Below are 114,696 nucleotides of genomic sequence, written 5' to 3' on the forward strand. Positions count from 1 at the left end.
AATTTCACCTTGACCCGCACCTCGCCGGCCGCCGGTTGCGGCAGCGCGCGCGTCTGCAGCGCCAGGCGCCCGGGCTGTTCGATCACGACGCTGCGCATGGTGTTTACCAGTTCCATAAGGTGCCATCCTCCAGACGCGCGACCGGCAGGTAGGCCGCTTCATAGGGGTAACGGGCCGCCAGCTTCTCATCGAACTCGATGCCGATGCCCGGCTTGTCGCCCGGATGCATATAGCCGTCGTCGAACGTCCAGCTGTGCGGGAACACCTCGAGCATCTGCTCGGAATAGCCCATGTATTCCTGCACGCCGAAGTTCGGCACCCACAGATCGAAATGCAGCGCCGCCGCCATGCAGATCGGCGACAGATCGGAAGGGCCGTGAGAACCGGTGCGCACCTGATACAGCGAGGCGAAGTCGGCGATGCGCCGCATGCCGGTAATGCCGCCCGCGTGCGTCAGGGTGGTGCGGATGTAGTCGATCAGTTGCTCTTCAATCAGCTGTTTGCAGTCCCAGATGCTGTTGAACACCTCGCCGACGGCGATCGGCGTGACGGTATGCTGACGGATCAGGCGGAAACAGGCCTGATTTTCCGCCGGCGTCGGATCTTCCATCCAGAACAGGCGATACGGCTCGGCGCTTTTACCGAAGCGCGCCGCTTCGATCGGCGTCAGGCGGTGGTGCATGTCGTGCAGCAGATGTTCGTTGAAGCCGAACTTGTTGCGCACCGCGTCGAACAGTTTGGGGGTGAAATCGAGGTATTTCTCCGTCGACCACAGCTGCTCTTCCGGCCATTCGCCCTTGGTGGCCGGCTCATAGGCCTGGCCTTTGCCCTTGGCCATACCATAGGTGGTTTTCATGCCCGGCACGCCGCATTGCACACGGATCGCCTTAAAACCTTGCTCTTTATGTTTGGCATAGTCGTCGAGCACCTCGTCGATCGAGTGGCCGGTGGTATGGCAATACACCATCACTCCCGAGCGCGAGGCGCCGCCCAACAGCTGATACAGCGGCATATTGGCGGCCTTGGCCTTGATGTCCCACAGCGCCATGTCGACGGCGGAAATGGCGGACATGGTCACCGGGCCGCGCCGCCAGTAAGCGCCTTTGTAGAAGAATTGCCAGAGGTCTTCGATCCGCTGCGCGTCGCGGCCGATCAACTGCGGGCAAAGGTGATCTTTCAGGTAAGAGGCCACCGGCAATTCGCGCCCGTTCAGCGTGGCGTCACCGAGGCCGATGATGCCGTCATCGGTGGTGATTTTCAGCGTGACAAAGTTGCGCCCCGGGCAGGTGACGAACACCTCGGCGTTGACGATTTTCATAACCTTCACATCCTGTAGCTGCGGAGAGATAGCGCGAAAATACGCCATGAACTAACTACCATACAAGTATGAATTGATGAATTTGCCGGAGAGGATCACATTTGATCGCGAGTGGAAGCGGATGAACGGAGGGGAAGAAGCGGGGCGCAGCGGCTGCGCCCGACAAGGTCAGCCCAGCAGGGCGCAGTTCGGCGGCAGGCGGCATTCGATGGCCTGCGGCACCACTTCGATGCGGAAATGGCGGCCTTTGAGCGGCTCGCCGTCGAGGTTGAAGGTCATCTCATGCGGCGCGTCGATCTCCAGCCACGGCAGCGCGGCGCTGAGGATGCTGTTGCTCTCTTCGTCGTTGAACAGGGCGGCCACCAGCGCCGGCAGCAGTTCATCGGCGATCAGCAGGCGCAGCTGCAACTGCCCGTCGTTAATCAGCGCGTTGGGGCACAGTTCCTGGCCGCCGCCGGCCTGTTTGCCGTTGCCGATGCCGATCACCAGCGCTTCGCCGGCCCAGCGGAAGTCCGGCCCGCGGATTTCACAGCGGTCGGCCTGCAGCGTATCCATGCGCAGCAGGCCGTGCACGAAGTAGGACACGCCGCCCAACGCCGCCTTCAGCTTCTCCGGCGTTTCAGTGGTGATACGGGTGCCGAAGCCGCCGGTGGCCATGTTGATGAAGTAGCGCTCGCCGTTGACCTTGGCCAGATCGATAGGCACCGAGCGGCCCTTGATCGCCAGCTGCAGCGCCTGCTCGGGCGAGAGGGGAATGTTGCAGGCCATGGCGAAGTCGTTGGCGGTGCCGAGCGGCAAAATGCCCAGCGCCGGCCGACCTTGCGCCGGCAGTTGCGCCAGCGCGGCGGCCACTTCGTTGATGGTGCCGTCACCGCCGCCGGCGACGACGGTGCCGACGCCGAGCCGAGCGGCTTCCGCGACGTAGCGCGCGGCGTCGCCGTGTTCCCAGGTGACGCGCACGTGCAGCGTTATCTGCTCTTCGCGCAGCCGGTTGACGGCCTGGCGCAGCTCTTCGTTGCCGGCGCCCTTGCCGTTGATGATAAGCAGTGCTGGTGCATGTGAGTGTTGAGGCATTGCCGAGCTCCTCCGGCGGAAAACCAATAATGCCTCAAGATAAACCAGCCCAGGCCGCCAAGCCATCAGAATATTCAGCTAATTCCGGTTATTTCCCATTGCTCCGTGAATATGAAGACGATGCGAATTTATCTGAATTTAACCTGACAATAAGCGCAATTTTAATGGCGGCAGGATTAATCGCTATAGCGTTATTTATATATCGATGTGGCGTTATTATTTTTATTAAAATGGATAACGGGAAAACGTAATGAGAAATAGGCGCGCCGGCGGCAATGGCGGGCCCATAAAGAAAAAGCCAGCCCAAGGGAGATTGGGCCGGCTAAGGAGGTGGTTCCTAGTATTGCTATGCAAATATTTTCGTTGTTCGTTTTAAGCAGCGTGATAGTAACCAAGCTGCGGGCACATTGATGTGATCCAATTCTAATATTTGCTAAAAATCGCCGCCGAATGACGGCGATTCATTGTTAGGCTCCGGCGCTATTTTCTTCCGCCAAATTGCGGATCAGCAAAGCATAATTGAGATCGATATCCTGCGGGATCGGCAAATAAACGATATGGCCGTTGCCCGGCGCGACCTCAATCGGCTCGCCTTTCTTATTTTGCATGCTTTCGAGGGTGAACAGCACGTTGCCGCCCGGCGTCATCATCTCGACGCTGTCGCCGAGTGAGAATTTATTCTTCACGTCGACTTCCGCCCAGCCTTCGCGGCGCACGCCGGTGAACTCGCCGACGAACTGCTGGCGCTCGGAGAGCGAAGAGCCGTAGTCGTAGTTCTGCTGCGCTTCGTGCACGTGGCGGCGCAGGAAGCCTTCGGTATAGCCGCGGTGCGCCAGGCCTTCCAGCGTGGTGAGCAGGGTCGGATCGAACGGTTTGCCGGCAACGGCGTCGTCGATGGCGCGGCGGTAGACCTGGGCGGTGCGCGCGCAGTAGTAAAAGGACTTGGTGCGCCCTTCGATCTTCAACGAATGCACGCCGAGCTGCGTCAGACGCTCTACGTGCTGGATGGCGCGCAGATCCTTGGAGTTCATGATGTAGGTGCCGTGTTCGTCCTCGAAGGCGCTCATATATTCGCCTGGTTTTTGCGCCTCAGACAGCATGAATACCTTGTCGGTCGGCGCGCCGATGCCCAGCGTCGGCTCGACGGTCTGCACCGGGATCGGCTCGTGCAGGTGCACGATATTGCCGGTGTCGTCCTCTTTGCCTTCTTCCGCCTTGTACTGCCAACGGCAGGCGTTGGTGCAGGTGCCCTGGTTGGGATCGCGCTTGTTGATGTAGCCGGACAGCAGGCAGCGGCCGGAGTAGGCCATGCACAGCGCGCCGTGGACGAAGATCTCCAGCTCCATGTCCGGCACTTCGGCGCGGATCTCGGCGATCTCTTCCAGCGACAGCTCGCGCGACAGGATCACGCGGGTCAGACCCATTTGTTTCCAGAACTTCACCGTCGCCCAGTTAACGGCGTTGGCCTGCACCGACAGGTGGATGTCCATCTGCGGGAAGGCTTCGCGCACCATCATGATCAGGCCAGGATCGGACATGATCAGCGCATCCGGGCCCATATCGACTACCGGTTTCAGATCGCGCAGGAAGGTTTTCAGCTTGGCGTTGTGCGGGGCGATGTTGACCACCACGTAGAATTTTTTACCCAGCGCGTGCGCTTCGTTGATGCCCTGCGCCAGATTCTCGTGGTTGAACTCGTTGTTGCGCACCCGCAGGCTGTAGCGCGGCTGGCCGGCGTAAACCGCATCGGCGCCGTAGGCGAAGGCGTAACGCATGTTTTTCAGCGTTCCGGCCGGGGAGAGAAGTTCCGGTGTAAACATAGTGTGTCTCGGTCTGATTTCAGGTCAGCACCACGCCACCTGATGGCGCAGTAAAAGCGGGGGATTGTAGCCGCGGCGCGGCAAAAAATCAGCAGTTAACCGGATTTATTCAAGGGAGATTGATCCCGGTCAAACGGAAAACGCGCGATGGCGGCCACCGCGCGGGCGAAACGGGAGATCAGGCGCTCAAATCGCGAATATCGGTGGTCGGGCCATTTTTAATCACCGACTGGATACCGTTTTTGGCTGCGCTTTCGGAGCTGTACATTTCGCTGACGCCGATCACCTGATGGTTCTTTGCCTTCAGCACAAAGTAGGGCTGGTTGCTGGTGCTGTGCTTCAGTTCAAACTGCGCTTCATGCGGCGAATTGGTCTGCACCGAGGCGATGCCGTTCTCCGCCGACGCTTTGCTGGCGTACATCTCGCTGGCCAGAATGATCTCGCCGTTACTGGCTTTCAGGTTGAAGTGGTACTGTCCGTTCTTTGCTTTTTTCAGCTCGTAATGACCGATTGCCATGGTTCTTCTCCTGTAGGTTCCGATTCGTGATGTAAGTGTAGCCAATCGCTTGAAAATCGGTGGCTAAACCTCACAGCAGCTTAGTCGAAAAAATGCGCAATTTTTTTGCGCCGGCGCGGAGTTTTCGCCCGAGAAGCCCGGCGCCGCACGGGAAGCTAAGGGAGGGGCGGTGATTGCGCAGTGCACCGCATAATGAGGGGAGCAGGGTTTCAACCCGTGAGACTGTGCGTTACTGTTTGGCCGTTTCGTCAATGTGGATGAAAAATGAGCGATATATCTTGGCATCGACACGCTACAGGCATATGCTTTGGCCTATGCCAGCTGTGGGGTGTCGAGATGGAAAGAATCGCAAAGCTGTTTAAAAACGGCAGAAATCAGGCGGTGAGGTTACCGGTGGAATTTGAATTTGATACGGATCGTGTCTATATCCGTCGCGATAGGGAGGGCAACGTGATTTTATCCAAATATCCAGCAAAGCCGGACAGCTGGGCACCGCTGCTGAGCATTATCGCCCAAACGCCGGTGCCGCAAGAGTTTCTTGGCGCGGAAGATCGTCAGCAAGGGGTTGCAGACCGCGATCCATTCTCAGAGGACGAATAGGCGATGTACATGTTTGATACCAACACCGTCAGCCACTTGTTTCGGCAGCATCCGCAGGTGCTTAACGTCATGGAAAAGCTCCCGCCTTCTGCCGTATGTATTTCCAGCGTCACGGAGGCGGAACTGCTTTACGGTGTGGCTAAACGGCGGAACAAGGCGTTGCAAAGCATGGTCGAGGCCTTTCTTGCCGCGGTGACGGTCTATGCATGGGATAGCGAGGCTGCCCGCTGTTACGGTGAAATGCGGGCAAACATGGAGAGAAAGGGCAAAATCATGGGCGCGATGGATCAACTGATCGCCGCTCATGCGCAGAGCCGTGGCGCGACGCTGGTGACCAACGATCGCGCATTCGCCATGGTGCCCGGATTGGCGGTTGAGGACTGGACGCGCTGATTTCCCCCTAGATCCCATTCACCAGCCGGCAGGGTTCGGCTTCCCAGCGGTAACCGACGCCGTATACCGAGCGGATAAAGGATTTTTGCCCGTCGATCAGCTCCAGCTTGCGGCGCAGGTTTTTGATGTGGCTGTCGATGGTGCGGTCGGTGACCACCCGATAGTCGTCATACAGGTTGTTCAGCAACTGCTCGCGCGAAAACACGTTGCCCGGCTGGCTGGCCAACGTTTTCAGCAGGCGGAACTCCGCCGGCGTCAGATCCAGCAACTGCCCCTGATAGCTGGCCTGGAAACGCGGCTCATCGATGTGCAGCAGGTCATCTTCCCGCGCGCTCTCCTGCGGCCGATAGCTGCGGCGCAGGATGGTTTTCACTCGCGCCACCACTTCGCGCGGGCTGTAGGGTTTGCAGATGTAATCGTCGGCGCCGATCTCCAGCCCCAGCAGGCGATCGATCTCTTCGATTTTCGCCGTCACCATCACGATCGGCACGTCGCTGAAGCGGCGCAGCTCGCGGCACACCGTCAGACCGTCGGCACCCGGCAACATCAGGTCGAGCAAGATCAGCGCCGGCGGATGCTGGTGCACGGTCGGCACCACCTCGTTGCCGTTGGTCAGCCAGCGGGTGGCGTAACCCGCCGCCTGCAGATAATCCACCAGCAGCTGGCCCAGTTTGGGCTCATCTTCAACAATCATGATCTGCACGGGTTGATTCTGAATGTCCATCAGGGCGCCTTATTTTTTATCGGGGTAGCAAATTCTACTGTAATGCGCACGCCGCCTAAAGGCGAATGCTCGGCGCGGATTTTCCCGTCGTGCGCCTCCACGATGTTGTGGCAGATCGCCAGCCCCAATCCGGAACCGCCGCTGGCGCGGTTGCGCGAGCCTTCCGCCCGGTAGAAACGTTCGAAAATGCGCGTCAGTTGCTGATCGCTGATGCCCGGCGCGCTGTCCTGCCAGCAGAGGGACAGCCGCCCCGGCTGCAGCTCGGCGCTGATTTCCAGCCGGCCGCCGGCATCGGTGTAGCGCAGGCTGTTTTCCAACAGGTTATTGAACAGCTGATTCAGGCGATCGGGATCGCCGAACAGCGGCGCCTGGGGCGGCAGATGGGTGACGATCTCCAGCCCTTTGGCGCGAAAGCGCTCGCGGAAGGCGGCGACGGCGATCTGCAGCAGATGCACGCAGTCCACCGACGATTTGCGATAGGCCAGCGCGCCGAGATCGGAGAGCGAAAGCTGGTGCAGGTCGTCGACCAGTTTGGTCAGGGTGGACACCTCGGCCTGCAGCGAGCTGAGCGACGCGGGCGTCGGCTGGCGTACGCCGTCCTGCAGCGCCTCCAGCTCGCCGCGCAGCACCGCCAGCGGCGTGCGCAGTTCGTGCGACACGTCGGCCATAAAGGCGCGGCGCATCTGTTCATTTTTCTCCAGCGAGGTGGCCAACTGGTTGAAGTCGTGCGCCAGCCTGCCCAGCTCATCCTGGCTGCTGACCGCCACGCGGGCGGTGAAGTCGCCCGCCGCCAATCGATGGGTGCCCGCCACCAGGCGTTTAACCGGGGCCAGCATGCCGCGCGACAGCAGCCAGGTCACCGCCGCCGCCAGCAGGGTGGAGAGCGCGACGATGATCCAGCTGGTGCGGCGCTGCTGGCGATCGAAGTTGATGTCGGTATTGCGCGTCAGGCGTTCGACCGGGGTAGTGAGCACCCAACCGACGATCTCGTTGTTGTAGCGGATCGGGTGGCGCGGCCCCTCTTTCGGCAACGGGCCGGAATGCCCGACCAGCCGATTGAACTGGCTGTCCACCACCCAAAACTGGGTGCGCCAGCCTTTGGGCGGCAGGTTGTGGCTGCTGTCGCTGTTCTGCTCGAACGAACGCATGATTTGGTAGACCACCTGATCGTTGTTGCGCAGGAATATCCAGTTGCCATGATGGCTGTACTGCTCCTCCAGCGCTTCGCTCAGCATGTTGATGCGCTGCTCGTTACTGCTCTTGATGTAGTCGATAAAACCGCGCTCAAAGCTGACGCGCACCCCCCAGTGCATGGTGATCAACACCAGCATGCAGGTGGCGAAAATGGCCAGGAACAGCTTCCCGGTAATGCCTATCTTCATTGCAACCTCGTTGAGCCGGTGCCCGGCTCTTTGGCCAGCGTGCGGTTAGGCGCGCTATCCGCCGGCACGCGCGCGAAGGCCAGCGCGGGCAGGGCGATAATCAACGCCATACAGCAGTAGCTGTAAATAAATGCGCTGTGGATGGCCGGGCTGTCGGCCACCGCCTGGTGATGGGCGAAGCTGCCGATCAAGATGCCGGCGACGCTGACGCCGAGGCTCATCGACAGCTGCATGACCATCGACAACAGGCTGTTGCCGCTGCTGGCCAGCCGGTCCGGCAGGTCTTTCAGCGTCAGGGTATTCATCGCCGAGAAGCGCAATGCGTTGACCATCCCCTGGAAGAACAGTATCACCGGCAGCAGCCACAGCCAGCCGAGCATCGCCGCCAGCAGGAAACTCAGGCTGACCAGCGCGAGCAGCAGCGTGGCGGCCACCAGCACGTTGCGGTAGCCGAAGCGGTTGACCACCTGCACCACGATGCGCTTCATGCCCATGCTGCCGATGATCATCGGGATCATCATCAGCCCGGCGTGGAACGGCGTGAAGCCCATGCCCACCTGCAGAAACAGCGGTGTCATGAACGGCAGCATGCCGCTGCCGATGCGCCCCAGCAGACTGGCCAGCAGCCCGATCTTGTAGGTCGGGGTGCGCAGCAGCCGCAGCGAGAACAGGGCGCGGCTATTGCCGTAGGCATGCCAAACATACCCCAACAACGCCGCCGCGCCCAGCGCCACCAGGCCGGCGATGGCGCCGCCGGTCAGGCCCATGCCTTTGTGGCCGTCGAGCGCCAGCGTCAGCGACGCCATGCCGATCGCCAGCAGGAAAAAGCCGCTGAGATCGAAACGGCGGGTCTGCATTTGGTAGTTGGGCATCAGCAGCAGCGTGGCGATGGCGCCCACGATGCCCACCGGAATATTGATCAGGAAAATCCAGTGCCAGCTGGCGTATTGCACCAGAAGTCCGCCCAGCGCCGGCCCCATCAGCGGGCCGATCTGGCCCGGCAGCGTCACGAAGGTCATCGCTGCCATGTACTGTTCGCGCGGCACGATCTTCATCACCGTCAGGCGGCCGACCGGCACCATCATCGCGCCGCCGATGCCCTGAAGCACGCGCGAGGCGATCAGCTCGTTCAGGGTTGCCGAGCGGGCGCAGAGGAGGGAGCCGAGGGTAAACAGCACGATGGCGCTGAAAAACACCCGCTGTACGCCGACCTTGTCCGCCAGCCAGCCGCTGGCCGGCAGCGTCACCGCCACCGTCAGCACATAGGCGACGATCACCGACTGCATGCGCAGCGGGTTCTCCCCCAGGCTGGCGGCCATCGAGGGCAGGGCGGTATTGACGATAGTGGTATCCAGCGTCTGCATAAAGAAGCCGAACGCCACTATCCAGAGTTGCCAACGTACCGTGGCGGTGTGTTTCATCAGCATCGGTCGGCCATTAGTGCGGCAGCGGGGCCAGCTGCTTGTTGCGGCGGAACTTCGCCTGCAGCCGGTCGAAGTAAAGATAGACCACCGGCGTGGTGTACAGCGTCAGCAACTGGCTCATCACCAGACCGCCGGCGATGGTGATGCCGAGCGGCTGGCGCAGCTCCGCGCCGTCGCCGCTGGTCAACACCAGCGGCAGCGCGCCGAACAGCGCCGCCAGCGTGGTCATCAGGATCGGCCGGAAGCGCAGCAGGCTGGCCTGGAAAATCGCCTCGCGGGCGCTGATGCCGCCGTTGCGCTGCGCCTCGAGCGCGAAGTCGACCATCATGATGGCGTTTTTCTTCACGATGCCGATCAACAGCATGATGCCGATCAGCGCGATCAGGCTGAACGGCGCGCCGAACAGCTCGAGCGCCAACAGCGCCCCCACGCCCGCGGAAGGCAGGGTGGAGAGGATGGTCAGCGGATGGATATAGCTCTCGTACAGCACGCCGAGCACGATATACACCGTGGCGATCGCCGCCAGGATCAGGATCAGCTGCGACTTCAGGGTGTCCTGGAACACCTGGGCGGTGCCGGCGAAGGCGCCGCGCACCGTGGACGGCACGCCGAGCTGAGTCATGGTGCGCTCGACAGCGGCGGTGGCGTCCGACAGGCTGCCGCCGTCCGGCAGGTTAAAGGAGATGGTCGAGGCGGCGGACAGCCCCTGATGGTTGACCGACAGCGGCGCGTTGGCCGGTCGCCAACTGGCGAAGTAGGAGAGCGGTATCGCCTTGCCTTCGTTGTTGATGATGAACATCTTGTCCAGCGAGCTGACGTCCTGAGTGTAAGGCGGCGCCACTTCCATCACCACTTTGTATTGGTTGAGCGGTTGATAGATGGTCGAAATCTGTCGCTGGCCGAAGGCGTTGTTCAACAGGTTGTTGGCGTCGGACACCGAAATGCCGAGGCGCGCCATGGTCTCGCGATCGTAGACCAGATCCATCTCCGAGCCTTTATCCTGCTGATCCGAGTTGACGTCCGCCAGCTCGGGCAATGCCGCCAGCGCGGCGCGGATCTTCGGTTCCCAGTCGCGCAGCGCGGCGAGGTCATCCGCCAGCAGCGTATATTGGTAGCTGGCGTTGGCCTGGCGGCCGCCGACGCGGATATCCTGCACCGCCATCAAGAACAGGCTGGCGCCCGGTTCTTTGGCCAGGCGAGCGCGCAGGCGGGCGATCACTTTCTGCGCGTCGTCGCTGCGTACCGACAGCGGTTTCAGTGAGATGAACATCGAGCCGCTGTTGGTGCGCGAGCCGCCGGTAAAGCCGGTGACGTTTTCCACGTCCGGATCTTCGCGCACGATTTTCATGAAATCTTCCAGTTTGCCGCGCATCGCCTGGAACGAGATGCTCTGATCGGCCTGGATAAAGCCCATCAGGCGGCCGGTATCCTGTTCGGGGAAGAAGGTTTTCGGGATGCTGATATACAGCCAGACGTTGAGCGCAATGGTGGCGAGGAACACCGCCAGCACCCAGCGCGAGTGGCCAAGCACCCAGTTCAGCGAGCGTCCGTATCCCTGCTGCAGCGCCAGCAGCATTTTGCCGAAGCCGCGCGCGCGCCGCTGCGAACGCGCCGGCTGGTGGCGCAGCAGATAGGCGCACATCATCGGCGTGAGCGTCAGCGAGACGATCAGCGACAGCCCGATCGACACCGACAGGGTGACGGCGAATTCGCGGAACAGCCGGCCGGGCAGGCCCGCCATCAGCAGCAGCGGGATAAACACCGCCACCAGCGAAACGCTCATCGACAGCACGGTGAAACCGACCTCCCGCGCGCCCAGCAGCGCAGCGTTGATCGGTTTCATGCCGGCCTCGACGTGGCGGGAAATGTTTTCCAGCACCACGATGGCGTCGTCCACCACAAAGCCGGTGGCGATGGTCAGCGCCATCAGCGACAGGTTGTTGAGGCTGAAGCCGCACAGATACATGGCGGCGAACGAGCCGATCAGCGACACCGGCACGGCGACCGCCGGGATCAGCGTGGCGCGGCCGGAGCGCAGGAAGATGAACACCACCAGGATCACCAGCCCGATGGCGATCGCCAGCGACTGTTCGACCTCGGCCAGCGACGCGCGAATGGTCGGCGAGCGATCCTGCGCGACGTTGAGCGAGATTGCGGCCGGAATGTTTTCCTGCAGCGCGGGCAGCTCGGCGCGAATGCGATCGACGGTTTCGATGATGTTGGCGTCCGGCGCGCGGCTGATGGCCAGAACGATCGCCGGCTTGGCGTCGGTCATCCCGGCGTTGCGCACGTCCTGCACCGAATCTTTGACCTCGGCCACGTCGCCGAGCCGCACCGCCGAACCGTTGTTGTAATGAACGATCAGCGGGCGGTAGGCGTCGGCGGTTTTCAGCGCGTCGTTGGCCTGGATTTGCCAACGTTGCTGCGGGTTTTCGACGGCGCCCTGCGGGCGGCGCACGTTGGCGTTGCTGATGGCCTGCCGCACGGCATCCAGCGAAACGCCCTGATTGAACAGCGCCGAAGGGTTCAACTCCACGCGCACCGCCGGCAGCGAGCTGCCGCCCACGGAAACGTCGCCGACGCCTTCGGTCTGGCTGATCTTCTGCGCCAGCTGGGTGGACGCGAAGTCGTAAAGCTGCCCCTGGCTGTAGGTGTCCGACGTCAGCGTCAGGATCATGATCGGCGCGTCGGAAGGGTTGACCTTGCGATAGCTGGGGCGGCTCGGCATGCCGGTCGGCAACAGGCTTTGCGCGGCGTTAATCGCCGCCTGCACGTCGCGCGCGGCGCCGTTGATGTCGCGGCTGAGATCGAACTGCAAAATCACCCGGGTGCTGCCGAGCGAGCTCATCGAGGTCATTTCATTGACCCCGGCGATGCGGCCCAGCGCGCGCTCCAGCGGCGTCGCCACCGAGGAGGCCATGGTTTCCGGCGAGGCGCCCGGCAGCGACGCGCTGATCGAAATCACCGGAAAATCCACCTGCGGCAGCGGCGACACCGGCAGCAGGCGAAAACCGATCGCGCCGCTGATGGCGATGGCCAGCGTCAGCAGGGTGGTGGCCACCGGCCGGTGAATGAACAGGGCGAAGAATTTCACGGCAGCTCCTGCGTATCCGGCTGGCGATGCGTGTTGCGCGCCAGTTTGTCAAACAGCAGGTAGATCACCGGCGTGGTGAACAGCGTCAGGATCTGGCTCATGATCAGGCCGCCGACCATACAGACGCCCAGCGGATGCCGCAGCTCCGCGCCGACGCCGGTGCTCAGCATCAGCGGCAGCGCGCCGAGCAAGGCCGCCAGCGTGGTCATCAGGATCGGCCGGAAACGCAGCAGGCAGGCCTGATAGATGGCGTCGCGCGGCGATAAACCCTGTTCGCGTTCCGCCGCCAGCGCGAAGTCGATCATCATGATGGCGTTCTTCTTCACGATGCCGATCAGCAGGATGATGCCGATGATGGCGATCACGTCCAGTTCGCTGCCGGCCAGCATCAACGCCAGCAGCGCGCCGACCCCGGCGGTCGGCAGGGTGGAGAGGATGGTCACCGGATGAATGAAGCTTTCATACAGCACGCCCAGCACGATATACATCGCCACCACCGCCGCCAAAATCAGCCACAGCGTGCTGCCGAGCGCCGCCTGGAAGGCCAGCGTCGCGCCCTGGAATTGGGTGGTGATGTCTTTCGGCATGGCGAGATTTTTTTCCGCCTGGGTGACCGCGTCTACCGCTTCGCCGAGCGAGTAGCCGGCGGCGACGTTGAACGAGACGGTGGCCGACGGGAATTGGTCGAGGTGGTTGACCGACAGCGGGCCGAACCGTTCTTCGATTTTGGCGATGGCGCTCAACGGCACCACGGCGCCGTCCTTGCCGCTCAGACGGATCTCATTGAGCGCCGCCAGCCCCGGCGTCGCGCTGACGTCGTGCTCCAACACCACCCGGTATTGATTGGCCTGGGTGTAGATGGTGGAGATCAGGCGTTGGCCGAAGGCGTTGTACAACGCATTGTCCACGTCGCTCATGGTGACGCCGAGGCGCGAGGCCGAATCGCGATCGACGTTGACGTAGGCGACCAGCCCCTGATCCTGCCAATCGCTGGTGACGTCCGCCAGCTGCGGGGTTTGTTTCAGCTCATCCATCAGCTGCGGCACCCACAGGCTGAGATCGTCCAGCGACATCGCCTGCAGGGTGAACTGGTACTGGGTGCGGCTGACCTGGGTATCGATGGTCAGATCCTGCACCGGCTGCAGGTACAGCTTCACGCCGGGGAACTGCGCCGTTTGCTGCTGCAACCGGCTGATGATCGCCGGAATGCGGTCGCTGCGTTCGCTCAGCGGCTTCAGGTTGATCTGCAGCCGGCCGCTGTTGAGCGTGGCGTTGCTGCCGTCGACGCCGACGAACGAGGTCAGGCTTTCCACCGCCGGATCTTTGAGGATCTGCGCCGCGACCTGCTGCTGGCGCTCGGCCATGTTGCTGAACGAAACGCTCTGCGGCGCCTCCAGCGTGCCCTGAATGATGCCGTTGTCCTGCACCGGGAAGAAGCCTTTCGGGATCAGCAGGTACAGCAACACCGTCAGCGCCAGGGTGCCCACGGCCACGCCGAGCGTCAGCCAGGGGTGGTTAAGCACCGTTTTCAGCCACTGGCCGTATCGCGCGATCACGCGCTCGAAAAAGCGCTCGGAGGCGGCGGAGAAGCGGTTCTGCTTGCGCAGCGATTCGTGGCTGAGCATGCGGGCGCACATCATCGGCGTCAGCGTCAGCGATACCACGGCGGAGATCAAAATCGCCACCGCCAGCGTCACGGCGAACTCGCGGAACAGGCGGCCGACGATGTCGCCCATGAACAGCAGCGGGATCAGCACCGCCACCAGCGAGAAGGTCAGGGAGATGATGGTGAAGCCGATCTCGCCGGCCCCTTTCAGCGCGGCGTCGAGCGGCTTTTCCCCTTTCTCGATGTAGCGCGAGATGTTCTCGATCACCACGATGGCGTCATCCACCACGAAACCGGTGGCGATGGTTAATGCCATCAGCGTCAGGTTATTGATAGAGAAGCCGAGGAAATACATGGCGGCGAAGGTGCCGACCAGCGACAGCGGCACCGCCACGCTGGGGATAATGGTCGCCGGCACGTTGCGCAGGAACACGTAGATCACCATTACCACCAGCGCGATCGCCAGCAGCAGCTCGAACTGCACGTCGCTGACCGAGGCGCGGATGGTGGTGGTGCGATCGGTCAACACCTTGACGTCGACCGACTTGGGCAGGCTTTTAATCAGCGTCGGCAGCATTTCGCGGATGCTGTCGGCGGTGGTGATGACGTTGACGCCGGGCTGGCGCTGAATGTTCAGCACGATCGCCTGTTGCTGGTTGGCCCAGGCCGCCAGTCGGGTATTTTCCGCCCCTTGTTCGATGGTGGCGATATCCTGCAGGCGGATCGCCGCGCCGTTCTGATAGGCGACGATCAGCTGGCGATAGTCGTCGGCGGATTTCATTTGGTCGTTGGCGGACAGGGTGACCGAGCGGGTCGGGCCGTCCAGGCTGCCTTTTGCCGAGTTGACGTTGGCGTTGCTGATGGCGGTGCGGATGGTTTCGCTGTTCAGGCCATAGGCGGCGACCGCCGCGGCGTTCAGTTTTACACGCACCGCCGGGCGTTGGCCGCCGGCCAGGGTCACCAGGCCGACGCCGGTCACCTGAGAGATTTTCTGCGCTACGCGCGTCTCCACCATGTCTTCCACCTGCGTCATCGGCATGGCGGTGGAGGTGACGGCCAGCGTCAGGATCGGCGGATCGGCCGGGTTAACCTTGCTGTAAATCGGCGGGTAGGGCAGATCGTTCGGCAATAGGTTGGTGGCGGCGTTGATCGCCGCCTGCACTTCCTGCTCCGCGACGTCGAGCGGCAGCGCCAGCTGGAATTGCAGCGTCACCACCGAGGCGCCGCCGGAGCTTTGCGACGCCATTTGCTTCAGGCCGGACATCTGGCCGAACTGGCGTTCCAGCGGCGCGGTAATGGCGGAGGTGACCACGTCCGGGCTGGCGCCGGGATACAGCGTCACCACCTGGATGGTCGGGTAGTCCACTTCCGGCAACGCGGAAACCGGCAGCGCACGATAGCCGATGATCCCCGCCAGCAGTATCGCCACCATCAGCAGGGTGGTGGCGACCGGGCGCAGGATAAACAGGCGGGAAGGGCCGCCGCCGCGGGTCGGTGGCATCACCTGCATCAGGACTTCCTCTGAACGTCAGGTTCGCGCTTGGCTTTTGACGCCGCAGGCGCGTCGTTCGGCGCCAGCACTTCCACCTGCATGCCTTCGGTCAGGCGATCGATGCCGTCGGTCACCACCCGATCGCCGGCGTTGAGGCCGGCGCTGATCACCACCTGCCGGCTGTCCTGCACGCCGGCGGTGACCCGGTGTTTGCTGACCTTGTTGTCTTCGCTGAGCGTCCAGACGAAGTTGCCTTCGTTGCCCATCTGCAGCGCGGCGGTCGGGATCACCACCGCATCGTGCAGGGTATCCACCTGCAGCCGCGCGTTGACGAACTGGTTGGGGAACAGCGCGTCGTCTTCGTTGGCGAAGCGCGCTTTCAGCTTGATGGTGCCGGTGGCGGTATCAATTTGGTTGTCCAGGCTCAGCAGCGAACCGGTCGTCAGCTTGTTCTGGTTGGTGCGATCCCAGGCTTCGACGCTCACCGGCCCGGCTTTTTGCGCCTTGAGCAGATCGGCGATGTTGCCTTCGGGCAGCGTGAACACCACGTCGATCGGGTGCGTCTGCGTGATCACCACCAAACCGGTGGTGCTGCCGCTGGTGACGTAGTTGCCGACGTCGACCAGTTTCAACCCGACGCGGCCGTCGATTGGCGCAGTGATGCGGCTGTAGGTGATCTGCAGTTTGGCGCTGTCGACCGCGCCCTGATCGGCTTTGATGGCGCCTTCGGTTTGCTGCACCAGCGAGGCCTGCGTATCCAGCTCTTGACGGGAAACCAGATTGGTTTTCACCAATTGCTGATAGCGCGCCAGATCGCGCCGGGCATTGGCCAGCGTGGCCTGATCTTTTGCCAACTGCCCCTGCGCCTGGGTCAGCTGCACCTGGAACGGCCGGGGATCGATCTCCGCCAGCAGATCGCCGGCTTTGACCTGCTGGCCTTCGGTAAAGTGGATCGCCATCAGTTGGCCGTCGACCCGGCTGGTGACGGTGACGGTATTGGCGGCGGTGGCGGTGCCCAAGCCGGAAAGATAGCGCGGCACCGTCTGTTGCGTGGCCGTCGCGGCCTGCACCGGCGACATCGGCGCGCCGCGCCGCCCGCCCGCCGCGCGACCGGCCCCCGCTTTGCCGCCGGCCTGCTGCGCGCCCGGGGCCGTGCCGGCCGGCGGTTGAGCGGCGTTAAAATAACGCCAGGCGAAGACGGCGGCGATGACCAGGATGGCCGCAACCAGCAGGCGCGGCATCAGGGAACGGCGTTGGGGTTTTGCATTCATGGCGGCGAAAATTCTCTCCAAAAGGCAGGGGTGCGGGCACTCATTGCCACAAAAATGACACTCCTTACAGGATACTAGTTTAGCCAGCGGGGACGGCATAAAAATGAAGGAAATATGGAGGAACCGTCAGCATTGTCCTAATAAGTGGGTGATTTGAGCGTGCTATGTTTATAAGTGATTTGTTTCAGCTTATAGCCAATCCGTTTTAGCGTTCTATCCTGGTTGGCGCTAATAATTAACCCGCGAATCTTTTCCCACAGGAGCAGGTGATGAGCAACAGAGAATTGGGCCGCTCAGGCATTCAGGTGCCGGCGTTGACCTTTGGCGGCAATGTGTTCGGTTGGACGGCGGATCAAGCGACCTCGTTCAGCCTGCTGGATGCGCTGGTGGACAATCAGCTCAACTTTATCGATACCGCCGACGTTTATTCCAGCTGGGCGCCGGGCAACCGGGGCGGCGAATCGGAAACCGTCATCGGCGAATGGCTGAAGAAGAGCGGCAAGCGCGACCAGGTGATCATCGCCACCAAGGTGGGTAAACCGATGGGCGAAGGCAAACAGGGTCTGTCGCCGCGCTATATTCAGCAGGCGGTGGAAGATTCGCTGCGGCGCCTGCAAACCGATTATATCGATCTTTATCAGTCGCATGACGATGACCGCGATACGCCGCTGGAAGAGACGCTGGCGGCGTTCGATGCGTTGATTAAGGCCGGCAAGGTGCGGGCGATCGGCGCCTCCAACTATCAGGCGGATCGCCTGGAAGAAGCGCTGCGGGTGAGCGAGAGCAACGGATTGGCGCGCTACGAAACCCTGCAGCCGGAATACAATCTGTATGCGCGCGAAGGGTATGAAGCCGAGCTGGAGGGGGTGGCGCAGCGCCATGGCCTCGGGGTGATCAACTTCTTCGCGCTGGCCAGCGGCTTTCTGACCGGCAAATACCGCAGCAAAGCGGATGAGGGCAAAAGTCAGCGCGGCGATCGCATCGTCGAACGCTACCTGAACCCGCGCGGTTTCCGCATCCTGGCGGCGCTGGATCAGGTGGCGGGCAAACACGGCGTCTCTGCGGCGCAGGTCTCGCTGGCCTGGCTGATCGCGCGTCCGAGCATCACCGCGCCGATCGTCAGCGCCACCTCGTTGTCGCAGCTGGATGAGTTGGTCAGCGCCACGCGTCTGACGCTGGATGCGGACGACATTCAGACGCTGAACCACGCCAGCGCCGAGTAAGAGCCGCCGGCGATTTTGCTCTATGCTGAAGGGGTCAATATGACTCATTCAGGAAACTGCAATGTCTGGCGATATCATCAACGACCTCGCGGCGCTGGAACAGCTGTACGGCAAGCCCGCCGCGCCCTCGGTTTTTAAAGAAGTCAGCTACATCCACCCGGCTTACCGTCCGTTTATCGAGGCGGCGCCGTTCGCCGCCCTCTCGACGGTGGGGCCGGACGGCATGGACGTCTCGCCGCGCGGCGATCCGGCCGGTTTCATTCATATCGAAGACGAGAAAACCCTGCTGTTGCCGGATCGGCGCGGCAATAACCGCATCGACAGCCTGCGCAATATCCTGCACGACAACCGGGTGGCGCTGCTGCTGCTGATCCCCGGCATCGGCGAAACGCTGCGGATTAACGGGCGGGCGGAGATCGTGGTGGCGCCGGCGGTGTTGCAGCGCTTCGCCCACCGCAACCAGCTGCCGCGTTCGGTGCTGCGCATTCGGGTGGAGGCGGTGTTCTTCCAGTGCAGCCGGGCGATCTTGCGTTCGGGGTTATGGGAAGAGGCCAGCCGCCTCGAGCGTTCGGTGCTGCCCAGCCCCGGCCATATTTTGGCCGCGGTGAGCCAAACGCGCTTCGACGGTGAGGAGTACGACAGCGCGCTGCCGCAGCGGCTGAAGGATACGCTGTATTAATCGCCGTGGCGTTCGCGCCACGTTTGTCGATTCAGCCGGTATAAGACGTGCTTTTGCAGCGGATGGCCCGCCGGCAGACGCGGGTGCAGGAAGGTTTCGCCGTCGAAGCGCATACCGATGCGCGTCATCACCCGGCGCGACGGCTGGTTATCTTCGGCGGTGAAGGCCACTACTTCCGGCAAATGCAGCGTGTCGAAGGCGCACGCCAGTGCGGCGCGCGCCGCCTCAGCGGCGTAGCCGTTGCCCCAGTGGGCCGCCGCCAGCCGCCAGCCGATCTCCACGCAGGGGGAGCAAGGCAGATCGTCGCCCGGCCGCGCCAGCCCGACAAAACCGATAAAAGGCGCGCCGCTTTTCACTTCCACCGCCCACAGCCCCCAGCCGTGCTGTTGCAGGAAGGCGCGGATGCGTTCGGCCTGCGCGCGGCTTTCCTCGGCCGTCATCGTCGCCGGGAAATAGCGCATGACCTGCGGATCGGCGTTGAGCGCGGCGAAGGCCGGCAGGTCGTCGTCGCGCCAGGGGCGCAGCCGTAGCCTGGCGCTGTCGAGGGTAAGGATGGTCGACATGATGCATAGCCTCCAATGAACAAGGGCGCGGCGAGCCGCGCCCTTGGGCTGTCAACGGAACAGCGTTTGCGCCCAGCGCGCCAGCCCGGCGGTGACCGAGCCGAAGTCGTTGCCGCCGACGATCGGAATGCCCGGCAGCTGCTGTTGCAGCGCGGCGCGCAGCAGCGGTGAACGCGCGCTGCCGCCGGTCAGGTAGATCACCTGCGGCGCGGTCTGGCTGCTGGCCAGCGCGGCGCTGACCTGCTCCTGAATGCGCATCAACGGCTGCGAGATGGCGTCGGCGAGCTGATCCTGGCTGATGTTCTCCGCCAGATCGGCCTGCACGAAATTGAGCGGCGCGCTGATGGCCGTTTGGCCGGACAGGGCGATCTTACTCTCTTCGGCCGCCCGCACCAATCGGTAGCTCAGGCGCTGCTGGTACACTTTCAGCAGGCGCTTGACCTTTTCCGGCTCCGCCGCGTCGAGGATCAGATCGCGCAGCACGCGGCCGTTGGCGGCGCTGTAGAAATCGTTTTGCGCCGGCACATCGTTGGTCGCCACCGCGTTCCAGTAAGGCAGCGCCGGCAGGGCGATGCCTTTCGCGGTTTCGCCGCCCAGGCCGAACAGCGGCATCAGCTGCTTGAAGGCCAGCATGATGTCCAGATCGTTACCGCCGACCCGGCAGCCGCTGTGGCCCAGCAGGCTCTGCTGGCGATCGGCGCGGTTGCGCCACTGCGGCCCCATCAGCAGCACCGAGCAGTCGGTGGTGCCGCCGCCGATGTCCACCACCAGCACGGTTTGCTCTTCGCTCAGCGTCGCTTCGAAGTCCAGCCCCGCCGCCACCGGCTCGAACTGGAATTCAATGTCCTTGAAACCGGCGCGTTCGGCGGCGCGTTGCAGAATGCCCTGCGCCTGCCGGTTGGCTTCGTCGCCGCCGATGCCCTGGAAGTTGATCGGCCGGCCGATCACTGCCTGATCGATGCCGGTTTGCAGCACATTTTCTGCCTGGCGTTTGATGTGGAACATCATGGCGCACACCAGGTCTTCGAACAGCGCGATCTGCTGTGGTTTCAGGCCGTTGGCGCCGAGGAAGGACTTCGGCGAGCGCACGAAATACACCTCTTCCGGATCTTCCATATAGTGCGCCAGCGCCTGCAGGCCGAACAGCACGCTGTCGCCGTTGACCGGAATGTCTTCTTCGCGGTTGTAACTGATGGCGCGGCGCAGCAGCTGCTGGTTTTCTTCGCTGCCGGTCGGGATCTGCCAATGGCGGTGCAGGCATTCGCTCACCGCTTCGCGGGTCGGCGCGCACAGCATCGAAGGCAGATAGGGCGCGTTGTTTTCCAGCGTCAACAGCTCGGGGCCGTGGTCGCGCATCACTGCAACGGAACAGTTGGCTGTCCCGTAATCGAATCCAATAAACATCTCTTTTTTGTCCCCATGCCAATGAAGGGGGGCGACTTTACCCGAGACGGGGCCGGCGGGCAATGCGCCAATGCGCGAGTGTCGAAAAATTTAGCGGGCGCGGCGGCTTGCGCGAACTTTCTCAGTGCGGATAACGCTCAAGCCGCAGCAATGGCACAGTCGGCTATGAAAATGGCGTGCTTCGCCCATCAAGACGCACGCCATTTCTTTATACTCAACAGGTATTCCGAGCGGGGAATGCCTTTCCCTATGACTCTGTGATGAGGATTTCATGACGCGCAACTCGACCTTTCTCATGAATATCGGCTGGAGAACCCTGCTGAAAGATCTGGGGCTCCAGCCGACGGATGTTTTACGCCGGGCTGCATTGCCTGAAGATCTGTTGTCACGCACCGCTGAAGGGATCACTACGGAAGAATATTTCCGCTTCTGGCGCGCGATGGAGGAAGGAACGGGCGACCCGTTGTTTCCGTTGAAAATCGTTGCGCTGATGTCAACGGAATCGTTTGACCCTCCGATATTCGCCGCCCTGTGCAGCGCCAATCTGGCGCAAGCTGTCCAGCGGTTAGCGAAATACAAGCAACTTACGGCGCCGATGAGCCTGGAGCTCGCCATCGGCCCTGAAGGCGAAATGACGATTTCACCCCGCTGGTTGTTGGCGGAGGAGGCGGTACCGGCGTCTTTACTGGTGGCTGAGCTGGCATTTTATGTTCGGCTGGCGCAGCTTGCCACGCGCGAACCGGTAAAAGCGCGCCGTATCACCTTGCCTGAACTGCCGCCTGCAGCCCTTTCACGCCCCTTGGCAGCCTTCTTCGGCTGCGCGGTAACGCCTGGGGCAGGGCCGGGCATTACTTTCTCCTCCGCAGATGCCTTGCGTCCCTTTTTGACAGTGAATGAGGGCATGTGGCGCGTTTTCGAACCCGAGCTGCGTCGTCGCCTCAGTGAACTGGACGCCACGGCAACCACCGGAGAGCGCGTTTGTGCGGTGCTGCTGGAGTTGATTCCCAGCAATACCGCCGGCATCGACGCGGTGGCGGCAAGATTGGGCATGAGCCGCCGGACGCTGCAGCGGCGTCTGGAAGATGAGGGCGAGAGTTTTCGTTCGCTGAGCAACGGCACCCGGGAAAAATTGGCGCGCCACTATCTTAAGCATTCGACCCTTACCAGCGGAGAGATTGCCTTTTTGCTCGGTTTTGAAGAGCCGAACTCTTTCTTCCGCGCCTTTCACGAATGGACAGGGCAAACGCCGGAAGCGGCTCGCCAGGCGATGCGGCTGAATTAGCCGAGAGGCGCTGTTCACGTTGGCGCATTCTGCGAGTTGATTGGCGCGGTTCGACATGGTTGCGGCAGGGCCCGTCGCTTAAAGTGGACAACATACAGACTGCGCAGGCAGTCGCCAACGCAATCATCCTAATAAGGAGCAGTCAGTATGAAGTCCAAAGTGATCCTGGTGACCGGCGCCTCGTCCGGTATTGGCGAAGCCACCGCCGTCACGTTAAAGCAGCGCGGGCATACCGTTTATGCGGCCGCCCGCCGGGTTGAACGCATGCAGGCTCTGGCTGCCGCCGGCATTCACGTTTTGCCGTTGGACGTCACCGACGATGCTTCCATGGCGCAGGCGGTAAAGACCATCATCGCCGAAACGGGGCGTATCGATGCGTTGGTCAATAACGCCGGTTACGGCTCCTATGGCGCTATTGAAGACGTTTCTGCGGATGAGGCTCGCGCTCAATTTGATGTGAATGTGTTCGGTGCGGTTCGGCTGACGCAGCTGATTTTGCCGCACATGCGAGCGCAGCGCTCCGGCACCGTCATCAATATTACGTCGATGGGCGGGAAAATACATACGCCGCTGGGCGGATGGTATCACGGCACCAAATTCGCCTTGGAGGCCATCAGCGACTGTTTGCGCATGGAGGTGCAACCTTTCGGCATCGACGTCGTGGTGATCGAACCCGGCGGCATCCAGAGTGAATGGGCGGATATCGCCGCGGAAAAACTGATCGGCGTTTCCGGCCAGAGCGAGTACGCCGCTCAGGCTCACGCTGTCGCCCACGCCATGGTCAGCGACGCCAGCAAGAAACGGCAATCGCCGCCGAGCGTGATTGCCGATACGATCGCCAAAGCCGTCGCCGCCCATCGTCCGAAAACGCGCTATGCCGTGGGGTTTGGCGCGAAACCGCTGATTTTTCTGCGGCGCTTGTTGTCCGATCGCGCCTTCGATGGGCTGATGCGCCGGGCATTGGGGGTACCGCGCCAGGGGCAATAAGTCGTCGGGCAGCGGGGCTTTATGTCGGTGGCGGTGAAAATGGTGCGTCTGAACACTGTTCAGACGCATAATCATTAAAGACAATCGCTAATCTGGACGGTGGGAAGGTGCGTAACTTAATGTCCGAATTCCGCACGTCAGCGCGCTAGCCGAGTCCCATAATGCAGAAAAAACCGAACCCGAGCGTTGCCATGAATACTCAACAGCAAGCGTTGTACGACGCGCTGCGCGCGCGTGACCGCAAATTCGACGGCCGTTTTTTCGTCGGCGTCTCTTCCACCGGCATCTATTGTCGCCCGGTGTGCAGCGCCCGCACGCCGAAGCTGGAAAACTGCACCTTTTATCCGAGCGCGGCGGCGGCTGAACTGGCGGGGTTTCGCCCCTGCCTCAAATGCCGACCGGAACTGGCGCCCGGCCTGGCGCTGATCGATCTGGGCAACCGCTATGCCCAGGTGGCGGTGCAGCTCATCGAGCAGGGGTATCTGTCCGAACACAGCTGCGAAGCGCTGGCGGCGCGGCTGGGCATTTCCGATCGCCATCTGCGGCGCATCTTCGCCGAACAGTTTGGCGCCTCGCCGATCGATTACGCGCAGTCGCACCGGTTGCTACAGGCCAAGCGCCTGCTGGCGGACACCGATCTGCCGCTCAGCGAGGTGGCGTTCGCCGCCGGTTTCGGCAGCCTGCGGCGTTTCAACGAGCTGTTCAAGGCGCGTTACCGCCTGATCCCGTCGGCGCTGCGCAGCGGCGGCGCGCGCGGTGAACGGGCCGCCGCCAGCGGGTTGGTGTTTCACCTGGGCTATCGGCCGCCCTATGACTGGGCGCGCATGCTGAATTTCTTGCAGGCGCGCGCCGTGCAGGGCGTGGAGCGGGTCGAGGGGCGCCGCTACCTGCGCTCGATCGCCGTCAGCCAGGGCGGCACGGAACACCGCGGCTGGCTCAGCGTGCAGCCGGAAGAGGCGCGCAATCGGGTTCGGGTCGAGATTGCGCCGACGCTCAGTCTGGTGACGACGGAGGTGTTGCGCCGGGTGCGCCTGCTGTTTGATCTGGACGCCGCGCCGGATCGCATCAATGAGGCGCTGGGCTCGCTGGCGGCCGATGCGCCGGGGCTGCGCCTGCCGGGCTGCGTGAACAGTTTCGAGCAGGCGGCGCGTGCGGTGCTGGGGCAGTTGGTCAGCGTGAAAATGGCGGCGACCTTCGCCGGGCGGATGGCCGAACGCTGGGGCGAAGCGCTGGCGACGCCACATGAGGGCATCACCCACGTTTTCCCCACAGCAGAACGGGTGGCGCAGCTGCAGCCTGAAGAACTGCGCCCGCTCGGGGTGCAAGTGAAGCGTGCGGCGGCGCTGATCGAGATCGCCCGCGCGCTGGGGGAAGGACGGCTGCAGCTCGACAACGTGCTGGATATCGAACAGGGCATCAAGGCGCTGACCGCGCTGCCGGGCATCGGCAACTGGACCGCCAGCTATATCGCGATGCGCGCCTGGTCGTGGCCGGACGTGTTCCTGGCCGGCGACTACCTGATCAAACAGCGTTTCCCCGGTATGACGCCGCGCCAGATTGAACGCTACGCCGAACGTTGGCGCCCGTGGCGCTCTTACGCCACGCTGCACCTGTGGCACAACGGCGGCTGGGCGCCGGAAGGAGAGAGTTGAACGCGGCTAGCGGGGGGACTCGATCAGCTGGAGCAGGCGGCTCATGCCTTCACGCATCAGGAACGCCAGCAGCTTTTCCCGCTCGGCCGGCGTCAGGTGGTAGTAATACTCGATCCAGACCCGCACCGGATCCTGGCGTTTGACCGCGTAGTCCGGATGGTCTGCCTCGCGCAAGGCCGACAGGCTGCGCGCGCCGAACGGCAGACTGTCGATATGGTATTCCAGCGCTTTGCCCTGCACGCCGCTGCGGCGGCGGCTGACCCAGCCTTCGCGTCGGGCCATCAGATTGACCCCTTGCGGGGTTGACGGCAACCCCGCCTTACCCATCAGTTCCCTGGCGGAAAACCATTTCTTTTCCATAGTCCCTTATCCCTGAGCTATCACATGTCGAGGAAAATCAACGGATACGCTGATACTCGTACGGGTGCTTCATCTTACTTAATCGTTTAAGCCTAAGGTGTTATTTATATCACTAATCTTGTCTTGGTTAATATCATGTAACGAACGAGATGCGAGGCGCCGCCCGGGAGACGGCGCCTGAGAGGGGGAGAGGGTTAACGGATGCCGAAATAGCCGTCGCTGAGCAACACCGCCAGCGGCTGCTCCAGCGCCACCTGGTCGCCGTCCGCCAGATCGACGCCGATGTCGCGCAGCGCCTGCAGCGTCACCGGCTGGTGAGCCGGTCCGGCGAAGGTCTGCGCTTTAATGCGATGCGCCGCGCCGTTGAGCATCGAGACCATCAGCTCGTCCATCTGGTTGCAGTGCACGTTGGTGATAAAGCGCTCATCGATGCGAATGATGTCGATCCGCTGGTCGCTGAGCTCATCGAACGCATTGATGTTATGCCCGAAGCCGTTGACGATCAGCCGGCAGCCCTGCTGCTGCAGTTCGCGGAGAAATGCCCGACACTGCGCGGCGTGCTCCAGTATTGCGGCCTCATCGACGCTGAACAGCAGCGCCTGCGGCGGCAGCGAGGAAGCGCGCACCGTTTCAGTCAGGTAGCGCTGGAAGTCGGCGCTCAGCAGGCTGTCGATGGCCAGCGGCAGCGCGAGCGACAGCCCTTTGCGTTTGATGTCGTCGGCATATTTCACCAGCAGTTGCGCCGCCGTCCAGCGGTCGATGTCCGGCATCAGGCCGTACAGCTGCGCGGCGGCGATGAACGCCTCGTGCGACAGCGGGCGGTCGTCCGGCGCCATCACCTGCAGCTTCACCTGGTGAAACGCGGCCGACAGCGGCGTCGCCGGCGGTGCGACCGCGTGAGTCAGCAGCCGCAGTTGCCCCTCGCTGATGATCGTCTGCACTTCCTGCAGGCTCAGCACCTCGTGTTGCCGCTCCAGCAGCTGTTTCTGCCGCGTTTCGTACAGATAAACCTGGCCGCGCCCCTGGTGCTTGGCGGTGTAGCAGGCGATATCGGCCTGCGCCAGCAGTTCGCTGCTTTTGGCGTCGGCGCTGATGCGCGTGATGCCGGCGCTGGCGCCGACGCGGTAAATCTTCCCTTCCCAGTAGAACGGGTGCTGGCTGATTTGATTAACCACTTGCTGCACCAGCGATTTGGCCTGTTCCAGCCGGCAGTCGTACAGGATCAGACCGAACTCGTCGCCGCCCAGCCGGGCCAGGCAGTCGCTATGGCGCAGCTGATGCCGCATCAGTTGGGCGATGTCCCGCAGCAGGGCATCGCCCGCCGCATGGCCGGCGGTGTCGTTCACCGCCTTGAACCGATCCAGATCGAGGAACACCAGCGAATGCGGTGACGACGGTTCCCCGCCGGCGACGATCGCCGCCTTCAGCTGTTTCTCGAAGCGGGTGCGGTTCGGCAATCCGGTCAGCGCATCGTGCGAGGCGCTGTAGCTGAGTTTTTTCATCAGTTCGCGCGAGGCGGTGACGTCCTGCAGCACCATCACCGCGCCCATGGTTTCCCCGTCGAGGGTTTTCAGCGGTGAGACCGACTGCTGTACGTCGAAATAACGCCCGTCGCGGCTGTGCAGCACCAGCGCATAATCCGCCGGCCATTGCCGTGGGTATTGCGTGAGGTTTTCGATTTCCGGGCCGTCTTTGCCGTTGGTCAGGCGCACCACGCCGGCGACGGGCATACCGATCGCCAGATCGAGCGGCCAGCCGCACATCTGCTCGGCCACCGGATTCATAAAGGTAATGCGCTGGTGACCGTCGGTGGAGATCACCCCTTCGCCGATGGCGTCGAGGGTAATGTGCAAGCGCTCTTTCTCCTCGTGCAGCGCTTCGGCGAGGATCTTGAGCTCGGTCATGTCGATATTGGTGCCGATCATGCGCAGCGGCTGGCCCTGGTCGTCGAGGATCACATTGCCCTGGCCGCGAATATGGCGTAACTTGCCGCCGCGCGTGGTGATGCGAAATTCCATGACGAATGGTCGTGGCTGAGCCAGAATCTCGGCCAGCTCGCGATCGGTGCGGTCGCGATCTTCCGGCACCAACAGCGTGCGCCACAGCGCCAACGTCGGCGTTTGGTCGGAATTGAGATCGTAGAGTTCGAACATGCGCTGATCCCAGGTGAAGTTTTCCTGGCTTATCACCCATTCCCAGATGCCGACGCCGCCCACCTGATTGGCCAGCGTTATGCGCTCCACCAGCCGGTTGTTTTCCGCCTGGCTGCGCTTCAAATCGCTGATGTCCTCCACCTGAGAGATGAAGTACAACGGCACCCCTTCGGCGTCGCGCACCAGCGAAACCGCCAGCAGCGCCCAAACGGTCTGGCCGTCGCTGCGAATGTAGCGTTTCTCCAGGGTATAGCTGCTGATATGGCCATCGAGCAGGTCGTGCAACTGGCTGAGATCGGCGTTGAGATCGTCGGGATGCGTAATTTCTTGAAAGGTCAGCTTATGCAGCGCCTCCGGCGTATAGCCGAGCAGCGTGCACAGCGCCTGATTGACCTGCAGCCATTTGCCCTGCGGCGACACCAGCGCCATGCCGATGGCGGAATACTCCAGCGCGCTGCGAAAGCGGCTTTCACTTTCGACGATATGCTGTTTTTCCACTCGGAAGGCGTGCATCACCACCGCCATTGCGTGCGCCGGGATTAAAATCAGCAGCATCGGCAAGTACAGACCGAGATCGCCAAGGTGTTTGCCGGTAGCCTGAAAATGCAGCAGTCCCAGCGAAATCATCACGGTGATCAGCAAGAGGGTGCAGAAGCAAACGGTGAACGCCTCAAAACGCGGCAGTGCGATGGCTGCCCACAGCAGCGGCAAAATCACGAACGTGAACGGAAAAGGCAGATAGGTCAGCGCCATAAAGCTGAAAGCCAGCGTAACCATCAGTGTCAGCAATAATGGAAACGGGTTCAGCGCCGTCAGGGTACGACGGTTGTAAGCGAGGCCGATCGGTGCCAGCGACAGTACCCCTATCGCTTCGGAAATGAACCAGGTACCGAACGGCTGCCAAAAAGGCTGCTCTGGCGCGGGTACCAGGCCGGCGGCCAGCAGCGCGCTGAACAGCGGGGTAAAAATCACCGCACAGACCACAAAACGCAGCCAACTGGCGAGATCATTCAACGGATCGTACGGGTGTAGCATGCGGCGCAACAGCAGGGCGCAAATCGCCGCTTCCAGCAGGTTGATGGCGGCCAGCTTGACGGGAGTGACGCTGACGCCGAATAGCAAGAAGCTGGCGAGCACGATGCCGAGGCCGCTGGCCAGCAGCGGCAGCCCCCAGTGACGCGGGGCGTGGCGGTACAGCACCGCGATTGCGGCGGCGGTCGGGAACCACAGCGGCGTGAAGTGGCGGGCTTCGCTGGACAGCGACAGGCTCAGCAAGGCGAGCAAAAACGTCGCCAGCGCCACGAACAGGGAATGCGTCACCACGACGCCTTTGTGTGTGCCGAACGTGTTCGGCGCGCTGATATCCATAGACACCCTTACCGATGGCCTCTGTCAGTGATTGGATTCATGACGTGGATGAATTAAGACGATTTATTGGCAAAGGGTAGTACAGCGCGAGAGGAAAACCTACCGGGAAGCCCGACTTTACTGCGTTAACGCCAGCCCGGCGACAGAATGACGAAAAAGCCGGCGCGAGGCCGGCTTTTGGCGTATTACAGCAGGAACAGAGTGGCGAGGCCGAGGAAGATGAAAAAGCCGCCGGTGTCGGTCAGCGCGGTGATGAGCACGCTCGAGCCGACCGCCGGATCGCGGCCCAGTTTGAGCATGGTCATCGGGATCACCACGCCCATCAGCGCCGCCAGCAGCAGGTTTAGCAGCATCGCCAGCGTCATCACGCCGCCCATCGCCGCGTCGCCGTACAGCAGCCAGGTGATCACGCCCATGATGCCGCCCCACACCACGCCGTTGATGATGGCGACGCCCAGCTCCCTGAGCATCAGGCGCGAGATGTTGCCGACTTCAATCTGGTGCAGCGCCAGCGCGCGCACAATCATGGTGATGGTTTGGTTGCCGGTGTTGCCGCCGATGCCAGCGACGATCGGCATCAGCGCCGCCAGCGCCACCAACTGGGAAATGGTGTGTTCGAACAGGCCAATCACGCGCGAGGCGACGAACGCGGTACAGAGGTTGATCGCCAGCCAGGCCCAGCGGGTCTTGACCGCCTTGCTGACCGGGGCGAACACGTCTTCTTCCGGGCTCAAACCGCCCATGCGGCGCAGGTTGGTGTCGCTCTCTTCGTTGACGGCGTCGACGATCTCTTCGATAGTCAGGCGGCCCATCAGTTTGCCTTTGGCATCAACCACCGGGGCGCTGATCAGGTCGTAACGTTCGAACGCGCCGGCCGCTTCATCGGCCTTGTCTTCGGGCTGAAAGGTGGCGGGATCGCTGTCCATCACTTCGCGCACCGGGATCTCCGGGTCGTTCAGCAGCACTGCGGTGAGCGGCAGTTCGCCCAGCAGGGTGTTTTTGCGATCGGTGACGAACAGTTTATCGGTGGCGTCGGGAATGGTTTTGCGCATGCGCAAAAAACGGTGCACCGCGCCGAGCGTGACGTCCGGCCGCACCGTCACCAGTTCGAAATCCATCATCCAGCCGACACTGTCTTTGGCGTACTGGCTCATCTCGCGCACCTGAGCGCGCTGCTCCGGCTCCAGCGAGGTCAGCAACCGGCCCATCAGGTTACGCGGCAGGTATTGCGCCAGGTAGGCCTGTTCGTCGACGTCCAGCGTTTTGATCGCTTTGAGCAGGTCTTTGTCGCTCATTTCCTCGATCAGGCTGTCCCAGACCGGCTCGGCGACCTCCACCAGCGTCTGGCCGCGCTTGCTGTTGCCCACCAGCCGCCACAGCGCCATACGTTCATCCTGCGGCAGCGCTTCCAGCAGGTCCGCCAGGTCGGCGGCGTGCATGTCGTCAAGCAGGCCGGTGATTTCCGCCGTCTGGTTCAGCAGTTCGCTTTGGCTGAGGGCGTGTTCATCCCCTGGCCGGCCGAGAATGCCGTCGACCAATTCCTTATTGTTCAACAACAGAGTGAGAATGCGCTGGCGGTGTTCAGCGACTTTTTTGACGTTATGGGTTGCGGCTGACATGGTGTTCCTTAACGGGCGCTCGGCGTTCCTGACGCAGGCTCATTAAAAGATAGAGCATAGCGAGTGCCGGAGTCATTTTTATGAAACGGACGGGGCGCGGCGGTTATTCAGAGGAGGCGTCCTGTTGCGGCGTGCTGACTTCGGCGGCGTTTTGCGCAGCGGCCTGCTTTTTTTCCTGATGATGAGGCACCGCCACCACGGCGGCGTACAGCAGTCGGCCGACTAAAATGATAAAGCTGATAAACAACACTATCTTCGTCATCTGTCCGGTGGTTTTCTTGCGCATATATCACCCGGTATGCCGGTGTCCTGTGTTATTCGCTCGAGAATTTGTAACCGGATTTTAGGCGCTGATGACAAAAGTTGTCCATTTTTTTCCGGCGAGCGGCGCGCCGTATTAGGGTTTCGTTTAGGTTGGCAGAGCGGGGGCGGAAAGAAAAACCCCCTGGCTGGCAGGGGGCGGAGGATCAGGCGGAGCGCTGTTCGTCTTGCGAACCTTCTTCGTCGATCAGCAGCTTCCAGCCGACGACGTCGTTCCAGTAGGCCTGCTCGCGCTCGAAGTCCAGCTGCACCAGGTTGTTTTGCGCCAGGTAGCCGGCCGGGAAGCGCAGCGTCCAGTGGTTGTCGTCGGTGGTCAGGCGCAGCGTTTCCGGTGTGGTGGTCGACTGACGCTGGTTGTTGAGCAGGGTGCTCAGACGCAGCAGCTGGATCAGCGGCAGGTAGTGTTTCTTCTTGAACAGGTTGAGGCGCGGCAGCTCTTCCAACTTGATCGCCTTGCGGTGGAAGCGCACCAGCGCCGCCAGCAGCAGCTGCTGTTCCTGGTTGAAGCCAGGCAGGTTGGAGTTTTGCAGAATGTAGGCCGAATGGCGGTGCATGCCGCTGTGGTTGATGCTCAGCCCCACCTCGTGCAGCATGGCGGCCCATTTCAGCAGGGCCTCCAGCTGTGGATGCGCCAGCTTGGTGTTCTGCGCCATCCACTGCGAGTAGAGCAACTCGGTGGTTTCCAGCACCCGTTTGGCCTGCTCGCGGTCGATGTTGTAGTGATCGGCCAGGCTCTTGGCGGTGCGGCTGCGGATGTCCTGGTGGCGGAAACGGCCTTCCATTTCATACAGCACGCCTTCGCGCAGCGCGCCGTCAGACAGGCGCAGATCGCGGATCGCCAGCGCATCGAACACGCCGCACAGGATTGCCAGCCCCGGCACGAACACCGATTGGCGGTCTTCCGACAGCCCCGGCAGGCTCAGCGAGCCGAAACTTTTGAACTGCAGCACCTGCTCGGCGAGCATTTCCAGGCGATCCAGGGTGATGAGACCGTCTTTTTCCCCCATCGCCACCAGCACTTCGTGGGCGGCCTTGATGGTGCCCGAAGCGCCCAGCGCATACTGCCAGCCCTGAATGCGGTACTGCCAGGCCAGCGTTTCCAGCTTCTGCGCCGCCGCCAGCCGCGCGCGGCGGAAGTTGTTTTTGCTGATCTCGCCGCCCGGGAAGAACAGCTGGGCGAAGCTGACGCAGCCCATGCGGCGGCTTTCCGCCAGCAGCGGCTCGAAGTCTTCGCCGATCACCAGCTCGGTGGAGCCGCCGCCGATGTCGATCACCAGCTTGCGGCCTTTCTCCGGCTGAGTGTGCTCCACGCCCATGAAGATCAGGCGCGCTTCTTCCTGACCGGCGATGATTTCTATCGGGTAGGGGATCACTTTGGCGGCGCGCTTGAGGAACACTTCGGCGTTCACCGCCTGACGCAGGGTGTGCGTCCCGACGATGGTGACGTTATCCGCCGGGAAGCCCTGCAACCGTTCGGCAAACAGGGCCAGGCAGGCCAGGCCGCGCTCTATCGCCTCTTCACTGAGTACGTTGTTGCTGTCCAATCCGTCGGCGAGATGCACCCGCTGTTTTAAACGGCCCAATACCTGTAAGGCGCCGTTGACGACGCGGGCGATCACCATGTGGAAACTGTTCGACCCGAGGTCGATGGCGGCGATTTCCTGCGGTTTGTTCGTTGCAGTGTTTTTTAGCGGCATAGTTGCTGGCCTACTGTCCTGGTTGTTCCAGAGCTTTTAAATACTCGTAAATAGCCACCTGGGCGCGCACTTTGCGGCGGTTGCCGCGCGGCACGTACTGGTTGCTCAGTTCTTTATCCACATAACGGGCCTTGACCGTATCGCTGAACAGGATCTCCAGAATGTCCAGAACGCGCTGTTTCAGCGCCGGATCCAGCAGCGATACCGCCACTTCGATACGGTAATCTATGTTGCGGGTCATCCAGTCGGCGGAGGACAGATACACCCGTTTGTCACCTTTGTTGTCGAAAACGTAAACCCGATCGTGTTCCAAAAAGCGATCGACGATGCTGATCACCTGAATATTGTCGCTGATCCCCGGCAGGTTGGGAATCAGGGAACACATGCCCCGCACCAGCAGGCGGATCTTCACGCCGGCGCCGGACGCGGTATATAACCGATCTACCAGCCCTTTATCCACCAGATTATTTATTTTCAACATAATGCCGGCCTGTTCCCCGGCCTGGGCGTTGGCGATTTCGTTGTCGATCAGCTCATACAGCTTCAGGCGCGAGTTCTGCGGCGACACCATCAGGTTGTCGAAGGTGACCGGCCGGTAGGGGTTCTCGATAAAGTTGAACACCCGGCGCACTTCGTTGGTGATGCGTGAGTCGGCGGTCAGCAGCGAATAGTCGGTATAGATGCGCGCGGTTTTTTCGTTAAAGTTGCCGGTGCCGATATGAGCATAGCGCACAATTTCATCGCCTTCACGGCGCGAAATCAGGAACAGTTTGGCGTGGATTTTCAGCCCCGGCGCCGAGAAGATCACGTGTACGCCGGCTTCGGTCAGGCGCTTCGCCCAGTGAATGTTGGCCTCTTCGTCGAAGCGCGCCTGCAGCTCGACCACCACCGTGACCTTTTTGCCGTTGTGCGCGGCGTGGATCATCGATTCGATGATGCGCGAGTCTTTTGCCACGCGGTAGATGTTGATTTTGATCGCCAGCACGCTCGGATCGAACGACGCCTGGCGCAGCAGCTCCAGCACGTGTTCAAAGGTGTGGTACGGGTAGTAGAGCAGCACGTCTTTTTCGCGAATGGCGTCGAAGCCGTTGCGGAAACCGTCGAACCAGATGTGGCGCAGGCGCGGCAGCGGCTTGTTGACCAGGTTGGCCTTGCCGACGTTCGGGAAGCTGATGAAGTCTTTAAAGTTGTGATAGCGGCCGCCGGCGATCACCGAATCGTAGTTGGAGATGCCCAGCTTGCCGCGCAGCAGTTCCACCATCTCGTTCGGCATGTCGCGCTGATAAACGAAGCGCACCGGTTCGGCGGTGAGGCGCTGTTTCAGGCTGGAGGACATCAGTTCCAGCAGGCTGGATTCCATTTCGGTCACCAGATCGTACTCGGCGTCGCGGGTCATCTTCATCGAATAGGCGTTGAGCGCGTCGTAGTCGAAGAAGCCTTTGAAAATCTCATCCAGGCAGTAACGCAGAATGTTGTCCAGCAGGATCATCGGCTTGCGGCGGCGCGGCGCTTCCGGCGGCAGATTGACGAAGCGCGGCACTTTGTCCGACGGGATTTCCAGCAGCGCATAGTCGGTGCGCGCGCCGCGGATAATTTCCACCGCCAGATAGGTGTAATCGTCTTTCAGGAACTGCACCAGATTGGTGTCGTGGTTGATCAGGATCGGCGTGATGTGCTGGCGCAGATGCTGTTTGAAATACTGGCGCAGCCAGATTTGCTGGTTTTCGGACACCTGGCGTTCGTTGATCAGGAAGATCTGGTTGCGCGCCATTTCCAGCAGCAGATCGTTGTACAGGCCGTCGAATTCCTGATCGGTTTTCAGCACCTTGGCCTGGATCTTTTTCAGCAGGTGGCGCGAGGCGCCGGCGGAGCCCTGCTCTTCGCTGATCAGGATGCGGCGTTTGAGATCGGCGAAGCGGACCTTATAGAACTCGTCGAGGTTGTTGGAGTAAATGCCCAGAAAACGCATTCGTTCAATCAGGGGATTGCTCTTATCTGCGGCTTCCTGCAACACGCGTTCATTAAAGGATAACCAGCTTAGTTCTTTTTCGATGTAGAGCTTTTCCTGACCCATTGCCACTCCAGTTCAATTTTAGAATAGGATCCGGGACGCAGCGCCCGGATGCCGCTCTAGTGTCCTTCATCATTATTGCGAGAGATTGACAGGAAAGTCCAACATATCCATTGCGTTGGCGCGCGGCGTTTTTCGCCGACAATAAATTTTCCCCGCGGCGGGATGCCCGGCAGTGAAACGATCAGCATGAAATGACGGTTAGCAGGCTTATTCTTGGCGTTATAAAGCGTGTTTATGGTCATTTTTCAGCAATATATCAAATTCATATTGTCTGTTGGCAGTGTAAAAAACCTGGGTTGAGTCGGGTAACTTTGTCATGCAAACGTCATAAAACTGACATAAGATGCCCGGTTATCTTACGGCGTAAGCCCGATTACATCAGCGACAGCGAGACACATGACACAGACGACGGCAAATCAACATCCCCGAGATCGCCTGCGCGGGCGCATCGACCGCGGCGTGCAGGCGGCAGTGACCGCCTGCGGGCTGATGGTGCTGATGACGTTGATGCTGATCTTCGTTTATCTGCTGTTTGCGGTGCTGCCGCTGTTCAAACCGGCCTCGCTTGGGCAAGTTCAGCCGCTGCCGATTGTGGCGTCTTCCCCGGCGCTGGCGCTGGGCATGGACGTGCAGCAGCGCGTCGGTTATCGCATCGATGCGCAGGGCACGGGGCAATTTTATCGTCTGTCGCCGGCGCCGAGCGGCCAGGCCCAGACACCGCTGGTGCAGCAAACGCTGCTGGCCAAACCGGCGCTGCTCGCGCAGGCCGCCGGAGAGCGGGATCTGTTCGCGTTGGCGCAGGCCGACGGCCGGTTGGTGGTGGCGCGCGCGGATTTCGCCACGGCGGAAAACGGCCGGCCGCAGTGGCTGTTCCCACTCGGCCAACCGCCGCTGGCGCTGGATCCGCAGCGCAAGCCGCTGAAGCTGTTGTCGCTGGCGGACGCGCATCGCGGGCAGTATCTGCTGGCCGGGGTGACCGACGATCGGCGGCTGGTGTTCGGCCGTTTCAGCCCGGATCGGCCGCCGCAGTTCAGCGAACGTCCGCTGGAACACGACGCAGAGCAGTTGGTGCTGACGCCGGATGGCCGCCAGCTTTACCTGCTGGCGGGCAACCGGCTGGCGCGTTACCAGATAGACGGCGCGCAGCTGCAGCTGCGTGAAACGCGCACCTTGGGCGAACACGCCCCGTACCAGATGACGGCGCTGCCCGGCGGCAGCGCGCTGCTGATCAAGGGCGCCGACGGCAACCTGCGCGAGTGGTTCGAGGTGGAAAAAGAGCAGCGCTGGCGACTGACGCCGGTACAGCATTTCGACCACGGCGCCGACGGGCAGGAGCTGACGGTGGCTGAACCTTATCGCCGGGTGTTCGCCACCCTGCGGCCCGATGGCGGCTTCTCGTTATTCTCCACGATCCAATCCCAGCCGCTGCTGAATACCCGTTTGGGCGCCGAGGTGCGGCAAATGGCGTTCGCGCCGCGCGGCGATGGCCTGCTGCTGGAGAGCGCGCAGGGCTGGCAGCGCTATGCGCTCGACAACCCGTATCCGGACGTCACCTGGCGTTCGCTGTGGGGCAAGGTGTGGTACGAGAACTACCCGCAGCCGGCCTATGTCTGGCAGTCCACCTCTGGCGAAGACAGCTACCAACCCAAATTCAGCCTGATGCCGGTGATCTTCGGCACCTTCAAGGCGGCGGCTTACGCGATGCTGTTCGCCATCCCGCTGGCCTTGGCCGGCGCCATCTATACCGCTTACTTTATGACGCCGGGGCTGCGGCGAGTGATCAAACCGGCTATCGAAGTGATGGGCGCGCTGCCGACGGTGGTGATCGGGCTGGTGGCCGGCATCTGGCTGGCGCCGATCATCGAGCAGTATCTGTTGGCGGTGCTGGCGTTGCCGCTGCTGCTGGCGGCGGCGGTGCTGCTGTGCGGCGCGTTGACCCATCGCTTTATGCCGCGCTGCCGGCCGGGCGTCGATCTGCTGTTGCTGTTGCCGCTGCTGGCGTTGACGGTGTGGCTGGCGTTCAGCCTGGGGCCGTGGCTGGAGGTGGCGCTGTTCGGTGAGCCGCTGCATTTCTGGCTGGGGGATAATTATGACCAGCGCAATGCGCTGGTGGTGGGCGTGGCGATGGGGTTCGCGCTGGTGCCGATCATCTTCTCGCTGGCGGAGGATGCGCTGTTCAGCGTGCCGGCCACCCTGAGCCAGGGCTCTTTGGCGCTGGGCGCCACCCAATGGCAGACGGTGATCAAGGTGGTGCTGCCATCCGCCAGCGCCGGCATTTTCTCCGCGCTGATGATCGGCTTTGGCCGCGCGGTGGGAGAAACCATGATCGTGCTGATGGCCACCGGCAACACGCCGATTATCGACGGCAGCCTGTTCCAGGGGCTGCGAGCGCTGGCGGCCAATATCGCCATCGAAATGCCGGAGGCGGTTTCCGGCAGCAGCCATTACCGCGTGCTGTTCCTGACTGCGCTGGTGTTGTTTGTCTTCACCTTCGTGTTCAACACGCTGGCGGAGGCGGTGCGCCTGCGGCTGCGCAAGCGCTACACGCCGAATCAGGAGGCGCCATGAAAAACTGGGTGAAGAGCGGGTCGCCGTGGGTGTGGCTGACCGCCGGTTCGGTCGCCGTCAGCCTGCTGGCGCTGATCGGCATTCTGTTGCTGCTGGCCGGGCAGGGGATGCGCTATTTCTGGCCGAGCCCGGTTTATCAGTTCGAACTGAATCAGAACGGCGCCGGGCCGGTGACGGTGATCGGCGAGTTGTACCAGCAACAAAGCATTTCCCGGCGCCAGCTGGCTGAGGCGGGCGTCACGCCGCCGGGCGAGGCGCAGAACGTCGAACGTTATCTGATTAAGGTCGGCAACCGCGAGCGCGAGGGGCAGGATTTCCGCACCTTGCTGGCCAGCGATATCCGCAGCCAAAGCACGCCGCGCAGCCTGCTGGTGCTGGAACGCGACAGCCATGGCACCGCTTACGGTTATCTGGCGGGGCTGCTGGAAGATGGGCAACCGCTGACCGGCCGCAATCTGGGGCAGGCGTTGCAGCAGCGCCTGCCGCAAATCGCCGCGCTCTCGCGCCAGGCGCACGACATTCAATTCCGCGACATGGCGCGCATCAATCAGCAGTTTGACGCGCTGCGGCTGCGGGAAAAGCGCCTGCAGCGCGACGATAAGCTGGACGCCCGCGCGCAAGACGCCATCAAGGCCGAACGGCTGGAGCTGCAGCGGCAGTATCAGCTGTTGTCCGAACGTCTGGCGGGGCTGAACCGCGATCGCCAGCGCGACGCGTTGCTGCTGCGCGACATGCACGGGCAGACGTTGACCATTCCGCTCAGCCAGGTGCGCGATGCCTGGTACCCGAACGCCATGAGCACCTCCGAGAAGCTGGCGCACTGGGGCGAGCAGGTGAAGAAGTTTCTCATCGACAGCCCGCGCGAGGCGAATACCGAAGGCGGGGTGTTCCCGGCCATTTTCGGCACGGTGTTGATGGTGATCCTGATGTCGATCGTGGTGATGCCGTTTGGCGTGATCGCGGCGGTGTATCTGCACGAATATGCCGGCAACAATCTGCTGACGCGGGTGATCCGCATCGCGGTGGTCAATCTGGCCGGCGTGCCCTCGATCGTCTATGGCGTATTCGGCCTCGGCTTCTTCGTTTATATGATAGGCGGCACGCTCGATCAGCTGTTCTATCCTGAATCCCTGCCCAACCCGACCTTCGGCACGCCCGGCGTGCTGTGGGCGGCGCTGACGCTGGCGCTGCTGACGCTGCCGGTGGTGATCGTCGCCACCGAGGAAGGGCTGTCGCGCATACCCACTTCGCTGCGGCAGGGCTCGATGGCGCTGGGGGCCAGCCGGGCCGAGACGCTGTGGCGCATCGTGCTGCCAATGGCGGCGCCGGCGATGATGACCGGCCTGATCCTGGCGGTGGCGCGCGCCGCCGGGGAGACCGCGCCGCTGATGCTGGTGGGGGTCGTGAAATCGGTGCCGGTGCTGCCGGTGGACGAGATTTTCCCGTATCTGCACCTTGAGCGGAAGTTCATGCATTTGAGCTTCCAGATCTACGATATGGCATTCCAGAGCCCGAGCGTGGAGGCGGCGCGGCCGTTGGTGTTCGCCACCGCCTTCTTGCTGGTGACGATCGTGGTGAGTTTGAATCTGGCGGCGATGGGCATCCGCCATTCGCTGAGGGAGCGGTACCGAGCATGGTCGCAGTAACAATGACGCTATTTTTGGGGAGTGCGTAATGGGTTTGATGACGCCAGGCAGTTTGCCCCGGCTGGATGTCCAGCATCTCGACGATGAACAGACCGCGCTGGCGGTCAACGGCCTGAACCTGTTTTATGGTGACAAACAGGTGCTGCACGATATCTCGCTGCGTATCCCGAAACACCGGGTGACGGCCCTGATCGGCCCTTCGGGCTGCGGCAAATCGACGCTGCTGCGCTGTTTCAACCGCATGAACGATCTGGTGGACAACTGCCGCATCGAGGGCGAACTGCAGCTGAACGGCGCGGCGATCTCCGGCGCGCAGATCGACGTGGCGGCGTTGCGGCGGCGGGTGGGCATGGTGTTCCAGCGGCCGAACCCGTTCCCGAAATCGATCTATGAAAACGTGGTGTACGGCCTGCGCCTGCAGGGCGTGCGCGACCGGCGCTTGCTGGATGAAGCGGTGGAGCGTTCGCTGCGCGCCGCCGCGCTGTGGCATGAGGTGAAGGACCGGCTGCGCGAAAACGCCTTCCGCTTGTCCAGCGGCCAACAGCAGCGCCTGGTGATCGCGCGTGCCATCGCCATCGAGCCGGAAGTACTGTTGCTCGACGAGCCGACTTCGGCGCTGGATCCGATCTCCACGCTGACCATCGAAGAGCTGATTTCGGCGTTGAAGCAGCGTTACAGTGTGGTGCTGGTGACGCACAACATGCAGCAAGCGGCGCGCGTCTCCGACTACACCGCCTTTATTCATCAGGGGCGGCTGGTGGAATACAACGACACCGACGCCATTTTCACGTCGCCGCGCCAGCGCCGCACCGAGGATTATATTACCGGGCGGTATGGGTGAGGGGAGAGCGACGGAGGTTTTCGCTCCGTCGCCGGCAATGGCCGTTGCAGTCGGCCTGCGTCTGCTGTTTTATTTTACCCGCGCATTAAGCCGGCATGAATTAATGCATGGCATAAGTCTGATTGCCGGCGAGTTTGTTTTATTCATCTTTCATCATGTGGAATTCAATCCATTCTCTGCAATTTATTATCAACCACAATTATGTTGTCGGTGATGATCAATATAATTGTTCATGTCGATAATGGCTGTGGCGGGCTCGGCGGTGCTGAAATGGTAATCCTTAATGCGCGCGGCCTTTAGCCGTAACCCGCAATACCAACCCCACCAACAGCAACGCAGCCCCCGAGGCATAGAGCGGGAACCAGCGCGTCCACCAGAGCGGGGAAAACAGCGGGGTGCTGTTGGGATCTGCAGGCGCGTAGCCGCTATAGGTATTTAGACCGGCGGCGATGGCGAGCATCGCCAGGCCGATAAAAAGCAGCAGGTTTGAAACTTTAGCCATTTACGTTACTCCTTCGTAGAAATTCAGAGGAAAGGTTCTTGTTATTGCGGTGCGTTACTGTTTCATCCACTATTCCGGTTAAATACGTTCTTGGCTTTTTTATCAGCTCATTTTCCGGTAAAAATGGCATCACCGAATACTAGCCGGTTATTCGCCAATAAAAAACCCGCCAGCGCGGGTTTTCTCTTTTTTCTCGCAGACCGTCACTTCACCAGCGGCTTATCGCCCGGCGTTTTGAACTTCGCCAGATATTGCGGCTGGAAGATGCACATGCGCAGCACGGTGCGGTATTCGCCGTTGACGAAGAACTCGTCGATCAGCTCGCCTTCCACGTTAAAGCCCAGCTTGCTGTAGATGTGGATCGCCTTCGGGTTCTCCTTGTCGACGATCAGGTACAGCTTGTACAGGTTCAGCACCGAGAAGCCGTAGTCCATCGCCAGGCGGGCGGCGGTGCTGGCGTAGCCTTTGCCCTGGTGGGCGGGATCGATGATGATCTGGAATTCTGCGCGGCGGTGGATGTGATCGATCTCCACCAGTTCCACCAGGCCGACCTTGGCGCCTTCGTGCTCGATGATAAAGCGGCGCTCGCTCTGATCGTGGATGTGTTTGTCGTAGAGATCGGAAAGTTCGACAAAGGCTTCGTAGGGTTCTTCAAACCAATAGCGCATAACGCTGGCGTTGTTGTCCATCTGGTGGACGAACGACAGATCGTCCCGTTCCAATGGGCGTAACCTGACGCTGGCAGTGCTGGACATGTGGGCTCCTCTGTGCCGTGAAATTGTGCAAAGTATAACTTCACAGAATGGATGAAGGCGAAAAAAAACGGCGCCGCGTGGGCGCCGTTTAGGCAAGGTTCAGACTTCAGACGGTGCAGGTATTAGCTGGCCTGGCGACACTTATGGCCTCTGGTGGCAATGGAGTCTGCAATAAAATTTGTTCGGCGATTTCCGCCGATACTTTTTTAATCGCAACAATCAATTGAATTGCCGAATTTAGGACAACGCTTTTTATTTCTTCCACGCTTTTGCCGCGAAGAAACGAATGCAGGAAGACATCGCCAAACGCGCTATTGTTCAAGTCGCTGCGGGTTTTACAGGCCATCAGACGCTCAAATCCGTTATCGCTGTCATAGGGGCCTTCACAGAAAAATGCCGTTTCTACCGCGATTCGTTTGATCGCCATGAGTACAAATCCGTCCATCGAGGGGCTCTCCATTCGTTTTATTTAAGGAGCGGGCCGTGCGGATCAGGCCAGCGTCATTACCTTTCTCTTTCTGTTCTGCCAGCGCACCTGGCCCTCTCCCCAGGGTTTGAGCTTGTTGAAGCGCTTGATTGCCTGAGGTGCGAAACCGGGCCTGCAACAAAAATCGAGCAGCCATATCCTGTCTCCCTCATTCCATTCGGAAGGGTGAAGTGGGAACCCCGGATCGCGTTGCAATTGCGTTTCGGTGTCCTCCGTCAGACAGGCCCAGAGAACATAGGCCAGCGGTTGGTCATTGGTGTCGAAAAGAAACTTGATCTGCCCGTGCTGTATGGCAAATATCAAGCGCTCTTGAACGCTTTTTATCGGATGAAGGCTGTAATTTCGGTGATGTAACATGCAGCTCACGGCAAAACCAAGCTGCTCATAGTCTGACCATTGATCTTGGCCGCCGGCGGTTTCTCGAATATAGAGCGTCATGCTGGTTCATTTCTCCTGGAGGGGATGACAAGCGGCTGCCCGCCAAAGGTTTCTTTGGCGAAGGCCACCGCCTTTATCCGCATGTCGGTTAACAGTTGCCGCAAGCGTTGGTCGTCATCACCATTGGCCTCCACCAGAGCCGTGATTTCGTTGAGCATCTGTATTTTCCCGCACTGGGGGCGGGGCCGCAGCCTGAGGCGAGCCTGTTGCGCCATGCCTTTCTGAATAACGGTGGCATCGATTCCCTGGGCGCGGCAGGTTTCGACCAACCAATGATTGACCTGCGAGAAAGCGCTCAGGGTGCCCATAAAACGCGCATCCCGTGAGAAATCGTCATGCGTGGGGACGGGGTGCCCTTGGCTGCAGCGAATCAAGGTCACGACCAAACGTTCCAGCGGCGATTCGTCTCCCGCCATTTCCGCTGAGACATAGAGCTTTCGGCAACGGTGGATAAGCAGCTGCAGGAAACTGTTTGCCAGCCTCTCTAAGGGTTTTGGCGTCTCCGCCGGTGAGAGCAGGTCGATGGGAATGCCCAGTAGCGTCAAATAGCCGCGGCAACAGGCCTGCTGAAAAAAATGCCAGAAATAGGTTTTTACCTGTTGCTGGGCGATGGCAATGAAAGGCCGATCAAACAGGTACTTCCCAAGGTAGAAGCACAGCTCGGATAGGCTGTTCTGAATGATTGCCGGTTCTCTCATCAATTGTGCAAACTTGAGCTGGTATTCGAAATCGTAACGATGATCGCTGGGGAATAAACAGGTTAGCCCGTTAAAATCCAATACCCTACCGTCCATGGTGATGTTGGAGGATGAGGTGGTCAACATCAGGAAGCGGGTGCGGCAAAACGCCATTTGCCGAGCCAGACGTTTGGTGAGCTCATACATCCCCTCAAGGCAGCGGCGCCGCGGATCGCGAGCGGCCTGTTCGCTGAAGCCCGCGGTGGGGACCGGCAAATAGTCCGGCAGGCGGCGAAGCACGGATTTAACCCGTTGAACGTCATGCATGAGCTGCCCTGCATATTCCGCTTTGGGCCGGAAGTAGGGCGTTCGTTCAAAATGTGCCGGGCGGACCAGGGGCTCGCGAACCAGAAGGGCGCGGCGAGAGCGGCCCTTTGTGCGGGTGAAATCCCCATGGGTATAGCTGTCGGTGAGCAAAATCGCGTGGGTGCGCGCGGCGCCATAAGGCAACGTCTGCGCCAGCATTTCGCTCCATAGGGCTTCATAGATCGCCTGTTCGGCGCGCAGTTCGCCATTGGAGTGATACCAATCCGAACCTTGCCCGACCAGCGGATTAGCACCGATTCCTTTCACCTGGTAACGGCCATCAAAACCGCAGCGGGCGCCGCCGCCGTTACGTTGAATACCGCCTCCGCCGTAACGTTCCGCGTGGAAAACTTTGACGGCGCCTGGCGTATCGGGAGTGACCAGATAGCTGCACGCGGCGTGCAGCGCTTCGCCGTCTGCCTTTTCTTCGGCGGACCAAATGAGAGAGGACGTAACCCGGTGTGCCGTGAAAGGCACTAAATTTTCCGCCAGGTCCTTAAGTAAAAAAGAATCGCTCATTGGGTGATGTACTCTATGGTGTAGTTCAGTTCTGATACGGACGTGCGCTGCGCGAAACGAGCAAAAGCGGCGTCCAGATGCCCGGCGATATCGCGCAATGCTTCCGCCCTGGCCATCGCGGGGTGATCGCAGTCGATGTCGATATTTTGTATTCGTCCATGTACATAGGGGCGCCAGGCCTCCAAATCCAACCAGTCTTCTGCGCGCGGCGCTGCTGCCGTGAAGAACAGCAAATTACCGTAGAAGTGGCCGTGTTCCGACTGGCCGACCAGGCGGCGGCTATTAATCACCACGTCAATCAAGCGGTCGAGCGTGCCGTCATCCAGACTGGCCAGGGCGCTGCCGTGTTTTCGCAACAGGGCGATTGTTTCCGCGCGTTGCAGGATCTCGCCTTTCGGCACGACCAGCGAAGGCAATTCTTGATCGAAGGGCAAGGCGATGCCCGCAATGAACAACAGGGCGGCCAGCGCCAGGCTCTCCTCCTCTTCGCCATTGAGCGTTTCAAAAGCGAAGCGTCGCCACAGATCGCTGGGATAGGCATCCATCATCGCCAGCAATTCGACCTGCTGATCTTGTTGCTCTAGGTGGATGGCGACATTGTGGGCGATCATGCCGCCAACCGACCACCCGATGATCCAGTAAGGCCCCTCGGGCTGATGGGCGCGTATGCGCCTGGCATATTCTGCGGCCATTTCATCCATCGTTCGGGTGATATTGCTGCCCGGCGTCAGGCCTTGAGCTTGCAAGCCGACGATTTCACACGGCGTTTTGAGAAAACGCGCCAGGCCGCTGTAACACCAGGCGATGCCACCGGCCGGATGGATGCAAAACAGCGTCGGCAGCGCGTTTTGCGAAGCGCCGGCGCCAGGGCGCAGCAGCAGTGTGGCATCGAGCATATCCGGCGCTGAGTGCTGGCCTTGTTCGGCCAGCGCCCGGGCTGAAGGATGAGCAAAGATACTGGCGATGGTGATTTGCCAACCCAGGCCGGCGTTAATGCGGGCGGCGACATCAACGGCGCTCAGCGAGTTGCCTCCCAGTTCGAAGAAGTTGGCTTCAGGCGCCACGGCAGGCAGGCGCAGCGCATCGGCAAAATATTCGCACAGCCGTTGCTCCGTCAGGGAGGAGGGAATGCCACCGCCCTGTGATTGCGGGCTTTGCGGAGCGGGCAGCGCTTTTCTATCCAGTTTGCCATTGCGGCTGAGCGGCAGTTCGGAGAGAAACACCAGGCACTGCGGCAGCATGTAGGCAGGGAGATATTCCCGGCAGAGCGCTAGTAAGGCTTTTTCATCGGCCTCGGCGCCGCTGGCCACGACATAGGCGACAATGCGCCCGTCATGCATGTTGGCGCAGGACTGGAGCACCTGCGGATGTCGATTGAGAACCGCGTCAATTTCCTCCAGCTCAATACGCTGCCCGTGTATTTTTATCTGGTGATCCAGCCGCCCCAAATAGTCTATTTCGCCATTCGGGCGCCAGCGCGCCAGGTCTCCCGTGCGGTAAAGGCGCTTGCCGTCCGCCGTGGCGAAAAACCGTTCTGCCGTCAGCTCGGGTTGGCCCGCATAGCCGTCAGCGAGACAAATGCCCTCAATGTGCAATTCCCCTTCGATGCCAATGGGGGTGGTGTTGCCGAAGGGATCCAGCACGTGGATGCGCGTATTCCAAATGGGGCGGCCGATAGGCACGCTGCGCTTCTCGTCGCTGCAGCTCAGCGCGTGGTAAGTGACATCAATGGCGGCCTCCGTCGGGCCGTAAAGATTATGCAAAGGCGCCGTCAGCAATGTCCGCTGCCGTTGGGCCAGCTCCGGCGACAAGGCTTCCCCGCTGGCGAATACCCTGAGCAGTGGCAGCGGTTCGGGCCTGCGTTCGACGGCGTCGAGAAACAGCGCCAGCATCGATGGAACAAAGTGCAGCGTTGTGATGCGATGCTGCACGATGCAATTCAGCAGGTACGCCGGATCGGTATGGCCGCCGGGCCGCGCCATCACCAAGGTTGCGCCCCCGATCAGCGGCCAGAAAAACTCCCAAATCGACACATCAAAGGTGGCCGGCGTTTTCTGCAGCACGCGATCCTGCGTTCCGAGAGGATATTCGGCCTGCATCCATTGCAGGCGATTGGCCAAGGCAAGATGGCTCACGATCACCCCTTTTGGGGCGCCGCTGGAACCGGATGTGAACAGAATATAAGCCGGATCTGCGCCGCTTTGCCGCGTGACGAGCGGCAATGCCGCGTCGCCCTGATGGGCGGCTAGTGAGTACAGCGCGGCGAGATCGAGCCGGGGAACGCTGTCCGGCAACCTGTCGTCATCGGCGCGATCGGCTATCAGCAATGCCGCATTGGCCTGCTCGAGCATCTTTTGCTGTCGCCGCGTCGGCAGTTCGGGCGACAGCGGCAATAGCGTGGCGCCGGCACGCATAATGGCCAGCAGAACCACTTCTAAGGCTACGCTGCGTTCAAGTGTGACGGCGATCACCTGGCCGCGAGCGCCTTGCAGATGGCGTTCAAGGGCATGCGCGCACCGCCGTGAGCGCAGTTCCAGCGCCGAATAGCTCAGCCGTTCGTTTTCGTCGAGCACGGCTAGCTGATGCGGAGTGGCTTGAGCCTGTTTGAGGAACAGGCCGAGGATCGTGTTGGCGGGTAACGGCTGGGCGGTGTCGTTCCATTGCGCGATTAACGCCAGTTCCGCCGGTGCTGGCAGCGTCAGTTGTTGCAGCGGAAGGGTCGGCGCCGCAACCAACTGCATGATCCAATGCAACAGCCGCCGCACATGCAATTGCAGCTCTGCGTGATGATGGCGCGCGGCATTGGCGATAAGACGCAGGCGGCGCGGTTGCAGGTCCGTACCCAGTTCCAGGTGGAGGTTAAGATCGCGTACGGGGCCGGTGGCGATATGTTTGACCGTGGCGCTTAGCTCCGCAAAATCGAGCGTCGCAGGCGGAGGCAAGATGTTCAGTTCGATGCCGTAAAGGGGCAGAGTATCGCCTACCCTGCCGATGGCTCGGCCGATCCATTCTCCGCGGTAGCGCTGGTGCGCGAGCAGCTCGCGCCGGCTGCGGGCGACGGTGGCGCAAACGTCGCGAAAGTGCGCGTGTTGCGGCAAATCCAGCAGAAGCGGCAGGATATTGCTGCGGGTGACCGCCGCCTGGGCGCCATAAGTATCAAGCCGCCCCATGCAGGGCAGGCCGAACAACAGTTGCCGCTCGCCCGACTGACAGCGGGAGAAATAGCTGGCGAACGCGCTGAGCAAGATGTCGGATAACGCGATCCCGCTGCTTTGGTAGAAGCTGCCCAGGGCTAGCGCCAGCTCGGTATCGATAACGGTCTCGACTTCCAACGTGTGCTCGGCCATGGCTTGCGCTGGCGCACCCAGAAAGGTCGGCGCAGGCAACTGCGCGCAGCGCTGCATCCAGTAGCGGTGATCGTCCGCATATTGCGCGCTCTGCCTGTAGAGGACGTCGTCCTGGCAGAGCGTGGTCAGTTTGACAAAGCGGCTGGGGAGAGGCGGCGTTCCTTGCAACAGCGCTCGGTAATGCTCCCCCGCACGGCGGTGGAGCAGGGAATAGGCGTAGGCGTCGAAAGCGATATGGTGTATTCGGGAAAACCATATCGCTTCGCGTTCATTCAAAACATACAGCTGATGTTCATGAAGATGTAAATTCTCCGGTCCCTGTTCCCGTTGCGTTATCTGTTCCATCGCGCGCCAGGCGAGCGTCTCCGGGTCTGCGTGATGGCTGAGATCGCAGACGGTCACGCGGCCAGCAGGCTGGCGGATGCCGAAAGACGGAGTGCCATCGATATCGAGGAAACGGTGGTTGAGCACCTCAATATCCTGCAGAGCCAGTTCGATGGCGTTGAGCAATAATGTCCGATTAATTTCACCGTGCAGGCGCAGGGCTTGCGCCGTCGCATAGAGTTTGGAAGAGTGGCTCGCTTGCGATGCGTACCATACGCCCTGCTGGGTGTCCGCCAGGGGGGTATTATTAAGGGATGAATCATTCATTTTTTCTCTGGCTCCTGTTCTGGAGTGGTACTCAAGTGCCTTGTCACCAGGCTTTCCATTTTCTTTTGGCCTGCAAAATCAAATCAATATCTCTGTGTAATTGATATTCAGTGCTTTGGGTTTTTCACCTAGCGCGATTTCATTCAATGAATGCCCTGCGCTCTTCGTTGGCGACAATGACCGGCGGGGGAAATTGCTTTGCCCTTATCGCCAAGGTCATCGCAAAATCTTCTGCCGCGTTTCGCCGGGCATACCGCAATAAATTAAGTAGCTATCATTTTTTAATCGCTATTGGGCCGCACCCCGGCGGCGACGCGCGGCTTGCTTTTCGCCGGCTCTCTGTTGCGCCCGGCATTATTTTCCCTTTGTCGCTGCGCGAATGGCCGGCAGCACAAACAGTGAGGCGATAAAGCTGATGAATACGCCATAAGCGATACTGATCATCTGCATTTTTCCGCTGACCATCATGGGGAACACCAGCTCATGCGCGTGGCCAAACGTGGTGAACGTGATGCCGTTGAACAGCAACATGCTCAACAAGGCGCCAATGGAAGAGCCTGCCAGGCCCAGCAAGAGGGTTTGGCAGAGATAAGACACATCAATAACCCTGCCGAATCCCAGCAGCAGCGTTATTGCCAGCTGGTCTTGTTGGTTGGCGATGAGCGATTCACACAGCGCGATGATGCCCGCAGTCACCGACACCCCCGCCAGCAATGAAAATAACAGGCCGAACCACAGCAGCACCTGGCCCAACCCTTCGCTGCTGCCGGCATAGTAGGTTCGGCTGTCGCTAATGGCGACTCGGTCATTGAGCGTCCCCTGGATGGCTTGTTGCAGTTGCTCGACAGAGGTGACATTGCTGGTCAATGCCACCAGGTTGTAATCGAGTCCCGCGCCCCAGCTGGTGCGGATATGTTCCAGATCGGCCATGAACTCGGACTGCCGCGGCGAACCGCCGGTGGTAAATTCACCGACGATTTTCCAATCGCGGTCGTGCAGGCGTATGGTCTCGCCCACGTGGAACGCCGGATAATGCCGCGCCAATGACGCGCCGACGACGAGCTCATTTTGCCCCGGCTGAAATGCTCTGCCGCGGGTGAGGGTGACCAGCGGTTGCCCGTTGTTCGCGTTCATCAGCGTGAATGCCGCCGGCGTTACGCCGCGCACCAGATACTCTTTCTCCACGTTGTCTGGGCGGAGCCGCACCAGGACAACCCACTCCGGCGAAGCCGCAACAAGGCCGGGCAAGCGCGAAAGTTGCGCCGCCTGCGTTCGCGTTATCGTGCTGGTCAGTTCGGAAGAGGAGTCTTTGCTTTGCGCAAAATACAGGCCGGGTTCCGCACTCGACTCCAGCGCGCCGATCAGCCCTGCGCGCAGTGAAAATAACGATGTCACAATGACCGCGAGAAAAATGAAGCTGGATAGAATCGCGGTGAAATAAAGCGGCCGCCGCCACAGGTTGCGTAATCCAATGCCCAGCAATATCCCGAGCTGGTGGATTTTCGAGGATGAACGCGGGTTCATTTTCTCTCCTCCTGCAGGCGAGCGATTTGCAAGAGGGAGGGCAATGCGCAGACCAGGGATAAAATAAAGACCAGCAGGAGGCCGATGGCATAATCCTGGAAATGCGGCTCAACGGCGTTTAATACGGCGGGGAACAGCGTCGGCAACAGCAGAATAAAAATAACCGACAACACCATGCCCACGATGGCACCCGCCAAGGTGATGGCGCCGAGTTGCACGGCAACCGCTTTAATCAACTGTGATTTGCGAAAACCCAGATAATTAAGGGTGCGGTAGTCGCTCAAGGCTTTATGCGTCATGACATAGAAGTTGGTGCTGAGCAGCAGCGCCAATAACAGGCACAGCGCCAGATTGACCCAAAAAATCACGCGATGGAAATCGAACAATTTACTCATAAACAATTTTATATGCATGCGTACGGGGGCTGTCTGCGTGGTGCCGCGCAACCGCTCCGCGCCAAACAGGGCATCAATCTGCCGGGAGAGGTTCTCGGCAGACATGCCGGGTTTAGGGGTCGCCATAAAAAAACTCACCAGCCGCTTGCCATTTTGTCTCACGCTGTCGAGGTAGTCATAATGCATCCAGACCGCGGGAGGGGTGTCGGTTTGGGTTTCTTCAACGATGCCAGTAATGTAAAGATCGAGAATGGGGTTAGGCGCGAGCTTCCAAATCGCGGATGAAAGCGGCAGCCGATCGCCCGCTTTTAAGCGATATTGCGCCGCAAAACGGCTGTCGACCAGCACGCCTTGCCGGTCATTCTGCCAACGCTCCAGTAAGCCCGGCGCTATTTTTAAAGAGGGGATCATGGCGAAGTAGTGTTGGTCTTCTACCGCGATAGCGGGCACGAACCATCCGGGGTGGCGATAGTAAGCACCGACCCAAACTCCCCAGCTCAGCCGATCCAACGCCGGCAGTTGACTCATTTTCTGATGATAAAACTGCGGCAGCAGCATTTGGGAACTGAGTGCATTCAGCACCAGTAGCCGGTTGTCTGCGCCGGGCGGATCGCTTGCCTTTAAGCTGAAGGCGCGATCAAAGGTCAGCATGAGCAGCAGCAACATGACGCCGCTGGCGATAAACAGCAAGATCATGATAAATCTTCTCGACTGCTCAGTGGCGGAGCGCCACAACCAGAGGTAAAACACGGCTCTCATGGCATATCCCTACGGATCAGCTTGCCGTCCCTGAGTTGGAATTGGCGCTGTGCCCGCGCGGCGACCTGAATATCATGCGTCACGACGATGATAGCCTTGCCCTGCTCCCGGCTCAGTAGCGTCATAATATCCATAATTTCCTCCCCCGCCTCCTGGCTGAGATCGCCGGTAGGCTCATCGCACAGCAGCAGATCCGGATTAGTGACTATCGCACGCGCAATGGCCACGCGTTGGCGCTCTCCTCCGGAGAGTTCATCCGGCAAGTGGCGGCGCCGGTGTTCCATCTGAACCAGCTCCAGCGCGGCGTCGACGCGTTGCCGGCGCTGTTTGGCGTCCATATGCCAAAGGTGCAGGGGGAGGGCGACATTCTCTTCGGCGCTGAGCACGGGCAACAGGTTATAAAACTGAAAGACGAAGCCAATATGGCGGGCTCGCAGCGAGGTGCGTTCTTCAGGTCGCAGCCGATGCAGCGAATGCCCTTGCAAAAATACCTCGCCCCGATCGCAGACATTAACGCCGGAGATCAGATTGAGCAGCGTCGATTTCCCTGAGCCGGATGGCCCCATGATGCTGACCATCTCGCCGCCGTGCAGGCTAAAATCAAGATCGTGCAATACCGTGATGTGCTCGCGCCCTTTTTTATAGTCTTTGCCGGCCTGTTGCAGTTGTACGACCGGATCGCTCGGCGCGGTTGCCGTTTTATTCATAAAAATCTACCTGAATTGACATATTATGTTTCAGCCAGGGCTGTTGCTGAGCGAGCTTGATAATGACTAAAACCGCCGCGCGTTGCTCATCCACCACCGAAGAGATAAGGCTGACGGTGCCTGAGATCTGTCGATCGGGGAGGCCATCCGGCTTGATTGTCACTCGTTGTTGGGGCGCGACTTTCGCCAGCTGGCTTTCGGGCAGCCAAACTTCGGCATCAAAATTATCCAAACCGACAATGGTGGCGATCCCCGTGCGGGTGAAACCGCCGCCGGCGGAAATGGGCGAGACCGTTTCCCCTGGGGAGGCGTCTAACGACACCACCTGGCCGTCGAAGGGCGCGCGGATAATCGTACGCAACAGGTCGATTTCACTGGCTTTTATCTGCCAGCCCACTTGTTGTAATTCTGCCTGATATTGGCGGCGCTGCGCCTCGAACGAATCCAACTCCGCTTTGGCGCTGTCGACATCATCCTGGCTCACATAGTTGAGCGGCAACAAACGGTTCAATCGCTGCAGCTGATTGCGCGCGCGCGGCAGGCGGGACTCTGTCTGCGCGAGTTTGCCCGCCGCGATTTGCTGGCTGGCCTGGAGCGACGCAAGCTGCGCTCTTAGCGAGCGCCCGTCGAGTGATGCCAATCGCTCGCCTTTTTTTACCTTGTCCCCGCGTTGCACATAAATCTCTTGCACCGTTCCCGTAATCTCTGCCGAAACGGTGGAGAGGCGCGAGGCCTTGATGAATCCTGCGGCCGTGACTGCAGATGCGGCCGCCGCAGGGGGCGCTGGCTCGACAGGTGCTGCGGTGTTGGCCTGAGGCTCGGCGGCGCTGGCGCGCTCGGCCGCTGCTGGCTGGGTAAACCATGCCCTGCCGGCAACGAGACCTAAGGCTAACGCCAGCGCAATCGCTCCGACGAGCGCCGCTTTGCGCCATGGCCGCCCGCGCGGCGGAGTATGAGGCGAGTTCAGCAGGTGCAACGCCTGCTGGCGGGCGGCGTTGCGCGGTGCCTCTGAAGATGGGGAACGCATAGGTGCTTAACGATCCCCTACTGTCAGACGCAAGATCACACCAATGAAGAGCAGAGCGGCTCCCGAAGCGTAAAGTGGGAACCAGCGCGCCCACCAGTTGGTGGAGAACAATGACGCACCGTTGGCGTTGCTCGCCGTGTAGCTACTGTAGATATTGAGGGCCAGGGCGACAGCGAACATGACGAGGCCGATAATAAGCAGCAAGCCTGATACTTTATGCATGGGATTTCTCCTTCAGAGGGGACATAAGAGAGGCGTCGAGGTAATCGCCAGGGATGACCATCTCAGTGTGAATTTCAGTGAGATAGGTTTCATTCTTCACTTCCATCCAACTGTTTTCCGGTGACGGGAGAGCCTCTCGGAAGACTAACCAGTCAACTTTTCGCGCCAGTAGCAGCAATTGGTCAAGGCAATGTGAATTGCCCAGCCTGCACCACATCGGCTTGCGAATCTTGTCGTTGTTAAATGACTGCCAGCTAAGATGATCGTTGAATTGCCCGTTCACATAGCTGTCTGTCGGAATGCCGTTCTTCAGTAACAATGCCAACAGGCGCGCCGGATGCTCCGCCGCCTGATGCCCGGACAGCTCATGGAAAATGCGGGAAGAGCGGACCCACCAGGTTTCACGGATCAGGACACAGTCTTCCTCCTCCATGCGCGGGGCATGGCGGAAGTCATGATCCAGCTCATTGGCCATCAATCGCTTGTAGGCGGGGCGGCCAATCTGCACCGGTTCGGCCAGTACGGTAAGCAGGTATTTGGTTCCCCAGGCCACCATCGGCGTCGCCGCGCCGAGGTAACATAATTGGAACGCTTGTCCCTGGTTGTCCGTCAGCTTCAGCAGGCCGCTCTGCGTATCATGATGCAGTTGGAGCCGGTCGAGCGTCAGGTCGCCGGCAACCTGAGGCGGCTCATCCAGGCACAGATGATGAGCCGCCAGGCGGGCCTGAGCCTGGAGATTGCTGGACTCGCCGCTGACGCTGAAGGTTAATGGCAGCGCCGGCGCGGCGAACTGGCGCAGCCAGTTTTGCAACTGATGGCGCCTGTCGTCGGCCTGGCTGTCGTTGGTCAATGTGGTGCGCGCCAACTGCCAGCCGATACGCGAATACGCATTGTTGATGACCACTTTGCCCCGGGGATGCGCTAGCTGCCCCACATGACGGGCATCCAATTGCAGGAAGAGCGTTACCGGCAGCTTCAGGGCGGCGGGGTTGATATTGTGCTGCCGCCAGCGGGCCGTTGTGGCGGCGGACTGCGAGATACGTTGTTGGGTGAATTGAATAAATCCCTGCCAGCTCTGCTGCAAAAACAATGAGACATCGGTGCAGTGGCCACCTGCGCCGTATTTGTCGATAAAGTTCTGCAGCAGCCAGAGGTACTCCTGCGACAACGTGGCGCGTTTGGCCACCGCTTTCGCTACGCGGGCAAGTACATTGGGAATGAAAGCGTCAGGCAATGTCATCCTGATCCCTTCCCGCCAGGCGTCTTCATATAAAATATTGCGAATTTCGGGCATCTGATGGCGGGTCAGCCGCTCCCAGCTCTGTTGAATCGTCTGTTGAGCCTGCTCAAGCAGCGCAACGCGCTCCGCGTTTTCTGCCGCACCAAAGCGTTCGGGCAGTTCGGGCAGGTTGCGCAGAGCGTCGCTGGAGAGCTCCGCCGGCATCAGCGCCAAAACATCGGCCAGAGGGGCAGGATGATGCGTTCCCCACTGTAATGTCGGGCGCAAGACGTCCTTGCGCACCAGCTTTCTCAGCAGTCTTTCCGCTTCGGACGGGGCCATCCTGGCCAGTTCGAAATGCGCTCGCCACTCGCTCCAGCTTTGCTGGTGGCTGGCGCTCAGAACGGCGTCGATTTCCGCTGCCTCCAGGCCCAGGACAAATTGCTGCTCTTCGTTCCATAACAAACCGTGGCGTTTCTCATAGCGATAGAAATGGCCGCGCATCTGGCTGGCGGAAATGCGTTGCAAGGAGGGGTTACGGCACAGCGGCAGATCATGTTTCGCCAACCAGAGCTGCGTATACAGCGCGTCGCGCAAGGCTAATGCGATGGAGCGGTTGAGGTGTACGGTCGAGGTCACCTTGCCTTCACCGGTTTGCAGAGTGGCTTCGCCGGCCGAGCTTTCAAACGGGACCAGGCTAAAAGAGGAAAAGGTGCTGAATGGGCTGACTTTGCCCGCCGCTCGAATCATGTAGGCAAACAAGGAGCGCTCTACGCGCCGGCGCCGTTTGGCCGGCCAACTCTGCCAATTTTGTTCCAGATCGCAAAGCAACTGCGGGGAGGCAAGGCAGAGCGCCCGGCGCAGAGCCGGTTCGTTGGCGGCTTTGAGCAACAAGGCCTGCGTCTGTTCGTTGACACGCTGCCAGCGTTGGTTAAAGGTTGCCGCCAACTGCCGGCGCTCATTCGCTATCGCCAACCATTCGGTCAGTTGCTCCAGAGCGGCTGAGTCGTAATGCGCCAACCAGGCGCGCACTTCGGCAGACAGGTTGAAATAGCGATCGTTGAAGATATGGCGGCGACAGCGAATCATATCCTGGCGAACGCTGTCCGCCGAGGGTAATGCGATATTCGCATGCAGCCTGGCGATAAGCGCCTGCCCGAGTTGCCGCCAGGCCGGCTCCTGCAAGTGGTGTTGCCGGATAATCGCGGATAAATCATCCGGAAGTTGGCTGACATAGTGCGCCGGCAGGCCTGCGGTGCGCAGCATGATAAAAGGGGCGACGAGCAACAAAGGCTGCGCGGGTAACGTCATGATAATACTCCAGATGCCAACCAGTTATTCACCTTCTGCCAACTCACGAAGCTTAACCAACCCATCGCCGCCGCCATGCAGAGGCTGTAAAGCAGGCAATAACTGCGGAATAGGCGGCGGCCTCGGGCAGACCACTCGCGGGTTTTCTTATTGGCGCCGGGTTGGGCAAAAGCGCGAAATGCCCGCGTGGCATCCGAAAGCCGAAAAGGGGTGAGATTGAAAAGCAGGCCGAACAATATCAACAGCAGTAACGGCCGTATCGCGGTGGCGGCGGCGCTTTCACTCAGCGCCGCGAGCGCTCCCAGACACAAGAGATCCATCAATGGCCCTGCCATCGCCACCCAGGCCTTCATGCCGCGTAGTGGGAATAGCGCGATGGCGCTGGTGTTGACAAACACGGAGGGCAGCCACCAGCCGCGAAATTGCAGACCTGCCCCCAGAACCGGGCAGCCGTAAAGACGGCAAACGACGGCATGCGCCATTTCATGCAAAAACAGCCATAACGGTATGCCGACAAGCATCACCATCAGCTGGACGCTGGCCCATTCGCCCTGCAGCAGCCAGGCGTTTAGCCCTGGCAAACACGCGATGAAACGCCACAAGGCAGCGGCAATCGCGAGGCTCAGCAGGCCGTAACCTAACCCGCGCGGGACAACCCGCAGCACGGTGGCGATTTTATGTGCGGCGCGATCGGGGTTAGGCAGCTGATATCGCCCGGCCACTTTCGCCGCCGCAGGCGGCTTTTGCGCGCCATCAACGATCATATTCGCCTGTTTCAACCGCAGCAGAAACGCGGACAGCGCCTGTTGGCACTGTTCGGGCGTTGCGTTCGGGTGGTGTTCTGCCAGCTCCGCCAGGAGGGCCGCCATGGAGCTGCCCCCTTGCAACTGTTGGGCAAGCCGGGCAGAAAACCCACTCAGCTTTAACGGCGCATTACTGTTTTCTTGCAGCAACAGCGCCACATTCGCCTGCGGAGAGATCAGTTTCACATCCTCGTTTAAACGCAACAGGGGGGATGCAGGCGGCATGTTAAACACCCTCTGCCGGCGGAGGGGACGCCAGCACTAGACAGAACAGCGGCGCCTCGCGATAGCCGTCGGCGCCCGCGTGGCGAATGAGCCCTTCTTCGATCACGCCTCCCGCCAGCGTTCCGGTCAAGCCGCAGTCCAGCGCCGCCAACCAGCACTGCATCGCGCTTGCCGCGGCGTTTTGCAGCTGCATGCGGTATCCCGCCGCGCCATGGTCATGCAGGGTCTTTTCAAGATCGGCAACCCACATCAGCAACGCGCCGGCTTTATGGAACGCTAATTGATTGATGCAATCAGCCAAATGTGCGCGGCCAAACCCGCTATCCCGTTTCCGCCAGTAACGGCGATCTGCCTGACTGCACTGATAAATGCCCGCGGCAAGTTCGCCGCTGGCTTCCGGCAGCAATATCCAGGGTTCCATTGGCAACGCCGGCATCCCGCGCAGGCGGCTTTGTTCAAGACCGGCATGCGCGACGGCGATCAGGGTATTCAGCCAGGTTTCCGGGAACGGGCTATCGGCATAGTCATACGTCGCCCTGCGGCGCTCCAGCAACGCGGAGAGCGGCTCATCGCGGTGCACAGTCGCCAGTGATGAAAGAGCAGCGGGCGTGGGCGACGCTGGCGCGGCGGCCGGCCGTGGGCGGTGGCTAACGGCGACCAGGCTGCTCGCCGTTTCATAAAGTGGAGCAGGGCACGGCTCACCCTGTGACGGGGGCGCTTGCACATGCAAGACCTGGCAGAGGATATGGGGGTTATCCTGTTGCGTGAAGAAGAGCAATGACGCCAACCATTGCAGGTCGACGCCATGATCTTCTCTCAGCGTCCAGCCCGCCGCGCGCGCGGAAAGCGCGCAATATTGATTAACCACTCCGGCGTCAAGGTTAACGATGTTATAGCTGAAGTCGTTATATTTGCCGCGCACGCGGTTCAGGTTGCCGCTGATAATGAGTGAAATCGGCTCTTCGGGATGCTGGAGCAAGTGTTCCAATTGCTGGCAGTCAATGCCGTCAATCCTGACGAGCTGGTGCTTTTCACCGAGATAGAACCAGGCCCCGCAAGGTATCTCCGGCAGCGGCCGGCGGACGACCACAAACATATCGCACGAGAGCAGTTGCCCACCGCTGGGCGCGATGCGGCGTAATGTGCCGTCTTCACCTTTTTGATAACCCGTGGCGTGGCGCAGCAACCAGCCCAGATTGGCCAGTGTCAACGGTTGTGACGGCATTGCCGACATTCGCCAGGGCGGCGGACAGCGCTCCGCCAATGCGCTGTCGGGCAGGTTGATATGCTGCTGCCCATGCAGCCTGACCGGCCTTGAGGCGTGGCGGTTGAGGTTATCCAGCGTGAAGTGCATCTGATGCGAACGCGGTGGCAACAAGCCCTGCGGCGGCAAGCGTGTGCCGATATGGTGCTGCCAGGCAGTAAATGCCTCTTCCCCCGGCGGCAGATAGGCGGCATGGCCTAAACCGCTTAGCGCGGTACCGGGAATGCGGGCGACCTTATAGGCTAAGGTGTACTCCCCCTCGCCCCGATGGCTATGGGAAACGACCTTGTTGAGGTAGCTTTCAGAGGACAGCCCGAGCAGAATTTGCCCCAGCTCATGGGCGGCATAGACGGCGCGGAACGCCACCTCTTGCCGATCGTTGGCGGGCGATGGCTGCTCACATTGCGTGCGTGCGCATTGATAACTGGCGCTGATGTTCGGGAGGGTATAAGGGCCCACCAGCGTGCGATCCGCGCCAATAATGCAGCTCAGATAACGCACGCCGGCCTGGTGCAACCCATCGGCGCATGCCTGGCGGAAAACGTCGGACTCGCTGCCGTCAAAAATGATCAGTGCATCATCCCAGGGGAGGGCGCTGGACGTTGGGCGCTCGGTCAGAACGTCAATGCTGGCGGCCATAGGCGCCAACGCGTGTTGCAGCAGCGATGACACATCTTCCGGGCAAACCAGGGCGAGCCTGCGGCGGCGGGCGGACTGCAGCGCCGCAGTGCGGTTGGCGTGCAGGCGGGTATTGTCGACAAAGCGGCCGCAATAGCTTGCCAAATGGCTTGGGGCGCCGTCATCCAGGCCTTCACCTTCTTCAAGGAAGCCATAGCGAAACAGTAAGGACAGCATGCCCAGGGCATTCTCGCGGCTCATGGTCGCGTCGTCGGTCAGCACGCTTTCCAGCACGTTGACGCCATCGAGGCGCTCGAGGAAGACCGCCAGCGTGTTTATCCCCTGAACGCAGGTCAGGATGCGCGGCTGATAGGCGCCATACACGGCTACGCGGGTATCGCTTTCAGGAATGAAAATCAGTTCCGGAATTAATTTGGGGCGCTTGGGCAGCAAAGCGTAAAGATCGTTATGGTGGCTAAACTGTGCGCCCGACAAGACGGTCGACATATGAGTGGCTTTCATTAGCGTAAGGCTCCTTCCAGGTGTTCGGCCAACAAGGCCGTGCCCTGAGCCTGCGAAATATGCCGGTTTTCACGGCAGCTGCAGCCGTGTAACGCCACCACGGAACTGCTCGCGGTGCGATTGCTGCCAAAGCTCACGGCGGTCAGTTTGCCGAATTGGTCTTCGGGGAGCTGCGCATACTGCTTTAACCGTAATCCAGCCATCAGCACCAGCGCCGGCGTATATCCGCGCAATGCGTTCTGCGGCTGCTGTTCATGATATCGCTGCAGGTTCAAATCCATCATTGCCGTACGCGGCGTTTCGGCGAGGCTGAGCAGGCGCTTCGCCGCACAGGCATAACAGGCGGTTCGGCCTGGGATGACTAGGGGGCCGCAAAACAGCATATGGTCGTTCAACACGGTGCAAGCGTGAGGGATCCCGGCGCGAAACAGCTGCGTGGTGAGCTGTTCAAGCTTAAGCGGCGCGCCGCCGGATAGCGCGATCCCGACGAACGAAGCCTTGCTGTCGGCCCAGGAATAGTTCAGTGCGGTTGCCAATGTCAGTTGAGAGATCCCTTCCTGGCAGTGCATATAATCGGCCACGTCATTGCCGAACGCGGTGTCACTGACGATAATCATTACCACTCTCCTTCAGGCAAAAGGTTGCGGCCACGGATTTATCGTGGCGGCTTTGCCTAATTGTTCACTCAACCGTTGCTGCTGTTCCCGTAGGCGCGGATGCCCGAGATAGCGGGCGCGATAGCATGCCGTCATGGGCAAAAGGGCGGGGATGACAGCGCGCACCACATGTAAACCGGCATCGCGCAGTTCATCCGTCGTCATGTCCGCTATCACGACGTCCATCTTGAGTTGACGAAAACGCGCCACCAATTTTTTCAGCTGTGCTGCCGGCGTTTGCGGTTGCCCGGCCTGCAGGCGGCTAATCGGCATCTGCCGCTCGCTGGCGGTGAGAAAATCGAATGCGGAGCGCTGTTCGGCTCGCCCCATGAAGATGGCGCCATGTTCGAGAGCGATAAAATCGCGTATATCGTCCGGCACCGGCAGTTGATGTTCGAGTACCGAACGCCCCATGGCGCTTTCTCGGATAATCTTGCCGCAGCTGCCCCAGGGATCGAACCCCGTAGAGCAGTTGACGAACTGGGCCGAGGTCGGATGCCCGTCGCGCAGCTGCAATCCGTAGATTGTCGGGCAGCCGATGTCGGTAGTGGCATCGAAGAACAGCTGTTCCAGCCCACTGGCCGCCAGGCGTGAAAACTTGTCTTGTAATCTATCCGGTACCGGTTCATCGAAGCGGATGCGCGCTAAAGGCATTTGCAATAGCCAGGTAAGGGCAATCGCATCGCGTTCGATGACTTCATTGATCGCGGTTACCGTGGCGGTGGTGAGGTCGGTGTGCGCCGCGACGCCTGTCGATATCGGCAACCAGAAACGCTCGCTTTCCCAGGGCCGCACATACAGATGCGACATGATCAACGGGATCTTGCGCGGGCGGGAGTCCGTCAACGAGTAACCTTCCACCCAGCGCAACGGCTGGGCGTCATCAATGGGTTTGACCGGGCAGAGCGGATCGGCGAGCTCCTCCTCGCTGCAACGGGGCAGGCTGTCGGCCGCCAAACCGTCAGCCCCGAGTTCGCGGAAGCTGGCGACCGAAACATCGCGAGGATGGTAGACGCAGGTGGCGTATCGCTCTGCCGCTTCGGCGACAGCGCGGACGATCGCCATATCGACGTGTTCATCGGCGCCGCAGCCGGCAAGCGCGATTTTTTGCAGGTCGTTGCCTTTATTGTCAATGATATGGGGATATGGCATTGACAGATTGCCCAGGCTGGCCAGAACCGACGAAAAGCGGGGGATATGCATCTCCTGCGGTTCCAACGGGTAGACGCTGCCGACAACGCCCGTCAGCGGCGAGAGCAGCGACATGAACGGATATTTCTGGCGCATGGACGCGGAAACGGCAAAGTTATGATGATGCATGAATAACTCCGCTTTCCAGGCTTTTGCTTAGCAACACGGCCAGCCAGGCTTCATCCAGCGTGCTTAAGCCAAGGCGATTGTTCATTAGGTGCATGAATTGGAATGCCAGATTTTTCGCGAGGCCGTCACTGTATCGTTCGCAATGGCGTTCATAGTTACGCCGGGTCTGGTCTAGCGCAGACTGCCAGCGATCCACCAGTTCGGCGCTTTGCGCGTCTTGCCGTATCTGCGGCGACAGAAGAACCGAGTTTTCATCAATCAGTTCCCATGCGCGATCGGTAAAGCTGTTTTTGATCATTCCGATATCCGCAGAGCCCGCCAGCCAGAAAGTCGAGAAGCTTTCAAGGAAGGCGGAACGCCGGGCAACAGGAATGAACGTTTCCAACATGGCCAGCATCAGAGGCAACGCAAACTCTTTGCGCGTCATGCCGCCGCCTGCCTCGGCCAGCAATATGGCACGGGCAATGTCACTGGATTGGTGAAACAGCGCTTCGGCGATGCCAATGCCCGTTTCGCCCCCGTAGACGTCCGTTTCCGGCTCATATTCCGCGCGTTCGCAATGGACCGGGAGTTCATGCGTGGGAAACGGCGTGTTGCCGCGGAAGCTGACCAATGGCGTCCACAGGTTGGCCGGGCGCAACGGCAGGCTATTCAGCGCATCATGCAGCGCAGCGTAAATGGCGGTTTCCAGGCGCTGGCTGTCCTTTTCCTGCAGCAGAAAACGAACGCGTAAATGTAATCCTTTTTCATCGATATAACGTAAGAAGAACCAAGGAGAATCAGGAGCGTACGCCAGTGCTTGGGTCAATCCCTGGGTGATCAGAAAGTCCATTCCATCATGATGGCTACCGATATACAGCTTGTAAAAATGCCAAGATGCCGATCTGTTTTTCATCTTTGCGTACCTGTTTTTTTAAGATTGTTTTGGCTGGAAAAGGAACCACTTAACGCCGACAAACAGCGTGATCACACCCCATATCGCCATGCCGATACAGTTAATGAAGAAGGGGAATACGCCTTCGCTGCCATTCATGGCGTATCGCAGTGCATCGGCGACAAAACCGACCGGCGTCGTCAAAATTAACCATTTGAGTGGCGGGAATGCGCTCAGATCGAGGAACAATTGCCCGAAACACATGCACCAAAAGTTGAGTAAGGTCAGGGCGATTGTCGCGACGGTATTCGTGCGGAATAAGCCGGCCAGCGCATACCCAAAGCTCACCAGCAACAGTGCGCTGGCGACGAGCAGCACGATAAACAGCAGGGGATGCTCAAGGGTAAAGCCAAAGACCAGACTGCTAATGAGCATTAACAGGGCGATCTGAACCAGTGATATCACCAGGCGGACGCTGACCTGTGATGCGAGCAGAATCCAGCGCGGCAACGGAATGACGCCGTAATAGCGGTAAGTGCCTTTTTCTCGCGCGGCGATCAGCGGCGTCGCCGTGCCAAATAAGGCGACTTGCAACAGGGCCAGCGTCAGCAAGGACGGGAAGATAAAACTAAAATAGTTGAAACGCTCAGTTTTCAGCGTAATGAAGCGTATCGGCTGCTGGGCGTCGGCCGGTTGCTGATTGAGTGCGGCGGAAACCAGTTGAGCGATGGAGCTCATGGATTCCGTCGTGGTGATCGCAGGGCGTTGTTGTACTGCATCCCAACTCACCGCCGCGTTCACTTCATTCGCGCGCACCAGCGCTTCCGGATCGCTTCGAAGCTGGCGCTGGACGGCCAGGCCAGGATAATTGTTCAATTTAAGCCAGAGAGCCTCTGTTTCCGGCGTGTCTCCGACAACGCTCACCTGCATGGAGAACGGTTGATGATTGCCATTAATAATTTTTGCCGTTATGCCAAAGGTAAAGATGAAAAATAACGGCAATACAAGAGAAAATAAGGTTGATAGCGGATCGCGTAAATATTCTTTGGTGTTGGCGCCGAAGAAGCGCCGATAAATCTGCCAGCTATGGCTCATGTTAATCCCTTAATGCTTCGCCTGTCAGATGAATGAACACATCCTCGAGGGTGTTTTTGCTTACCTGCATTTGTTCGGGTTCACAACCCAATCGTTGTGATAACGCAATCACTTGCGGTAACACCTGTGCCAATTCTTGGGTGGGAATGTGTAGGCGGCGGAAGGTTTGATCATGTTCATCGCTTTCCTGCGTCGCCTCAGGGAAGAGCGCGAGGAACTCGTCAACCGACGTCAACGGCACTGAGAATCGGATATGATGCCCAGGACAATAACGCTCAATAAGCTGTTGTGGGCTGGCATTCTCCAGCAACCGGCCGTGGTTGATGATCATCACCCGGTCGCATAAATTCTCCGCCTCATCCATTTGGTGAGTGGCGATCAATACGCCCGTGCCAGATTGACGAGAATTCGCAATAATGTGCCGCCAAATATAGCGTCGGCTTTGCGGGTCAAGATCGCTGGTGGGTTCATCCAGCAAAAGAAGCTTGGGTTTGCCGGCCAATGCCAGCGCCAACACCAAACGTCTTTTTTGCCCCCCTGAAAGCCGCGAGAAACGCATTTTACGCTGCGCTTTTAGCGCCACAATGTCCAATAACTGCTTAACCGACAACGCATCCGTATAAAGTACCTGATAGAGCGAAATGATCTCTTCAACGCGCAGCAGCGAAGGCAAACTAAAGGATTGCGGAACGACGCCTAACTGTTGCTTGATGACGTGATTAAGCCCTTGTCGAACGTCTTCGCCAAATAAACGCACCAAGCCGGCTTCAAAGGGCTGTCCTCCGTACAAGGTTTCCATGAGCGTCGTTTTGCCGGCACCGTTAGGTCCGACCAATCCAATGATTTCTCCCGGCTTGATTTGCAGCGAGATGTCATGAAGAACTTGCGTGTCACCATAAAACTTATTCAGTGACTCGACCTCTAATAGCGGCCGTTGGCGATCCCAGGATATATCCAGGGTTGGCTTATGACTGCTGTCGAAATCTAAAGTGGCGTCAGTGTACGTGCTCATTGTTTAAAGCCAGTGAGTAGAGTTTCAGATAACTAACTGGCACAGTATCTTGTACCGGTTGTGGGTAATGATTTAGCTGCCGCTACTGGTAACGCTGCCCATTGTGCCGATGCAGCTCGCCGTTGCAATGCAGCCGCAGCCCGCTGTAGAGGCGGTGCTGACGCTGCTGCCGGTTGAGGCGCAATCGCTGGCAAAGTGCAGCGTTTCAGGCAGTTCTTCGACTAATAAATCAATGCCGTCAGAGGGCATGGAAGGCGAGTCGAGAACAATATCGAAACGGTGGGATTGACGAGTCAGAGAGGTATGATTAAGCATAAATATCCTTATTAATCAGTTTATTGATGAGTTAGCTATAACATGATTCGAGCTGCTGCATATCGTTGAAATATATTCAAACGAATTCATCTCAATGGGATATTCCCCATTAAATATTTATCTGAAAAATAAAAATCAATTTTAATATCGCGCTAATTATATAAAAATAAGCAGCGGCGATACTGAATTCTTTCATATTGAATTATTTGCATTTGAAGGCGTCATATATGACTGGCGCTTGCGCATATGAAAGGAATCCTATGTACGTAATGTTAAGTTATCGTGTTAGACACACTCTTACATACTTGTAATAGAACGGCAACACATCATTACAATTGACAGGGGTGTTTTCTGTTATTGCAACGAAGCTCACAATAATCATGGGGTTGACGTTAATTTATTTAATTTAAAACTATGTATAAGGGATAAATATATTCTTTTTTGAAAAATTTCACCCAATATTGTTTAGGGTAGAAAGTATTATAATGGTTTTATTTTTTGACAAGGATTATTGCGCGCGGAACCACAGTTGGCTTGGCGTCCGTGATGCGTTCCGTTCCGGGCGGGGCATTGATGCGACATACTGGGACGCGCTCACGACGGGGTTGGCCCTAAAGCGGGCAGTTTGGCCACGGCGCAGCGAGCCTTTTGGAACCATCGCGGCGGGCAGCGAAAAAAAACGGCGCCGCGTGGGCGCCGTTTAGGCTGCGCGCATCAGTCGGCGGCGTGGCCCTGCGCCGGCAGGCGTTCGCCGTCCAGCCAGGCGGCGCCGTCGCGCATCGCCAGGCGGCCGTCGACGAACCAGCTCACCACCAGTGGATAGATCGTGTGTTCCTGGGTTTGCACCCGTTCAACCACGTCATCCTCCTCGTCGTCAGCGAAAATCGGCACCTTGGCTTGTAAAATCACCGGGCCGCCGTCGAGCTGTTCGGTCACGAAGTGCACCGAGGTGCCGTGTTCGCTGTCGCCGTTGTCGATGGCCTGACGGTGAGTATGCAGACCCGGGTATTTCGGCAGCAGGGAAGGGTGAATGTTCAGCATGCGGCCGGCATAGCGCTGCACGAACTGCGGGCTGAGGATGCGCATGTAGCCGGCCAGCACCACCAGATCGGGCTGGTACTGGTCGATGGCGTCCGCCAATGCGGCGTCGAACGCCGTGCGATCGGCGTAGGCCTTGGCATCCAGCGCCTGGGCGGCGATGCCCGCCGCTTCGGCGCGTTGCAGGCCATAAGCCTGCGCCTTGTTGCTGAACACCGCCACGATTTCGGCGGCGATGCGGCCCTGCTGGCAGGCGTCAATCAGCGCCTGGAGATTGCTCCCCTGGCCGGAGACCAACACCACGATCTTTTTCATCAGTTGATGACCACTTGTTGTTCGTCGGAAGAGGCGGTCAGTTTACCGATTTTCCACGCTTTTTCACCTGCCGCGGTCAGCAGCGCGATGGCCGCTTCCACTTCGGCTTCCGGCAGGGCGATGACCATGCCTACGCCGCAGTTGAAGGTGCGGTACATTTCATGACGGCTGACGTTACCGGCCTGCTGCAGCCAGGTGAACACCGCCGGCCACTGCCAGCTGGCTTCGTCGATCACCGCCTGCATGCCTTCCGGCAGCACGCGTGGAATGTTTTCCCAGAAGCCGCCGCCGGTGAGGTGAGCGATGGCGTGTACGTCAGCCTTCTCGATCAGCTCCAGCACGGACTTCACGTAAATCTTGGTCGGCGCCAGCAGGTGGTCGGCCAGCGGTTTACCTTCCAACTGAGTGGCGGTCGGATCGGTGTTGCTCACTTCCAGGATTTTGCGCACCAGCGAGTAGCCGTTGGAGTGCGGGCCGGAAGCGCCCAGGGCGATCAGCGCATCGCCGGACTGCACTTTGCTGCCGTCGATGATCTCGGATTTTTCGACCACGCCGACGCAGAAACCGGCCACGTCGTAGTCTTCGCCGTGGTACATGCCCGGCATTTCAGCGGTTTCGCCGCCCACCAGCGCACAGCCGGACTGTTTGCAGCCCTCGGCGATGCCGGTGATCACGCTGGCCGCGGTGTCCACATCCAGCTTGCCGGTCGCGTAGTAGTCGAGGAAGAACAGCGGCTCGGCGCCCTGAACCACCAGATCGTTGACGCACATCGCCACCAGATCGATGCCGATGGTGTCGTGGCGTTTCAGATCCATCGCCAGACGCAGCTTGGTGCCCACGCCGTCGGTACCGGAAACCAGCACCGGCTCGCGGTATTTCTGCGGCAACGCACACAGGGCGCCAAACCCGCCCAGACCGCCCATCACTTCCGGGCGACGGGTCTGTTTAACTACACCTTTGATGCGATCTACCAATGCGTTGCCTGCATCGATATCGACACCTGCGTCTTTATAGCTGAGAGAGGTTTTGTCGGTCACTGCGCGATTCCCCACGACGATTTGCGGTTTGAAAACTGTGCTTCCGATGTTGATTCCGGAATAAGGCGCGGCAATTCTAACAGCGCAGGCAAACGTTTGCGAGCGGCTTGTGAACCGGCTCCGCTTTTTCGTCATCTATACTGATATTCAAACTTTTGTTGATCCCGATCGGGCTATTGTGGGTGGCGCGGCGAAAAAAAGGAGGTATAATCCCGCGATTTTTTTGGCCGCAACCACCTTAATAGGAGAAAAATGATGAAGATCGTTGAGGTGAAACACCCGCTGGTAAAACACAAGCTTGGCCTGATGCGCGAAAATGACATCAGCACCAAACGCTTCCGTGAGCTGGCCTCAGAAGTGGGTAGTTTACTGACCTATGAAGCGACCGCCGATCTGGAGACGGAAAAAGTCACCATCGAAGGCTGGTGCGGGCCAGTTGAAGTGGATCAGATCAAAGGGAAAAAGATTACCGTAGTGCCAATCCTGCGCGCAGGCCTGGGCATGATGGAAGGGGTGCTGGAGCACGTGCCGAGCGCGCGCATCAGTGTAGTGGGCGTATACCGCGACGAAGAAACCCTGGAGCCGGTGCCGTACTTCCAGAAGCTGGTTTCCAACATCGAAGAGCGCATGGCGCTGGTCGTCGACCCGATGCTGGCCACCGGCGGTTCGATGATCGCCACTATCGATCTGCTGAAGAAAGCCGGCTGCCACAGCATCAAGGTGCTGGTTCTGGTCGCGGCGCCGGAAGGCATCGCCGCGCTGGAGAAAGCGCATCCGGACGTTGAGCTGTACACCGCCTCCATCGATCAGTGTCTGAACGACAAGGGCTACATCGTGCCTGGCCTGGGCGATGCGGGCGACAAGATATTTGGTACTAAGTAAACATTTGAGCCGACTTAACGAGTCGGCTTTTTTTTGACTAAAACCTATAAAACCAATAAACCGAGGAAAAGCACACATGACCCGTCGCGCCATCGGCGTCAGCGAGCGCCCGCCGCTGCTCCAGACCATTCCGCTCAGCTTCCAGCACCTGTTCGCCATGTTTGGCGCCACCGTGCTGGTGCCTATCCTGTTCAAGATCAACCCGGCGACCGTGCTGTTGTTCAACGGCATCGGCACGCTGCTGTATCTGTTCATCTGTAAAGGCAAGATCCCGGCCTACCTCGGTTCCAGCTTCGCGTTTATCTCGCCGGTGCTGCTGCTGTTGCCGCTCGGTTACGAAGTGGCGTTGGGCGGTTTCATCATGTGCGGCGTGCTGTTCTGCCTGGTGGCGCTGATCGTGAAAAAGGCCGGCACCGGCTGGCTGGACGTGATGTTCCCGCCGGCGGCGATGGGGGCGATCGTCGCCGTCATCGGCCTGGAGTTGGCGGGCGTGGCGGCCAATATGGCGGGGCTGCTGCCGGCGGAAGGCGCCAGCGCCGACTCGACCACCATCACCATTTCGCTGGTGACGCTGGCGGTCACGGTGCTCGGTTCAGTACTGTTCCGCGGCTTCCTGGCGATTATCCCGATCCTGATCGGCGTACTGGTGGGCTATGCACTGTCGTTCTTCATGGGCGTGGTGGATTTGACCCCGATCCGCGAGGCGCACTGGTTCGCGCTGCCGACCTTCTACACCCCGCGCTTTGAGTGGTTCGCCATCTTCACCATTCTGCCGGCGGCGCTGGTGGTGATCGCCGAGCACGTCGGCCACCTGGTGGTGACCGCCAACATCGTGAAAAAAGACCTGATCCGCGATCCGGGCCTGCACCGCTCGATGTTCGCCAACGGCATCTCGACGGTATTCTCCGGCTTCTTCGGCTCCACGCCGAACACCACCTACGGCGAGAACATTGGCGTGATGGCCATCACCAAGGTCTACAGCACCTGGGTGATCGGCGGCGCGGCGGTGCTGGCGATCCTGTTGTCCTGCATCGGTAAGCTGGCGGCGGCGATCCAGGCGGTGCCGGTGCCGGTGATGGGCGGCGTTTCGCTGCTGCTGTACGGTGTGATCGGCGCTTCGGGCATTCGCGTGCTGATCGAATCCAAAGTGGATTACAACAAAGCGCAGAACCTGATTTTGACCTCGGTGATCCTGATCATCGGCGTGAGCGGCGCCAAGGTGCACATCGGCGCGGCGGAGCTGAAAGGCATGGCGCTGGCGACCACCGTGGGGATCGGCCTGAGCCTGCTGTTCAAGGTCATCAGCCTGTTCCGCAAGGAAGAAGAGGTGCTTGACGCGCCGGACGAATCGGCGGAGCAGAAGTAACGAAAAGGGCAGCCCAGGGGCTGCCCTTTTGACTTATGGCATTCGCCTTAGCTGCGAATTTTGCGGTACACGAACAGCACCACGATGGCGCCGATAACCGCCACCACGAAGCTGCCGAAGTTGAAGCCGTCAACCTTGCCGTAGCCGAAGAAGGTGCTGATATAGCCGCCGACCACGGCGCCGATGATCCCCAGCACAACGGTCAGGATAAAGCCGCCGCCGTCTTTGCCGGGCATGATCCACTTAGCCAAAATACCGGCGATCAGGCCGAAGATAATCCAGGAAATAATCCCCATTTACTGCTCCTTTCTTTGGTGGCTGAGAATAGCTTACTGCTGGGTGGCCGGCTGAGTATTGCCGTTCACCGCCGCATCGGTCTCTTGTTTCAACTCTTGCGCTTTGTTTTCGGCGCTGTTCTTGATGGCTTCGGTCTTCGCCTTGGCCTGCTCGGTCAGATCGTTGGCGCCGTTGATGGCGTCGTTTTTGATGGCCTTGGCCTGATCCACCAACTGCTGGCTCTGTTTGCCTGCGTCGTCTTTGATCGCGGCGGCTTTGGCCTTGGCGTCGTTGGTGATGGCGTCCGCCTGCTTGGCGGCGTCTTCTTTAATCGCCGAAGCTTTGTCTTTCAGCTGATCCGCCTGAGTGGCGGCCTCTTTTTTGATTTCATCCGCCGTCGCTTTCGCTTTGTCCGTCAGATCGTCCGCTTTTTTCTGGGCGGCGTCTTTCATCTGCTCGGCGCTGTCTTTGGCTTTATCCAGGTTGGCGTCAACCTTGGAGGAGTCATCACAGCCGGCAACCAACAACCCGATAAAGGAGGCCAACAGCACTTTATTCCATACTTTCATCGTCTATATCCTTGCAGAAACCTTGTTGATGGTGATTGCATTTAGCCTACCTATACTAGGTCAGATTTTACTTAAATTACAAATTTAACCTGCGCAGGCATGGAGTTAGGGAATGATATCGGATAATTCTTGCCTCGGCGGGCGCCGCCGCCGATCAAGCGATGCTTAGGCATTGTTCACTATTGCGGCATAAGATCCTGCCGGTTCAACAGCGCCCGTTTTCTGTGTTAAACTGCCCACGTTTTTCTGCCAGTTTTGGTTGAGGTGCTTCTCTGAATACGCCGGCACAGCTTTCACTGCCACTTTATCTTCCCGATGATGAAACTTTCGCCAGTTTTTATCCGGGCGAGAACCCATCCCTATTAGCCGCGATCCAATCCGCCGTCCGTCAGGAACATGGCAGCTATATCTATTTCTGGTCGCGTGAAGGCGGCGGGCGCAGCCATCTGCTGCATGCGGCCTGCGCCGAGCTTTCGCAGAAAGGCGAAGCGGTGGGCTATGTGCCGCTCGACAAGCGCGCCTACTTCGTGCCTGAAGTGTTGGACGGCATGGAGCAGCTGGCGCTGGTCTGCATCGACAATATCGAATGCATCGCCGGCGACGAAGAGTGGGAGATGGCGATCTTCAACCTCTACAACCGCATCCTGGAAACCGGCCGCACCCGTTTGTTTATCACCGGGGATCGTCCGCCGCGTCAGCTGAACCTGCGTTTACCGGATCTGGCTTCGCGCCTGGACTGGGGGCAGATCTACAAGTTGCAGCCGCTGTCGGACGAAGAGAAACTGCTGGCGCTGCAGCTGCGCGGCAAACTGCGCGGCTTCGAGCTGCCGGAAGATGTGGGCCGCTTCCTCTTGAAACGGCTGGATCGCGAGATGCGCACGCTGTTTATGACCCTCGATCAACTCGATCGCGCCTCGATCACCGCCCAACGCAAGCTCACCATCCCGTTCGTTAAAGAGATCCTGGGGCTGTAACGGGCTAATCTGCCTATTTTTCCGCGTGTTCCAGCAGGGAGCAGTAGTGCTCAACCTGCTGGCGTTGCCGATCGTTTCGCAGTTGCAAAGCGAGATTGATATGTTCCAGACACTGCGCATTGTCTGCAAGCCGTGGGTCGATTTTCCCCTGCTGTGCCAACCAGGCCGCCACGTCAGCCCAGCGCCACAGCGGTGAGGCGCCGCCGAGCCGTTGAATGGGGGAAGGGAAGCCGCCGGGGCCGCGAGTTCCGTCTTTTAGCATGGCGATCGCCTGACGCGACAGTTCGGTGAGCTCGGCAATATCGCTTAATCCCACCAGACTGGAGTCCACCGATATCACCTTGGCGCCGATATTTGCGGATTCAATATCGCTGATGGCGCTGCAAATCGCGTGCGCAAAGTTATCGCTTTCTCGATCGAACTCCAGGTAAACGGCTTTACCGTAGAAACAGATCAGCGCGTCATCGCATCCCGCCGCATACAGCGCATCTTCCAGCCCGGCGGTATCGGCGGTGACCCCATCCAGCGTCAATGAGAAATGATAGAGCGTCATGGTGATTCTCCGGTTATTTTTTCTGCGACAGCGCCAGGCAGTGATCGACTTTGCGCCGAATCTGTTTGGCATGTACCTCTGGGTTTTTTGGCGTGCTCCAGATGCTCATCATATGTTCTTGATGCCCGGCAAAGGCGCAATGTAGTCGGCCAAATGCGTGCCCCTTGCTGGGCCGAAAATGCCAACCCTGAGAAAGGGCGTAAGCTAATGCCGCCTGAATGTGCTTGTCTGGGTGTTTTTTCATCGCTCGTCCAGTGATGCGATCAGGGTAGGTGGGGTGTTGACGATTGTCAACGGCTGTTTCACCGAGAGATTTGGCGTTTGCGCAGCATAGCAGCGGAAGAAGACTGTGATGATGAAAAGTATTTATATAACAATTAATTAAAAATAGCCCTGTTCAGGGCTATTGGTATTTTGCGGTTCAATAAGAGATTTGCCGGACGATTACAAAATCTCCAGCACCTGCTCCGGCGGCCGGCCGATGCGCGCCTTGCTGCCTTTCACCACGATCGGGCGTTCGATCAGTTTCGGGTTCGCCGTCATCGCCGCCAGCAGTTGCTCTTCGCTCAGGCTTTCGTCCGCCAGCTTCAATTCCTTGTACAGATCTTCTTTTTTGCGCATCAGCTCGCGCGCGGATGTGAAGCCCAGTTCCTTCAACAGCTTTTTCAGCTCATCGACCGTAGGGGGCGTTTCGAGGTACAGCACCACCTTGGGATCGACGCCGTGCTGTTCCAGCAGCGCCAGGGTTTCACGGCTCTTGGAGCAGCGCGGGTTGTGGTAAATCGTGACGTTTTTCATGGCGTTCATTCCTTGTTGAATCAGCTGCGCTGGTATTGGCGGAAGCGCTGTTGCAGTTGGCGCAGCTGGTCGATGCGCGCATCGTAGCGCGCCTGTTTCAGGCTGCCGAGTTTCTGCAGCGAGCTGGCATTGCTGAGCAGGCCGATAGCCTGATCGAGCCGGCCGTTCAGCGCCAGGCTTTCGGCGCGGGCCGACAGCTCTTCATCGCGCAGCCCCTGAGCGGCGCTGGCCTGCGCCAGCAGATCCCAGCCGTTCGGATCGTCCGGATGGGCAAAGGTGTAGCGGTTCAGGATCTTCGACGCCTGCGCCGGCTGGTTGCCTTCGACATAGGCGTTGGCCAGGTTGAGCTGCAGCACCGGGTTGTTGTTCTGGGCGACGTTGGCCGCCTGCAGGCGGGCGATGGCCTGCGGCGCGCGTTTCTGGCCGAGATCGATATCGGTCATCAGGTCAATCAGCCAGACGTTTTTCGCATCCTGCGCCAGCATCGGTTGAATGATGTTGCGCGCGTCGTCGTATTTTTTCGCTTCATAGAACAGGATGGCGCGGCCGTATTTGGCGGCCGCCTGTTCGCGCACGTTCCCTTTGCTGAGCGAGCCGAGCAGCTCTTCATTCAGGCCATAGCCTTCCGAGCTGTACATGCCCAGTGCGCGCACCTTGGCCATCAGGTAATCCTGCGAAGACTGCACGATGTGTTTCTGCATCTGGTTGGCGCGGTTGCGCGCATCAGAGAGACGGCTGTCCGGCAGCGGGTGCGTCAGCAGCATTTCCGGCGGCTTGGAGGCGTAACGCGACTGATCCGAGAGTTTCTGCAGGAAGTCGGGCATCGCTTCCGGATCGAAACCGGCGCGCTGCAGCACCTGAATGCCGATGCGATCGGCTTCCTGTTCGTTCGATTGGGTAAAGCTGATCATGCCCTGCTGGGTGCCGGCCATGGTGCCGCTCAGCGCCGCCATGCCCATGGTCGGGTTGGCCATCGCCAGCAGGATGGAACCAAGCGCGCCCACCCAGGTCAACGGGGCGTTGCGTTGCTGATCTTCCATTGCGCGCGCCAGGTGGCGCTGGGTGACGTGCGAGATTTCGTGCGCCAGCACCGAGGCCAGCTGGCTTTCGTTGTCGCTGACGCGGAACAGGGCGGAATGCAGCACCACGTTGCCGCCGAAGAAGGCGAAGGCGTTGATTTCGTCGTTGCGCACCAGATAGAAATGGAACGGCGTGCGCACCGAATAGGCGCTGGCCACCAGCCGGTTGCCCAGTTGGTTGATGTATTGACTCAGTAGCGGATCGTTGATCAGCGGGGCGCTGGCGCGCAGTTGGCGCACGTAGAAGTCGCCCATCGCCAGCTCTTGTCCGATGCTCAGGGTGCCGCCGGCGGAGGTGCCCATATCCGGCAACTGGTCCTGGCTTTCCGCCTGTGCTGGCGCCAGGGCGGTGGCGTTCAACGTGCCGAGCAACAGCACCGCTAACGCGGTTTTGGTCAACCGGTTGGTCATAGTCAGGCGTTTCCCTTAAATAATCATTTCTAAGACGTCAGCAGCAGACAAGAGTTCTTTATTCCCACGGCGCGATCCGCGTGAAAGTGCGGCGGATCACAAACCGCCGCGACGGCAATCATCACATCATAGTCAGCGGCAGGCGACAAGGAAACGTTAGCCGGGGGCGAATAGGGCAAAAAAGTTTTATTTTTCATTTCGAAGGGCGTTTTCTCCGTCGGGAGCGAGACGGAACTTCAATAAAACGCGGATAAAGTTAGTCTGTGTTTTATTGACAAGATAAACGCAGACTCATATAGTCTGCGTTATTGAAGGTTTACTGACGGTCAAAAACGGACATATGGCGTACATCACAACCAGCGTTGAATATGGCATCCACTGCCTGCTGTGGCTGGTCGGCGATAACCAGCGCGCGCTCAGCAGCCGCGAACTCGCCGAACTGCAAGGGATCTCCCCCAGCTTTCTGGCCAAGATTTTCCCCAAGCTGGAAAAGGCGGGCATCGTCGCCGCCAGTGAAGGGGTGCGAGGCGGTTACCGGCTGGCCCGTCCGGCGAAAGAGATCAGCTTTCTGGAGATTATCGACGCCATCGAGGGGCACAAGCCGCTGTTCGATTGCCAGGAGGTGCGCGGGCGCTGTGCGGTGTTCGATGATTCCCCGCCGGAATGGGCGGTCTCCGGCAAATGCGCTATCCATGCGGTGATGCTGCAGGCGGAGAAGGCGATGCGCGATGCGCTGGCGGCGCAGACCCTCGGCGACGTCGCTGCCCGTTTTGGCCGCAAGGCGCCACAGGGCTTCTTCGGCGAGGTCAACATCTGGCTCGACGAGCGCATGACGGAACGCACCGCGCGCAGCGGCAAAACGGCTCGCGCCAAGACTTAAACTCCGCCTTTCCTTAAAACAAAACACATTTTTCCCGCCTCTTCGGAAGGGGCGGGCGGTCCTTCTGCACCCTGCGACGGGAGCGGAACGGCGCCGTTCATCCGAAAAAACTGCGGGCAGCCTCGTCGCCCGGTCAACCCTGTATGAAGGAGTCATCCCATGACGCAGAAAATAGTGATTGCCGGTTCCGGTTTTGCCGGTTTTTGGGCCGCCGTGTCCGCCATGCGCGCCATTACCCTTGCCGGTAAGCATGACGACATCGAGGTGCTGATGGTTTCGCCGACGCCAACGGTCACCATCCGGCCACGCCTGTATGAAGCGGTGCTGGAAAACATGAACCCCGACATTTCCGCGCAGCTCACCGCCATCGGTGCACGGCACCTGGCCGGGACGGTGGAACGTATCGACGCCGCCGCCAAAACGCTCAGGGTGGCGCCGGCGGTGGGGGAACCCCTTGAGTTGGCCTACGATCGTTTGGTGTGGGCCACCGGCAGTCGGCTTTCCGTGCCTGCGGTGCCGGGCTTTGCCGAATACGGTTTCAACGTCGATACGCTGGAAAGCGCACAGCGCTTGGGCGCTCATATCAAAGCGCTGGCGGCCAAACCGTCAACGCCGGCGCGCAACACTGCCGTGGTGGTGGGAGCGGGGCTGACCGGGCTGGAGAGTGCCGCGGAGATGCCGCAGCGGCTGCGCGATGCGCTGGGGCAAAACGAGAATGTGCGCGTGGTGATCGTCGATAGCGCCCCGGAAGTGGGCGCAGGAATGGGCGCGGAGCCGGGGGCGGTGATTCGCCAGGCGCTGGCGGAGTGCGGCGTGGAAGCGCGAGCCGGCCTGCGCGTTTCGGCTATCGATGCCGAGGGGGTGATGCTGTCGAACGGTGAGCGCATCGCCGCCAACACGGTGATCCTGGCGGCAGGCGTGCGTGCGCATCCGCTGACCGAGCAAATCCCCGGCGAACGTGACGCTAATGGCCGAGTGATCGGCGACGCCTTCCTGCGCGCGCCGGCGGCGGCGGGCATTTTCGTGACCGGTGATACGGTGAAAGCGGCGACCGACGATCTCGGTAACCACAATCTGATGACCTGCCAGCATGCGATGAGCCTCGGCCGCGTCGCCGGTCACAATGCGGCGGCGGAGTTGGTGGGGTTGCCGACGCACCCGTATAGCCAGCCGAAGTATGTGACCTGTCTGGATCTGGGCCCCTGGGGCGCGCTGTATACCGAAGGCTGGCAGCGCCAGGTGCGCTTTACCCGTCAGGAAGGCAAAAAGATTAAACAGGAGATTAACACGCAGTGGATTTACCCACCGGCGGCGGACCGCGAGGCGTTGTTCGCCGTCGCCAATCCGGATTTCGTGATTGTGCCTTAAAAAGATAAAAACGGGAGCGGCAACGCTCCCGTCGTCATTGGCCCAGCGGCAGGAAAGAGCGTTCCGGCACCACGGTTTTCATCACCAGCGTGGAGCTTAGGCGCTGCACGCCCGGCAGGGCGGAGAGCTTCTCGTCGTAAAGCTGCTGGAAGGCGGGCAGATCGCGGGCGATAACGTGCAGCAGATAGTCGGGATCGCCAAACAAACGCTGTGCCTGCACCACCTGCGGAATGTCCACCATGGCGTTTTCGAAGGTTTCGACGGCGCGGCGATCGCCTTCGCGCATGGTGACGAACACCAGGGCGGAAAAGTTATAGCCCAGGCTGCCGGGATCGAGCTGGGCGCGGTAGCCCCTGATCACCCCGGATTCTTCTAATGCGCGCACCCGGCGGTGGCAGGGGGATACGCTCAATCCGATCCGCTCGGCCAGCTCGGTCACCGACAAACGCCCGTCGGCCTGCAGTTCAGCAAGAATCTTGCGATCAATCTTGTCCATTTGGAAAAATTTCCCCGCTTATGCCGATTTCAGGCAAGTAATTGAAAGCACATTTTAACGCCTTGAGGATATTCTTGCCATCTGTTGAACGGTTTTGACGGCCGCCGCCAGGCGGCGGCCGTGCTTATTCTACGAGGAAAACGCGATGGTTCTTTGTTCGGAATGGCGCGGCGCGTTTGAGAGGGCGCCGGCATGACGCTCGCTCTGTTCGCCGCTTTTTGGGCGGTGTCGATTTTGTTGGTGATCACGCCGGGTATGGATTGGGCCTATGTGATCTCGGCGGGCATTCGCGGGCGGGTAGTGGTGCCCGCCGTCGCCGGCTTGCTGTTTGGCCACCTGCTGATGATTGCGATCGTGGTGGCGGGCGTCGGCGCGCTGCTGGTCGGCAACCCGCTGGCGCTGACGGCGCTTACCTTGCTGGGGGCGGCTTATCTGTTGTGGATCGGTTTCAACATGCTGCTGCACCCGCCGGTGCCCGGCGCCGGCGAAGATCAGTGTTCCGATTCCTGGCTGCGCTGGGCCGGCAAGGGCGTGTGCGTCAGCGGGCTGAACCCCAAGGTGTTTCTGCTGTTTCTGGCGCTGCTGCCGCAGTTTACCGACGCCCGGGCCGAATGGTCGGTGCCGATGCAGATGCTGGCGTTGGGCGTGGTGCATTTGATCAGCTGCGGCCTGGTGTATCTGCTGGTGGGATTCGGTTCGCAGTCGGTGCTGCGCACGCGCCCGCAGGCTGCGAAGGTGGTGGGGCGCATCTCCGGCGCGGCGATGATCGTCATCGCCCTCGGGCTGCTGGCCGAGCAGGCGCTGAAATAGTGGTTCGAAAGGCCCGCTTGTGCGGGCCTGGCGGTATCAGGCTTTGACGGCGAGCAGCACCGATGAGGCTTTGATCAGGGCAATGGCGCGCGAACCGTTCTTCAGCGCCATCTCCTGCAGGCTTTCATTGGTGATCACCGACGTCAGCACAAAACCGGCATCCGCTTTGAGGTGTACGGTGCTGTTGACTGCGCCGTGCTCAACCGCAATCACTTCCCCGGCAAACTGGTTGCGGGCGGAAAAACGCAAACCGCAATCCTCTGTTGCCAGGATCACCCACGGCGCTTTAATCAGCGCGACGGCCTCTTTACCGATGGTTAACCCCAGCGACTGTTGGCTTTGTACCGTGACGATAGCCACCAGTTTTTCACCGCCCTGCAATGCGATCTCCACTTCGTCATTGACGGCGCCTTTGGCGACGGCGGACACGGTACCGGTGAATTGGTTACGGGCTGAAACGGGCATAGATTCTCCTTGAAAGGGGCAAACGGTAAAATTTTTCGCCAGCATGCACCCTAACCGCCGCGATTGCCAATACCGCGGGGAAAGAGTGTGAACAGAGAGAGCTTACTTAAAAATTAACGCCGATAGATGTCCGGCCGGGCGATCTGCCAGACAAAATCGGGACGGTTAATAGCGCTATAGCCCACTTTTTCATAGAGCCAAGGGGCGGTGCTGGTGACCAGCATGACTCGCCGCAGCGTCGCCATCAGCGGATGGGCCTGGCAACATTCCGCCAGCCACAGGCCCAGCCCGCCTTTTTGATGCGCCTCCAGCACGTAAACGTCGCACAGATAGCCGAAGGTGGCGTAATCGGTGACCAGCCGGGCGAAACCGATTTGTCTGGTGCCGTGATACAAACCGAAGCACAGGCTGTGGGCGAGGGACTGGCGAACGGTCTCTTTATCAATGCCTTCCGCCCATGACGAACGGGTCAGAAATGCATGGATGGCGTCAAGATCCAGCAGGGCAGGCTCGGTGCTGACGAAATAGTCAGCACGCCGCCACTCCCGTGGGGCAGGTGTTGTCATGAGGGTTCTTCTCCTGTTGTCTGCTCGTTTGCCGTTAATTGCCTGTACGCAGGGTGAGGCAGTCTATCGACGGTGTAAGGCGAGATAATCATGCCCGGCACTGCGATCGATAGCTGGCGTATTGGCTTTGATAATACGAGATACCGCCATGACTTTTAGAGAGGGAAGGAAAATATTTACGCTTGATTGCGTAAATAATAATGAGTATGTTTCTCATTCTCTTTGTTGTTCGCGGGCGCATGAAGGAGTTATTAGCCTGCATTAGCGTGATAGTTGATTCACAGGGAAACACTGAGACGCGCGGTGGCGCTCATTTCTCGTTATGAGAAAGCTCAAAACTAAACTGCAGAGCCCCCGTTAACGCCGTTTTAAATGGTCAAGGATTTCCCCGATGAAAATGAAAGTTTCTGTGCTCGCCCTGTTGACGGGTATGGCGCTAAGCGGCTGCGCGCCGCACCAAACCACTGCCTCTTCTCCTGCTGTGCAACCTCTCGCGCAAGCGGCGCAATCCGAAAGCGTCGTCAAACGCCAACTGGCTTATGGCTTGTATGAAATGGCGCTGACGCCAGGAGGAGATGCGCTGTACGTCGCCAGCGCCGAAAGTTTTAAAGATGTGCAGGGTGGCGTGGTCTATAAGCTGGACGCCAAGTCTCTGAAAACCCTTGGCACGACGCATACCGATCTGAAAAATTTCGCCATGCAGGCCTCTGCTGATGGGAAAACCCTTTACGTCAGCAATTCGCTGGACGGCGGTATCAGCGCAATCGGCGTCGCCGACGGTAAGGTGAAAGGGCGTTTGCTGTTCAGCGAGCGTAATGAGAAAGGGTTACCGTATGGTGCGCGCCAAATTCTGGCTCACAACAACACGCTGTATGTGGGGGCGGTGGCCGATCCGGCGCAAATTTGGGTGGTTGACGCCGAAACGCTCAAGCTGAAAACGCGCATTAAAAATACCGGCAAATGGATGACCGGCCTGCATTACTCCGCGCAGACCCAACGTGTGTATGCCGCCAATGGCAGCGGCGAGATCCTGGTGATCAACCCGCGTTCCAACCGCATCGAAAAACGCTGGAAACCGTTGGGAGACCAACCGGCACTGCTGCTCAATATGGCGGAGGACGAGGCTACCGGTCGCTTGTTCGTCACCGACAACTCCAAGGCCAAGACCACACTGGTCTTGGATATTCACACCGGAAAGTTATTGAAGCGGCTTGATGTGGGCGACTCTTTGGCTGTCGTTTTCAATTCACGGCGCAACGAAATTTATATCTCGCAGCGTGAATCCGGCAATGTACTGAGCCTGGATGCGACGACCTATGCGGTGAAACAGCGCTGGGCGTTGCCGCCGAATCCAAACAGTTTGTTGTTGTCGGCAGACGGCCAGACATTGTTCGTTACGGTCAAACAACCGTTTAACAAAGATCATTCCACTCAGGGGCCGGACAGCGTGGTTCGCATCGCGTTGAATAAATAAGCCCCATCGGCCCGGCGACGGGCCATTTAACTTTTATCCTCATTCATGAGTGAATTATGCACAACACCAGTACAACGAATTTCCCTTTACGTAAAACGCTGTTGGCGCTGGCTATCGGCGCGCTGAGCCAGAGCGCGCTGGCCGCAGACGGCGACGCCAAGAAAAACCGGGAGGACACCTTGGTCGTCCGGGCCGAAAAACACGCCGATTTCAACTCCGGCGGCAATGATTTGGTTCCCGCCTACCTGGATGGACAGGTTGCCCACGGCGGCCGCCTGGGAATGTTGGGCGAACAGAAAGCGATGGACGTTCCGTTCAACGTCATAGGCTATACCGCGAAGCTGGTACAGGATCAGCAGGCGAAGACCATCGCCGACGTGGTCAGCAACGACGCGGGTGTGCAGGCGGTGCAGGGATACGGTAACTTCGCCGAAACCTATCGCATCCGCGGTTTCCAACTGGACGGCGACGACATGACGATGGGCGGGCTGCCGGGCGTGGTGCCGCGTCAGGTGGTGGATACCCAGATGCTGGAGCGGGTTGAGATCTTCAAAGGGGCGAACGCCTTGCTGAATGGCCTGGCTTCCAGCGGCGTTGGCGGCATGATCAATCTTGAACCGAAACGGGCGGAAGAAACGCCGACCACTCAGATCGGTATCGACTACACCTCCGACTCTCAGGTGGGCGGCAAGCTGGATCTGGGCCGCCGTTTTGGTGACGACAACCAGTTTGGCGCTCGCGTCAACCTGGTGCACCGAGAGGGGGAAACGGCGGTTGAGGATGATAAGCGGCGCACCACGCTGGCATCGGTCGGGCTGGACTATCGCGGCGATCGTTTCCGTTCATCGTTGGACTTCGGTTATCAGAAAAAGACCTTCCATGGCGGAACGATGGGGGTCAACATCAGCGGCATCGATGTGGTACCCGCGGTGCCTGACACCCGTAAAAATTACAGTCAGCAGTGGGGCTACAGCGATATCGAGAACGAATTCGGCATGGCGAAAGCGGAATATGATTTAACCCGCGACTGGAAGGCCTATGCCGGGTTGGGCGCGCAGCACGGCCATGAAACCGGGGTTTACAGCGCACCGAAGCTCATCAACGCCAACGGCGATGCCACGGTTGGGCGCCTGGACACCAATCGCATCATCGACGCTTTCAGCGGCATGGCGGGGCTTGAGGGCAAGTTCACGACCTGGGCGGTTTCGCATCGGGTCAACGTCGGCTATTCCGCGCAGATTAAACGCGACAAAACCGCGTGGCGCATGTCCGCCAACAATCCGACGACCAATATCTACGATAACCATGATGTCGCAATACCGGACAACGCCTATTTCGGCGGCAACTACAGCGATCCGCTGACCACGGCGCGCAACCGGACGCAGGGCTGGTTGTTCAGCGATACCTTGGGCTTTTTCGGCGATCGGGTGTTGCTAACGGCGGCCGCGCGCCATCAGAAAGTGGTGGTGCGTAATTACAGCAACGCCACCGGCCTGGAGGATACCGCCTCCCGTTATACGCAAAGCCGTTGGATGCCGACGTTCGGGCTGGTCTACAAGCCGTGGGAAACGGTGTCGCTTTATGCCAACCATACCGAGGCGTTGCAGCCTGGCGGCATTGCGCCGAAAGAGGCTGCTAACTTCGGGCAGAGTACCGGTATCGCCCGTTCCAAGCAAAATGAAGTGGGCGTGAAAGTTGATTTCGAACGCGTGGGTGGCTCGTTGGCGCTGTTTGAAATCAAAAAGCCGGCCACCATGATCGACAGCAACAACTACTACACGTTGAACGGCGAACAACGCAACCGCGGCGTGGAGTTGAATGTGTTCGGCGAACCGGCATTCGGCCTGCGCCTCAACGGCAGCGCTACCTGGCTTTCGCCCGAGTTGACCAAAACCCAGGGTGGTCGTAACGATGGCAAAGACGCGATCGGCGTAGCGCACTTCTACGCGGTGCTGGGAGCGGAGTACGATATCAAGCCGGTCGATGGCCTGACGGCAACGGCGAAAGTACGGCATACCGGTTCGCAATATGCCGACTCCGCCAATACCAAAAAGCTCGATAGTTTCACGACCCTGGATCTCGGCCTTCGCTATCGCATGCGTTTGAATGAGGATCAAAATACGCTGGTATGGCGTGTGGGGTTGGACAACGTCACGAATGAGAAGTATTGGTCCGGTGTAGAAAGCAATGGCACTTACGTCTTCCAGGGACAGGCGAGAACGCTGAAAGCGTCGGTAACTTACGACTTCTAATCGATACAGAAACGACGGCGGCCCACATGCGATGGGTCGCCGGTTCCTTCTCCACCGGGGGGGCGTTTTTCAGCATGACCGATGGGTGAGTACGCTGATCAAATCCAGCGCGTCGTCCGCCGCCGCGACTTCACTTTCGCTGAGCGCCTGCCGCTCGATGAAGCTCTCGATAGCTTCCAGCAGAGAGAAGACGCTGATTTCATCCCCTATTTTCACGACTTCGCACACGCCGCGCCCAATTGCCTGGCAGATTGCCTCATCAAATTCAAATGGCTTGTTGTTCATCTCTCCCCCGACGGCATTTGGGATTATGACGACCATGTTACCGGTTTTTACACGGCGGCGGTCTGACGAAAATCCCATTTCTTTTCGTTGCTGCAGAATGGCTCACGATCGCGTGCGTTGGCGAAATTCTGATTTCCTTACGGCGGTCAGATTTCCCTTGAGACCGCCTGAGCGGCGCGGTATTGTCGCCAAATGACGACAATGCCGCCTCATTGTCCGCATAAAAAATTTATGACGTTATCATCCCTTCATCCCGCTGCCGTGCGGGATTTTTTTATGAGGTTTTTCTCAAAGTGCGGAGAACCTCGACGCGATCGCTTGCCATGCTCTGGGAATAATCCTAGCTTGAAATAGTCATTTAGGGTTAGCAATCCCTCATGACCTCCTTGTAATACTTGATGCACCAGAACGTTTTCTCCCCCCGCTTAGGCGGGGGTTTTTAATGGTGTGCATCGGCAGAGGCCTTCAACGTAAAGAACCGACAGAGTTCGTGGCGATAATCGGTTTACGCATCATCAAGGGACAGGACAATGAAAAATGATCTGGCGGCGGCGATCGCCATCGGCTGTGTGTTGTTGTTCGCATTGGCGGTCGGTTCGCCGCTCTCCATCAGTGCCTCGCTGTAATCTTCTGCGGCCCCGCCCGGGGCCGTTCACCGACTCTGACGCGGCGTCTGCGGATTTTTGCGCCGATCGCCCACCGGCGCGATAAATTCAGCCAAATCGCTGTTGATGTATGGCGAACTTTGAGTACTCTGAGTGCTTTGCACACCCCCACGTGCGCCGTTCTATCTATGCTTTAATCAGGCCCATCACAGGAATCGCCATGCCCGCCCGTCAAATCTCGAGGAGCCCGCTCTGATGCTGGAGATGCTATTACAGTGGTACCGCCGCCGTTTCACCGATCCACAGGCTATCGCGTTGCTGGTGATCCTGGTCGCCGGCTTCCTCATTCTCTATTTTCTGCACGGCATTCTGACCCCGTTGCTGGTCGCCATCGTGCTGGCGTATCTGCTGGAGTGGCCGACCGCGCGCCTGCAGCGCATCGGCTGTTCGCGCACCTGGGCGGCGAGCATCATGCTGCTGGTGTTCGCGGGCGTCGCCATGCTGCTGGTGTTCGTCGTCGCGCCGACCGCCTGGCAGCAGGGCATCAATCTGATGAGCGATCTGCCGGGCATGCTCAACCAGTTCTATAACTTTGCCGCGACGCTGCCGAAGCGTTATCCGGCGCTGGTGGATGCCGGCATCATCGACATGATGGCGGAAAATCTGCGCAGCCGGCTGTCCGGCATGGGCGAGTCGGTGGTGAAATTCTCGCTGGCGTCGCTGGTCGGCCTGTTGACGCTGGCTATCTACCTGATCCTGGTGCCGATGATGATGTTCTTCCTGTTGAAAGACAAAGAGCAGCTGCTGAACGCGGTGCGCCGCGTGTTGCCGCGCAATCGCGGTCTGGCGGGGCAGGTCTGGAACGAGATGAATCAGCAGATCACCAACTATATTCGCGGCAAGGTGCTGGAGATGGTGATTGTCGGCGTGGCGACCTACCTGGTGTTCGCCGTGCTGGACATGCGCTACTCGCTGCTGCTGGCGGTGCTGGTGGGTTTTTCGGTGCTGATCCCCTATATCGGCGCGGTGCTGGTCACCATACCGGTGGTGGTGGTAGCGCTGTTCCAGTGGGGCGTCGGCGCCGATTTCTGGACGCTGATCGTCGCCTATCTGGTGGTGCAGGGGCTGGACGGCAACCTGCTGGTGCCGATCCTGTTCTCCGAGGCGGTCAACCTGCATCCGCTGGTGATTATCCTGTCGGTGATCGTGTTCGGCGGAATGTGGGGCTTCTGGGGCGTGTTTTTCGCCATACCGCTGGCGACGCTGGTGAAGGCGGTGATTCACGCCTGGCCGGATGAACTGCGGGTCGAGGTGGAAGACAAGGCCGGCTGACGGAGGGAGACGAAGCGCAGCTGGCCGCTGCGCTTCGTGAGAATTACTGCTGCAGGTAGTTCAGAACGATGTCGTGGTGATTGGTGGTTTTGAAATCATCAAACACTTTTTCAATCTTGCCTTTGGCGTCGATCAGGAAGCTGATGCGATGAATGCCGTCATAGGTCTTGCCCATGAAGGTTTTCTCGCCCCACACGCCAAACTGTTGCGATACCTGATGGTCTTCATCAGACAACAGCGTGAAGTTGAGCAGCTCCTTTTCGGCGAAGCGCGACAGTTTTTCCGGTTTGTCGGTGCTGATGCCCAGCACTTCGACGCCGGCCTTTTTCAATTCGTCCATGTTGTCCCGCAGGCCGCAGGCTTGCACGGTGCAGCCCGGCGTCATCGCCTTCGGATAGAAATAAACCAATACTCGCTGTCCCTGGAAGTCGGCCAAATTAATTTCCTCACCGTCCTGGTCAGGCAAACTAAATTTCGGCGCTGTGTCACCGGCTTTCAATGGGCTCATCACTACTCTCCATCTTTCTCATCATGCTGTGGATAGTTCACCACGCTAATACTGCCTTGCGCGTTCAATTCTGTACATAGGCGATGGAAGGCTTGCTCAATATTTGAGGCGTCCCGATCGCCGGAACTGTGGGCGGTGATTTGAATATACAGCTGCGGCGGCAGGTCGCCGTCCGCTGGCTGCGTGCGTGAGACCAGCTCGGCGATATTCATCTGGCTGGAGTCGAACAGATCGGTAAAACGTTCGATGATGTGCGGCGAGTCCTTCACCTCGACCTGAACCCACACGGTGGCCGGCATCGGCGGCCTTTCATGCGAGTTTGTGCGCTTCATCACGATCAGCAGCTCCAGCTCCGCGCCTTTTTGCGGCAGGGTGGATTCGATCAGGGTGATGGCGTTCCAGCTGCCGGACAGCAGCATGATGAACGTGAACTCCTCTCCCAGCATGGCCAGACGGCTATCTTCGATATTGCATCCGCAACTGCTGACGTGGCGGGTGATGGTATTGACGATTCCGGGGCGGTCGGCGCCGAGCGCGGTAATCACGAGATAGTGTTCGTCTGACTGAGGCAAAATGGCGCTTCCTGTCGTGCTTAATGGGGTTACCATGGTAAACATAAAAAAAACCGCCTGCCAAGCGCTTACAACGCGGTTGTGCGCTTGCTTTTGGATAGGCAGCAAAAGTACCATGAGTGACTTGTTTGTGGAGGGGACGGCCAATGTTTACGGGAAGTATTGTTGCACTGGTTACGCCGATGGACGACAAAGGTGCTGTCGATCGCGCGAGCCTGAAAAAATTGATCGATTATCATGTAGCCAGTGGCACCGCGGCGATCGTTTCCGTAGGGACCACCGGCGAGTCCGCAACGCTTGCCCATGACGAGCACGTTGACGTGGTGCTGCAGACGCTGGAGCTGGCCGACGGCCGCATTCCGGTGATCGCCGGCACCGGCGCCAACGCTACCGCCGAAGCCATCGCGCTCACCACCCGCTTCGCCAACACTGGCGTGGTAGGTTGTTTGACGGTGACGCCGTACTACAATAAGCCGACGCAGGAAGGGCTGTATCAGCACTTCAAGGCGATCGCCGAGAGCACCGAGCTGCCGCAGATCCTGTATAACGTGCCTTCGCGCACCGGCTGCGACATGCTGCCGCCGACCATCGCTCGGCTGGCGAAAATCAAGAATATTGTTGCTGTAAAAGAAGCGACGGGGAACTTAAGTCGCGTTAGTCAGATCCAAGTGCTGGTTGACGATGAAGACTTCATTTTGCTGAGCGGCGACGACGCCAGCGGGCTGGACTTCATGCAACTGGGCGGCAAAGGGGTGATTTCCGTGACGGCCAACGTGGCTGCACGCGAGATGGCGGAACTTTGTGCGCTGGCGGCGCAGGGCAAATTCGCCGAAGCGCGCCGCTTAAATCAGCGCTTGATGCCGTTGCATCAGGATCTATTTGTAGAAGCAAACCCAATTCCGGTGAAGTGGGCCTGTAAGGCGTTGGGATTGATGGCAACCGATACGCTGCGTCTGCCGATGACGCCGTTGAGCGAAACCGCCCGCCCGGTGGTGGAGCGCGCGCTGAAAAGCGTCGGTTTGCTGTAACTCTAAGGGAAATTTGATGGCTTATTCATTGCAAAAGTCGACGGTAGCAAAAGTAGTGGGCATCTCTTTGGTGATGATGCTGGCGGCCTGCAGCAGCGATCAGCGCTACAAGCGCCAGGTCAGCGGCGACGAGGCTTACCTCGACGCGGCTCCGCTCAAGGCGCTGAACGCGCCGTCCGGCATGATCCTGCCGGTGCAGAGCGGCAACTATGACGTGCCCGCCACGACGCTGCAAGGCAACGTCGGCAAGCAACTGGACATTCGTCCGCCGGTGCAGCCGTTGGCGCTGCTGAGCGGTTCTCGCGCGCAATACGCCGGCGACAGCGGCACGCTGCTGCTGGAAAACAGCCCGCAGAACCAAAACCTGTGGTCGCGCGTAGTCAGCCTGCTGCAGGCGAAGAACATCGCGATCGCTTCCCGCCAGGACGCCGGTCAGACCCTGACCACCGACTGGGTGAAGTGGAACCGTCTGGACGAAGACAACCAGTACGAAGGCCGTTATCAGATCAGCGTGCAGCAACAAGGCTACCAGCAGGCGCTGGTGGTGAAAAGCGTTGGCCTGCAGCAGCAGGGCAAGACCGAACAGGTCACCGATCAATCTGAGATCCAGCGTTACAACGGCATGATGATCAACACCCTGATCGAAGGTCTGGACAAGCAGGACAACCTGGCGAGCAGCCAGACCGCCAGCCGCTTCGGCGCGCTGGACGTGCAGAGCGGCGCCGATGATACCGGCCTGCCGATGTTGGTCGTGCGCGGCCCGTACACCGTGGTGTGGGATCGCCTGCCGCCGGCGCTCGAAAAACTGGGGATGAAAGTGGGTGACCGCAGCCGTCCGCAGGGCACCGTCGCCGTGACCTACAAGTCCCTGAGCAGCAGCGATTGGGATGCGTTGGGCGTCAAGGATCCTGAGCTGGCGGAAGGGGATTACAAGCTGCAGGTCGGCGATCTCAACAACCGCACCAGCCTGCAATTTATCGATCCGAAAGGCAAACCGCTCACCCAGTCGAAAAACGACGCACTGGTGGCGGCATTCCAGTCTGCCTTCAGTAAAACCAGCGTTAAATAACCAAAAAGGGGCTTCGGCCCCTTTTTGTTTTGTCTATACGGTATCGTTTGCGTCGCAGGTTTGGCACAATAGTGCCCGGCACGCCAAAGAATTCATTAGGTCAATTCTATACCCCCTAATTTCGGGCCGCGCTCGGGAGACAACGGGGATACATCACTGGAGTAAGTAAGATGCAAAAGCTAGCTGAGCTGTATCGCGGAAAGGCAAAAACCGTTTACACCACCGAGAATCCCGATCTGTTGGTGTTGGAGTTCCGCAACGATACGTCAGCACTGGATGGTCAGCGCATTGAGCAGTTCGATCGCAAAGGCATGGTGAACAACAAGTTCAACCATTTCATCATGAGCAAACTGGAAGAAGCCGGCATCCCGACCCAGATGGAGCGTCTGCTGTCCGACAACGAAGTGCTGGTGAAGAAGCTGGACATGGTGCCGGTGGAATGCGTGATCCGCAACCGCGCCGCCGGTTCGTTGGTGAAGCGTCTGGGCATCGAAGAAGGTCTGGTGCTGAACCCGCCGCTGTTCGATCTGTTCCTGAAAAACGACGCCATGCACGATCCGATGGTCAACGAATCCTACTGCGAAACCTTCGGCTGGGTGAGCAAAGAGCATCTGGCGCGCATGCGTGAGCTGAGCTATCGCGCCAACGAAGTATTGACCAAGCTGTTTGACGACGCCGGCCTGATCCTGGTCGATTTCAAGCTGGAATTCGGCCTGTTCAACGGCGAAGTGGTGCTGGGCGATGAATTCTCGCCGGACGGCAGCCGTCTGTGGGACAAAAACACCCTGGACAAGATGGACAAAGACCGCTTCCGTCAAAGCCTGGGCGGGCTGATCGAAGCCTACGAAGAAGTGGCGCGCCGCATCGGCGTGAAGCTCGACTAAGCGTTGGCACCGCCATTCGGGGCGATCCGGCCGGATCGTCCCGCTGTTCTGCATTTTTCCAGAAAATTTCTACATTTCCTCCGCGGCAGACCATTTATAATGATGGATGCGAGATGACTAAAACCTATCCCACTCAGGCTTGAAGCTGCCTTTGCGCTTACCAACGCGCGGCATCTTCAACGAGCAGGGGAAATATCTGGAGTGTATTTATGCGTTGGCAAGGGCGTCGGGAAAGTGACAATGTTGAGGATCGTCGCGGGCAGTCTTCAGGTTTGGGCGGCGGTGGCGGCGGTTTCCGCGTGCCGGTGCGCGGCAAGGGTGGCATCGTCATTCTGGTGGTGGTGCTGGTGGCCGGCTATTACGGCATCGATCTGTCGCCGCTGTTGAACGGCGGTAATGTCGCTCCTCAGGGTCAACAACAGAGCGCCAGCATCAGTCCGAAAGACGATGAGCTGGCCAAATTCACTTCGGTGGTGCTGGCCTCGACCGAAGATAACTGGAAAGAGATTTTCCAGCGCATGGGCAAAACCTACCAACCGCCGAAGCTGGTGATGTATCGCGGCGTGACGCGCACCAGCTGCGGCACCGGTCAGGCGGCGATGGGGCCGTTCTACTGCCCGGGCGACAGAACGGTGTATATCGATCTGTCTTTCTATCAGGACATGAAGACCAAGCTGGGCGCCGGCGGTGATTTCGCTCAGGCCTATGTGGTGGCGCATGAAGTCGGCCACCATGTGCAGAACCTGCTGGGCATCGAGCCGAAGGTACGCCAGATGCAGCAGGGCGCCAGCCAGGCGGAAGTGAACCGCCTGTCGGTGAAAATGGAGCTGCAGGCGGACTGCTTTGCCGGCGTATGGGGCAAATACGCCGAGAAGCAGCAGATGCTGGAAGAGGGCGACCTGCAGGCGGCGCTGAATGCCGCACAGGCGATTGGCGACGATCGGTTGCAGCAACAGAGCCAGGGCCGCGTCGTGCCGGACAGCTTTACCCACGGCACTTCGCAGCAGCGCTACACCTGGTTTAAACAGGGCTTCGACAGCGGCGATCCCAATACCTGCAACACCTTCGCATCCCGTTAACACCTCAAGTGCCGGAGCCTGACTCCGGCATTTTTTTCGAATTGAGATACAGCCTTATGCTACAGGCAGCGCAACAACTCATGCGGCGGCAGGGCATCCGGCGCCTGCTGGTGCTCAGCGGCGAACCCGAGTGGTGCCGCGAACAGGCGCAGCGGCTGGCGGCGACGTTGCCCGGCGACTGGCCTTGGGTCGGGGAGAATCCGCCGCCCGGTCAGGCGGCGTTGGCGAGCGGCGCGGTGCGTCAATTGCTGGGGCAGGAGCGGCTGCATGCAGTGTTCGATGCCGGTCATTCGCTGGACGTAGAGGCGTTGGCGGCGCTGAGCGGCGCCCTGCGCGCCGGCAGCTGGCTGCTGTTGTTGACGCCGCCCTGGCGGCAATGGGCTCAGCTGCCGGACGGCGACAGCCTGCGCTGGAGCGATTGCCCGCAGCCGATCACCACCTCGCATTTCATCCGCCATCTGCAGCAGCATCTGACCGACGACAGCGAAGTGACGATCTGGCGGCAGGATGAGCCCCTGACGCTGGCCGCGCTGCCGGTGCGTGAAGGGTGGCAGCCGCCGGATGGCCGGCCGACCGAGGAACAACAGGCGATCTTGACGGCGCTGCTGCAGGCCGAGTCCGGCGTGTGGGTGCTGACCGCCGCCCGCGGCCGCGGCAAATCGACGCTGGCGGGCATGCTGGTGGCGCAGTCGCCGCTGATCTGCTGGATCACCGGGCCGAGCCGCGCCGCCACGGCGGTGGCCGGAGAATGGGCGCAGGGGCGCGCGCAGTTTTGGGCGCCCGATGCCTTGTTGGCGCAGTGCCGGGAAGGCGACGTCAGCGCCGTGGGGTGGCTGCTGGTGGATGAGGCGGCGGCGATCCCCGCGCCGCTGTTGCAGCAGTTGATCGGCTATTTCCCGCGCGTGTTGCTGACCACCACGGTGCAGGGCTATGAAGGCACTGGCCGCGGTTTTCTGCTGAAGTTTTGCGCCGGGCTGCCGGCCTATCAGGCGCTGAGCCTGCAGCAGCCGATGCGCTGGGCGCAGGGGGATGCGCTGGAACGGATAACGGACAATGCGCTGTTGTTCAACGAGCTGCCCGCCTGGCCGGCGGATGGCCAGGCGATCGATTACAGCCAGGCGGAACAAGGCGAGCTGTGCGCCGATCCGCAGCGGCTGGCGCGTTTCTACGCCCTGCTGAGCAGCGCGCATTACCGCACCTCACCGCTGGATTTGCGCAGGTTGATGGATGCGCCCGGCATGCATTTTGGGCTGGCGCAGGCCGGTTTGGAGGTGGTCGGCGCCGTGTGGCTGGTGGAAGAGGGCGGATTGAGCGCCGAGTTGGCGCACGACGTGTGGGCCGGCCGCCGTCGGCCGCGCGGCAATCTGGTGGCGCAGTCGTTGGCGGCGCATGGCGGCCAATGGTGGGCGCCGACGCTGCGTTCACGGCGCATTACCCGCATTGCGACGCTGCCGGCATTGCGGCGGCGGGGTATCGCGCGCCAATTGATCGAGCGGCAACGCCGCCAGGCGCAGGGGCTGGACTTCCTGTCGGTCAGCTTCGGCTATACCGAGCCGCTGTGGCGCTTTTGGCAATCCTGCGGTTTTGAGCTGGTGCGCATTGGCAGCAAGCCGGAGGCCAGCAGCGGCTGCTATACCGCGATGGCGATCTTGCCCCTGAGCGAGCAAGGAGAGGCGCTGCGGCACGCGGCGCACAAGCATCTGGCGCGCGACTGGCCCTGGCTGCGGCAGCGTATCGAGCTAACGCTGGCGATCCCGGGCGACGATGGCGATACGTCGCTCGGCGAAGAGGACTGGCGCGAGCTGGCCGGGTTCGCTTTTGCCCATCGGCCGCTGGAGGCCAGCCTGGGGGCGTTGCAGCGGTTACTGTTGGCCAGCAGTCTGCCGCTGCCCGCACTGCGCGGCCATCTGCAGCGGCGGCACTCTCCCGCGGAGTGCGCAGAGCGGGCGGGCGTCAGCGGCCAGAAAGCCTTGCTGCGCCACTGGCGGCACGAAACGGCGCAGGCGCTGGAACAGCTGAATGCGCAGCACTGCCGCTACTGGCGCGACTGGGCGCAGTCATTGCAATAAGCAGTCATTGCAATAAATTGAAGAACTTGCTCAATAAAACCCGATTTTCCCGATTTCTCAGCGGCGTATAGTGGCTGTCAGCGGTGCGGCGACGACAGTCGCTGCGTCAGGTTTGGTTACTATTAAGGAGTCATCGATGAAACATGAGCATTTCGTTGTCCAAAGCCCGGCGACCCCGGCGGCGCAGCTGATCTTGCTGTTTCACGGTGTCGGCGACAACCCGGTGGCGATGGGGGAGATCGGCAGTTACTTCGCCAAAGAGTTTCCCCAGGCGCAGGTGGTAAGCATCGGTGGCCCCGCAGCGTTTGGCAACGGCGCCGGCCGCCAGTGGTTTTCGGTGCAGGACGTGACCGAAGAGAACCGCGTGGCCCGCATCGCAGACGTAATGCCGCAGTTTGTGGCCGTGGTGCGCCATTGGCAGCAGCTGAGCGGCGTTGGCTATGCCGGCACTGCCCTGGTGGGGTTCTCGCAGGGAGCGATCATGGCGCTGGAGGCGTTGAAGGCGGAAACCCGCCTCGCCGGGCGAGTGGTCGCGTTCAGCGGGCGTTTCGCCCAGTTGCCTGAGCAGGCGTTCGGCGACAGCGTGGTACATTTGATCCACGGCGAAGAGGACGCGGTGATCGCGGTGCAGCACGCTCACGCGGCGGCGGAGGCGTTGCGGACCAACGGCGCCGATTTCACGCTGGACGTGGAACAGGACGTTGGGCATGCGATCAACCAGGGCATGATGAACGCCGCGCTGGAAAGGTTGCATTACTATGTGCCGCAGCGCTACTGGGACGAAGCCTTGTCCGGCAAGCGCGGCGAGCTGATCGCCTTCCGCTAAAAATTCAGGGCGCCGATGAGCGCCCTGATATCACTTCTTCTTCGGCCAGTCGTCTTCGTCATCCCACTGGGCGTTGTTGTCGTGGTGCGGCGGTATCTCCGGCTTGTTGGCCAGATAGCTTTTGACGTCAACGCGGCGCAGTTCCTTGATGCCGCTGACGACCATCCCCACCAGAACCAGCAGGATAATCCACCAGTAATCAGCTAACCATTGCATAGCTACTCCTTTCCTTTACTGCGTATAAAACGCGAAAAAATCGATGGCAGATGGCGTTCGAGCCATTCGGCACCGGCGACCTCCTTGTCTTGCCAGGCCGCCAGCAACAGCGCCGGCGTCAGCAAGTGTTCGGCCTCTTGCGCCAGCGGCCGGTAGCTCAGATGCCACGGCTCCACCGCCACGCCGCCGCAGTCTTCGGTGAAGGGGCGGTAGAAACCGAATTCGGCCATATGCGCCGTCAGCCACTGGTTAAGGGGAGCAAAGTAGCCGCCTTCCTCATATTCCCACGGTTCCAGCTGCAGCTTTTGCCCTTCCGGCAACAGCGACGGATCGTACACGTCCAGATCGCTGCCCCAGTGGTGGCGGCTGGCGCCCGGCAGAGCCGACCAGCGCAGGATCGCCTCACAGCGCTCGGCGGCGGACAGCGGCGCGACGTCGATCGGTTGACTGTCCTTATCTAATACTGGCCGCTGGCCGCAGAATTTGCCATTCCAGATGGCCAACTGCCGGTCAAAATCGCGGAAGGTGCTGGCGGGCTGGAGATCGAATCCTGCCGCACGCGCCGCCTGCTGCATCGCCAGAAACGCGTTGACGGCTTCCGGCTGCAGCCGATGGTTGCCGCTCAGCGGCGCCAGGTGCTCGGTCGAGCGGCCGGTGAGCATTTCTGCGTTGATCATGCGATCAATTGCTCCATGATGCGTTGATACATGCGGCTCAGCAGCTGCAGATCCGCGGCGTTGACGCATTCGTTGACCTTGTGGATGGTGGCGTTGACCGGCCCCAGCTCCACCACCTGTGCACCCATCTGCGCGATGAAGCGGCCGTCGGAGGTGCCGCCGGTGGTCAACAGCTGCGGCGTCAATTCAGAATAGTGCTCGACGGCGTTGACCACCGCATCCACCAGCGCGCCACGCGAGGTGAGGAACGGCTGGCCGGACAGACGCCACTCGATGCTGTAATTCAGATGATGGCGTTCCAGCAGCTCTTCCACGCGCTGCTTGATCATCGCGTCGGTCAGTTCGGTGCTGAAACGGAAGTTGAACTGCACGTAGAAATCGCCTGGGATCACGTTGTTGCTGCCGGTGCCGGCCTGCACGTTGGCGATCTGCATGCTGGTCGGCGGGAAGAACTCGTTGCCGCGATCCCATTCGATCGCCACCAGTTCATTCAGCGCCGGCATGGCGCGGTGCACCGGGTTGTCCGCCAAATGCGGATAGGCGACGTGCCCCTGTACGCCGTGGATATGCAGGTTGGCGGTGATGGAGCCGCGACGGCCGTTTTTCACCACGTCGCCGACGCGCTCGGTGCTGGACGGCTCGCCGACCAGGCAGTAATCCAGCCGCTCGTTGCGCGCCATCAGCGCTTCGACCACTTTAACCGTGCCGTGAGTGGCGCTGGCTTCTTCATCCGAAGTGATCAGAAAAGCAAGGCGGCCCCGGTGATTCGGGTTGGCGGCGACAAAGCGTTCCGCGGCCACCACCATCGCGGCCAATGACCCTTTCATATCCGCCGCGCCGCGGCCGTACAGCATGCCGTCGCGGATCGCCGGTTCAAACGGCGGGTTGTCCCAGCGCTTTTCATCGCCGGTCGGCACTACGTCGGTGTGCCCGGCAAACGCCAGGGTTTGCCCTTCGCCGCGCCAGGCCCAGAAGTTTTGGGTATCTTCGAAGTCCATTGCTTCGACGGTGAAACCGATCGCCTGCAGGCGATCGATCATCAGCTGCTGGCAGCCTTCATCATTTGGGCTGAGGGAAGGGCGTTTGATCAGTTGCTGAGCCAGTTCGATAACCGGGCAAGTCATACGGCGACCTCGGCGATAAATTGCTGGTAAGCGTCGGCGTTGAAACCGAGCAGGGTGCGCCCGTTGCCGGCGTCCAGCAACGGGCGTTTGATGATCGCCGGCTGCGCCAGCATCAGCGCGATGGCGGCGTCGGCGTTATCGCAGGCGTTGCGCTGCGCTTCATCCAGCTTGCGCCAGGTGGTGCCGCGGGTATTGAGCAGCGGCTCCCACCCCAGTTGCGCGAGGAAACCGCGCAGCCGTTGTTCGTCCAGGCCGTCGGCGCGATAGTCGTGAAAATGATAGGCCACGCCCTGATCTTCCAGCCAGCGGCGGGCTTTTTTGATGGTGTCGCAGTTTTTGATGCCGTACATCGTCAGCGTTGTCTGTTGCGGTTTGTTTGCCATGGCGTAAAGCTACCTGTCTCGTCGAGTCGATACTGAGCGGCGTGGGCGATCTTTGGCCCGCTAGCCGCCCGGCGATAGCAGAGATAATGCCAGTAAAGCGGCGGCGAGATCCAGACAACGATGCGTGCGAGGTGCGATTGCGCGCCAGGGATAAGAGGTCGGCAACGTGGTTGAACGGCTGCCTTCGCCGACCGTGTTGGTGAAAAGGCGCCGGCGAACGCGTTCTGCCGCCAATGCAGAGCTGGCGGAGAGAGAGCTACTCTTTATTGATCCTTATGTTTAAACGATCGGTCAAACACCGTACGCGGGTAATATGCAAGAGCGGTTTTATCCGGCTGGCGCCGAGTTTTTTCATTATTCGCGACTTGTAATGATTGGCGGTTTTATTTCTGATATTCATGGCATTGCTGATGTCGGCCAGCGATTTTCCCGTCGACCATTCCGAGAGAAAATGCGATTCGCGCTGAGAGAGTTGCGGCGGCTCGGTATAGTGGCTGTAGCGCTTATATAAGTCGCCGATCAGGTGGCTGAAGCGGCTCAATGATATAAGGTTTGATAATATAATGGTCTTGCTGTCGACAATCACCATGTCATGCAGGCAGTCGGTGATAATGACTATTTTGTAGGTATTGGGGTTGGCATATTCATCGCGGTAGCGCGCTTCAAAATTGGCGATGGTGACATCGATAAAGCAGACTCTTTTGCGGCTAAAACCGGCCGGCGCGCGTTTCTCCGCCCAGGTTTGATTGATGAGCTGCCGGATGCCGATAGCGGTATAGGCACACTCGCTGAAAATATCAATTTTCATTTTATTATAATCCCTTAATTTCTATTTCCCGGTGAGGATTGATATCTTAAAACATAAAAAAAGAAACAATCTAAATAATTTCACATTGAACTTATTGGGCGCCTCAGGGAAAGAACGCTATCCTGCGGTGGACAATCAGGAAAGCCCCATATACTAGCATGATTTATAAAGAGTAAATTTGGTTTTTAATCGAGCTGCCCAGTGAAGAAAGAGGAATAGAATAGAAATCCTCTATTAATACTCCGGTTATTAAAAGGAATTAACATAGAAAATGGCTATCAAAATAAAATATTCGATCGTTAATATCGATCGTTTTTGTGAGGGAGGGAATGTTAATGAATTAATAATTAAGATATTTCTTGCTTTTTAGCGAGGGGTGTTGCTTATTTTTAGCGCAGTTCAAAGAGTGTGCTGGGACAATCTCATGGCGCGCGCCAAATTAATGGCAAAGATAAATCTTAATCAAAAAAATGCGATGTTTTAAGCTGCGTGCGTTGTGCAAGTGGGGAGGATTTATACGGGGGAACGGCATGAAAGAATGCCGGATCGAAATTTCCGATAAGATCACGTCGGAAATAGCGTCTTGTCTTGTGGACGGATTGGATCGCGTTAACGATGAATATATCGGCTACGACAATCGTCGGCCGTGGTGAAAGATCCTGATAGCGGCAGCAATTCTGCGGGGCATCTGCCGCCCTATTTTTATCAGCCGAACGTTGTAATGCGCGATTAACGCACGTAGCCCCCCAGTTGCAAACGCCGCAGAGCATCCCCCTCTGCGAACACCATGCCGGTGGTCAAATCGTGAAAACCGTACTTTTCATAGAAAGCCAGTTTTTCCGGCACCGAATAGATGAAAACCTTGCCGAGCGGCGCCAGATCTTGCATTACCCGGTCCATCAACCGGCGCCCCAATCCCTGCCCCTGAAAGCGCGGATCGATCGCCACGTCGGCCAGGTAAGCGACCGAAGTCAAATCGCTGATGGCATGCGCGGTGGCGATCAGCTCATCGCCGATAAACCCCCAATAGCAAAACTGGCTGTGTTGATAAACGCGTTGCAGCGTATGCGGATCGCGTTCGCCCAGCCCGGCGGCCTGCAGCAATTCACACAGCCGCCGCCAGTCGATGGCGCGGCGGTTCATATCGGTGATGATTTCCATCGTTTTCCTCTAATCAATATGATTGAGATCGGCGGCATAGTGCCGAATGGCGCGCTGATAGCCGCGGATGTCGGGGTCTGACGAGGTTTCCGCCAGCAACAACAACAGATCGGCCACGGCCCGTTTACCTTCACCCAGGTTGTACAGCGTCATGGCGCGAAACAGCATCAGCTCGTTGGCCTGCGGGAACTCAGCCAGGCCATCGTCGAAAGCGCGCAGCGAAGCCGGGTATTTCCCGAGGGCGCGGTAAGTGCTGCCGAGGCCCAGCCAGGCTTCACGGCGCTGGGCGGGCGGCAAATCGCGATCCAACGCCGCGAGGTAGCAGGGAATCGCCTGTCGCTCCAAACCCTGAACGTCGTACAGGCAGGCCAGCTGAAAATGCAGCATCGCCGCTTCCGGCTCTGCCGCCAGTTGCCGCAACGCCAGCGCAGTGGCTTCCTGATAATGACCTTGCGCTTTCAACTGTGAGACAGACAAAGAGGTGGACATGATCGGCGCTCCATTGGCGTATTGTTATACCTTTTACACGCTATCGTGGAGAAATTGATATCACAAGGGAATAGCCGCACTGAACATTGATCAGATAAATACGAAAATGTGCGCTAACCCCGGTTTCCGGGCCCGGCATCGTTCCCGTTTCCCTTCACATGGTCAAAAAACAGGCGTAGAATCCGCTTCGTCAAATAATTGAGGTTGTAAAGTATTATGGTTGATCGTGAATTAGGAAACTGGAAAGACTTCATTGATGAGATGTTGGGCAACTGACACAGCGATGAAGCCGATGGCAAGGTTGAGTCATTGGAAAATTACTGAAACACCGTGGGAACGAAATATTCGTTCGAAAAAGCAGCATCGGTCATCCGACGCTGCTTTTTTTATGCGTCGCCGATCACTCTTCGGCGGGCGGTGTGGCGGCAGGATGCGCTTTACCGGGGAAGCGGCGGCGAACCAGCACGAAGAACAGCGGCACGAAGAAGATCGCCAGCAGGGTGGCGGAGATCATGCCGCCCATCACCCCGGTGCCAACCGCATGCTGGCTGCCGGAACCGGCGCCGCTGCTGGTGGCCATCGGCAGTACGCCGAAGATGAACGCCAGCGAGGTCATCAGGATCGGCCGCAGGCGCATGCGCGACGCGTCGAGCGTCGCCGACATCAGATCCTGCCCCTTCTGGTTCAGCTCATTGGCGAACTCGACGATCAGAATGGCGTTTTTCGCCGACAGCCCAATGATGGTCAGCAGGCCGACCTGGAAATAAACGTCGTTCTCCAGGCCGCGCAGCCAGGTGGCGGCGACCGCGCCGATCACCCCCAGCGGCACCACCAGCATCACCGAGAACGGAATTGACCAGCTCTCGTACAACGCCGCCAGACACAGGAACACCACCAGCAGCGAGATGGCGTACAGCGCTGGCGCCTGCGAGCCGGACAGCCGTTCCTGATAGGACATCGCCGTCCATTCCAGACCGAAGCCGGTCGGCAGCTGGCTGACCAGTTTCTCCATTTCCGCCATGGCGGTGCCGGTGCTGACGCCGTTGGCCGCTTCGCCGACGATCTCCAGCGCCGAGCTGCCGTTATAGCGTTCCAGCCGTGGCGAACCATACTCCCAGTGCGAGCTGGCGAAGGCCGAGAACGGCACCATGCCGCCCGTGCTGTTGCGCACATACCATTTGTTGATGTCATCCGGCAGCATGCGGAACGGCGCCGCAGCCTGAACGTAGACTTTTTTCACCCGGCCGCGATCGACGAAGTCATTGACGTAGGTCGAGCCCCAGGCGGTAGAGAGCGTGCTGTTGATGTCGTCGATCGACACGCCCAGCGCCTGAGCCTTGCGTTGATCGATATCGATTTGCAACTGCGGGCTGTCGTCCAGGCCGTTGTGGCGCACGCGCGACAGCAGCGGATTTTGCCCGGCGAGCTGCAGCAATTGATCGCGCGCCGCCATCAGCTTGGCGTGGCCGAGGCCAGCGTGGTCTTCCAACTCCATATCGAAGCCGGAGGAGTTGCCGAGGCCGGTGATCGCCGGCGGACTGCTGGCGATCACCCGGGCTTCGTTAATCTTGCTGAATGCCTGAGTCGCGCGATCGATGATGTCGAATGAGCTGTTGGCGCCCGAGGCGCGCAGGTCCCAGTCTTTCAGCCGGACAAACAGGCGCGCCACGTTTTGGCCGTTGCCCCCCGGCCCGGAGCCGATGATGGCGAACACCGACAACACGTCCTGTTTCTCTTCGGTGAGGAAGTACTGCTCGACCTTCTCCACCACTTTGGACGTTTGCTGCAGGGTCGATCCCGCCGGCAGCTGCACCTGTACGGTGAAGATGCCGCGGTCTTCCTGCGGCAGGAACGAGGTCGGCAGCTTGATGAACAGCAGCGCCATGCCGCCGAGCAGCAGCAGATAAATCACCATATAGCGGCCGCTGGCGTGCAGGATGCGCCCCACGCCGCGCTCATAGCGATCGGCATTGCGGTTGAACATGCGGTTGAACCAGCCGAAGAAGCCGCGCTTGCCGTGATGATGCCCCTTGGCGATCGGTTTAAGCAGCGTCGCGCACAGGGCCGGAGTCAGGATCATCGCCACCAGCACCGACAGCACCATGGCGGAGACGATGGTGATGGAGAACTGGCGATAGATGGCGCCGGTGGTGCCGCCGAAGAACGCCATCGGCACGAACACCGCCGACAGCACAAGAGCGATGCCGACCAGCGCGCTCTGGATCTGCCCCATGGATTTGCGCGTGGCCTCTCGCGGCGGCAAGCCTTCCTCGCTCATCACGCGCTCGACGTTCTCCACTACCACGATAGCGTCGTCCACCAGCAGGCCGATCGCCAGCACCATGGCGAACATGGTGAGGGTGTTGATGCTGAAGCCGCAGGCGGAGAGGATGGCGAAAGTGCCCATCAGCACCACCGGCACGGCGATGGTGGGGATCAGGGTAGCGCGGAAGTTCTGCAGGAACAGGTACATGACCAGGAACACCAGCAGGATGGCCTCCAGCAGCGTTTTCACCACGTCCTTGATCGAGGCTTTGACGAACGGGGTGGTTTCATAGGCCACTTTGGCTTCCAGTCCGTGCGGGAAGTATTGCGACAGCTCGGCGATTTTGTCCTTCACCAACTGGTCGGTCTGCAGTTCGTTGGCGCCGGAAGCCAGCTTGATGTTCATGCCGGCGGCCTGCATGCCGTTGTAGCGGCTGAGGTAGTTGTAGTTCTCGCCGCCCAACTCAACGGTGGCGACGTTGCCCAGCGTCACCAGCGAACCGTCCTGATTGACCCGCAGGGTGATCTGGCGGAACTGCTCCGGCGTCTGGAGCTGCGACTGGGCGTTGATGGTGGCGTTCAGCGCCTGTTTATCGACCGACGGCGTGCCGCCCAACTGGCCGACCGCCACCTGGGCGTTCTGCGACTGAATGGCTTTGACCACGTCCTGGGTCGTGAGCTGATAGCTGTTGAGCTTGTTGGGATCGAGCCAGATGCGCATGGCGTACTGCGAGCCGTAGACGTCCATGCTGCCGACGCCGTTGATGCGGCTGAGCGGATCCTGCAGGTTGGAGACGATGTAATCGGCGATGTCCTGCTTGTCCATGCTGTTGTCGGTGGAGACGAACGCCACCATCATCAGCGTGGTATCGCCGGATTTCGAGACCGTGACCCCCTGATTCTGCACCGCCTGCGGCAGACGTTTGATCGCCGCCTGCAGCTGGTTTTGCACCTGCTGCATCGCTTCGTTGGGGTCGGTGCCGGCTTCGAACGTCAGCGTGACGGTCGCCTGGCCGGTATTGGTGCTCTGCGACGACATATACATCATGTTGTCGAGGCCGGTCATATTCTGTTCAATGATCTGCGTGACGGTGTTTTCCAGCGTTTGCGCCGAAGCGCCTGGATAAGTTGCGCTGATGCGCACGTTCGGCGGCGCCAAATTCGGGTATTGTTCTACCGGTAAAGAAAAAATCGCCAACGCTCCGGTCAGGCAAAGAATTATTGCCAGCACCCAGGCGAAAATCGGGCGATCAATAAAAAAATTGGCCATGCAGCGCGAACCTCGTTATGACTTGTTCTATCTTTAAAACGCATCAGAATTATGCATTTCAGCGGCAGGGAGGGATCCCGGCGCTATTGCACTGTACTCGGGAAAGCCGAGGAAAGCGTGGAGAAAAAAAGGAGATAGTGTAAATAACGGTAGCGTAAAACGGCGTTGGCGCTTGTTTGCCGACAACGAGACGCGATTAAGACATTTTTATGACTGTCGAAGGCCTTGCGTGCCTTTTTCGCGCGCAGGGAACCGGAAATAAACAGGACTCACCTTACAGCAGGAGCTTGGCATGGGAATTAACCCGGTATTTGCCCGTCGGCTTTATTTGTGCTGGCTGATCAGTCACAGTGAGCGGCCCAATGTGCCGCGGTTGATGGCGTTGACCGGTTGGCCGCGCCGCACGTTGCAGGATGTGCTGAAGGCGCTGCCCGGCATGGGCGTCGAGCTGCAGTTCGTGCAGCAGGGCGTGCGCAACAACGACGGTTTCTATCAGCTGGAAAGCTGGGGGCCGTTCAACAAGAGCTGGGTGCACCAGCACCATCAGGCGCTGCTCAGCGCCATCGAGTAAGCTGCCCCGGCGCAGTTGCCGGGGCTGACGTTCATTGGCTTTTATGCTCCAGGTACATCACCGTCGCCGCCACGCGAGAACGCACGTCCAATTTGCGCAGTATGTTGCGGATGTGCACCTTCACGGTTTCTTCAGAGATATGCAGCTGCGCCGCTACCTGTTTGTTGGACAGGCCGCGCGCCACCTCTTGCAAGACATCCAGCTCACGTTCGGTCAAGGCGGCAAAGGGATCGCGCTGCTCACTGCGCGCCAGCAAATAGTCGGCCATGGCGTCGCTGATCACGTTCTGCCCCTCGGCGGCGGCGCCGATGTGCTCCAGCAGCAGTTCCGGCTCGCTGTCTTTCAGCAGGTAGCCGTCGGCGCCGGCGTCGATCAGCGCATACAGATCGCTGCGCGCGTCGGAGACCGTCAGCACGATGATGCGCGCGTCCACGCCTTCGTCGCGCAGGGCCCGCAGCGTGTCCAGCCCGGACATGCCCTTCATGTTCAGATCCAACAAGATCACGTCCGGGGCGTGCTGCAGCGCCAGCGCAACCGCCTCGCTGCCGTTGCCGGCCTCCGCCACCACGCTAAATCGCGCATCCAGTCCCAGCAGTTGTTTGATGCCGCGCCGCATCAACGGATGATCGTCAACGATCATGACTCGGTATTGCTTCATCACCATGAAATATGCTCCCTGTAGCAAGTAAAGCCACTCAAACGCGCCCTGCGGCGTGCTTCACAGTGGGACTGTCTCTTCAAAAATAGCGGCAATCAGCGCCGTAAACCTCCCCGGACGGCCTTCCGCCCGGCGGCAACCGTAACGCAGAATGAACAGCCGCAAGGTCAGGGCGAGAATGTCAGGCAAACCGCCGTGCCGCCGCCGCTTCTGCGCTGAATGTGCAGCGTTCCTCCCAATCGCGCCGCGCGTTCGCTCATGATGGTCAAACCATAATGCCCTTCCGGTTCCTCCAGACTGGCGATGCCGCAACCGTCGTCGGTAATGCTGAAAACGTTGTCGCCTGCGGCGTTGACCTCGCAACACACCGTAATCTCGTTCGCCCCGGCGTGCTTGACGGCATTGAGCACCGCCTCGCGCACGATCTGCAGCGCGTGCACCTGCTGCTGGGCGTTGAGCGCCTGCGAAGACAGCCGACAGTGTAACTGAATCCGCGCGGGGGTTAGCGCTTTTAATGGCTGCAACAGCTGCTCCAGCGCGGCGTTCAGATCCGCCTCCTGAATGTTGAGGCGGAAGGTGGCCAGCAGCTCTCTCAGTTGGCGATAGGCATCGGCCAGCGTGCGATCGAAATCGTCGATAATGGTCTGCGCCGCCGGATCGGCGGCGCTGCGCCGCAGCAGCGTCAGCTGGATGCGCAGGAACGACAGCGTCTGCGCCAGCGAATCGTGCAGCTCGCGGGCGATGGTCGCACGCTCTTCCATCAACAGCAGATATTGGTGCTGCTTTTGTGCCCGGTTGAAGTAAACGCCGCGGCCCAACATATTGGCCAGGCTCTGCATCAGGTGAGGATGCGGCGGGTGTGCCTCGGGCTGCCAGCGCAACTCGCCCAGCGGCTTGTCGCCCTGGGTGATCGGCAGCGCGTTCCAGGCCTGCGTCGGCGCCGCTTCCCCTTCGCTCAGCCGCCACTGGCCCTGGCCGTCCGCTACGTTCAGCTGGATGCAGCGCAGCCGTTCGCTTTGGCGCACGATGCGCAGCACATTTTCGAACGCCTGCTGATCGAGCTGGCGCACGCTCAGCGCCTGCGAGCAGCGATACAGCACCTCAAGCGTTTCATTGGCCTGCTGCAGACGTTGGGTTTTTTCCTGTACCTTCAGCTCCAGCGACTGATAGAGCCGGGCCAGTTCGTCCGACATGGCGCTGAAGGTTTGCGACAGCACGCCGAGCTCGTTCGGCAACGTCACGTCCAACTGTGGGTGGTGAAAATCCCCTTGTTGCACGCGCTGGCTGGCGTCGACCAGATGTTGCAGCGGGGTGACCACCTGGCGGCGCATAAAACGAATGCAAAACAGCACCAGACCGATGATGGCGGCGTAACCCAGCACGCTGACGGCGGCCACCAGGGTCAGTTTCAGTTCGGAATAGCGCTGCAGGGCGGACACGAAATGGTCAACGCGATTGACATGGCCGGCGACCTCCGCCCGATAGGCGATCGCCTGCCCGTTGCGGATCTGCCGCTCCATCGTTTGCCACGCCTGTTGCAGCGCCAGGTAATGGTTGCGCACCTCGGCCGGTACGTAGAAGCGCGCCAGTTTTTGCAGCGCCGGCGCCTGCAATGACTGCCGGTATTGCTGCAGGTGCAGCTCCAGTTCTGGGCTCTGTTGGTCGAGATCGAAGGCCAACCGGTAGCTTTGCATGCGCAGCGAACCGGCGATATTGATCGCTTCGGCATCGCTCTGGCTGCCGGCGACGGTGGTCAACGCCAACCCGGTGGCGAGCACCGACAGTATCACGATGCCGAACAGCGCTTTGGCCAGGCTGCCGGTCACGGAACGTTTAACAAGCAATCAAGGATCCTTCTCTCAGGTAGGGCGCGTCGCCAGTTTCATTCGAAAGCAAAACTATAACTTTTGCAACTAAAATGCACCGCGATTTGTATCAAGTTGTCAACAAAACGGGAACAATTGTGGTTGTGTAATCAAATGAATAGCGAAACGCCCGTCGATTTTCAGCGGCGGGCCGGTTTCCTCTGACGATTTGTCTTTGGGGGGCGAATCGCACTGGGTTTTATGCAATCTCATGCGCCTGAGCGCGACTTATTTTTCATTATTTTAAGCAATGTTAAGTCCCGGCTTGTCCGGCGGGGCGCGGTGTGATTTTTGTTGCAAATCGTCTGCCGCGGCGCGGCCTAATCGCGGTATGATCTTCACGTTGTCACGCAAGGGAAAAGGGTTATGTCGTCGAAAATTGAGAATGTGAAGAAAGAGCTGCTGTCGGACAACTGGTATGTGCTGCACAAGTACACGTTCGATCTGAAACGCAAAAACGGCGGTTCGGTGCAACAGGTGCGCGAGGTCTACGATCGCGGCAACGGCGCCACCATTTTGCTGTATAACCGCGCCAAGGGCACGGTGGTGCTGACCAACCAGTTCCGCATGCCGACCTACGTCAACGGCAACGAGAGCGGCATGCTGCTCGAGGCCTGCGCCGGCTTGCTGGACTCCGACTCTCCGGAGCAGTGCGCGCGCCGCGAAGCGGTGGAGGAGACCGGTTTTCAGGTCAGCGAGGTGAAGAAAATCTTCGAAGCCTACATGTCGCCGGGCGGCGTGACCGAGATCGTGCACTTCTTTATCGCCGAATACCATGACGATGAGCGGCGCGCGGCCGGCGGCGGCATTGAAGATGAAGATATTGAGGTGATCGAACTGCCGTTTCGCGACGCGGTGGCGATGATCGCCGATGGCCGGATTAAAGACGGCAAAACCATCATGCTACTGCAGTATTTGCAGATTCATCGGGTGATGGAATAAAAAAAGCCGGTCATGATGACCGGCTTTTTTATCGGCTTGCGCCCGGCGGCTTACTTCAGCAGCGCCTGCGCCTTGGCCACCACGTTGTCCACGGTGAAGCCGAACTCGGCGAACAGCTGCTCCGCCGGCGCCGACTCACCGAAGGTGGTCATGCCCACGATAGCGCCGTTCAGGCCCACGTACTTGTACCAGTAGTCCGCGATACCCGCTTCCACCGCCACGCGCGCCGTTACCGCCGCCGGCAGCACCGACTCGCGGTACGCCGCATCCTGCTTGTCGAACGCGTCGGTCGACGGCATCGACACCACGCGCACCTTGCGGCCCGCCGCGGTCAGTTTGTCCGCCGCCTCCACCGTGATACCCACTTCGGAGCCGGTGGCAATCAGGATAACGTCCGGCGTGCCCGCGCAGTCTTTCAGCACGTAGCCGCCGCGGTACACGTTCGCCAGCTGCTCTGCGGTGCGCGGCTGCTGGGTCAGGTTCTGGCGCGAGAACACCAGCGTGGTCGGGCCGTCGTTGCGCTCGATGCCGTACTGCCACGCCACCGCCGATTCCACCTGGTCACACGGACGCCAGGTGCTCATGTTCGGGGTCACACGCAGGCTCGCCAGCTGCTCCACCGGCTGGTGGGTCGGGCCGTCTTCGCCCAGACCGATGGAGTCGTGGGTGTAGACGAACACGTTGCGCAGCTTCATCAGCGCCGCCATGCGCACCGCGTTGCGGGCGTATTCCACGAACATCAGGAAGGTCGCCGAGTACGGCAGGAAGCCGCCGTGCAGCGCGATGCCGTTGGTGATGGCGGTCATGCCGAACTCGCGCACGCCGTAATGAATGTAGTTGCCCGCCGGGTCAACGTTCAGCGCTTTCGAACCGGACCACATGGTCAGGTTGCTCGGCGCCAGGTCGGCGGAGCCGCCCAGGAACTCCGGCAGCACCTTGCCGAACGCTTCCAGCGCGTTCTGCGACGCCTTGCGGCTGGCGATGTTGGCCGGGTTGGCCTGCAGTTTTTCCACGAACGCCTTGGCGTCCGCTTTCCAGTCCGCCGGCAGCTCGCCGTTCATGCGGCGCTTGAACTCGGCGGCCAGTTCCGGGAAGGCCCTGGCGTAGGCGGCGAACTTGTCGTTCCAGGCCGCTTCTTTGGCCTGACCGGCTTCCTTGGCGTCCCACTGGGCGTAGATGTCCTGCGGGATTTCAAAGGCGGCGTATTTCCAGCCCAGCGCTTCGCGGGTGGCGGCCACTTCGGCGGCGCCCAGCGCGGCGCCGTGCACGTCATGGGTGCCGGCCTTGTTCGGCGAGCCGAAGCCGATAACGGTCTTGCACATCAGCAGCGATGGCTTGTCGGTCACCTTGCGGGCTTCTTCAATCGCGGCCTTGATGGCGTCCGGGTTGTGGCCGTCGACGTTGCGCACCACGTGCCAACCGTAGGCTTCGAAACGCAGGGCGGTGTCGTCGGTGAACCAGCCGTCGACGTGGCCGTCGATGGAGATGCCGTTGTCATCGTAGAAGGCGGTCAGCTTGCCGAGCTTGAGGGTGCCGGCCAGGGAGCAGACTTCGTGCGAGATGCCTTCCATCATGCAGCCGTCGCCCATGAAGGCGTAGGTGTGGTGGTCGACGATGTCGTGACCTGGGCGGTTGAACTGCGCCGCCAGGGTGCGTTCGGCGATGGCGAAGCCGACGGCGTTGGCGATACCCTGGCCCAGCGGGCCGGTGGTGGTCTCAACGCCCGGGGTGTAACCGTACTCCGGGTGGCCCGGGGTTTTGGAATGGAGCTGACGGAAGTTTTCCAGCTCGCGCATCGGCAGGTCGTAGCCGGTGAGGTGCAGGAGGCTGTAAATCAACATGGAGCCGTGGCCGTTGGAGAGCACGAAACGGTCGCGGTCAGCCCAGTGCGGGTTAGTCGGGTTGTGGTTGAGGTAGTCGCGCCACAGGACTTCGGCGATGTCCGCCATGCCCATAGGGGCCCCCGGGTGGCCGGAATTTGCTTTTTGTACGGCGTCCATGCTGAGTGCGCGGATGGCGTTGGCAAGCTCTTTACGAGAAGACATAACGAAACTCCAGTGCGATTACAGTTGAGCGGCCAACATGTCTTCCAGCTTCTGCTGGTCGACGGCGAACAGGCGGATGCCTTCGGCGAGTTTTTCCACCGCCATGGCGTCCTGATTGTGCAGCCAGCGGAACTCCGCTTCGGCCAGCGGGGCAGGTTGGTGGAAGCCCTCGGTCGAAGGGGTCAGCTTGCGTTCGACCGGCTGCTCGCTGTTTTTCAGCTGCTCCAGCAGGTTCGGCGCGATGGTCAGGCGATCGCAGCCGGCCAGCGCCAGGATCTGCTCAACTTTGCGGAAGCTGGCGCCCATGATCACCGTCTGGTAACGATGACGCTTGTAGTATTCATAGATGGTGCGCACCGATTTCACGCCCGGATCCTGATCGGCGTCGTAGTCGGCGGCAGGCTGTTTAGCCTGGTACCAGTCATAGATGCGGCCGACGAACGGCGAGATCAGATACACGCCGGCTTCGGCGCAGGCGCGGGCCTGAGCGAAGGAGAACAGCAGCGTCAGGTTGGTGTTGATGCCTTCTTTTTCCAGCTCTTCGGCGGCTTTGATGCCTTCCCAGGTGGAAGCCAGCTTGATCAGGATGCGCGATTTGTCGATGCCCTGTTCCTGATACATGCCGATCAGTTTGCGCGCTTTGGCGACGCACATGCCGCGGTCGAACGACAGGCGGGCGTCCACTTCGGTGGAGATGCGGCCCGGCACGCTTTTGAGGATCTCGACGCCGATGTTGACCGCCAGTTTATCGCTGGCGTTGATCAGCTGGGTTTCCTTGCTGCCGCCCTGGCGGCGGGCATACTCCAGCGCTTCGGTGATCAGCGCTTTGTACTGCGGCAGCGCGGCGGCTTTCAGGATCAGCGAAGGGTTGGTGGTGGCGTCCTGGGGTTCGAACTGGCGGATGGATTCGATATCGCCGCTGTCGGCGACCACCGTGGTCAGCTGCTTGAGTGCGTCTAATTGATTCATTGATAAGCTCCTTGACCAAGCTCAACGTAGGGAAATGAGAACCTTTTTCATCATAGGGGGAACACACTGCATCATCGGATCGAGAATGAAAATGCGCTTTTTCTGATTGTTGCGATGGATAATAACAATGAATGACGAATAAACCCAGGCGGAGCGCGGCTTGCGCGCGACCGCCATCTAGACTGCAGGCGGTTTAACGCCGACCGACCGCGTTTTCGTAATAGCCGATCCGCTCGACTTTCGGCGCCGAACCTCCCCCTTCAAACTCCGATTCCAGCCAGGCATCGACGATGGTTTTCGCCAGTTCGGCGCCGATGACCCGCGCGCCCAGCGTGATGATCTGCGCATCATTGCTTTTGCGCGCCCGTTGGGCGGAGTAGGTATCGTGACATTGCGCCGCGCGAATGCCGGGCACTTTATTGGCCACGATGCTCATACCGATGCCGGTGCCGCACAGCAGGATCCCCCGCCGATGTTTTTCCTCCCGTATCGCCTGCGCGACGCGATAGGCGATATCGGGATAGATCCCCGTTTCTGCGGTGCGATCCGTCGTGTAGTCAATGACGGGAATGTCCCGTCGTTGCAGGTGGGCGACGATCAGATCCTTCAGTTCAATGGCGGCATCGTCGGCGCCGATGGCGATAGGCAGCATAGCGGTCTCCTGATTGGTAACGAAAAGGGCGGCGATCCTCGGTGGCGCCACGTTCATTACCGTATCCCTGTTTAATCAAATGTTCAATTGGTGTTCTTTTGTTTTTTGCCTGATTTTTCTGTTCCTCCCTTTAAAAGGTGACGATCGTCACTAAAAAAGAGGTTTTAATCGTTATTTATCCTCATGCAGACGGGTTTTTGAGCGATATCACAGTTTGGCAAGTTCTCTGTGGGCAAATTGAACGCGTGACGTTAGTGTTCATTTGTTCTTTGTTTGTGTTATTGATCATAAAGAGTCACCCTACCAGAGGAGAGTGCTATGTGTCAGACCTGCATGACAGAGGCGAAAATGGCGGACGGTATCCCCGAGATCATGAAGGCGGTTGTGGCGTACGCCCCGAAAGATTACCGCCTGGAACAGGTGCCGGTACCGAAGATCGGCCCGAAAGAGATCCTGGTGAAGATCGAGGCCTGCGGCATCTGCGCCGGCGATGTTAAAGCGTTCGAAGGGGCGCCCAGCTTCTGGGGCGATGAAAAACAACCGGCATACATCAAGGCGCCGATGATCCCCGGTCATGAGTTTATCGGCCACGTGGTGGGATACGGCGAAGGCGTCGAGGGCTTCAATCTCGGCGATCGGGTGATATCAGAACAGATCGTTCCCTGTTGGCAATGCCGCTTCTGCAACCGCGGCCAGTATTGGATGTGCGAAAAGCATGACCTGTACGGTTTCCAGAAAAACGTCAATGGCGGCATGGCCGAGTACATGAAGTTCACCAAAGAGGCGATTAACTATCACGTGCCGGCCGATCTGCCGATCGAAAAAGCCATTCTGATCGAACCCTATGCTTGCTCCTTCCATGCGGTGCAACGCGCCAATATCAAACTGGGCGATGTCGTGGTGCTGGCCGGTGCCGGCACCCTGGGGCTGGGCATGATCGGGGCGATCAAAAAGTCCGGGCCCTCGAAGCTGGTGGTGCTGGATCTGTCCGATGAGCGTCTGGCGCTGGCGAAGCGCTTCGGCGCGGATGTGACGCTGAACCCGACCCGTGACGACGTGCCCGCGGCGGTTAAAGCGATGACCGACGGCTACGGCTGCGACATCTACATCGAGGCGACCGGCGCCCAAAAGTCCGTGGAACAGGGCCTGACGCTGATCCGCAAACTCGGCACCTTCGTGGAATTTTCCGTGTTCAAGGATCCGGTGACCGTCGACTGGAGCATCATCAGCGACCGCAAGGAGCTGGACGTGCTCGGTTCGCACCTCGGCCCTTACTGCTACCCGCTGGTGATCGAAGGCATCGCCAATGGCGATCTGCCGACCGAAGGCGTGGTGACGCATACGCTGCCGCTGGAACAGTTCGCCGAGGGCTTCGAGCTGATGAAGCGCGGCATCGGTTCAATCAAAGTGGTGCTTAATCCAAACCTCTGAAACCTGCATCGTTCTTCGGGTGCGGGTGAGCCTGCGCCTCCATAATCACATGTGCTGGGGTGTTCTATGTTGCATGGACTGATTCATCGCATTGGTCTGTCACCGAAACTGCTGCTGGGCTATGCCGGCGTGTTGGTGTTCATGATGGGCGAAGGGCTGGAACAGGGCTGGCTGTCGCCTTATTTGATCGGCAAGGGGCTGAGCATTCAGGAATCGGCGCTGCTGTTCAGCGTTTATGGTTTTGCGGCCGCGATCGCCGCCTGGTTTTCCGGCGTGCTGGCGGAAATCTTTACCGCCCGGCGGGTGATGTTGGCCGGCCTGCTGCTGTTTCTGTTCGGTTCGGTGTGCTTTTTGACGTTCGGCCTGCCGAGCAACAACCTGGCGATCATGGTGCCGACCTATGCGCTGCGCGGCTTGGGTTATCCGTTGTTCGCCTACGGTTTTCTGGTGTGGGTGGCGTATGAGGCGCCGCCGGAAAGGCTGGGGTCGGCGGTGGGGATTTTCTGGTTCGTCTACAGCGGCGGGCTCAGCGTGCTGGGCGTGCTGTATTCCAGCATCATGCTGCCTTATCTCGGCGAGATCCACACGCTGTGGAGCGCGCTGATTTTCGTCGTGCTGGGCGCGGTGATTGCGCTGATGCTCAATCGCGACGACGGCGCGGCACAGAGCGGCAACCGGGAAAAAGCGTCGCTGGGTTACGTCTTGAAAGGCATCACCATCGCGTTTGAAAACCCGAAGATTGGCCTGGGCGGCATCGTGCGCACCATTAATACCTCTGCGGCATACGGCTTCGTCGTATTCATGCCCATGTACATGATGGATATGGGGTTCACCCGCACGCATTGGCTGCAGATGTACGCCGCGCTGTGGACGGTCAACATCATTTTCAACCTGATTTTCGGCGTGATCAGCGACGGTCTCGGCTGGCGCAATGTGGTGATGTGGTTCGGCTGCGTCGGCTGCGCCTTGACCACGCTGATGTTCTACTACGTGCCGCAATTCTTCGGCGCCAACTACCTGCTGACCGTTTGCGCCGCCGGTTTGTTCGGCGCCTGCCTGGCGGCGTTCGTGCCGCTGTCGGCCATCATGCCGTCGCTGGCGCCGGACAATAAGGGCGCGGCGATGTCGATTCTCAATCTGGGCGCCGGCCTGAGCACCTTTGTCGGCCCGGCGGTGGTGGGGCTGTTTATCGGCAGCCTCGGCACCGTTGGCGTGATCTGGATCTTTACCGGCTTGTACCTGTTCAGCGGCGTGCTGATGAAATTTGTCACGCTGCCGAAGGAAAACGCGATGGCGCAGGAAGAACGCGGCGCGAGTTTGGCGAAAATATCCTGACCGAGGGTGAAGTTCACAGTTTTAAGGGGAAATTTATGATTAATCATCAAACTACGGCGCCGCGCGAGCTCTCGCTGCAGGGCAAGGTGGCGCTGATTACCGGCGGCGCTGCGGGGATCGGTCTCGCTATCGCCGAACGCTATCTGCAAAACGGCGCGCGCGTGGCGCTGCTCGATCGGGCGCCGCAGGTTGCGGAAGTGGCGCGACAGCTGGACGCCGAGGCGGCGCTGGGCGTCGTGGCCGACGTCACCGATGCCGCGTCGGTGGAGCGGGCGGTGGCGCAGATTGAGGCGCATTTCGGGCGGCTGGACGTGCTGGTCAACAGCGCCGGCATCGTCGCGCTGCATCCCGCTGAGGAACTGCCTGAAGCGGCGTGGGATGCAACCCTGGCGGTCAATCTGAAAGGCGTGTTTCTCACCTGCCAGGCGGTAGGGCGCCGTTTCATTAGTCAGCGCGGCGGCAGCATCATCAATCTCGCCTCGCAGGCCGGGGTGGTGGCATTGCCGAATCACCTGGCCTATTGCGCCAGCAAAGCGGGCGTGATCGGGTTGACTCAGGTGCTGGCGCTGGAGTGGGGGCCGCACAACGTGCGGGTCAACGCCATTTCACCCACCGTGGTTTTGACGGAGCTGGGCCGTAAGGCCTGGTCTGGCGAGGTGGCTGAGCAGATGAAGCAGAAAATCCCGCTGCGGCGCTTCGCCGAGCCGCAAGATATCGCCGCCAGCGCCCTGTTTTTGGCCGGTGACGCGGCGGCGATGATCACCGGCGCCAACCTGGTGGTCGACGGCGGTTACACCATTCAATAATTTCTTATTCAGGCGACAGAGAGGCCGCGATGAACAGAATCATTAACGATCCCGATCACGTAGTGGAAGACGCCATTCAGGGCTATAGGCTGGCCCACCCGGACTATTACGCCGCCACTGACAATGCGCGGGTGTTGAAATATCCGCCGGCGCCGATCGCCGGCAAAGTGGGCATCGTCACCGGCGGCGGTTCCGGCCATGAGCCGGCGTTTCTGGGGTATGTCGGCAAAAACATGCTGGATGCCGTCGCAATTGGCGAGATTTTTTCATCGCCTACGGCGGGGGCTTTTCTCGACGCGTTCAAGGCGGCGGACAGCGGTGCGGGCGTCGCTTGCCTGTACGGCAACTACGCCGGCGACAACATGAACGTCAAGATGGCGATCAAGAAGGCCACGGCGGCCGGCATACGGGTGAAAACCGTGGTGGCCAACGATGACGTCGCCTCGGCGCCGGCCAGTGAGATCGATAAACGGCGCGGCGTGGCCGGAGAAATTCTGATGTGGAAGGTCGGCGCGGCGGCGGCGGCCAAGGGATACGATCTGGACGGCGTGATCGGCGCGGCGCAAAAAGCCATCGACCGGTGTCGTTCGATCGGCGTCGGCCTCAGTTCCTGCACCATTCCCGCGGTCGGCAAACCCAATTTTCATATCGAAGACGGCAAGATGGAGATCGGCATTGGCCATCACGGCGAACCGGGCATTGAGGTGTCGCCGATCCAGTCGGCGTCGGCGATGGCCGGCACCATGCTCGATTTCGTGCTCAACGACATGCCGCTGGAACAGGGGCAGGAGGTGGCGTTGCTGATCTCCGGGCTTGGCGCCACGCCGGTGATGGAGCTGTATATCTATTATGCCGAAATAGAGCGTCGGTTGACGGCGAAAGGCGTGCGGGTGCATCGGCGCTACGTCGGCAATTACTTCACGTCGCTGGAAATGATGGGCGTGACGCTGACGCTGATGACGCTGGATGACGAACTGAAAACGCTGCTGGACATGCCGGCGCAATCTTTAGGCTTAACCCAGGTGGAGTGAATCATGACGGAACAAATTTCAACCCGGTACGGCAGTGAGATCGTTACGGGGCTGATAGAAACCATTGTCAGCAACCGCGAATACCTGAGCGAAATCGACGGCGCCATCGGCGACGGCGACCACGGCATTAACATGTCGAAGGGATTCGCGATGTGCGGCGATGCCATTCGCGGCCGCGAGCTCACGTTGGCGCAGGCGTTCGATGCGGTTTCCGATGCGCTGATGGAGGGCATCGGCGGTTCGATGGGGCCGCTGTACGGCAGCCTGTTCATGGGCATGGCGGAGAGCGTGCGCGAGCGCAGCGTGCTGGATAAGCAGGCATTTTTGGCGATGTTGCACGGCGGTTTGCGCGAACTGCAGGACATCAGCAGCGCGGGCGTGGGGGACAAGTGTCTGATGGATACGCTGATACCGGCGGTAGCAGCGTTTGAGCAGGCGGCGGGGCGCGGTGACGACTTCGCCGCTGCGCTGGAACAGATGAGGATCGCCGCGGCGCGCGGGCGCGATTCCACGCGCGAGCTGGTGGCGAAAATCGGCCGCGCCAGCCGTCTGGGCGAGCGTTCGCGCGGCGTACTGGACGCCGGCGCGGTATCTTGCTGCCTGCTCTTGACCCGATTGGCGGACGAGGTGGAGCAACGACTGAATACCGTTGCCGCCTGAACGCGTTATACTAGCGGGCATTCAGCATTGTCGGAGGGGCGTGTATCGTCCCTCCGCCATGATTAACCGGCCTGCCGTGGGGAAACGTCTAACGGATGGAAAAACAAACTGTGTCCCAGGATAACGAACTGCTGACCGAAATCGCCGTTGCTTATTATCAGGATGAGATCACGCAGGAAGAGATCGCCAAAAAGTTCGGCATCTCACGGATCAAAGTCGGTCGTTTGCTCAAGCGCGCCAAGGAAGAAGGCATCGTCGAGATCAACGTGCGTTATCACCCGGTGTTCAGCACCCGGCTGGAACAGCAGATGATGGAACGTTTTCCCATCAGCCGCGCGCTGATCGCGCTCGATCATCAGGACGAAGAGGAACAGCGTCGGCAAGTGGCGGCGCTGGTGTCCAACTACCTGGCGATGTCGCTGAAAGACGATATGGTGTTGGCGGTCGGGCAGGGACGCAACGTGGCGGCGATCGCCGATCACGTCGGCAGCGTGGCGGAGCGCAACTGCAAGTTCATCTGCGGCATCGGCGGCACCCACCGTCCGGGCGATGCGATCAACGCCGACCATATCAGCCGGCGTCTGGCGAAGAAGTTCGGCGGCAGCAGCGAGACGCTCTATGCGCCGGCCTACGTCGAAAATCGCGCGTTGAAAGACGCCTTCATGCAGAACGGCACGATCAAGGAAACGTTGGATCGCGCGCGTAAGGCCGATGTGGCGTTAGTCGGCATTGGCGACATGAATGAAAACAGTTATATGGTGAAATTGGGGTGGTTTACGCCGCACGAGATTATCGACGCCAGCCTTAATCAGGGCGTGATCGGCGACATCGCCGGCTATGACTTTTTCAATGCCCAGGGGCAGCATGTCGATACGGTGATGAATGACCGTGTGATTGGGCTGAGCATTGATGAGCTGCGCAAAATTCCGTGTGTGATCGCCATTGCCTCCGAGAATACCAAGGCGCTGGCGATTTTGGGCGCGTTGCGCACCGGCGCCATCGACATTATCGCCACCAGCGCGCTCAATGTGCGCACTATCCTCAACATGTCGCAATAGCGACACCCGCAAAAAAAGGGTTCAGCGCCAGGCTGAACCCTCCAGAGACATCCCCCTTTTGACGGATCAGTGGCTGAGGTTGACGTCAATCGCCTGATAGAAGGCGTTGGCGGTGTCGGCTATGTCCCACACGGCAAGGATCACGTGCGAACCGCTGCGATCTGCCGGTATGTTGCACTGGTGGGTGACCTGCGCGGCAGGGATGGCGCCGCCGTCGTTGAACTGACAGAACGGCGTCAGGTCAAAGGAAGCGCGGGTCAGCGGTTGAGAAGCGTCCCAGTTCGGCTTGGTGATGAAATAGCGCCAGCTGGTGGTGCTGTGACGCGCGGTCAGCTTCCAGGTAAAGGAGTTCGGGCCGGTTTTCAGGTTGAGCTTGTTCCAGCGCGTCGGCGTTTGCTGATCCAGTTCGAAGAAGGTGGACTTGTTGGCGCTGGCGATATGGCCGTCAACCGGGCCGGCCTGCGGGAAGCCTTTCAGGCCCTCGACGCTCTGCGGTTCGTACTGCACGCTGCCGCACTGGGTGTTGAGCTGCAGTTTGCACTGGTAGGCGCGGCTGGCCGGCGACTCGACATAACCGTGAGCATTCGCCTGTTGCGAAACGCCGAACATGGCCGCGCTCAGCAGGCCCAGAGAGAGCAGGGTACGGGAAGTTTTGTTCATAAGTCACTCCTGACTGAAATTATGTTGTAAGTTGAGCGTATTTCACCGACAAAATGAGAGATTAATAACGCAATTAGAAATAACCCTTCTTGTCGGCTTGTTTTATTTTTATCATTCTGGTCGTGCGATAGAGCGGAATGTTTTAACGGCTATTAACGAAAATTATTATGATGACGATCTTTGATCGTTAGGCTGAATTTATTTAACTGTCGCTGTGTAAAAGTAGGGCGCTATGATGAATTTTATATCAGGTCGTGATGAATAGTATTTAAGATAGCGCTCTCATTTATGAAGTATATTGCTTGTTGCTATGAGTACCTTTGTTCGATTTGATCGATTTTTGTGCGCCACCACCTTGGGAATTTAGTGTCATTTTTCTTATTTTATTTTAAAGAGGAATTTGTATGACTAGATTATCCCTGGACGCGATTAAAATAATCAGCACCATCAAGAGCACCGGTTCTTTCTCTATGGCGGCGGAGGCGCTGCATAAAACGCCTTCGGCGATCTCTTATCGGGTTTCCAATATTGAAAGCAAACTCTGCGTGAAACTTTTTCATCGCAATGGCCCCATGATTACCCTGACGGATGAAGGGGAATTTCTCCTGCAGGAAGGCAGCTGGATATTAAATGCGGTGCAGGATCTGGAAAGCCGGGTGCGCAACATCCCCAAGCTGGACAATAATATCCGCCTGGCGGTAGACACCTTCTTCCCGTTGGAAACCCTGACGCAGGATATCCGCGACTATATTCAGCATTGCCCGAACGCCAGTATCTCGGTGCAGCGAGAAGCGTTGAACGGCACCTGGGATGCGCTGAAGAACAACCGGGCGGATCTGATCATCGCCATCGGCCAAATTCCCGACAGCGTGCAGGCTAAAACCCTGATGCTCGGCAAGCTCAACTTTGTGCTGTGCGTGTCGCCTTCGCACCCGTTCGCGGCGCAGAGAAAGCCGGTGTGCAAGAAACAGCGGTTGAACGACATCGTGGTG

103 protein-coding genes (2 of these 103 running past the window's edge) are annotated in these 114,696 nt (G+C 59.8%); 36 read left to right on the forward strand and 67 right to left on the reverse strand.

Going from position 1 to position 114,696, the window contains the following annotated elements:
- From J0X03_RS05550 to yegS, 3 genes are all read right to left on the reverse strand, one after another.
- Nucleotides 1-98, reverse strand: partial view of a Zn-dependent oxidoreductase gene (locus tag J0X03_RS05550; RefSeq protein WP_160880171.1) — the beginning only. The gene continues 919 nt to the left of window position 1, outside the view; the window shows 98 of its 1,017 coding nt (coding positions 1-98); the start codon lies at nt 96-98; the stop codon falls past the left edge of the window.
- 5 nt (nt 99-103) lie between these two features.
- Complete coding sequence (gene manD, locus J0X03_RS05555; protein WP_122016724.1) at nt 104-1,318, reverse strand: D-mannonate dehydratase ManD; 1,215 nt, start codon at nt 1,316-1,318, stop codon at nt 104-106.
- Between the two features lie 168 nt (nt 1,319-1,486).
- On the reverse strand, nt 1,487-2,392 hold the full coding sequence (gene yegS, locus J0X03_RS05560) for a lipid kinase YegS (protein ID WP_033644066.1): 906 nt from the start codon (nt 2,390-2,392) through the stop codon (nt 1,487-1,489).
- A gap of 29 nt (nt 2,393-2,421) precedes the next feature.
- Here yegS and J0X03_RS05565 point away from each other — a divergent pair, with 29 nt between their 5' ends.
- A complete protein-coding gene (locus J0X03_RS05565; RefSeq protein ID WP_139120358.1) occupies nt 2,422-2,643 on the forward strand; it encodes a hypothetical protein in 222 nt (73 codons plus the stop codon).
- Between the two features lie 216 nt (nt 2,644-2,859).
- Here the strand turns inward: J0X03_RS05565 and trhP are convergent, their stop codons facing one another.
- Complete coding sequence (gene trhP / locus J0X03_RS05570; RefSeq protein ID WP_046687633.1) at nt 2,860-4,212, reverse strand: prephenate-dependent tRNA uridine(34) hydroxylase TrhP; 1,353 nt, start codon at nt 4,210-4,212, stop codon at nt 2,860-2,862.
- Between the two features lie 178 nt (nt 4,213-4,390).
- Nucleotides 4,391-4,729 carry a YegP family protein gene (locus J0X03_RS05575; RefSeq protein ID WP_033644064.1) on the reverse strand — a complete coding sequence of 113 codons (339 nt, stop codon included), beginning with the start codon at nt 4,727-4,729 and terminating at the stop codon, nt 4,391-4,393.
- A gap of 336 nt (nt 4,730-5,065) precedes the next feature.
- Here J0X03_RS05575 and J0X03_RS05580 point away from each other — a divergent pair, with 336 nt between their 5' ends.
- Both J0X03_RS05580 and J0X03_RS05585 read left to right on the forward strand, forming a co-directional pair.
- On the forward strand, nt 5,066-5,329 hold the full coding sequence (locus J0X03_RS05580) for an antitoxin (RefSeq protein ID WP_019452401.1): 264 nt from the start codon (nt 5,066-5,068) through the stop codon (nt 5,327-5,329).
- Nucleotides 5,330-5,332: 3 nt separating this feature from the next.
- Complete coding sequence (locus J0X03_RS05585) at nt 5,333-5,722, forward strand: type II toxin-antitoxin system VapC family toxin (RefSeq protein ID WP_108681740.1); 390 nt, start codon at nt 5,333-5,335, stop codon at nt 5,720-5,722.
- Nucleotides 5,723-5,729: 7 nt separating this feature from the next.
- On the opposite strand, the gene baeR is transcribed toward J0X03_RS05585, so the two are convergent.
- The 6 genes from baeR to J0X03_RS05615 are packed head-to-tail and all read right to left on the reverse strand — an operon-like array spanning nt 5,730 to nt 16,715.
- Nucleotides 5,730-6,446, reverse strand: a complete 717-nt coding sequence (gene baeR / locus J0X03_RS05590) for an envelope stress response regulator BaeR (protein WP_129993536.1) — start codon at nt 6,444-6,446, stop codon at nt 5,730-5,732.
- Nucleotides 6,446-7,828, reverse strand: a complete 1,383-nt coding sequence (gene baeS / locus J0X03_RS05595; RefSeq protein WP_033644061.1) for an envelope stress sensor histidine kinase BaeS — start codon at nt 7,826-7,828, stop codon at nt 6,446-6,448. Before baeS ends, baeR begins: the two co-directional genes overlap by 1 nt.
- Nucleotides 7,825-9,255: a multidrug transporter subunit MdtD gene (gene mdtD, locus J0X03_RS05600; protein WP_033644060.1), complete on the reverse strand. Its 1,431-nt coding sequence runs from the start codon at nt 9,253-9,255 to the stop codon at nt 7,825-7,827. Before mdtD ends, baeS begins: the two co-directional genes overlap by 4 nt.
- A gap of 10 nt (nt 9,256-9,265) precedes the next feature.
- A complete protein-coding gene (gene mdtC, locus J0X03_RS05605; protein WP_047574078.1) occupies nt 9,266-12,346 on the reverse strand; it encodes a multidrug efflux RND transporter permease subunit MdtC in 3,081 nt (1,026 codons plus the stop codon).
- Nucleotides 12,343-15,462, reverse strand: a complete 3,120-nt coding sequence (locus J0X03_RS05610) for an MdtB/MuxB family multidrug efflux RND transporter permease subunit (RefSeq protein WP_033644058.1) — start codon at nt 15,460-15,462, stop codon at nt 12,343-12,345. The genes mdtC and J0X03_RS05610 overlap by 4 nt, the downstream gene beginning before the upstream one ends.
- Nucleotides 15,462-16,715, reverse strand: a complete 1,254-nt coding sequence (locus J0X03_RS05615) for an MdtA/MuxA family multidrug efflux RND transporter periplasmic adaptor subunit (RefSeq protein ID WP_033644057.1) — start codon at nt 16,713-16,715, stop codon at nt 15,462-15,464. Before J0X03_RS05615 ends, J0X03_RS05610 begins: the two co-directional genes overlap by 1 nt.
- Nucleotides 16,716-16,984: 269 nt before the next feature.
- Here J0X03_RS05615 and J0X03_RS05620 point away from each other — a divergent pair, with 269 nt between their 5' ends.
- Both J0X03_RS05620 and J0X03_RS05625 read left to right on the forward strand, forming a co-directional pair.
- Nucleotides 16,985-17,938 (forward strand): aldo/keto reductase, encoded by a 954-nt coding sequence (locus J0X03_RS05620; protein WP_033644056.1) that lies wholly within the window; start codon nt 16,985-16,987, stop codon nt 17,936-17,938.
- A 61-nt stretch (nt 17,939-17,999) separates the two neighbouring features.
- Nucleotides 18,000-18,617: a pyridoxamine 5'-phosphate oxidase family protein gene (locus J0X03_RS05625; RefSeq protein ID WP_033644055.1), complete on the forward strand. Its 618-nt coding sequence runs from the start codon at nt 18,000-18,002 to the stop codon at nt 18,615-18,617.
- Here J0X03_RS05625 and J0X03_RS05630 read toward each other — a convergent pair.
- Complete coding sequence (locus J0X03_RS05630; RefSeq protein ID WP_033644054.1) at nt 18,614-19,180, reverse strand: GNAT family N-acetyltransferase; 567 nt, start codon at nt 19,178-19,180, stop codon at nt 18,614-18,616. The genes J0X03_RS05625 and J0X03_RS05630 overlap by 4 nt on opposite strands.
- Nucleotides 19,181-19,231: 51 nt before the next feature.
- A complete protein-coding gene (gene yegD / locus J0X03_RS05635; RefSeq protein WP_033644053.1) occupies nt 19,232-20,584 on the reverse strand; it encodes a molecular chaperone in 1,353 nt (450 codons plus the stop codon).
- 271 nt (nt 20,585-20,855) lie between these two features.
- Here yegD and J0X03_RS05640 point away from each other — a divergent pair, with 271 nt between their 5' ends.
- The 3 genes from J0X03_RS05640 (at nt 20,856) to alkA (ending at nt 24,505) form a co-directional block, all read left to right on the forward strand.
- On the forward strand, nt 20,856-21,866 hold the full coding sequence (locus tag J0X03_RS05640; RefSeq protein ID WP_033644051.1) for an AraC family transcriptional regulator: 1,011 nt from the start codon (nt 20,856-20,858) through the stop codon (nt 21,864-21,866).
- Between the two features lie 147 nt (nt 21,867-22,013).
- Nucleotides 22,014-22,853, forward strand: a complete 840-nt coding sequence (locus tag J0X03_RS05645) for an oxidoreductase (RefSeq protein WP_160204484.1) — start codon at nt 22,014-22,016, stop codon at nt 22,851-22,853.
- 161 nt (nt 22,854-23,014) lie between these two features.
- The gene (gene alkA, locus J0X03_RS05650; protein ID WP_089195065.1) at nt 23,015-24,505 is read left to right on the forward strand and encodes a DNA-3-methyladenine glycosylase 2; all 1,491 of its coding nucleotides are present in this window, start codon (nt 23,015-23,017) and stop codon (nt 24,503-24,505) included.
- A 6-nt stretch (nt 24,506-24,511) separates the two neighbouring features.
- Here the strand turns inward: alkA and J0X03_RS05655 are convergent, their stop codons facing one another.
- The 6 genes from J0X03_RS05655 to ppk1 all read right to left on the reverse strand — a co-directional run bounded on the left by J0X03_RS05655 (nt 24,512) and on the right by ppk1 (nt 34,097).
- Nucleotides 24,512-24,865 carry a DNA-binding protein gene (locus tag J0X03_RS05655; protein WP_069101090.1) on the reverse strand — a complete coding sequence of 118 codons (354 nt, stop codon included), beginning with the start codon at nt 24,863-24,865 and terminating at the stop codon, nt 24,512-24,514.
- Between the two features lie 194 nt (nt 24,866-25,059).
- Nucleotides 25,060-28,386, reverse strand: coding sequence for a diguanylate cyclase (locus J0X03_RS05660; protein ID WP_060660368.1), 3,327 nt, complete (start codon nt 28,384-28,386; stop codon nt 25,060-25,062).
- 185 nt (nt 28,387-28,571) lie between these two features.
- Complete coding sequence (gene mgtE / locus J0X03_RS05665) at nt 28,572-30,005, reverse strand: magnesium transporter (protein ID WP_015378729.1); 1,434 nt, start codon at nt 30,003-30,005, stop codon at nt 28,572-28,574.
- 103 nt (nt 30,006-30,108) lie between these two features.
- Complete coding sequence (locus tag J0X03_RS05670) at nt 30,109-30,291, reverse strand: YfgG family protein (RefSeq protein ID WP_033644045.1); 183 nt, start codon at nt 30,289-30,291, stop codon at nt 30,109-30,111.
- A gap of 181 nt (nt 30,292-30,472) precedes the next feature.
- Entirely contained in the window at nt 30,473-32,023 is a 1,551-nt protein-coding gene (gene ppx / locus J0X03_RS05675; protein ID WP_038873722.1) for an exopolyphosphatase, read from the reverse strand.
- A gap of 10 nt (nt 32,024-32,033) precedes the next feature.
- Nucleotides 32,034-34,097 (reverse strand): polyphosphate kinase 1, encoded by a 2,064-nt coding sequence (ppk1, locus tag J0X03_RS05680; RefSeq protein ID WP_033644044.1) that lies wholly within the window; start codon nt 34,095-34,097, stop codon nt 32,034-32,036.
- A 396-nt stretch (nt 34,098-34,493) separates the two neighbouring features.
- On the opposite strand from ppk1, the gene J0X03_RS05685 reads away from it, so the two are divergent.
- The 3 genes from J0X03_RS05685 to pstB are packed head-to-tail and all read left to right on the forward strand — an operon-like array spanning nt 34,494 to nt 39,152.
- The gene (locus J0X03_RS05685) at nt 34,494-36,665 is read left to right on the forward strand and encodes an ABC transporter permease subunit (RefSeq protein WP_060660369.1); all 2,172 of its coding nucleotides are present in this window, start codon (nt 34,494-34,496) and stop codon (nt 36,663-36,665) included.
- On the forward strand, nt 36,662-38,311 hold the full coding sequence (pstA, locus tag J0X03_RS05690) for a phosphate ABC transporter permease PstA (protein ID WP_033644042.1): 1,650 nt from the start codon (nt 36,662-36,664) through the stop codon (nt 38,309-38,311). Before J0X03_RS05685 ends, pstA begins: the two co-directional genes overlap by 4 nt.
- A gap of 28 nt (nt 38,312-38,339) precedes the next feature.
- Entirely contained in the window at nt 38,340-39,152 is an 813-nt protein-coding gene (gene pstB / locus J0X03_RS05695) for a phosphate ABC transporter ATP-binding protein PstB (RefSeq protein WP_004941613.1), read from the forward strand.
- A 280-nt stretch (nt 39,153-39,432) separates the two neighbouring features.
- Here pstB and J0X03_RS05700 read toward each other — a convergent pair whose 3' ends face one another.
- The 22 genes from J0X03_RS05700 to purM all read right to left on the reverse strand — a co-directional run bounded on the left by J0X03_RS05700 (nt 39,433) and on the right by purM (nt 65,152).
- Complete coding sequence (locus J0X03_RS05700; protein WP_033644041.1) at nt 39,433-39,654, reverse strand: hypothetical protein; 222 nt, start codon at nt 39,652-39,654, stop codon at nt 39,433-39,435.
- Between the two features lie 203 nt (nt 39,655-39,857).
- Nucleotides 39,858-40,409, reverse strand: coding sequence for a spermidine N1-acetyltransferase (speG, locus tag J0X03_RS05705; protein ID WP_033644040.1), 552 nt, complete (start codon nt 40,407-40,409; stop codon nt 39,858-39,860).
- A gap of 106 nt (nt 40,410-40,515) precedes the next feature.
- A complete protein-coding gene (locus tag J0X03_RS05710) occupies nt 40,516-40,854 on the reverse strand; it encodes a hypothetical protein (protein ID WP_033644039.1) in 339 nt (112 codons plus the stop codon).
- Between the two features lie 45 nt (nt 40,855-40,899).
- On the reverse strand, nt 40,900-41,334 hold the full coding sequence (locus J0X03_RS05715) for a toxin-activating lysine-acyltransferase (protein ID WP_033644038.1): 435 nt from the start codon (nt 41,332-41,334) through the stop codon (nt 40,900-40,902).
- Complete coding sequence (locus J0X03_RS05720) at nt 41,331-42,896, reverse strand: MchC protein (RefSeq protein WP_160204483.1); 1,566 nt, start codon at nt 42,894-42,896, stop codon at nt 41,331-41,333. The genes J0X03_RS05715 and J0X03_RS05720 overlap by 4 nt, the downstream gene beginning before the upstream one ends.
- Nucleotides 42,893-46,894 (reverse strand): non-ribosomal peptide synthetase, encoded by a 4,002-nt coding sequence (locus J0X03_RS05725; RefSeq protein ID WP_071845117.1) that lies wholly within the window; start codon nt 46,892-46,894, stop codon nt 42,893-42,895. The genes J0X03_RS05720 and J0X03_RS05725 overlap by 4 nt, the downstream gene beginning before the upstream one ends.
- Nucleotides 46,895-47,248: 354 nt before the next feature.
- Complete coding sequence (locus J0X03_RS05730) at nt 47,249-48,376, reverse strand: ABC transporter permease (RefSeq protein ID WP_162997473.1); 1,128 nt, start codon at nt 48,374-48,376, stop codon at nt 47,249-47,251.
- A 38-nt stretch (nt 48,377-48,414) separates the two neighbouring features.
- Complete coding sequence (locus J0X03_RS05735) at nt 48,415-49,509, reverse strand: ABC transporter permease (RefSeq protein WP_089195063.1); 1,095 nt, start codon at nt 49,507-49,509, stop codon at nt 48,415-48,417.
- A gap of 59 nt (nt 49,510-49,568) precedes the next feature.
- Nucleotides 49,569-50,279, reverse strand: coding sequence for an ABC transporter ATP-binding protein (locus J0X03_RS05740; RefSeq protein ID WP_047025626.1), 711 nt, complete (start codon nt 50,277-50,279; stop codon nt 49,569-49,571).
- Nucleotides 50,272-51,306: an efflux RND transporter periplasmic adaptor subunit gene (locus J0X03_RS05745; RefSeq protein ID WP_080273402.1), complete on the reverse strand. Its 1,035-nt coding sequence runs from the start codon at nt 51,304-51,306 to the stop codon at nt 50,272-50,274. The genes J0X03_RS05740 and J0X03_RS05745 overlap by 8 nt, the downstream gene beginning before the upstream one ends.
- 6 nt (nt 51,307-51,312) lie before the next feature.
- Nucleotides 51,313-51,528: a hypothetical protein gene (locus tag J0X03_RS05750; RefSeq protein ID WP_033644030.1), complete on the reverse strand. Its 216-nt coding sequence runs from the start codon at nt 51,526-51,528 to the stop codon at nt 51,313-51,315.
- Nucleotides 51,521-54,058: a lantibiotic dehydratase gene (locus tag J0X03_RS05755; RefSeq protein ID WP_160204482.1), complete on the reverse strand. Its 2,538-nt coding sequence runs from the start codon at nt 54,056-54,058 to the stop codon at nt 51,521-51,523. The genes J0X03_RS05750 and J0X03_RS05755 overlap by 8 nt, the downstream gene beginning before the upstream one ends.
- The gene (locus J0X03_RS05760; RefSeq protein ID WP_089195060.1) at nt 54,055-55,086 is read right to left on the reverse strand and encodes a PqqD family peptide modification chaperone; all 1,032 of its coding nucleotides are present in this window, start codon (nt 55,084-55,086) and stop codon (nt 54,055-54,057) included. The genes J0X03_RS05755 and J0X03_RS05760 overlap by 4 nt, the downstream gene beginning before the upstream one ends.
- 1 nt (nt 55,087) lies before the next feature.
- Complete coding sequence (locus tag J0X03_RS05765; RefSeq protein WP_060660375.1) at nt 55,088-57,490, reverse strand: nitroreductase family protein; 2,403 nt, start codon at nt 57,488-57,490, stop codon at nt 55,088-55,090.
- The gene (locus J0X03_RS05770; protein WP_021504405.1) at nt 57,490-58,107 is read right to left on the reverse strand and encodes a hypothetical protein; all 618 of its coding nucleotides are present in this window, start codon (nt 58,105-58,107) and stop codon (nt 57,490-57,492) included. The genes J0X03_RS05765 and J0X03_RS05770 overlap by 1 nt, the downstream gene beginning before the upstream one ends.
- Nucleotides 58,108-58,119: 12 nt before the next feature.
- Entirely contained in the window at nt 58,120-59,466 is a 1,347-nt protein-coding gene (locus tag J0X03_RS05775; RefSeq protein ID WP_050594440.1) for a YcaO-like family protein, read from the reverse strand.
- Nucleotides 59,453-60,361, reverse strand: a complete 909-nt coding sequence (locus tag J0X03_RS05780) for a thiopeptide-type bacteriocin biosynthesis protein (protein WP_071841623.1) — start codon at nt 60,359-60,361, stop codon at nt 59,453-59,455. The genes J0X03_RS05775 and J0X03_RS05780 overlap by 14 nt, the downstream gene beginning before the upstream one ends.
- 18 nt (nt 60,362-60,379) lie before the next feature.
- Nucleotides 60,380-61,435, reverse strand: coding sequence for an ABC transporter permease (locus tag J0X03_RS05785; RefSeq protein ID WP_046687618.1), 1,056 nt, complete (start codon nt 61,433-61,435; stop codon nt 60,380-60,382).
- 1 nt (nt 61,436) lies between these two features.
- Nucleotides 61,437-62,447: an ABC transporter ATP-binding protein gene (locus J0X03_RS05790; RefSeq protein WP_052133767.1), complete on the reverse strand. Its 1,011-nt coding sequence runs from the start codon at nt 62,445-62,447 to the stop codon at nt 61,437-61,439.
- Nucleotides 62,448-62,519: 72 nt separating this feature from the next.
- Complete coding sequence (locus tag J0X03_RS05795) at nt 62,520-62,762, reverse strand: hypothetical protein (RefSeq protein WP_127897176.1); 243 nt, start codon at nt 62,760-62,762, stop codon at nt 62,520-62,522.
- Nucleotides 62,763-63,476: 714 nt separating this feature from the next.
- Nucleotides 63,477-64,115 (reverse strand): phosphoribosylglycinamide formyltransferase, encoded by a 639-nt coding sequence (gene purN / locus J0X03_RS05800; RefSeq protein WP_033644022.1) that lies wholly within the window; start codon nt 64,113-64,115, stop codon nt 63,477-63,479.
- Nucleotides 64,115-65,152, reverse strand: coding sequence for a phosphoribosylformylglycinamidine cyclo-ligase (gene purM, locus J0X03_RS05805; RefSeq protein WP_025303843.1), 1,038 nt, complete (start codon nt 65,150-65,152; stop codon nt 64,115-64,117). Before purM ends, purN begins: the two co-directional genes overlap by 1 nt.
- 255 nt (nt 65,153-65,407) lie before the next feature.
- Between purM and upp the strand changes: the two genes are divergently transcribed.
- Both upp and uraA read left to right on the forward strand, forming a co-directional pair.
- Nucleotides 65,408-66,034 carry a uracil phosphoribosyltransferase gene (upp, locus tag J0X03_RS05810; protein ID WP_004941642.1) on the forward strand — a complete coding sequence of 209 codons (627 nt, stop codon included), beginning with the start codon at nt 65,408-65,410 and terminating at the stop codon, nt 66,032-66,034.
- A gap of 76 nt (nt 66,035-66,110) precedes the next feature.
- Complete coding sequence (gene uraA, locus J0X03_RS05815) at nt 66,111-67,400, forward strand: uracil permease (protein WP_033644021.1); 1,290 nt, start codon at nt 66,111-66,113, stop codon at nt 67,398-67,400.
- Nucleotides 67,401-67,447: 47 nt separating this feature from the next.
- Here uraA and J0X03_RS05820 read toward each other — a convergent pair whose 3' ends face one another.
- Nucleotides 67,448-67,696, reverse strand: a complete 249-nt coding sequence (locus J0X03_RS05820) for a GlsB/YeaQ/YmgE family stress response membrane protein (protein ID WP_016926728.1) — start codon at nt 67,694-67,696, stop codon at nt 67,448-67,450.
- Nucleotides 67,697-67,729: 33 nt separating this feature from the next.
- Nucleotides 67,730-68,245 carry a hypothetical protein gene (locus J0X03_RS05825; RefSeq protein ID WP_016926729.1) on the reverse strand — a complete coding sequence of 172 codons (516 nt, stop codon included), beginning with the start codon at nt 68,243-68,245 and terminating at the stop codon, nt 67,730-67,732.
- A 272-nt stretch (nt 68,246-68,517) separates the two neighbouring features.
- Between J0X03_RS05825 and hda the strand changes: the two genes are divergently transcribed.
- A complete protein-coding gene (gene hda / locus J0X03_RS05830; protein WP_025159568.1) occupies nt 68,518-69,219 on the forward strand; it encodes a DnaA inactivator Hda in 702 nt (233 codons plus the stop codon).
- Between the two features lie 13 nt (nt 69,220-69,232).
- Here the strand turns inward: hda and J0X03_RS05835 are convergent, their stop codons facing one another.
- From J0X03_RS05835 to bepA, 4 genes are all read right to left on the reverse strand, one after another.
- Nucleotides 69,233-69,772: a helix-turn-helix transcriptional regulator gene (locus J0X03_RS05835; RefSeq protein ID WP_033644020.1), complete on the reverse strand. Its 540-nt coding sequence runs from the start codon at nt 69,770-69,772 to the stop codon at nt 69,233-69,235.
- A 13-nt stretch (nt 69,773-69,785) separates the two neighbouring features.
- Nucleotides 69,786-70,016, reverse strand: a complete 231-nt coding sequence (locus J0X03_RS05840; RefSeq protein ID WP_033644019.1) for a hypothetical protein — start codon at nt 70,014-70,016, stop codon at nt 69,786-69,788.
- 200 nt (nt 70,017-70,216) lie between these two features.
- The gene (arsC, locus tag J0X03_RS05845; protein ID WP_033644018.1) at nt 70,217-70,570 is read right to left on the reverse strand and encodes an arsenate reductase (glutaredoxin); all 354 of its coding nucleotides are present in this window, start codon (nt 70,568-70,570) and stop codon (nt 70,217-70,219) included.
- A gap of 20 nt (nt 70,571-70,590) precedes the next feature.
- Nucleotides 70,591-72,060, reverse strand: a complete 1,470-nt coding sequence (gene bepA, locus J0X03_RS05850) for a beta-barrel assembly-enhancing protease (RefSeq protein WP_033644017.1) — start codon at nt 72,058-72,060, stop codon at nt 70,591-70,593.
- A gap of 340 nt (nt 72,061-72,400) precedes the next feature.
- Between bepA and J0X03_RS05855 the strand changes: the two genes are divergently transcribed.
- Nucleotides 72,401-72,940: an RrF2 family transcriptional regulator gene (locus tag J0X03_RS05855; RefSeq protein ID WP_033644016.1), complete on the forward strand. Its 540-nt coding sequence runs from the start codon at nt 72,401-72,403 to the stop codon at nt 72,938-72,940.
- Between the two features lie 159 nt (nt 72,941-73,099).
- Nucleotides 73,100-74,308, forward strand: a complete 1,209-nt coding sequence (locus J0X03_RS05860; protein WP_047574113.1) for an NAD(P)/FAD-dependent oxidoreductase — start codon at nt 73,100-73,102, stop codon at nt 74,306-74,308.
- A gap of 34 nt (nt 74,309-74,342) precedes the next feature.
- On the opposite strand, the gene J0X03_RS05865 is transcribed toward J0X03_RS05860, so the two are convergent.
- Complete coding sequence (locus J0X03_RS05865; protein WP_033644014.1) at nt 74,343-74,804, reverse strand: Lrp/AsnC family transcriptional regulator; 462 nt, start codon at nt 74,802-74,804, stop codon at nt 74,343-74,345.
- 192 nt (nt 74,805-74,996) lie between these two features.
- Between J0X03_RS05865 and J0X03_RS05870 the strand changes: the two genes are divergently transcribed.
- Nucleotides 74,997-75,614: a LysE family translocator gene (locus J0X03_RS05870; RefSeq protein WP_046687614.1), complete on the forward strand. Its 618-nt coding sequence runs from the start codon at nt 74,997-74,999 to the stop codon at nt 75,612-75,614.
- Nucleotides 75,615-75,650: 36 nt separating this feature from the next.
- Here the strand turns inward: J0X03_RS05870 and J0X03_RS05875 are convergent, their stop codons facing one another.
- Together J0X03_RS05875 and J0X03_RS05880 are read right to left on the reverse strand one after the other, a co-directional pair.
- Nucleotides 75,651-76,079: a TOBE domain-containing protein gene (locus J0X03_RS05875; RefSeq protein WP_046687613.1), complete on the reverse strand. Its 429-nt coding sequence runs from the start codon at nt 76,077-76,079 to the stop codon at nt 75,651-75,653.
- A 113-nt stretch (nt 76,080-76,192) separates the two neighbouring features.
- Entirely contained in the window at nt 76,193-76,645 is a 453-nt protein-coding gene (locus J0X03_RS05880) for a GNAT family N-acetyltransferase (RefSeq protein ID WP_069100432.1), read from the reverse strand.
- A gap of 391 nt (nt 76,646-77,036) precedes the next feature.
- Here J0X03_RS05880 and J0X03_RS05885 point away from each other — a divergent pair, with 391 nt between their 5' ends.
- Both J0X03_RS05885 and J0X03_RS05890 read left to right on the forward strand, forming a co-directional pair.
- Nucleotides 77,037-78,119, forward strand: a complete 1,083-nt coding sequence (locus J0X03_RS05885; protein ID WP_069100431.1) for a YncE family protein — start codon at nt 77,037-77,039, stop codon at nt 78,117-78,119.
- 56 nt (nt 78,120-78,175) lie between these two features.
- Nucleotides 78,176-80,371 (forward strand): TonB-dependent receptor, encoded by a 2,196-nt coding sequence (locus J0X03_RS05890; protein WP_069100430.1) that lies wholly within the window; start codon nt 78,176-78,178, stop codon nt 80,369-80,371.
- Between the two features lie 69 nt (nt 80,372-80,440).
- On the opposite strand, the gene J0X03_RS05895 is transcribed toward J0X03_RS05890, so the two are convergent.
- Nucleotides 80,441-80,656: a hypothetical protein gene (locus tag J0X03_RS05895; RefSeq protein WP_160204481.1), complete on the reverse strand. Its 216-nt coding sequence runs from the start codon at nt 80,654-80,656 to the stop codon at nt 80,441-80,443.
- An 860-nt stretch (nt 80,657-81,516) separates the two neighbouring features.
- Here J0X03_RS05895 and J0X03_RS05900 point away from each other — a divergent pair.
- The gene (locus J0X03_RS05900; protein WP_033644006.1) at nt 81,517-82,593 is read left to right on the forward strand and encodes an AI-2E family transporter; all 1,077 of its coding nucleotides are present in this window, start codon (nt 81,517-81,519) and stop codon (nt 82,591-82,593) included.
- Nucleotides 82,594-82,636: 43 nt separating this feature from the next.
- Here J0X03_RS05900 and bcp read toward each other — a convergent pair whose 3' ends face one another.
- The gene (gene bcp, locus J0X03_RS05905; protein WP_033635500.1) at nt 82,637-83,101 is read right to left on the reverse strand and encodes a thioredoxin-dependent thiol peroxidase; all 465 of its coding nucleotides are present in this window, start codon (nt 83,099-83,101) and stop codon (nt 82,637-82,639) included.
- A 2-nt stretch (nt 83,102-83,103) separates the two neighbouring features.
- Nucleotides 83,104-83,709 carry a glycine cleavage system transcriptional repressor gene (locus tag J0X03_RS05910; RefSeq protein ID WP_369795937.1) on the reverse strand — a complete coding sequence of 202 codons (606 nt, stop codon included), beginning with the start codon at nt 83,707-83,709 and terminating at the stop codon, nt 83,104-83,106.
- Nucleotides 83,710-83,819: 110 nt separating this feature from the next.
- Here J0X03_RS05910 and dapA point away from each other — a divergent pair, with 110 nt between their 5' ends.
- From dapA to ypfH, 6 genes are all read left to right on the forward strand, one after another.
- Nucleotides 83,820-84,701: a 4-hydroxy-tetrahydrodipicolinate synthase gene (gene dapA / locus J0X03_RS05915; protein WP_033644005.1), complete on the forward strand. Its 882-nt coding sequence runs from the start codon at nt 83,820-83,822 to the stop codon at nt 84,699-84,701.
- 16 nt (nt 84,702-84,717) lie between these two features.
- Complete coding sequence (bamC, locus tag J0X03_RS05920; RefSeq protein WP_033644004.1) at nt 84,718-85,770, forward strand: outer membrane protein assembly factor BamC; 1,053 nt, start codon at nt 84,718-84,720, stop codon at nt 85,768-85,770.
- A gap of 170 nt (nt 85,771-85,940) precedes the next feature.
- A complete protein-coding gene (gene purC / locus J0X03_RS05925) occupies nt 85,941-86,654 on the forward strand; it encodes a phosphoribosylaminoimidazolesuccinocarboxamide synthase (protein WP_033644003.1) in 714 nt (237 codons plus the stop codon).
- Nucleotides 86,655-86,863: 209 nt separating this feature from the next.
- A complete protein-coding gene (ypfJ, locus tag J0X03_RS05930) occupies nt 86,864-87,733 on the forward strand; it encodes a KPN_02809 family neutral zinc metallopeptidase (protein ID WP_033644002.1) in 870 nt (289 codons plus the stop codon).
- A 56-nt stretch (nt 87,734-87,789) separates the two neighbouring features.
- Nucleotides 87,790-89,802: a tRNA(Met) cytidine acetyltransferase TmcA gene (locus J0X03_RS05935; protein WP_160204480.1), complete on the forward strand. Its 2,013-nt coding sequence runs from the start codon at nt 87,790-87,792 to the stop codon at nt 89,800-89,802.
- Nucleotides 89,803-89,938: 136 nt separating this feature from the next.
- Nucleotides 89,939-90,628, forward strand: coding sequence for an esterase (gene ypfH, locus J0X03_RS05940; protein ID WP_042785172.1), 690 nt, complete (start codon nt 89,939-89,941; stop codon nt 90,626-90,628).
- A gap of 30 nt (nt 90,629-90,658) precedes the next feature.
- Here ypfH and J0X03_RS05945 read toward each other — a convergent pair whose 3' ends face one another.
- The 7 genes from J0X03_RS05945 to J0X03_RS05975 form a co-directional block, all read right to left on the reverse strand.
- A complete protein-coding gene (locus tag J0X03_RS05945) occupies nt 90,659-90,844 on the reverse strand; it encodes a YpfN family protein (protein ID WP_101453256.1) in 186 nt (61 codons plus the stop codon).
- A 2-nt stretch (nt 90,845-90,846) separates the two neighbouring features.
- Nucleotides 90,847-91,521: a M15 family metallopeptidase gene (locus J0X03_RS05950; protein WP_033643999.1), complete on the reverse strand. Its 675-nt coding sequence runs from the start codon at nt 91,519-91,521 to the stop codon at nt 90,847-90,849.
- The gene (gene dapE, locus J0X03_RS05955) at nt 91,518-92,645 is read right to left on the reverse strand and encodes a succinyl-diaminopimelate desuccinylase (protein WP_033643998.1); all 1,128 of its coding nucleotides are present in this window, start codon (nt 92,643-92,645) and stop codon (nt 91,518-91,520) included. Before dapE ends, J0X03_RS05950 begins: the two co-directional genes overlap by 4 nt.
- A complete protein-coding gene (locus tag J0X03_RS05960) occupies nt 92,642-93,028 on the reverse strand; it encodes an ArsC family reductase (protein ID WP_160204479.1) in 387 nt (128 codons plus the stop codon). Before J0X03_RS05960 ends, dapE begins: the two co-directional genes overlap by 4 nt.
- A gap of 256 nt (nt 93,029-93,284) precedes the next feature.
- Nucleotides 93,285-93,836: a LuxR C-terminal-related transcriptional regulator gene (locus tag J0X03_RS05965; protein ID WP_033643996.1), complete on the reverse strand. Its 552-nt coding sequence runs from the start codon at nt 93,834-93,836 to the stop codon at nt 93,285-93,287.
- A gap of 729 nt (nt 93,837-94,565) precedes the next feature.
- Nucleotides 94,566-94,997, reverse strand: a complete 432-nt coding sequence (locus J0X03_RS05970) for a GNAT family N-acetyltransferase (RefSeq protein WP_042785169.1) — start codon at nt 94,995-94,997, stop codon at nt 94,566-94,568.
- A 9-nt stretch (nt 94,998-95,006) separates the two neighbouring features.
- Entirely contained in the window at nt 95,007-95,486 is a 480-nt protein-coding gene (locus J0X03_RS05975) for a tetratricopeptide repeat protein (RefSeq protein ID WP_033643994.1), read from the reverse strand.
- A 216-nt stretch (nt 95,487-95,702) separates the two neighbouring features.
- On the opposite strand from J0X03_RS05975, the gene ypfM reads away from it, so the two are divergent.
- The gene (gene ypfM, locus J0X03_RS05980; protein ID WP_100396732.1) at nt 95,703-95,762 is read left to right on the forward strand and encodes a protein YpfM; all 60 of its coding nucleotides are present in this window, start codon (nt 95,703-95,705) and stop codon (nt 95,760-95,762) included.
- Nucleotides 95,763-95,886: 124 nt separating this feature from the next.
- On the opposite strand, the gene acrD is transcribed toward ypfM, so the two are convergent.
- Nucleotides 95,887-99,021, reverse strand: a complete 3,135-nt coding sequence (gene acrD / locus J0X03_RS05985; protein ID WP_033643993.1) for a multidrug efflux RND transporter permease AcrD — start codon at nt 99,019-99,021, stop codon at nt 95,887-95,889.
- A 292-nt stretch (nt 99,022-99,313) separates the two neighbouring features.
- Between acrD and J0X03_RS05990 the strand changes: the two genes are divergently transcribed.
- Nucleotides 99,314-99,592 carry a winged helix-turn-helix domain-containing protein gene (locus J0X03_RS05990; RefSeq protein ID WP_004941750.1) on the forward strand — a complete coding sequence of 93 codons (279 nt, stop codon included), beginning with the start codon at nt 99,314-99,316 and terminating at the stop codon, nt 99,590-99,592.
- 31 nt (nt 99,593-99,623) lie between these two features.
- Here J0X03_RS05990 and J0X03_RS05995 read toward each other — a convergent pair whose 3' ends face one another.
- Together J0X03_RS05995 and narQ are read right to left on the reverse strand one after the other, a co-directional pair.
- Nucleotides 99,624-100,256 carry a response regulator gene (locus tag J0X03_RS05995; protein ID WP_033643992.1) on the reverse strand — a complete coding sequence of 211 codons (633 nt, stop codon included), beginning with the start codon at nt 100,254-100,256 and terminating at the stop codon, nt 99,624-99,626.
- A 161-nt stretch (nt 100,257-100,417) separates the two neighbouring features.
- The gene (narQ, locus tag J0X03_RS06000; protein ID WP_046687603.1) at nt 100,418-102,094 is read right to left on the reverse strand and encodes a nitrate/nitrite two-component system sensor histidine kinase NarQ; all 1,677 of its coding nucleotides are present in this window, start codon (nt 102,092-102,094) and stop codon (nt 100,418-100,420) included.
- 387 nt (nt 102,095-102,481) lie between these two features.
- Here narQ and nudK point away from each other — a divergent pair, with 387 nt between their 5' ends.
- Nucleotides 102,482-103,057 carry a GDP-mannose pyrophosphatase NudK gene (nudK, locus tag J0X03_RS06005; protein ID WP_160204478.1) on the forward strand — a complete coding sequence of 192 codons (576 nt, stop codon included), beginning with the start codon at nt 102,482-102,484 and terminating at the stop codon, nt 103,055-103,057.
- A gap of 50 nt (nt 103,058-103,107) precedes the next feature.
- Here the strand turns inward: nudK and tkt are convergent, their stop codons facing one another.
- From tkt to rpiB, 3 genes are all read right to left on the reverse strand, one after another.
- On the reverse strand, nt 103,108-105,102 hold the full coding sequence (gene tkt, locus J0X03_RS06010; RefSeq protein ID WP_033632127.1) for a transketolase: 1,995 nt from the start codon (nt 105,100-105,102) through the stop codon (nt 103,108-103,110).
- Nucleotides 105,103-105,120: 18 nt separating this feature from the next.
- On the reverse strand, nt 105,121-106,071 hold the full coding sequence (tal, locus tag J0X03_RS06015; RefSeq protein ID WP_016926754.1) for a transaldolase: 951 nt from the start codon (nt 106,069-106,071) through the stop codon (nt 105,121-105,123).
- 193 nt (nt 106,072-106,264) lie between these two features.
- The gene (gene rpiB, locus J0X03_RS06020; RefSeq protein ID WP_033643988.1) at nt 106,265-106,723 is read right to left on the reverse strand and encodes a ribose 5-phosphate isomerase B; all 459 of its coding nucleotides are present in this window, start codon (nt 106,721-106,723) and stop codon (nt 106,265-106,267) included.
- 318 nt (nt 106,724-107,041) lie between these two features.
- On the opposite strand from rpiB, the gene J0X03_RS06025 reads away from it, so the two are divergent.
- From J0X03_RS06025 to J0X03_RS06050, 6 genes are all read left to right on the forward strand, one after another.
- Nucleotides 107,042-108,154, forward strand: a complete 1,113-nt coding sequence (locus J0X03_RS06025; RefSeq protein ID WP_033643987.1) for an MDR/zinc-dependent alcohol dehydrogenase-like family protein — start codon at nt 107,042-107,044, stop codon at nt 108,152-108,154.
- A gap of 66 nt (nt 108,155-108,220) precedes the next feature.
- The gene (locus J0X03_RS06030; protein WP_042785164.1) at nt 108,221-109,489 is read left to right on the forward strand and encodes an MFS transporter; all 1,269 of its coding nucleotides are present in this window, start codon (nt 108,221-108,223) and stop codon (nt 109,487-109,489) included.
- 35 nt (nt 109,490-109,524) lie between these two features.
- Nucleotides 109,525-110,295, forward strand: a complete 771-nt coding sequence (locus J0X03_RS06035; RefSeq protein WP_103101632.1) for an SDR family oxidoreductase — start codon at nt 109,525-109,527, stop codon at nt 110,293-110,295.
- Between the two features lie 29 nt (nt 110,296-110,324).
- Complete coding sequence (locus tag J0X03_RS06040) at nt 110,325-111,326, forward strand: dihydroxyacetone kinase subunit DhaK (protein ID WP_015378693.1); 1,002 nt, start codon at nt 110,325-110,327, stop codon at nt 111,324-111,326.
- A gap of 3 nt (nt 111,327-111,329) precedes the next feature.
- Nucleotides 111,330-111,986 (forward strand): dihydroxyacetone kinase subunit DhaL, encoded by a 657-nt coding sequence (dhaL, locus tag J0X03_RS06045; RefSeq protein ID WP_033643985.1) that lies wholly within the window; start codon nt 111,330-111,332, stop codon nt 111,984-111,986.
- Between the two features lie 95 nt (nt 111,987-112,081).
- Nucleotides 112,082-113,044 carry a sugar-binding transcriptional regulator gene (locus J0X03_RS06050; protein WP_069100658.1) on the forward strand — a complete coding sequence of 321 codons (963 nt, stop codon included), beginning with the start codon at nt 112,082-112,084 and terminating at the stop codon, nt 113,042-113,044.
- Between the two features lie 66 nt (nt 113,045-113,110).
- Here the strand turns inward: J0X03_RS06050 and cbp21 are convergent, their stop codons facing one another.
- Nucleotides 113,111-113,704 (reverse strand): chitin-binding protein/chitosanase CBP21, encoded by a 594-nt coding sequence (gene cbp21 / locus J0X03_RS06055; RefSeq protein WP_033643984.1) that lies wholly within the window; start codon nt 113,702-113,704, stop codon nt 113,111-113,113.
- A gap of 404 nt (nt 113,705-114,108) precedes the next feature.
- On the opposite strand from cbp21, the gene J0X03_RS06060 reads away from it, so the two are divergent.
- Nucleotides 114,109-114,696, forward strand: the 5' portion of a protein-coding gene (locus J0X03_RS06060) for a LysR family transcriptional regulator (protein WP_025303805.1). The gene runs 354 nt beyond the window's last position; only the first 588 of its 942 coding nucleotides appear in the window; the start codon lies at nt 114,109-114,111; its stop codon lies off the right edge, out of view.

This window comes from Serratia ureilytica (assembly GCF_017309605.1).
Classification (GTDB): Bacteria; Pseudomonadota; Gammaproteobacteria; order Enterobacterales; family Enterobacteriaceae; genus Serratia; species Serratia ureilytica.

Bases quoted from the DNA above. Each gene is read 5' to 3' on its own strand.
- manD (WP_122016724.1), bottom strand. From the start codon at position 1,318: ATGAAAATCGTCAACGCCGAGGTGTTCGTCACCTGCCCGGGGCGCAAC.
- yegS (WP_033644066.1), bottom strand. From the start codon at position 2,392: ATGCCTCAACACTCACATGCACCAGCACTGCTTATCATCAACGGCAAG.
- J0X03_RS05565 (WP_139120358.1), top strand. From the start codon at position 2,422: ATGCCTCAAGATAAACCAGCCCAGGCCGCCAAGCCATCAGAATATTCA.
- trhP (WP_046687633.1), bottom strand. From the start codon at position 4,212: ATGTTTACACCGGAACTTCTCTCCCCGGCCGGAACGCTGAAAAACATG.
- J0X03_RS05575 (WP_033644064.1), bottom strand. From the start codon at position 4,729: ATGGCAATCGGTCATTACGAGCTGAAAAAAGCAAAGAACGGACAGTAC.
- J0X03_RS05580 (WP_019452401.1), top strand. From the start codon at position 5,066: ATGGAAAGAATCGCAAAGCTGTTTAAAAACGGCAGAAATCAGGCGGTG.
- J0X03_RS05585 (WP_108681740.1), top strand. From the start codon at position 5,333: ATGTACATGTTTGATACCAACACCGTCAGCCACTTGTTTCGGCAGCAT.
- baeR (WP_129993536.1), bottom strand. From the start codon at position 6,446: ATGGACATTCAGAATCAACCCGTGCAGATCATGATTGTTGAAGATGAG.
- baeS (WP_033644061.1), bottom strand. From the start codon at position 7,828: ATGAAGATAGGCATTACCGGGAAGCTGTTCCTGGCCATTTTCGCCACC.
- mdtD (WP_033644060.1), bottom strand. From the start codon at position 9,255: ATGCTGATGAAACACACCGCCACGGTACGTTGGCAACTCTGGATAGTG.
- J0X03_RS05610 (WP_033644058.1), bottom strand. From the start codon at position 15,462: ATGCAGGTGATGCCACCGACCCGCGGCGGCGGCCCTTCCCGCCTGTTT.
- J0X03_RS05615 (WP_033644057.1), bottom strand. From the start codon at position 16,715: ATGAATGCAAAACCCCAACGCCGTTCCCTGATGCCGCGCCTGCTGGTT.
- J0X03_RS05620 (WP_033644056.1), top strand. From the start codon at position 16,985: ATGAGCAACAGAGAATTGGGCCGCTCAGGCATTCAGGTGCCGGCGTTG.
- J0X03_RS05625 (WP_033644055.1), top strand. From the start codon at position 18,000: ATGTCTGGCGATATCATCAACGACCTCGCGGCGCTGGAACAGCTGTAC.
- J0X03_RS05630 (WP_033644054.1), bottom strand. From the start codon at position 19,180: ATGTCGACCATCCTTACCCTCGACAGCGCCAGGCTACGGCTGCGCCCC.
- yegD (WP_033644053.1), bottom strand. From the start codon at position 20,584: ATGTTTATTGGATTCGATTACGGGACAGCCAACTGTTCCGTTGCAGTG.
- J0X03_RS05640 (WP_033644051.1), top strand. From the start codon at position 20,856: ATGACGCGCAACTCGACCTTTCTCATGAATATCGGCTGGAGAACCCTG.
- J0X03_RS05645 (WP_160204484.1), top strand. From the start codon at position 22,014: ATGAAGTCCAAAGTGATCCTGGTGACCGGCGCCTCGTCCGGTATTGGC.
- alkA (WP_089195065.1), top strand. From the start codon at position 23,015: ATGCAGAAAAAACCGAACCCGAGCGTTGCCATGAATACTCAACAGCAA.
- J0X03_RS05655 (WP_069101090.1), bottom strand. From the start codon at position 24,865: ATGGAAAAGAAATGGTTTTCCGCCAGGGAACTGATGGGTAAGGCGGGG.
- J0X03_RS05660 (WP_060660368.1), bottom strand. From the start codon at position 28,386: ATGGATATCAGCGCGCCGAACACGTTCGGCACACACAAAGGCGTCGTG.
- mgtE (WP_015378729.1), bottom strand. From the start codon at position 30,005: ATGTCAGCCGCAACCCATAACGTCAAAAAAGTCGCTGAACACCGCCAG.
- J0X03_RS05670 (WP_033644045.1), bottom strand. From the start codon at position 30,291: ATGCGCAAGAAAACCACCGGACAGATGACGAAGATAGTGTTGTTTATC.
- ppx (WP_038873722.1), bottom strand. From the start codon at position 32,023: ATGCCGCTAAAAAACACTGCAACGAACAAACCGCAGGAAATCGCCGCC.
- ppk1 (WP_033644044.1), bottom strand. From the start codon at position 34,097: ATGGGTCAGGAAAAGCTCTACATCGAAAAAGAACTAAGCTGGTTATCC.
- J0X03_RS05685 (WP_060660369.1), top strand. From the start codon at position 34,494: ATGACACAGACGACGGCAAATCAACATCCCCGAGATCGCCTGCGCGGG.
- pstA (WP_033644042.1), top strand. From the start codon at position 36,662: ATGAAAAACTGGGTGAAGAGCGGGTCGCCGTGGGTGTGGCTGACCGCC.
- pstB (WP_004941613.1), top strand. From the start codon at position 38,340: ATGGGTTTGATGACGCCAGGCAGTTTGCCCCGGCTGGATGTCCAGCAT.
- J0X03_RS05700 (WP_033644041.1), bottom strand. From the start codon at position 39,654: ATGGCTAAAGTTTCAAACCTGCTGCTTTTTATCGGCCTGGCGATGCTC.
- speG (WP_033644040.1), bottom strand. From the start codon at position 40,409: ATGTCCAGCACTGCCAGCGTCAGGTTACGCCCATTGGAACGGGACGAT.
- J0X03_RS05710 (WP_033644039.1), bottom strand. From the start codon at position 40,854: ATGGACGGATTTGTACTCATGGCGATCAAACGAATCGCGGTAGAAACG.
- J0X03_RS05715 (WP_033644038.1), bottom strand. From the start codon at position 41,334: ATGACGCTCTATATTCGAGAAACCGCCGGCGGCCAAGATCAATGGTCA.
- J0X03_RS05720 (WP_160204483.1), bottom strand. From the start codon at position 42,896: ATGAGCGATTCTTTTTTACTTAAGGACCTGGCGGAAAATTTAGTGCCT.
- J0X03_RS05725 (WP_071845117.1), bottom strand. From the start codon at position 46,894: ATGAATGATTCATCCCTTAATAATACCCCCCTGGCGGACACCCAGCAG.
- J0X03_RS05735 (WP_089195063.1), bottom strand. From the start codon at position 49,509: ATGATCTTGCTGTTTATCGCCAGCGGCGTCATGTTGCTGCTGCTCATG.
- J0X03_RS05740 (WP_047025626.1), bottom strand. From the start codon at position 50,279: ATGAATAAAACGGCAACCGCGCCGAGCGATCCGGTCGTACAACTGCAA.
- J0X03_RS05745 (WP_080273402.1), bottom strand. From the start codon at position 51,306: ATGCGTTCCCCATCTTCAGAGGCACCGCGCAACGCCGCCCGCCAGCAG.
- J0X03_RS05750 (WP_033644030.1), bottom strand. From the start codon at position 51,528: ATGCATAAAGTATCAGGCTTGCTGCTTATTATCGGCCTCGTCATGTTC.
- J0X03_RS05755 (WP_160204482.1), bottom strand. From the start codon at position 54,058: ATGACGTTACCCGCGCAGCCTTTGTTGCTCGTCGCCCCTTTTATCATG.
- J0X03_RS05760 (WP_089195060.1), bottom strand. From the start codon at position 55,086: ATGCCGCCTGCATCCCCCCTGTTGCGTTTAAACGAGGATGTGAAACTG.
- J0X03_RS05765 (WP_060660375.1), bottom strand. From the start codon at position 57,490: ATGAAAGCCACTCATATGTCGACCGTCTTGTCGGGCGCACAGTTTAGC.
- J0X03_RS05770 (WP_021504405.1), bottom strand. From the start codon at position 58,107: ATGATTATCGTCAGTGACACCGCGTTCGGCAATGACGTGGCCGATTAT.
- J0X03_RS05775 (WP_050594440.1), bottom strand. From the start codon at position 59,466: ATGCATCATCATAACTTTGCCGTTTCCGCGTCCATGCGCCAGAAATAT.
- J0X03_RS05780 (WP_071841623.1), bottom strand. From the start codon at position 60,361: ATGAAAAACAGATCGGCATCTTGGCATTTTTACAAGCTGTATATCGGT.
- J0X03_RS05785 (WP_046687618.1), bottom strand. From the start codon at position 61,435: ATGAGCCATAGCTGGCAGATTTATCGGCGCTTCTTCGGCGCCAACACC.
- J0X03_RS05790 (WP_052133767.1), bottom strand. From the start codon at position 62,447: ATGAGCACGTACACTGACGCCACTTTAGATTTCGACAGCAGTCATAAG.
- J0X03_RS05795 (WP_127897176.1), bottom strand. From the start codon at position 62,762: ATGCTTAATCATACCTCTCTGACTCGTCAATCCCACCGTTTCGATATT.
- purN (WP_033644022.1), bottom strand. From the start codon at position 64,115: ATGAAAAAGATCGTGGTGTTGGTCTCCGGCCAGGGGAGCAATCTCCAG.
- upp (WP_004941642.1), top strand. From the start codon at position 65,408: ATGAAGATCGTTGAGGTGAAACACCCGCTGGTAAAACACAAGCTTGGC.
- uraA (WP_033644021.1), top strand. From the start codon at position 66,111: ATGACCCGTCGCGCCATCGGCGTCAGCGAGCGCCCGCCGCTGCTCCAG.
- J0X03_RS05820 (WP_016926728.1), bottom strand. From the start codon at position 67,696: ATGGGGATTATTTCCTGGATTATCTTCGGCCTGATCGCCGGTATTTTG.
- J0X03_RS05825 (WP_016926729.1), bottom strand. From the start codon at position 68,245: ATGAAAGTATGGAATAAAGTGCTGTTGGCCTCCTTTATCGGGTTGTTG.
- J0X03_RS05835 (WP_033644020.1), bottom strand. From the start codon at position 69,772: ATGACGCTCTATCATTTCTCATTGACGCTGGATGGGGTCACCGCCGAT.
- J0X03_RS05840 (WP_033644019.1), bottom strand. From the start codon at position 70,016: ATGAAAAAACACCCAGACAAGCACATTCAGGCGGCATTAGCTTACGCC.
- arsC (WP_033644018.1), bottom strand. From the start codon at position 70,570: ATGAAAAACGTCACGATTTACCACAACCCGCGCTGCTCCAAGAGCCGT.
- bepA (WP_033644017.1), bottom strand. From the start codon at position 72,060: ATGACCAACCGGTTGACCAAAACCGCGTTAGCGGTGCTGTTGCTCGGC.
- J0X03_RS05855 (WP_033644016.1), top strand. From the start codon at position 72,401: ATGGCGTACATCACAACCAGCGTTGAATATGGCATCCACTGCCTGCTG.
- J0X03_RS05860 (WP_047574113.1), top strand. From the start codon at position 73,100: ATGACGCAGAAAATAGTGATTGCCGGTTCCGGTTTTGCCGGTTTTTGG.
- J0X03_RS05865 (WP_033644014.1), bottom strand. From the start codon at position 74,804: ATGGACAAGATTGATCGCAAGATTCTTGCTGAACTGCAGGCCGACGGG.
- J0X03_RS05870 (WP_046687614.1), top strand. From the start codon at position 74,997: ATGACGCTCGCTCTGTTCGCCGCTTTTTGGGCGGTGTCGATTTTGTTG.
- J0X03_RS05875 (WP_046687613.1), bottom strand. From the start codon at position 76,079: ATGCCCGTTTCAGCCCGTAACCAATTCACCGGTACCGTGTCCGCCGTC.
- J0X03_RS05880 (WP_069100432.1), bottom strand. From the start codon at position 76,645: ATGACAACACCTGCCCCACGGGAGTGGCGGCGTGCTGACTATTTCGTC.
- J0X03_RS05885 (WP_069100431.1), top strand. From the start codon at position 77,037: ATGAAAATGAAAGTTTCTGTGCTCGCCCTGTTGACGGGTATGGCGCTA.
- J0X03_RS05890 (WP_069100430.1), top strand. From the start codon at position 78,176: ATGCACAACACCAGTACAACGAATTTCCCTTTACGTAAAACGCTGTTG.
- J0X03_RS05895 (WP_160204481.1), bottom strand. From the start codon at position 80,656: ATGAACAACAAGCCATTTGAATTTGATGAGGCAATCTGCCAGGCAATT.
- J0X03_RS05900 (WP_033644006.1), top strand. From the start codon at position 81,517: ATGCTGGAGATGCTATTACAGTGGTACCGCCGCCGTTTCACCGATCCA.
- bcp (WP_033635500.1), bottom strand. From the start codon at position 83,101: ATGAGCCCATTGAAAGCCGGTGACACAGCGCCGAAATTTAGTTTGCCT.
- J0X03_RS05910 (WP_369795937.1), bottom strand. From the start codon at position 83,709: ATGGTAACCCCATTAAGCACGACAGGAAGCGCCATTTTGCCTCAGTCA.
- dapA (WP_033644005.1), top strand. From the start codon at position 83,820: ATGTTTACGGGAAGTATTGTTGCACTGGTTACGCCGATGGACGACAAA.
- bamC (WP_033644004.1), top strand. From the start codon at position 84,718: ATGGCTTATTCATTGCAAAAGTCGACGGTAGCAAAAGTAGTGGGCATC.
- purC (WP_033644003.1), top strand. From the start codon at position 85,941: ATGCAAAAGCTAGCTGAGCTGTATCGCGGAAAGGCAAAAACCGTTTAC.
- ypfJ (WP_033644002.1), top strand. From the start codon at position 86,864: ATGCGTTGGCAAGGGCGTCGGGAAAGTGACAATGTTGAGGATCGTCGC.
- J0X03_RS05935 (WP_160204480.1), top strand. From the start codon at position 87,790: ATGCTACAGGCAGCGCAACAACTCATGCGGCGGCAGGGCATCCGGCGC.
- ypfH (WP_042785172.1), top strand. From the start codon at position 89,939: ATGAAACATGAGCATTTCGTTGTCCAAAGCCCGGCGACCCCGGCGGCG.
- J0X03_RS05945 (WP_101453256.1), bottom strand. From the start codon at position 90,844: ATGCAATGGTTAGCTGATTACTGGTGGATTATCCTGCTGGTTCTGGTG.
- J0X03_RS05950 (WP_033643999.1), bottom strand. From the start codon at position 91,521: ATGATCAACGCAGAAATGCTCACCGGCCGCTCGACCGAGCACCTGGCG.
- dapE (WP_033643998.1), bottom strand. From the start codon at position 92,645: ATGACTTGCCCGGTTATCGAACTGGCTCAGCAACTGATCAAACGCCCT.
- J0X03_RS05960 (WP_160204479.1), bottom strand. From the start codon at position 93,028: ATGGCAAACAAACCGCAACAGACAACGCTGACGATGTACGGCATCAAA.
- J0X03_RS05965 (WP_033643996.1), bottom strand. From the start codon at position 93,836: ATGAAAATTGATATTTTCAGCGAGTGTGCCTATACCGCTATCGGCATC.
- J0X03_RS05970 (WP_042785169.1), bottom strand. From the start codon at position 94,997: ATGGAAATCATCACCGATATGAACCGCCGCGCCATCGACTGGCGGCGG.
- J0X03_RS05975 (WP_033643994.1), bottom strand. From the start codon at position 95,486: ATGTCCACCTCTTTGTCTGTCTCACAGTTGAAAGCGCAAGGTCATTAT.
- acrD (WP_033643993.1), bottom strand. From the start codon at position 99,021: ATGGCCAATTTTTTTATTGATCGCCCGATTTTCGCCTGGGTGCTGGCA.
- J0X03_RS05990 (WP_004941750.1), top strand. From the start codon at position 99,314: ATGGGAATTAACCCGGTATTTGCCCGTCGGCTTTATTTGTGCTGGCTG.
- J0X03_RS05995 (WP_033643992.1), bottom strand. From the start codon at position 100,256: ATGGTGATGAAGCAATACCGAGTCATGATCGTTGACGATCATCCGTTG.
- nudK (WP_160204478.1), top strand. From the start codon at position 102,482: ATGTCGTCGAAAATTGAGAATGTGAAGAAAGAGCTGCTGTCGGACAAC.
- tkt (WP_033632127.1), bottom strand. From the start codon at position 105,102: ATGTCTTCTCGTAAAGAGCTTGCCAACGCCATCCGCGCACTCAGCATG.
- tal (WP_016926754.1), bottom strand. From the start codon at position 106,071: ATGAATCAATTAGACGCACTCAAGCAGCTGACCACGGTGGTCGCCGAC.
- rpiB (WP_033643988.1), bottom strand. From the start codon at position 106,723: ATGCTGCCTATCGCCATCGGCGCCGACGATGCCGCCATTGAACTGAAG.
- J0X03_RS06025 (WP_033643987.1), top strand. From the start codon at position 107,042: ATGTGTCAGACCTGCATGACAGAGGCGAAAATGGCGGACGGTATCCCC.
- J0X03_RS06030 (WP_042785164.1), top strand. From the start codon at position 108,221: ATGTTGCATGGACTGATTCATCGCATTGGTCTGTCACCGAAACTGCTG.
- J0X03_RS06035 (WP_103101632.1), top strand. From the start codon at position 109,525: ATGATTAATCATCAAACTACGGCGCCGCGCGAGCTCTCGCTGCAGGGC.
- J0X03_RS06040 (WP_015378693.1), top strand. From the start codon at position 110,325: ATGAACAGAATCATTAACGATCCCGATCACGTAGTGGAAGACGCCATT.
- dhaL (WP_033643985.1), top strand. From the start codon at position 111,330: ATGACGGAACAAATTTCAACCCGGTACGGCAGTGAGATCGTTACGGGG.
- J0X03_RS06050 (WP_069100658.1), top strand. From the start codon at position 112,082: ATGGAAAAACAAACTGTGTCCCAGGATAACGAACTGCTGACCGAAATC.
- cbp21 (WP_033643984.1), bottom strand. From the start codon at position 113,704: ATGAACAAAACTTCCCGTACCCTGCTCTCTCTGGGCCTGCTGAGCGCG.